Annotated in this window: 106 protein-coding genes and 2 riboswitches (2 of these 108 cut by a window edge); of the genes, 35 read left to right on the top strand and 71 right to left on the bottom strand. The window is 65.0% G+C overall.

What is annotated here, in order from left to right:
- A protein-coding gene (leuS, locus tag ACLKOZ_RS06865) for a leucine--tRNA ligase (protein WP_436473812.1) crosses the window boundary here: on the bottom strand, positions 1-2,414 show its 5' portion. 118 nt of this gene lie to the left of the window's left edge; the window shows 2,414 of its 2,532 coding nt (coding positions 1-2,414); its start codon is at positions 2,412-2,414; the stop codon falls past the left edge of the window.
- A gap of 289 nt (positions 2,415-2,703) precedes the next feature.
- Here leuS and ACLKOZ_RS06860 point away from each other — a divergent pair, with 289 nt between their 5' ends.
- Positions 2,704-5,058: a PEP/pyruvate-binding domain-containing protein gene (locus tag ACLKOZ_RS06860; protein WP_436473810.1), complete on the top strand. Its 2,355-nt coding sequence runs from the start codon at positions 2,704-2,706 to the stop codon at positions 5,056-5,058.
- A gap of 178 nt (positions 5,059-5,236) precedes the next feature.
- On the opposite strand, the gene glpK is transcribed toward ACLKOZ_RS06860, so the two are convergent.
- From glpK to ACLKOZ_RS06845, 3 genes are all read right to left on the bottom strand, one after another.
- Positions 5,237-6,751, bottom strand: a complete 1,515-nt coding sequence (gene glpK / locus ACLKOZ_RS06855) for a glycerol kinase GlpK (protein WP_436473808.1) — start codon at positions 6,749-6,751, stop codon at positions 5,237-5,239.
- Positions 6,752-6,792: 41 nt separating this feature from the next.
- Entirely contained in the window at positions 6,793-7,542 is a 750-nt protein-coding gene (locus ACLKOZ_RS06850; RefSeq protein ID WP_436473807.1) for an MIP/aquaporin family protein, read from the bottom strand.
- Positions 7,543-7,638: 96 nt separating this feature from the next.
- On the bottom strand, positions 7,639-9,450 hold the full coding sequence (locus ACLKOZ_RS06845) for a glycerol-3-phosphate dehydrogenase/oxidase (RefSeq protein ID WP_436473805.1): 1,812 nt from the start codon (positions 9,448-9,450) through the stop codon (positions 7,639-7,641).
- Positions 9,451-9,573: 123 nt separating this feature from the next.
- Between ACLKOZ_RS06845 and ACLKOZ_RS06840 the strand changes: the two genes are divergently transcribed.
- Genes ACLKOZ_RS06840 through ACLKOZ_RS06825 form a run of 4 tightly spaced genes read left to right on the top strand, consistent with a single transcriptional unit; the run spans position 9,574 to position 13,488 of the window.
- Positions 9,574-10,536, top strand: a complete 963-nt coding sequence (locus tag ACLKOZ_RS06840; RefSeq protein WP_337348575.1) for a sugar-binding transcriptional regulator — start codon at positions 9,574-9,576, stop codon at positions 10,534-10,536.
- A gap of 35 nt (positions 10,537-10,571) precedes the next feature.
- Positions 10,572-11,447: an aldo/keto reductase gene (locus ACLKOZ_RS06835; protein WP_436473802.1), complete on the top strand. Its 876-nt coding sequence runs from the start codon at positions 10,572-10,574 to the stop codon at positions 11,445-11,447.
- A gap of 11 nt (positions 11,448-11,458) precedes the next feature.
- Positions 11,459-12,388 carry an alpha/beta fold hydrolase gene (locus ACLKOZ_RS06830; RefSeq protein ID WP_436473800.1) on the top strand — a complete coding sequence of 310 codons (930 nt, stop codon included), beginning with the start codon at positions 11,459-11,461 and terminating at the stop codon, positions 12,386-12,388.
- Positions 12,385-13,488, top strand: coding sequence for a glycosyltransferase family 4 protein (locus ACLKOZ_RS06825; RefSeq protein ID WP_436473798.1), 1,104 nt, complete (start codon positions 12,385-12,387; stop codon positions 13,486-13,488). The genes ACLKOZ_RS06830 and ACLKOZ_RS06825 overlap by 4 nt, the downstream gene beginning before the upstream one ends.
- A gap of 18 nt (positions 13,489-13,506) precedes the next feature.
- On the opposite strand, the gene ACLKOZ_RS06820 is transcribed toward ACLKOZ_RS06825, so the two are convergent.
- From ACLKOZ_RS06820 to pyrR, 13 genes are all read right to left on the bottom strand, one after another.
- A complete protein-coding gene (locus tag ACLKOZ_RS06820) occupies positions 13,507-15,675 on the bottom strand; it encodes a primosomal protein N' (RefSeq protein ID WP_436473796.1) in 2,169 nt (722 codons plus the stop codon).
- A 149-nt stretch (positions 15,676-15,824) separates the two neighbouring features.
- On the bottom strand, positions 15,825-17,060 hold the full coding sequence (gene metK / locus ACLKOZ_RS06815; protein WP_337348580.1) for a methionine adenosyltransferase: 1,236 nt from the start codon (positions 17,058-17,060) through the stop codon (positions 15,825-15,827).
- Between the two features lie 77 nt (positions 17,061-17,137).
- On the bottom strand, positions 17,138-18,382 hold the full coding sequence (gene coaBC / locus ACLKOZ_RS06810; protein WP_436473794.1) for a bifunctional phosphopantothenoylcysteine decarboxylase/phosphopantothenate--cysteine ligase CoaBC: 1,245 nt from the start codon (positions 18,380-18,382) through the stop codon (positions 17,138-17,140).
- A 30-nt stretch (positions 18,383-18,412) separates the two neighbouring features.
- Positions 18,413-18,673, bottom strand: a complete 261-nt coding sequence (rpoZ, locus tag ACLKOZ_RS06805) for a DNA-directed RNA polymerase subunit omega (protein ID WP_003800778.1) — start codon at positions 18,671-18,673, stop codon at positions 18,413-18,415.
- 39 nt (positions 18,674-18,712) lie between these two features.
- Positions 18,713-19,285, bottom strand: coding sequence for a guanylate kinase (gmk, locus tag ACLKOZ_RS06800; RefSeq protein ID WP_337348582.1), 573 nt, complete (start codon positions 19,283-19,285; stop codon positions 18,713-18,715).
- Positions 19,286-19,329: 44 nt separating this feature from the next.
- Entirely contained in the window at positions 19,330-19,647 is a 318-nt protein-coding gene (gene mihF, locus ACLKOZ_RS06795; RefSeq protein ID WP_337348583.1) for an integration host factor, actinobacterial type, read from the bottom strand.
- Between the two features lie 109 nt (positions 19,648-19,756).
- Positions 19,757-20,629 (bottom strand): orotidine-5'-phosphate decarboxylase, encoded by an 873-nt coding sequence (pyrF, locus tag ACLKOZ_RS06790; RefSeq protein ID WP_436473790.1) that lies wholly within the window; start codon positions 20,627-20,629, stop codon positions 19,757-19,759.
- On the bottom strand, positions 20,622-23,951 hold the full coding sequence (carB, locus tag ACLKOZ_RS06785; protein WP_436473788.1) for a carbamoyl-phosphate synthase large subunit: 3,330 nt from the start codon (positions 23,949-23,951) through the stop codon (positions 20,622-20,624). Before carB ends, pyrF begins: the two co-directional genes overlap by 8 nt.
- On the bottom strand, positions 23,951-25,252 hold the full coding sequence (gene carA / locus ACLKOZ_RS06780; RefSeq protein WP_436474257.1) for a glutamine-hydrolyzing carbamoyl-phosphate synthase small subunit: 1,302 nt from the start codon (positions 25,250-25,252) through the stop codon (positions 23,951-23,953). Before carA ends, carB begins: the two co-directional genes overlap by 1 nt.
- Positions 25,233-25,754 (bottom strand): hypothetical protein, encoded by a 522-nt coding sequence (locus ACLKOZ_RS06775; protein WP_436473786.1) that lies wholly within the window; start codon positions 25,752-25,754, stop codon positions 25,233-25,235. Before ACLKOZ_RS06775 ends, carA begins: the two co-directional genes overlap by 20 nt.
- Positions 25,754-27,094 carry a dihydroorotase gene (locus ACLKOZ_RS06770; protein ID WP_436473784.1) on the bottom strand — a complete coding sequence of 447 codons (1,341 nt, stop codon included), beginning with the start codon at positions 27,092-27,094 and terminating at the stop codon, positions 25,754-25,756. The genes ACLKOZ_RS06775 and ACLKOZ_RS06770 overlap by 1 nt, the downstream gene beginning before the upstream one ends.
- On the bottom strand, positions 27,094-28,092 hold the full coding sequence (locus ACLKOZ_RS06765) for an aspartate carbamoyltransferase catalytic subunit (RefSeq protein WP_337348589.1): 999 nt from the start codon (positions 28,090-28,092) through the stop codon (positions 27,094-27,096). The genes ACLKOZ_RS06770 and ACLKOZ_RS06765 overlap by 1 nt, the downstream gene beginning before the upstream one ends.
- Positions 28,089-28,676: a bifunctional pyr operon transcriptional regulator/uracil phosphoribosyltransferase PyrR gene (gene pyrR, locus ACLKOZ_RS06760; protein WP_337348590.1), complete on the bottom strand. Its 588-nt coding sequence runs from the start codon at positions 28,674-28,676 to the stop codon at positions 28,089-28,091. Before pyrR ends, ACLKOZ_RS06765 begins: the two co-directional genes overlap by 4 nt.
- 202 nt (positions 28,677-28,878) lie before the next feature.
- Here pyrR and ACLKOZ_RS06755 point away from each other — a divergent pair, with 202 nt between their 5' ends.
- Entirely contained in the window at positions 28,879-30,150 is a 1,272-nt protein-coding gene (locus tag ACLKOZ_RS06755) for a PrsW family glutamic-type intramembrane protease (protein WP_436473781.1), read from the top strand.
- 107 nt (positions 30,151-30,257) lie between these two features.
- On the opposite strand, the gene nusB is transcribed toward ACLKOZ_RS06755, so the two are convergent.
- From nusB to ACLKOZ_RS06685, 14 genes are all read right to left on the bottom strand, one after another.
- On the bottom strand, positions 30,258-30,668 hold the full coding sequence (gene nusB / locus ACLKOZ_RS06750; RefSeq protein WP_436473779.1) for a transcription antitermination factor NusB: 411 nt from the start codon (positions 30,666-30,668) through the stop codon (positions 30,258-30,260).
- Entirely contained in the window at positions 30,668-31,231 is a 564-nt protein-coding gene (efp, locus tag ACLKOZ_RS06745) for an elongation factor P (RefSeq protein WP_337348593.1), read from the bottom strand. The genes nusB and efp overlap by 1 nt, the downstream gene beginning before the upstream one ends.
- A gap of 164 nt (positions 31,232-31,395) precedes the next feature.
- On the bottom strand, positions 31,396-31,914 hold the full coding sequence (locus ACLKOZ_RS06740; protein ID WP_436473777.1) for a tetratricopeptide repeat protein: 519 nt from the start codon (positions 31,912-31,914) through the stop codon (positions 31,396-31,398).
- Entirely contained in the window at positions 31,914-33,005 is a 1,092-nt protein-coding gene (gene aroB, locus ACLKOZ_RS06735; RefSeq protein WP_337348595.1) for a 3-dehydroquinate synthase, read from the bottom strand. The genes ACLKOZ_RS06740 and aroB overlap by 1 nt, the downstream gene beginning before the upstream one ends.
- The gene (locus ACLKOZ_RS06730) at positions 33,002-33,511 is read right to left on the bottom strand and encodes a shikimate kinase (RefSeq protein WP_436473775.1); all 510 of its coding nucleotides are present in this window, start codon (positions 33,509-33,511) and stop codon (positions 33,002-33,004) included. The genes aroB and ACLKOZ_RS06730 overlap by 4 nt, the downstream gene beginning before the upstream one ends.
- A 59-nt stretch (positions 33,512-33,570) precedes the next feature.
- A complete protein-coding gene (aroC, locus tag ACLKOZ_RS06725; protein WP_436473773.1) occupies positions 33,571-34,770 on the bottom strand; it encodes a chorismate synthase in 1,200 nt (399 codons plus the stop codon).
- Positions 34,771-34,796: 26 nt separating this feature from the next.
- Complete coding sequence (locus ACLKOZ_RS06720) at positions 34,797-35,657, bottom strand: shikimate dehydrogenase (protein ID WP_436473771.1); 861 nt, start codon at positions 35,655-35,657, stop codon at positions 34,797-34,799.
- Positions 35,654-37,414, bottom strand: coding sequence for an endolytic transglycosylase MltG (gene mltG / locus ACLKOZ_RS06715; RefSeq protein WP_436473769.1), 1,761 nt, complete (start codon positions 37,412-37,414; stop codon positions 35,654-35,656). The genes ACLKOZ_RS06720 and mltG overlap by 4 nt, the downstream gene beginning before the upstream one ends.
- Positions 37,411-38,010 carry a Holliday junction resolvase RuvX gene (gene ruvX, locus ACLKOZ_RS06710; RefSeq protein WP_436473767.1) on the bottom strand — a complete coding sequence of 200 codons (600 nt, stop codon included), beginning with the start codon at positions 38,008-38,010 and terminating at the stop codon, positions 37,411-37,413. The genes mltG and ruvX overlap by 4 nt, the downstream gene beginning before the upstream one ends.
- A 7-nt stretch (positions 38,011-38,017) precedes the next feature.
- On the bottom strand, positions 38,018-40,696 hold the full coding sequence (alaS, locus tag ACLKOZ_RS06705) for an alanine--tRNA ligase (protein WP_337348600.1): 2,679 nt from the start codon (positions 40,694-40,696) through the stop codon (positions 38,018-38,020).
- Between the two features lie 113 nt (positions 40,697-40,809).
- Entirely contained in the window at positions 40,810-41,040 is a 231-nt protein-coding gene (locus tag ACLKOZ_RS06700; protein WP_207307738.1) for a hypothetical protein, read from the bottom strand.
- Positions 41,041-41,056: 16 nt separating this feature from the next.
- Positions 41,057-41,431: a DUF948 domain-containing protein gene (locus ACLKOZ_RS06695; RefSeq protein ID WP_066291665.1), complete on the bottom strand. Its 375-nt coding sequence runs from the start codon at positions 41,429-41,431 to the stop codon at positions 41,057-41,059.
- A 145-nt stretch (positions 41,432-41,576) separates the two neighbouring features.
- Positions 41,577-42,203, bottom strand: coding sequence for a 30S ribosomal protein S4 (gene rpsD / locus ACLKOZ_RS06690; RefSeq protein ID WP_066291666.1), 627 nt, complete (start codon positions 42,201-42,203; stop codon positions 41,577-41,579).
- 228 nt (positions 42,204-42,431) lie between these two features.
- Positions 42,432-43,844: a replication-associated recombination protein A gene (locus tag ACLKOZ_RS06685; RefSeq protein WP_436473764.1), complete on the bottom strand. Its 1,413-nt coding sequence runs from the start codon at positions 43,842-43,844 to the stop codon at positions 42,432-42,434.
- 79 nt (positions 43,845-43,923) lie between these two features.
- On the opposite strand from ACLKOZ_RS06685, the gene ACLKOZ_RS06680 reads away from it, so the two are divergent.
- The gene (locus ACLKOZ_RS06680; RefSeq protein WP_436473762.1) at positions 43,924-44,595 is read left to right on the top strand and encodes an acVLRF1 family peptidyl-tRNA hydrolase; all 672 of its coding nucleotides are present in this window, start codon (positions 43,924-43,926) and stop codon (positions 44,593-44,595) included.
- Positions 44,596-44,615: 20 nt separating this feature from the next.
- On the opposite strand, the gene ACLKOZ_RS06675 is transcribed toward ACLKOZ_RS06680, so the two are convergent.
- Both ACLKOZ_RS06675 and aspS read right to left on the bottom strand, forming a co-directional pair.
- Complete coding sequence (locus ACLKOZ_RS06675) at positions 44,616-45,416, bottom strand: GNAT family N-acetyltransferase (RefSeq protein ID WP_436473760.1); 801 nt, start codon at positions 45,414-45,416, stop codon at positions 44,616-44,618.
- Between the two features lie 67 nt (positions 45,417-45,483).
- Positions 45,484-47,274 carry an aspartate--tRNA ligase gene (aspS, locus tag ACLKOZ_RS06670; protein WP_436473758.1) on the bottom strand — a complete coding sequence of 597 codons (1,791 nt, stop codon included), beginning with the start codon at positions 47,272-47,274 and terminating at the stop codon, positions 45,484-45,486.
- 107 nt (positions 47,275-47,381) lie between these two features.
- Here aspS and ACLKOZ_RS06665 point away from each other — a divergent pair, with 107 nt between their 5' ends.
- Positions 47,382-48,626 (top strand): APC family permease, encoded by a 1,245-nt coding sequence (locus tag ACLKOZ_RS06665; RefSeq protein WP_436473756.1) that lies wholly within the window; start codon positions 47,382-47,384, stop codon positions 48,624-48,626.
- Positions 48,627-48,747: 121 nt separating this feature from the next.
- Here the strand turns inward: ACLKOZ_RS06665 and hisS are convergent, their stop codons facing one another.
- Positions 48,748-50,118: a histidine--tRNA ligase gene (gene hisS, locus ACLKOZ_RS06660; protein ID WP_436473754.1), complete on the bottom strand. Its 1,371-nt coding sequence runs from the start codon at positions 50,116-50,118 to the stop codon at positions 48,748-48,750.
- A gap of 234 nt (positions 50,119-50,352) precedes the next feature.
- Between hisS and ACLKOZ_RS06655 the strand changes: the two genes are divergently transcribed.
- The 3 genes from ACLKOZ_RS06655 to ACLKOZ_RS06645 all read left to right on the top strand — a co-directional run bounded on the left by ACLKOZ_RS06655 (position 50,353) and on the right by ACLKOZ_RS06645 (position 53,797).
- Positions 50,353-51,153: a peptidylprolyl isomerase gene (locus tag ACLKOZ_RS06655; protein ID WP_436473752.1), complete on the top strand. Its 801-nt coding sequence runs from the start codon at positions 50,353-50,355 to the stop codon at positions 51,151-51,153.
- Positions 51,154-51,220: 67 nt separating this feature from the next.
- Complete coding sequence (locus ACLKOZ_RS06650) at positions 51,221-52,960, top strand: DUF349 domain-containing protein (RefSeq protein WP_436473751.1); 1,740 nt, start codon at positions 51,221-51,223, stop codon at positions 52,958-52,960.
- 111 nt (positions 52,961-53,071) lie between these two features.
- On the top strand, positions 53,072-53,797 hold the full coding sequence (locus tag ACLKOZ_RS06645; protein ID WP_436473749.1) for a hypothetical protein: 726 nt from the start codon (positions 53,072-53,074) through the stop codon (positions 53,795-53,797).
- Here ACLKOZ_RS06645 and ACLKOZ_RS06640 read toward each other — a convergent pair.
- The 9 genes from ACLKOZ_RS06640 to pdxT form a co-directional block, all read right to left on the bottom strand.
- Positions 53,678-56,071, bottom strand: coding sequence for a RelA/SpoT family protein (locus ACLKOZ_RS06640; protein ID WP_337348610.1), 2,394 nt, complete (start codon positions 56,069-56,071; stop codon positions 53,678-53,680). The two genes, ACLKOZ_RS06645 and ACLKOZ_RS06640, sit on opposite strands and share 120 nt — an antisense overlap.
- A 135-nt stretch (positions 56,072-56,206) precedes the next feature.
- Positions 56,207-57,226 (bottom strand): protein translocase subunit SecF, encoded by a 1,020-nt coding sequence (gene secF, locus ACLKOZ_RS06635; protein WP_436473746.1) that lies wholly within the window; start codon positions 57,224-57,226, stop codon positions 56,207-56,209.
- Positions 57,227-58,984 (bottom strand): protein translocase subunit SecD, encoded by a 1,758-nt coding sequence (secD, locus tag ACLKOZ_RS06630; RefSeq protein ID WP_436473744.1) that lies wholly within the window; start codon positions 58,982-58,984, stop codon positions 57,227-57,229.
- A 103-nt stretch (positions 58,985-59,087) separates the two neighbouring features.
- Complete coding sequence (gene yajC / locus ACLKOZ_RS06625) at positions 59,088-59,492, bottom strand: preprotein translocase subunit YajC (protein WP_337348613.1); 405 nt, start codon at positions 59,490-59,492, stop codon at positions 59,088-59,090.
- Between the two features lie 188 nt (positions 59,493-59,680).
- The gene (gene ruvB, locus ACLKOZ_RS06620) at positions 59,681-60,769 is read right to left on the bottom strand and encodes a Holliday junction branch migration DNA helicase RuvB (RefSeq protein ID WP_337348614.1); all 1,089 of its coding nucleotides are present in this window, start codon (positions 60,767-60,769) and stop codon (positions 59,681-59,683) included.
- Positions 60,762-61,406, bottom strand: coding sequence for a Holliday junction branch migration protein RuvA (gene ruvA, locus ACLKOZ_RS06615; protein WP_337351159.1), 645 nt, complete (start codon positions 61,404-61,406; stop codon positions 60,762-60,764). Before ruvA ends, ruvB begins: the two co-directional genes overlap by 8 nt.
- A 90-nt stretch (positions 61,407-61,496) precedes the next feature.
- On the bottom strand, positions 61,497-62,075 hold the full coding sequence (gene ruvC / locus ACLKOZ_RS06610) for a crossover junction endodeoxyribonuclease RuvC (protein WP_066291703.1): 579 nt from the start codon (positions 62,073-62,075) through the stop codon (positions 61,497-61,499).
- Positions 62,076-62,110: 35 nt separating this feature from the next.
- Positions 62,111-62,866, bottom strand: a complete 756-nt coding sequence (locus ACLKOZ_RS06605) for a YebC/PmpR family DNA-binding transcriptional regulator (RefSeq protein ID WP_337348616.1) — start codon at positions 62,864-62,866, stop codon at positions 62,111-62,113.
- Positions 62,867-62,869: 3 nt separating this feature from the next.
- Positions 62,870-63,580 (bottom strand): pyridoxal 5'-phosphate synthase glutaminase subunit PdxT, encoded by a 711-nt coding sequence (gene pdxT / locus ACLKOZ_RS06600; RefSeq protein WP_337348617.1) that lies wholly within the window; start codon positions 63,578-63,580, stop codon positions 62,870-62,872.
- A gap of 91 nt (positions 63,581-63,671) precedes the next feature.
- Between pdxT and ACLKOZ_RS06595 the strand changes: the two genes are divergently transcribed.
- Both ACLKOZ_RS06595 and ACLKOZ_RS06590 read left to right on the top strand, forming a co-directional pair.
- A complete protein-coding gene (locus ACLKOZ_RS06595) occupies positions 63,672-64,964 on the top strand; it encodes a Mur ligase family protein (protein WP_337348618.1) in 1,293 nt (430 codons plus the stop codon).
- Positions 64,961-65,710: a type 1 glutamine amidotransferase gene (locus ACLKOZ_RS06590; protein ID WP_436473740.1), complete on the top strand. Its 750-nt coding sequence runs from the start codon at positions 64,961-64,963 to the stop codon at positions 65,708-65,710. Before ACLKOZ_RS06595 ends, ACLKOZ_RS06590 begins: the two co-directional genes overlap by 4 nt.
- A 6-nt stretch (positions 65,711-65,716) precedes the next feature.
- Here ACLKOZ_RS06590 and ACLKOZ_RS06585 read toward each other — a convergent pair whose 3' ends face one another.
- Positions 65,717-66,970, bottom strand: coding sequence for a CapA family protein (locus ACLKOZ_RS06585; RefSeq protein ID WP_376046452.1), 1,254 nt, complete (start codon positions 66,968-66,970; stop codon positions 65,717-65,719).
- Between the two features lie 83 nt (positions 66,971-67,053).
- Between ACLKOZ_RS06585 and ACLKOZ_RS06580 the strand changes: the two genes are divergently transcribed.
- The 3 genes from ACLKOZ_RS06580 (at position 67,054) to ACLKOZ_RS06570 (ending at position 72,505) form a co-directional block, all read left to right on the top strand.
- The gene (locus tag ACLKOZ_RS06580) at positions 67,054-69,066 is read left to right on the top strand and encodes a M3 family metallopeptidase (protein WP_436473738.1); all 2,013 of its coding nucleotides are present in this window, start codon (positions 67,054-67,056) and stop codon (positions 69,064-69,066) included.
- 184 nt (positions 69,067-69,250) lie between these two features.
- Positions 69,251-70,891 carry a LuxR C-terminal-related transcriptional regulator gene (locus ACLKOZ_RS06575; RefSeq protein WP_436473736.1) on the top strand — a complete coding sequence of 547 codons (1,641 nt, stop codon included), beginning with the start codon at positions 69,251-69,253 and terminating at the stop codon, positions 70,889-70,891.
- A gap of 117 nt (positions 70,892-71,008) precedes the next feature.
- Complete coding sequence (locus tag ACLKOZ_RS06570) at positions 71,009-72,505, top strand: FAD-binding oxidoreductase (protein ID WP_436473734.1); 1,497 nt, start codon at positions 71,009-71,011, stop codon at positions 72,503-72,505.
- Positions 72,506-72,578: 73 nt separating this feature from the next.
- On the opposite strand, the gene pdxS is transcribed toward ACLKOZ_RS06570, so the two are convergent.
- From pdxS to ACLKOZ_RS06540, 6 genes are all read right to left on the bottom strand, one after another.
- Positions 72,579-73,505 carry a pyridoxal 5'-phosphate synthase lyase subunit PdxS gene (pdxS, locus tag ACLKOZ_RS06565; RefSeq protein ID WP_436473732.1) on the bottom strand — a complete coding sequence of 309 codons (927 nt, stop codon included), beginning with the start codon at positions 73,503-73,505 and terminating at the stop codon, positions 72,579-72,581.
- Between the two features lie 136 nt (positions 73,506-73,641).
- Positions 73,642-74,271, bottom strand: coding sequence for a phosphatidylinositol phosphate synthase (gene pgsA / locus ACLKOZ_RS06560; RefSeq protein ID WP_337348114.1), 630 nt, complete (start codon positions 74,269-74,271; stop codon positions 73,642-73,644).
- Entirely contained in the window at positions 74,261-74,848 is a 588-nt protein-coding gene (locus ACLKOZ_RS06555) for an HIT family protein (protein WP_337348115.1), read from the bottom strand. The genes pgsA and ACLKOZ_RS06555 overlap by 11 nt, the downstream gene beginning before the upstream one ends.
- A gap of 20 nt (positions 74,849-74,868) precedes the next feature.
- Positions 74,869-76,878, bottom strand: a complete 2,010-nt coding sequence (thrS, locus tag ACLKOZ_RS06550; RefSeq protein WP_337348116.1) for a threonine--tRNA ligase — start codon at positions 76,876-76,878, stop codon at positions 74,869-74,871.
- 146 nt (positions 76,879-77,024) lie between these two features.
- Positions 77,025-80,513, bottom strand: a complete 3,489-nt coding sequence (locus ACLKOZ_RS06545; RefSeq protein WP_436473728.1) for a DNA polymerase III subunit alpha — start codon at positions 80,511-80,513, stop codon at positions 77,025-77,027.
- Complete coding sequence (locus ACLKOZ_RS06540; RefSeq protein WP_337348118.1) at positions 80,510-80,842, bottom strand: DUF6504 family protein; 333 nt, start codon at positions 80,840-80,842, stop codon at positions 80,510-80,512. The genes ACLKOZ_RS06545 and ACLKOZ_RS06540 overlap by 4 nt, the downstream gene beginning before the upstream one ends.
- Before the next feature lie 165 nt (positions 80,843-81,007).
- On the opposite strand from ACLKOZ_RS06540, the gene ACLKOZ_RS06535 reads away from it, so the two are divergent.
- Positions 81,008-81,397 (top strand): hypothetical protein, encoded by a 390-nt coding sequence (locus ACLKOZ_RS06535; RefSeq protein ID WP_337348119.1) that lies wholly within the window; start codon positions 81,008-81,010, stop codon positions 81,395-81,397.
- 91 nt (positions 81,398-81,488) lie between these two features.
- Here ACLKOZ_RS06535 and ACLKOZ_RS06530 read toward each other — a convergent pair whose 3' ends face one another.
- Entirely contained in the window at positions 81,489-81,809 is a 321-nt protein-coding gene (locus ACLKOZ_RS06530; RefSeq protein ID WP_337348120.1) for a chorismate mutase, read from the bottom strand.
- A gap of 19 nt (positions 81,810-81,828) precedes the next feature.
- On the opposite strand from ACLKOZ_RS06530, the gene ACLKOZ_RS06525 reads away from it, so the two are divergent.
- A complete protein-coding gene (locus ACLKOZ_RS06525; RefSeq protein WP_337348121.1) occupies positions 81,829-82,251 on the top strand; it encodes a VOC family protein in 423 nt (140 codons plus the stop codon).
- Positions 82,252-82,310: 59 nt separating this feature from the next.
- On the opposite strand, the gene ACLKOZ_RS06520 is transcribed toward ACLKOZ_RS06525, so the two are convergent.
- Positions 82,311-83,060: an SOS response-associated peptidase gene (locus ACLKOZ_RS06520; protein WP_436473725.1), complete on the bottom strand. Its 750-nt coding sequence runs from the start codon at positions 83,058-83,060 to the stop codon at positions 82,311-82,313.
- A 118-nt stretch (positions 83,061-83,178) separates the two neighbouring features.
- On the opposite strand from ACLKOZ_RS06520, the gene ACLKOZ_RS06515 reads away from it, so the two are divergent.
- From ACLKOZ_RS06515 to ACLKOZ_RS06505, 3 genes are all read left to right on the top strand, one after another.
- Positions 83,179-83,436 carry a mycoredoxin gene (locus tag ACLKOZ_RS06515; protein ID WP_310163639.1) on the top strand — a complete coding sequence of 86 codons (258 nt, stop codon included), beginning with the start codon at positions 83,179-83,181 and terminating at the stop codon, positions 83,434-83,436.
- A 97-nt stretch (positions 83,437-83,533) separates the two neighbouring features.
- Entirely contained in the window at positions 83,534-84,619 is a 1,086-nt protein-coding gene (locus ACLKOZ_RS06510) for an S-(hydroxymethyl)mycothiol dehydrogenase (protein WP_436473723.1), read from the top strand.
- Positions 84,616-85,257: an MBL fold metallo-hydrolase gene (locus ACLKOZ_RS06505; RefSeq protein WP_436473721.1), complete on the top strand. Its 642-nt coding sequence runs from the start codon at positions 84,616-84,618 to the stop codon at positions 85,255-85,257. Before ACLKOZ_RS06510 ends, ACLKOZ_RS06505 begins: the two co-directional genes overlap by 4 nt.
- Positions 85,258-85,302: 45 nt before the next feature.
- Here the strand turns inward: ACLKOZ_RS06505 and ACLKOZ_RS06500 are convergent, their stop codons facing one another.
- Positions 85,303-86,070, bottom strand: a complete 768-nt coding sequence (locus ACLKOZ_RS06500; protein ID WP_436474255.1) for a lipoate--protein ligase family protein — start codon at positions 86,068-86,070, stop codon at positions 85,303-85,305.
- 16 nt (positions 86,071-86,086) lie between these two features.
- Between ACLKOZ_RS06500 and ACLKOZ_RS06495 the strand changes: the two genes are divergently transcribed.
- Positions 86,087-86,476 carry a DUF2177 family protein gene (locus ACLKOZ_RS06495; protein WP_337348125.1) on the top strand — a complete coding sequence of 130 codons (390 nt, stop codon included), beginning with the start codon at positions 86,087-86,089 and terminating at the stop codon, positions 86,474-86,476.
- An 11-nt stretch (positions 86,477-86,487) separates the two neighbouring features.
- Entirely contained in the window at positions 86,488-88,182 is a 1,695-nt protein-coding gene (locus ACLKOZ_RS06490) for a SulP family inorganic anion transporter (RefSeq protein WP_436473719.1), read from the top strand.
- A gap of 38 nt (positions 88,183-88,220) precedes the next feature.
- Here the strand turns inward: ACLKOZ_RS06490 and ACLKOZ_RS06485 are convergent, their stop codons facing one another.
- A complete protein-coding gene (locus tag ACLKOZ_RS06485) occupies positions 88,221-89,024 on the bottom strand; it encodes a thioesterase family protein (protein WP_436473718.1) in 804 nt (267 codons plus the stop codon).
- 158 nt (positions 89,025-89,182) lie between these two features.
- Between ACLKOZ_RS06485 and ACLKOZ_RS06480 the strand changes: the two genes are divergently transcribed.
- Positions 89,183-89,860, top strand: coding sequence for an endonuclease/exonuclease/phosphatase family protein (locus ACLKOZ_RS06480; RefSeq protein WP_337348127.1), 678 nt, complete (start codon positions 89,183-89,185; stop codon positions 89,858-89,860).
- A 24-nt stretch (positions 89,861-89,884) separates the two neighbouring features.
- Here ACLKOZ_RS06480 and ACLKOZ_RS06475 read toward each other — a convergent pair whose 3' ends face one another.
- The 3 genes from ACLKOZ_RS06475 to ACLKOZ_RS06465 form a co-directional block, all read right to left on the bottom strand.
- Positions 89,885-90,421 (bottom strand): NUDIX domain-containing protein, encoded by a 537-nt coding sequence (locus ACLKOZ_RS06475; RefSeq protein ID WP_436473716.1) that lies wholly within the window; start codon positions 90,419-90,421, stop codon positions 89,885-89,887.
- Between the two features lie 61 nt (positions 90,422-90,482).
- Positions 90,483-90,674, bottom strand: a complete 192-nt coding sequence (locus tag ACLKOZ_RS06470) for a DUF1918 domain-containing protein (RefSeq protein ID WP_337348129.1) — start codon at positions 90,672-90,674, stop codon at positions 90,483-90,485.
- Between the two features lie 65 nt (positions 90,675-90,739).
- On the bottom strand, positions 90,740-91,357 hold the full coding sequence (locus tag ACLKOZ_RS06465) for a class I SAM-dependent methyltransferase (protein ID WP_436473714.1): 618 nt from the start codon (positions 91,355-91,357) through the stop codon (positions 90,740-90,742).
- A gap of 39 nt (positions 91,358-91,396) precedes the next feature.
- On the opposite strand from ACLKOZ_RS06465, the gene ACLKOZ_RS06460 reads away from it, so the two are divergent.
- Positions 91,397-91,903 carry a metallophosphoesterase family protein gene (locus ACLKOZ_RS06460; RefSeq protein WP_436473712.1) on the top strand — a complete coding sequence of 169 codons (507 nt, stop codon included), beginning with the start codon at positions 91,397-91,399 and terminating at the stop codon, positions 91,901-91,903.
- A 30-nt stretch (positions 91,904-91,933) separates the two neighbouring features.
- On the opposite strand, the gene ACLKOZ_RS06455 is transcribed toward ACLKOZ_RS06460, so the two are convergent.
- Genes ACLKOZ_RS06455 through ACLKOZ_RS06445 form a run of 3 tightly spaced genes read right to left on the bottom strand, consistent with a single transcriptional unit; the run spans position 91,934 to position 93,278 of the window.
- The gene (locus tag ACLKOZ_RS06455) at positions 91,934-92,374 is read right to left on the bottom strand and encodes a DUF1810 domain-containing protein (RefSeq protein ID WP_436473710.1); all 441 of its coding nucleotides are present in this window, start codon (positions 92,372-92,374) and stop codon (positions 91,934-91,936) included.
- Positions 92,375-92,397: 23 nt separating this feature from the next.
- Complete coding sequence (locus tag ACLKOZ_RS06450; protein ID WP_436473708.1) at positions 92,398-92,913, bottom strand: DNA alkylation repair protein; 516 nt, start codon at positions 92,911-92,913, stop codon at positions 92,398-92,400.
- Between the two features lie 2 nt (positions 92,914-92,915).
- The gene (locus ACLKOZ_RS06445) at positions 92,916-93,278 is read right to left on the bottom strand and encodes a TraR/DksA family transcriptional regulator (protein WP_376046488.1); all 363 of its coding nucleotides are present in this window, start codon (positions 93,276-93,278) and stop codon (positions 92,916-92,918) included.
- Positions 93,279-93,423: 145 nt separating this feature from the next.
- Between ACLKOZ_RS06445 and ACLKOZ_RS06440 the strand changes: the two genes are divergently transcribed.
- Complete coding sequence (locus ACLKOZ_RS06440; RefSeq protein WP_436473706.1) at positions 93,424-93,621, top strand: cupin domain-containing protein; 198 nt, start codon at positions 93,424-93,426, stop codon at positions 93,619-93,621.
- A 24-nt stretch (positions 93,622-93,645) separates the two neighbouring features.
- Here the strand turns inward: ACLKOZ_RS06440 and ACLKOZ_RS06435 are convergent, their stop codons facing one another.
- A complete protein-coding gene (locus tag ACLKOZ_RS06435; RefSeq protein WP_436473704.1) occupies positions 93,646-94,938 on the bottom strand; it encodes a lytic transglycosylase domain-containing protein in 1,293 nt (430 codons plus the stop codon).
- A gap of 378 nt (positions 94,939-95,316) precedes the next feature.
- Positions 95,317-95,518: riboswitch (cyclic di-AMP (ydaO/yuaA leader) on the top strand.
- Positions 95,519-95,521: 3 nt separating this feature from the next.
- Between ACLKOZ_RS06435 and ACLKOZ_RS06430 the strand changes: the two genes are divergently transcribed.
- Entirely contained in the window at positions 95,522-96,379 is an 858-nt protein-coding gene (locus tag ACLKOZ_RS06430; RefSeq protein WP_436473702.1) for a LysM peptidoglycan-binding domain-containing protein, read from the top strand.
- A 69-nt stretch (positions 96,380-96,448) separates the two neighbouring features.
- On the opposite strand, the gene ACLKOZ_RS06425 is transcribed toward ACLKOZ_RS06430, so the two are convergent.
- From ACLKOZ_RS06425 to ACLKOZ_RS06410, 4 genes are all read right to left on the bottom strand, one after another.
- Entirely contained in the window at positions 96,449-97,912 is a 1,464-nt protein-coding gene (locus tag ACLKOZ_RS06425) for a protein adenylyltransferase SelO (RefSeq protein ID WP_436473700.1), read from the bottom strand.
- A gap of 348 nt (positions 97,913-98,260) precedes the next feature.
- Positions 98,261-99,238: a dienelactone hydrolase family protein gene (locus ACLKOZ_RS06420; protein WP_436473698.1), complete on the bottom strand. Its 978-nt coding sequence runs from the start codon at positions 99,236-99,238 to the stop codon at positions 98,261-98,263.
- 82 nt (positions 99,239-99,320) lie between these two features.
- Positions 99,321-100,214, bottom strand: coding sequence for a ribonuclease Z (locus ACLKOZ_RS06415; protein ID WP_436473696.1), 894 nt, complete (start codon positions 100,212-100,214; stop codon positions 99,321-99,323).
- Positions 100,215-100,263: 49 nt separating this feature from the next.
- The gene (locus tag ACLKOZ_RS06410; protein ID WP_337348141.1) at positions 100,264-100,476 is read right to left on the bottom strand and encodes a hypothetical protein; all 213 of its coding nucleotides are present in this window, start codon (positions 100,474-100,476) and stop codon (positions 100,264-100,266) included.
- Positions 100,477-100,920: 444 nt separating this feature from the next.
- A riboswitch (cyclic di-AMP (ydaO/yuaA leader) is annotated at positions 100,921-101,081 on the top strand.
- A gap of 485 nt (positions 101,082-101,566) precedes the next feature.
- On the opposite strand from ACLKOZ_RS06410, the gene ACLKOZ_RS06405 reads away from it, so the two are divergent.
- Positions 101,567-102,331: a hypothetical protein gene (locus tag ACLKOZ_RS06405; protein WP_436473694.1), complete on the top strand. Its 765-nt coding sequence runs from the start codon at positions 101,567-101,569 to the stop codon at positions 102,329-102,331.
- Positions 102,332-102,457: 126 nt separating this feature from the next.
- Here the strand turns inward: ACLKOZ_RS06405 and ACLKOZ_RS06400 are convergent, their stop codons facing one another.
- Entirely contained in the window at positions 102,458-103,954 is a 1,497-nt protein-coding gene (locus ACLKOZ_RS06400; RefSeq protein WP_436473693.1) for a flotillin family protein, read from the bottom strand.
- 147 nt (positions 103,955-104,101) lie between these two features.
- Positions 104,102-104,863, bottom strand: coding sequence for an NUDIX hydrolase (locus tag ACLKOZ_RS06395; protein ID WP_436473691.1), 762 nt, complete (start codon positions 104,861-104,863; stop codon positions 104,102-104,104).
- A 75-nt stretch (positions 104,864-104,938) separates the two neighbouring features.
- Between ACLKOZ_RS06395 and ACLKOZ_RS06390 the strand changes: the two genes are divergently transcribed.
- Both ACLKOZ_RS06390 and ACLKOZ_RS06385 read left to right on the top strand, forming a co-directional pair.
- The gene (locus ACLKOZ_RS06390) at positions 104,939-105,967 is read left to right on the top strand and encodes an SPFH domain-containing protein (protein WP_436473689.1); all 1,029 of its coding nucleotides are present in this window, start codon (positions 104,939-104,941) and stop codon (positions 105,965-105,967) included.
- 9 nt (positions 105,968-105,976) lie between these two features.
- Positions 105,977-106,876, top strand: a complete 900-nt coding sequence (locus ACLKOZ_RS06385) for a hypothetical protein (protein WP_436473687.1) — start codon at positions 105,977-105,979, stop codon at positions 106,874-106,876.
- 42 nt (positions 106,877-106,918) lie between these two features.
- Here ACLKOZ_RS06385 and ACLKOZ_RS06380 read toward each other — a convergent pair whose 3' ends face one another.
- Positions 106,919-107,737, bottom strand: a complete 819-nt coding sequence (locus ACLKOZ_RS06380) for a CPBP family intramembrane glutamic endopeptidase (RefSeq protein ID WP_376046518.1) — start codon at positions 107,735-107,737, stop codon at positions 106,919-106,921.
- A 195-nt stretch (positions 107,738-107,932) separates the two neighbouring features.
- Here ACLKOZ_RS06380 and ACLKOZ_RS06375 point away from each other — a divergent pair, with 195 nt between their 5' ends.
- From ACLKOZ_RS06375 to ACLKOZ_RS06365, 3 genes are all read left to right on the top strand, one after another.
- The gene (locus ACLKOZ_RS06375; RefSeq protein ID WP_337348148.1) at positions 107,933-108,400 is read left to right on the top strand and encodes a DUF4383 domain-containing protein; all 468 of its coding nucleotides are present in this window, start codon (positions 107,933-107,935) and stop codon (positions 108,398-108,400) included.
- Positions 108,401-108,545: 145 nt separating this feature from the next.
- Positions 108,546-110,075: an FAD-dependent oxidoreductase gene (locus tag ACLKOZ_RS06370; RefSeq protein WP_436473684.1), complete on the top strand. Its 1,530-nt coding sequence runs from the start codon at positions 108,546-108,548 to the stop codon at positions 110,073-110,075.
- A gap of 70 nt (positions 110,076-110,145) precedes the next feature.
- Positions 110,146-110,883 carry a hypothetical protein gene (locus tag ACLKOZ_RS06365; RefSeq protein ID WP_436473682.1) on the top strand — a complete coding sequence of 246 codons (738 nt, stop codon included), beginning with the start codon at positions 110,146-110,148 and terminating at the stop codon, positions 110,881-110,883.
- Between the two features lie 58 nt (positions 110,884-110,941).
- Here ACLKOZ_RS06365 and ACLKOZ_RS06360 read toward each other — a convergent pair whose 3' ends face one another.
- Entirely contained in the window at positions 110,942-111,433 is a 492-nt protein-coding gene (locus ACLKOZ_RS06360; RefSeq protein WP_436473681.1) for a hypothetical protein, read from the bottom strand.
- 321 nt (positions 111,434-111,754) lie between these two features.
- On the opposite strand from ACLKOZ_RS06360, the gene ACLKOZ_RS06355 reads away from it, so the two are divergent.
- Complete coding sequence (locus ACLKOZ_RS06355; protein WP_436473679.1) at positions 111,755-112,024, top strand: DUF1016 N-terminal domain-containing protein; 270 nt, start codon at positions 111,755-111,757, stop codon at positions 112,022-112,024.
- Positions 112,021-112,386, top strand: coding sequence for a PDDEXK nuclease domain-containing protein (locus ACLKOZ_RS06350; protein ID WP_436473677.1), 366 nt, complete (start codon positions 112,021-112,023; stop codon positions 112,384-112,386). The genes ACLKOZ_RS06355 and ACLKOZ_RS06350 overlap by 4 nt, the downstream gene beginning before the upstream one ends.
- A gap of 169 nt (positions 112,387-112,555) precedes the next feature.
- Here ACLKOZ_RS06350 and ACLKOZ_RS06345 read toward each other — a convergent pair whose 3' ends face one another.
- The gene (locus ACLKOZ_RS06345) at positions 112,556-113,050 is read right to left on the bottom strand and encodes a hypothetical protein (protein WP_436473675.1); all 495 of its coding nucleotides are present in this window, start codon (positions 113,048-113,050) and stop codon (positions 112,556-112,558) included.
- A gap of 42 nt (positions 113,051-113,092) precedes the next feature.
- Positions 113,093-113,284, bottom strand: the 3' portion of a protein-coding gene (locus tag ACLKOZ_RS06340; RefSeq protein ID WP_436473673.1) for a hypothetical protein. Its footprint extends 675 nt past the window's final position; the window shows 192 of its 867 coding nt (coding positions 676-867); its start codon lies off the right edge, out of view; its stop codon occupies positions 113,093-113,095.

Genomic DNA, 113,284 nt, shown 5'->3' with positions numbered 1-113,284 from the left:
TCACTGATCTCCGGGGAGACCTCGAGACGGTCGCGGACCTTGCCCTGGACCTGGACGACAGCGGTGACGGTTTCCTGCACCAGGAGCGCTTCGTCGTGGGTTGGCCAGCCGGCGTTCGCCACGGAGGCAGGGTGGCCCAGGACGTTCCACATGTCCTCCGCGGTGTACGGCGCGAAGAGACTGAGGATAACGGCAACGGCCTCCGCGGCTTCGCGCACTGCAGGATCGGAACCACCGGCGCCGCCAGCCGCATCAATGGTCTTGCGGGTCGCGTTGACCAGCTCCATCAGTTTGGCCACCACCACGTTGAACTTGTTGCTGTCCAACAGGGCCGCGGCGTCGGCAATCGTGCGGTGGGTCACCGAACGCAGCGCCCGGTCGCCGGAGGCGGCGTCGGTGCCGGGGGTGCTGGTGACGTCCTGCGCCAGCCGCCAGGCGCGGGCCAGGAACTTCGCAGAGCCCGATGGCGAAACATCCGCCCAGTCGACGTCGTCCTCCGGAGGGGAAGCGAAGATCATGGTGAGCCGGACGGCGTCCACACCGTACTTATCCAGCTGCTCACCAAGGTCAACGCCATTGCCGAGGGACTTGCTCATGGCCTTGCCGCCGTTGAGGACCTGGCCCTGGTTCAGCAGGGCGCTGAACGGTTCGTCGGCGTCGATCATGCCGAGGTCGTGGATGACCTTGGTGAAGAACCGGGCGTAGAGCAGGTGCAGGATGGCGTGCTCCACGCCGCCGACGTACTGGCCAACTGGCATCCAGTCGTTGATCTTCGCGGGGTCGAAGGGGCCGTCCGTGTATTCCGGGGAGACAAACCGCAGGAAGTACCACGACGAATCCACAAACGTATCCATGGTGTCGGTGTCCCGCTTTGCCGGTCCGTGGCAGTTGGGGCATTCAACATTGACCCAGGCCTCGGCGGCAGCCAGCGGCGACGTCCCCTTCGGCGAAAGGTCCTCGCCACGGAGATCTGCCGGGAGGGTGACGGGCAACTGCTCATCCGGTACCGCAACCTCACCGCAGGCGGGGCAGTGAATGATGGGGATGGGCGTGCCCCAGAACCGCTGCCGGCTCAACAGCCAGTCACGCAGCCGGAAGTTGACGAACTTCTCGCCGGTGCCCTGCTTTTCAAGGATGCCAATGGCGGCGGGGATGGCCTCAGCCTTTGGCAGGCCATCGAGGACGCCTGAGTTGATCAGGGTGCCCTCCCCCGCAGTTGCCTTACCGGAAGCCGCCGGGTCCTCCTCGCCGGTGTCCAGCACGGCGCGGACGGGCAGGTCGAAGGTCTTGGCGAAGTCAAGGTCACGCTGGTCGTGGGCCGGGACAGCCATGATGGCTCCGGTACCGTAGTCGGCCAGCACGTAGTCTGCGGCCCAGACGGGCAGCTTCTCGCCGTTCAGCGGGTTGACGGCGTACCGGCCGGTAAAGACACCGGTTTTTTCGCGCTCGGTGGACTGGCGTTCGATCTCCGTGAGGGCTTTGACCTGCTCGCGGTACGCGTCCAGGGCGGCGGCATGCTCTTCCGTGACCAGCTCGACGGCGAGCGGCGCGTCAGCGGCGACCACGAAGAACGTGGCGCCGTAAAGGGTGTCGGGGCGGGTGGTGAAGACCGTGACGTCCTTGGCGGGCTTGCCGCCGTCGGCCTCGATCACAAAGTTGACGTGGGCACCTTCGGAACGGCCGATCCAGTTCTTCTGCATGGCCAGCACGCGCTCGGGCCAGTGGCCCCGCAGCTCCTCCATGTCGTCGAGGAGCCGGTCGGCGTACTCGGTGATCTTGAAATACCACTGGTTCAGGGACTTCTTGGTGACCGCGGTGCCGCAGCGTTCGCAGGCCCCGTTGACCACCTGTTCGTTCGCCAGGACGGTCTGGTCCTTAGGGCACCAGTTGACCGGGGAATCCTTGCGGTAGGCCAGGCCACGCTCATAGAAGCGCTTGAACAGCCACTGGGTCCAGCGGTAATACTCCGGGTCGGAAGTGTGCAGCCGCCGTGACCAGTCCGCGGAGATCGCGTACCGCTTGAACGACGCGGCCTGCGTTTCGATATTGGCGTAGGTCCACTCGCTGGGGTGGGCGTTGCGTTTGATGGCGGCGTTCTCCGCCGGCAGGCCGAAGGAGTCCCAACCGATCGGGTGCAGGACATCGAACCCCTGCTGGCGCAGGTACCGTGCCACGACGTCGCCCATGGCAAACGCTTCGGCGTGGCCCATGTGGAGGTCGCCCGATGGGTACGGAAACATGTCCAGGACATAGCGGCGCTCGCGGGATCCGTCATCGGCCGGGGTGAAGACCTTGAGGTCTTGCCATACCTGCGGCCATTTGGCCTCCATGGCCGCGAAGCTGTAGGTGCCCTCCTCAGGCCCCTCAGCTGCCACTGCTGGTGTTCCGGTCTCTGTCTCCGGCTGAACGCTCACTGCTGCCCTCTTCTGTTCTGTTACGGCATCTGTGCGGCCGTAACTTCTCTGATCCCTTCTGCTGCCGGCCCGGCAAACCTGCCCGGACACACAAAAGCCCCTCTCCATGGAGGGGCTGCCGCGCGGCGATCCGGTTGACTCCGGATACCGGGCGGCTAGCTAAGCAGAAGGATCGCACGCATAGAACTACTTTAGCGCACCGCGAAGGGACGCTGCGGTGACCCGTGCCTACCCGTTGCCGCCGGGCATGAATAGACTGAAATCCGCTGTGCAACAAAGGACGGGACCGGTGACCCTGGTGAGTGAAAACATCCTGTTTCCCCCCCTCGGCCACCCCGCCGCGCTGGCCCGGGAGACCGTCGGCAGCAAGGCTGCTGCGCTTTCGGCCTTGGCGGCAGCAGGTTTCCCGGTACCGCCCGGCTTTGTGGTCACGGGCACTGCCCTTGAGGCCGGAGTATCCCAAGGAGTGACCGGAGGCCTTCAGGCGGCAGCCGCCGCTGCCGGCCCCGGCCCGTACGCAGTAAGATCCTCGGCCGCTGCGGAAGACCTGCCCGGCGCATCCTTCGCGGGCATGTATGAGAGCTACCTCAACGTGGACGCGGCAGGCCTGCCCGGGGCCGTGGAGCGCTGCTTTGAATCGGCCAGGGCTGACCGCGTCAGGGCCTACCAAGCCTCTATCAGGACTGGCGCCGGCGAGGGGCCGGACACGTACGACGGCGCCGCGGCAGGTGCCTGGGCCGGCATGGCGGTTCTCGTGCAACAGATGGTGGACCCTGTCGCCGCGGGCGTCGCCCTGACTGCCAACCCACTGACCGGAGACCGCAGCGAAACCGTCATCTCCGCGGTTCCGGGCCTCGCCGAAGGCCTGGTTTCCGGCGTGGAGACGGGCGAGGAATGGATTGTGCGCGAGGGGCGGCCCGCCCTGGCCCGGGGCGCGGCCGGTGTTCTTTCGGAGGAAAGCGCGACGGCGGTGGCCGCCACTGCGGCGCAGGTGGCCCGGCATTTTGGGCGCCCGCAGGACATTGAGTGGGCACTGGACAAAGCGGGCAAGGTCCAGGTTCTCCAGGCCCGTCCGATGACCGCCCTCCCCGATCCTGTTTCCTGGAACCCGCCCGGAAGGGGCACCTGGCTGCGGAACTTCCGCCTGGGCGAATGGCTGCCTGAGCCGGTCACTCCGCTGTTTATGGACTGGGTCATACCGCGGATCGATGCCGCCTACAACCAGGCCGTCTTCGCGTCCGCCGGCATTTCCGTGCCCATGGGGCATGGGCTGGTCAACGGCTGGTACTACGTCGCCCCGCCGAGCCCCAGGGCGCTCCCCCACCTGCTGTTCGGCGGCGAACCCCGGTCCCTGCCGTACTTCTTCAACTCCGTGGTGCGGCCCATGTTCGACCCCGCCGGGGCGGACAGGACAGTGCTGCGGGGGCTCGAAGACGAATGGCGCACCCAGTGCCTGCCCTCATACCGGGCACTTGTGGAGTCCTTGAGGGGTGTCGTGGAAACGGCTGCCCTGCCCGAGCTGATGGACATCGTGGAGCGTGTGGCGCAGAAAGCAGGAGAATATCTCTGGTTCTTTGCGGCCACCGGCGGTGCTGCCTGGAAGATGGAGATGGTACTGGCGCGGTTCTGGCGCCGGAACATTGCCGGTGCGCCCGCCAGCCGGGCAGCGGGGGCGTTGGAGGCCACCGGATACCAAACACTTCTGGGCGGCCTGGCTCCTGCCCTCCCTGCAAGCGTTCCGCACGCTGTCTACAGCCTCGACTGGTATCACCGGACCGCTGGCGAGCAGCCCGACCCGCACCCAGCGACGCCCCAGACGCCCCAGACGCCCCAGACGCCGAGTATCAACACTCCGCAGCACGTGCGTGCCCCGCCGGCAGCTGAACGGCGCCGGGCGGCTGAAGCGTCGTGCCGTGCGGTGCTGAAGCGGACACGCCAGCTGCACAGGTTTGACACCCTCCTCAGCGCGGCCCAGCACTTTGCCCTGCTCCGCGAGGAGCAGGCGAGGGACTTCACGCTTGGCTGGCCGCTGCTGCGCCAGTGTGCCACCGAAATAGGCACCCGCCTTCGGGACAGCGGAATCATCGCCGACCCCGCGGACATCTACTTCCTGACGTTCGACGCCCTGCGCCTGGACGCGCCGCCGCAGCACCAAGAAGTAGCCCGGCGCCGCAAGGAATGGGCACGGCAGCGGAAGCTATCAGCTCCGCTGCAACTGGGAAAGATGCCGCCGGTGGTGGGCAACATGTTCGACCGAATAGCCAACTCGGCACGCAGCACCAGGGACGTGCCGACAGGTGCCTTGGTGGGGCATCCGGCCAGTCCAGGGAGGGCGGAGGGCCGGGTGCGCGTGGTGGACGGTCCGGAGGGATTCTCCCGGTTCCTGCCGGGCGAGATCCTCGTGGCCAAAGCCACGGCGCCGGCGTGGACCCCCCTGTTTGCCGTGGCTGCCGCCGTCGTGACGGACGGCGGCAACCTGGCCGCGCACGCTTCCCTCGTGGCCCGCGAGTACGGCATCCCCGCCGTTGTTGGTACCGGCAACGCCACCGAGCTCCTTCGGACAGGGCAGCTGGTTACTGTCGATGGCAACGCGGGGACTGTCGAAGTGGGCAGTCTTTCAGATCAACGGGGTTCTCACGCATAGGCCAGGCTGAGCATCACGGCCTTTCAGCTGTGCATACTGCTCTGTAGCCATCCGCGCCCGCGCTGCTTCCCTGCCCGCGAAGGCCGGCTCGGGCGGGGTGTTCAAGATGACACTGGTGATGGAGGCACCATTTCCCATGGTCAGAATGTAACAGCCCGCCATGCTCACCACCGATCAACTACCTCACGTCGTCATCCACCCAGTCCATCGATTTCGTGACGGCCTTACGCCACAGGCGGAGCTGGCGGTCCTGTTCGGCCTGGTCAAGCTGGGGTTCCCAGCGCTTGTCCTCGGACCAGTTGGCCGAAAGCTCTCCGAGGTCCTTCCAGAATCCGACGGCGAGGCCTGCTGCGTAGGCCGCGCCCAGGGCGGTGGTTTCCACGACCTCGGGCCGGATTACCGGGACGCCCAGGATGTCCGCCTGAAACTGCATCAGGGCATCGTTGGCAACCATGCCGCCGTCGACCTTTAGCTCCGTGAGGGGAACGCCTGAGTCCGCGTTGACAGCGTCCAGTACCTCGCGGGTCTGGAACGCTGTTGCTTCCAGCGCTGCCCGCGCAATGTGGTTCTTGTTGACGAAGCGGGTCAGGCCCACAATGGCCCCGCGGGCGTCGGAGCGCCAGTACGGGGCGAAGAGGCCGGAGAACGCCGGGACGATGTAAACGCCGCCGTTGTCCTTGACTGACGCCGCCAGCGTCTCCACCTCGGGAGCGCTGCTGATCATGCCCAGGTTGTCCCGCAGCCACTGGATCAGGGACCCGGTGACGGCGATGGAGCCTTCCAGTGCGTAGTGCGGTGCGGCATCTCCCAGCTTGTACCCGACGGTGGTCAGGAGTCCGTTCTTGGAGTGGACGATCTCCTCCCCAGTGTTGAAGATGAGGAAGCAACCAGTGCCGTAGGTATTCTTGGCTTCGCCCGTCTGGAAGGCCGCCTGGCCGAACGTAGCCGCCTGCTGGTCCCCGAGGATGCCAGCTACCGGGACTTCCCGCAGCAACTGCGACGTGTGGACCGTGCCGTAGACCTCGGAGGAGGATTTGATCTCCGGCATCATGCTCAGCGGGACACCAAAGATCCCCAGGATCTCCTCGTCCCAGCTCAGGGTCTCGAGGTCCATAAACAGGGTGCGGGAGGCATTCGTGACGTCAGTGACGTGCACGCCGCCATCGACCCCGCCAGTCAGGTTCCACAGGACCCATGCGTCGGTGTTGCCGAAAACCAGGTCGCCGGCTTCCGCCTTGGCCCGGGCACCTTCAACGTTGTCCAGGATCCATTTGATCTTCGTGCCGGAGAAGTATGTGGCCAGGGGAAGGCCCACCTTGTGCTTGAACCGTTCCGGCCCGCCGTCCTGGGAGAGCTCGTCAACGATGCTTTGGGTCCGGGTGTCCTGCCAGACGATGGCGTTATAAACAGGCTCGCCGGTGGTCTTGTCCCACACTACGGCGGTTTCGCGCTGGTTGGTGATGCCGACGGCGGCAATGTCGTGCCGGGTCAGGTTCGCCTTGGAGAGCGCGGAGGCGATGACCTCCCGGGTGTTGTTCCAGATCTCGGCGGGGTTGTGCTCCACCCAGCCGGCCTGGGGGAAGATCTGTTCGTGCTCCATCTGGCCCGACGAGACAATATTGCCGCTGTGGTCGAAGACGATGGCCCGGGAGCTGGTGGTGCCCTGGTCAATGGCGATTACGTACTGGTTCATGATGACGTCCTTGTCTGTATACGGGGGTGTTGGCTGTACGGTCAGGCGGCGGCAGTAATGATGATCGGGGCTATCCTGGCGACAATACCGCCCAGGGCGCCACCCGCCAGGGGCCCCACTACGGGAATCCACGAGTAGGCCCAGTCGCTGGTGCCCTTTCCTTTGATGGGAAGCAAAGCGTGAGCAATCCGGGGCCCCAGGTCACGGGCCGGGTTGATGGCGTAGCCTGTGGGTCCGCCGAGGGAAACACCGATGCCCACCACGAGCAGGGCGACGGCAAGAGGTCCCAGGCCCGAGGGCGTTCCGCCGAGGGTGAGGATTACAAAAACCAGCACGAAACTGCCGATGATCTCGGTGACGAGGTTCCACGGCGTGGAGCGGATCGCCGGGCCGGTGGAGAACACGCCCAGTTTGCTGGCCGTCTCGAGGTCGGCGTCGAGGTGCTGCTTATAGGCGGCCCAGCAGACCACTGCGCCGAGGAAAGCCCCCAGCATTTCGCCGCCGAAGTACGTCAGGGTTGAAGCAAGATCAATCGGGACCTCTGGGGCATAAGGACGTTTGCCCTCAACCAGGATCCCGAGGGTGACGGCGGGATTGAGGTGTGCGCCGGACTTGGCAGCAACGAAAACACCCGCGAAAACGGCGATGCCCCACCCCCAGGTCACCATCAGGAACCCGCCGCTGTAGCCTTTGGTGCCCTTTAAGGCAACGTTGGCTACCACGCCGCAACCCAGGAGGGTGAGCATCGCAGTTCCGAAGACTTCGGAAAGGAAAACAATTCCAAGAGACATCTTTGACTCCTCTTTATCTGTTGTCGGTCCATCGCGGGTTGCAGGACCGACCGTAGGGCCGGGGCACGGTGGTGCCCCGGCTTTTAGCCGGGTTGCCTAGGCGACCAGACTGTGGATCTCTACGCGGTGGAGACGCTCCAGCACGTCGTGGGCAGCCCGGATCTGTGCGGCCGTTGTCGCGGGATCCCAAGCCAGCGGACCGGCCAGCACCTCCGCAACCTCGTGCAGCAGTTCACCCGTCACCAGGCCGCGGAAGGCAAGGGACGTCCGGCGGATGAGCACATCTGCGAGGTGCCCGATCTGCTCATTGGCGGCCATAAATTCCAGCTCGCGGACACTGAGCTCGCGCGTGGAGTGCAGGAGCCGGTCAGCTCCGGCGTCGAGGTAGTCCATGACTTCCTCGGCGCGGGTGCCATAGCGCGTCAGCAGGATCGCGGTCCGGTCGGCGTCGCGGCTGGCGGACATGTGGGCCTTAATCCATTTCTGGACCCCCGCCTCGTCCTCAGGAAAGCCGGTCCCGCCTCCGATGGCGAGCTTCGCCGTCGAAACCTTCCGTTCCATCCCCAATTCGGCGAGCACGTCGTTGGCCATATGCTCGGCTAGCGCGCGGAACGTTGTCCACTTGCCACCCACCAGGGAAAGAACGACGGCGCCTGCCGCCCCTTCGCCCCGCTCGATCCGATAGTCCCTTGAGACAAATCCTGGCTGGGTTGCGTCGTGCCGCGGGAGCGGGCGGACACCGGAGAACGTGTAGACGATCTGCCCGCGGTTCACCGGGATGTCGGGGAAGACGTGGCCAATCAGTTCAAGGAAGTAGTCGATCTCGCTGTCGGTGCACACCGCGTCCTGGCCCATGTCGGCCTCCACGTCGGTGGTTCCCACCAGGACCCTGTCCCCCATCGGGTAGATCAGGACGATCCGCCCATCCGTGTGCTCAAAGAAGATTTCGCGGCCACGGCATGCTTCGAGCAGTCCGGGGTGGTCCAGGACAATGTGCGAGCCCTTGGTCCCACCCATGAACTGGGAGCCGGCGCCCATCGCCCCGTTGGTCAGGTCCACCCAGGCCCCGGTGGTGTTGACGATGACATCCGCGGTGAAGTCAAAAACGTCGCCGGTGAGCTCGTCGCGCAACTGGACGGTGCTTCCCGCTGTGCGGTCGGTACTGCCCGGCGCCGCGGCGGCTGTCATGGACTGCAGCGAAAGATAGTTGCTGGCCCGGGCGGTGGCGTCGGCGGGGCCGTCGACGCCCAACCCGGCCTTCTCCCCGTCCTGGAGGACGTCAAGGGTGAGGCGCTCCGGATTGTGCACGGACGCATCAAAGTAGGTGGCCGCATATTTGATGCCGGGGTTGAGGTGCGGCAGTTCAGCCAGTGCACGCTTCCGGCCCCGGAACTGGTGGCGGGGAACGGATCCGCCGTCACGGGAGAACGAATCGTAAAGGCTGAGCCCCACCTTGATGAGGAACGCACCGCGCTCCTTCGGCTTGCCCTGCTGCTTGTGCGTCAGGAAGCGCAACGGGGCCGACAGCACCCCGGAGAAGGTACTAAAAATCGGAATCGTGGTTTGGAGTGGCTTCACGTAGTGGGGCGCGATGCGGAGCAGGCGGTTTCGTTCCACCACTGATTCCCGGACCAGCCGAAACTCGCCGTTTTCCAAGTAGCGGATGCCGCCGTGGATCATGTGCGAGGAGGCGCCGCTGGCACCTTGGCAGTAGTCTCCGCGCTCCACCAAGGCAACATCGACACCCTGCAGGGCAAGATCGCGGAAGGTGCCCACGCCGTTGATTCCGCCGCCGACGATGAGCACTTTTGCCCGCGGACGCTGCCGCAGGGCCTGCACTGAAGAACGCGCTCCGGAGGCTGCAGACGGCTTGGCTCCGCTGTGGCCGAACAAATCATGGGTTCCCAAAACAACTCCCTTGGGTTTGGTGTATGCGGCTGCCGCCTGGCGAACCGCAGGTCTCCCACTATTGTTTGAAGTAATGGAAAATAGAGTCAACCTCTATGCACAAACGTGCAGAATGGATTCCCCATGTCACCCTCACGCCACTCCGACACCCTGCGGGCCGCGCAGATGTATTACTTGCAAGACCTCACCATGGACGCCATCGCCCGGGAACTGCGCACGTCCCGTTCCACGGTTTCCCGGCTCCTGTCCTCGGCCCGGGACTCCGGCCTCGTTCAGATCCAGATCCGCAATCCAATGGATACCGGCCCGGAACTGGAGGGCATGATCCGGGACGAGTACAACGTGGACGTGCACGTTGTCCCAATCCTGGAAACCCTGAACGAAGCTGAAACCCTGGACCGCGTAGCCATGCAGGCGGCACGAACGATCGGGCCGCTGGTGGATTCCAACGCCATCATCGGGGTGGCCTGGGGCTCCACGCTGAGCGCAGTGAGCCGGCACCTCACCCGCAAGATCACCCACGACACCGTCATTGTCCAACTCAACGGTGCGGGGAATATGCACACTACGGGCATCACGTATGCCAGCGACATCATGCGCCGCTTCGGAAGTGCCTACGGAGCCCGGGTGGAGCAGTTCCCGGTGCCGGCGTTTTTTGACCACGCAGCGACCAAGACCGCCATGTGGAATGAACGCAGCGTGCAACGGATCCTGGAGCTCCAGTCACGGATGAGCATGGCGATCTTCGGCGTGGGTTCAGTGGACGCCGACTTTCCCAGCCACGTCTACGCTGGGGGCTATTTGGACGAAAGCGACCTCAAGATCCTTGCGGAATCCGATGTTGTGGGCGACGTCGCCACGGTGTTTTTCCGCGGCGACGGGTCCTCTGACGGCATCGTACTCAATGAACGGTCCACCGGCCCTGCGCTCGCGGAACTGAAGCAGGTCCGCCGCCGCATCTGCGTGGTGTCCGGGGCGTCGAAGATCAACGGCCTGCGCGGAGCCCTGACCGCGGGGCTGGCGACCGACCTGATCCTTGATGAAGCAAGCGCGCGGCGCCTGGTCAGTTTCGACGGCCCCACCTGACGGAGTCTGTGTACAGAATGGGTAGAGTCGTTGCTATGAAAACCTCTCCCCGGCTCAGCCTGAACAACGGCGTGCTGATCGACCAGTTGGGATATGGGCTGTACAAGGTTCCGGTCGCGGAGGCGTCCGCCCTGGTGGCCACGGCCCTTGGCGCCGGTTACCGGCATTTCGACACCGCAGCCATGTACGGGAATGAAACCGGAGTGGCCCGCGGGATCAGCTCCTCCTTCGGGTACGACGGCGGAACCGGAAGTGGCGGCTCAGGGGAAGCGGCGCCCGCGTTGTCCCGCGAGGACGTTTTCATTACCACGAAGGTCTGGAACGATGACCAGGGCTATGACGCAACGCTCCATGCGTTCGATACCTCCATGGTGAACCTCGGCCTGGACTACATAGACATGTACCTGATCCACTGGCCCTGCGCCCAGCGCGGGCTTTTCACGGAAACCTACCGCGCCCTGGAAACTCTGTATCGCGAAGGTAAAGTGCGTGCCATCGGCGTGTGCAATTTCCAGCCCGCCCACCTGGACCGACTGCTGCAGACGGCGGAGGTTGTGCCGGCCGTCAATCAGATCGAACTGCATCCCTGGCTCCAACAGGCTGAGCTCCGGGAGTTGCATGCTGCACTCGGTATCCTGACGGAGGCGTGGAGCCCCCTGGGGCGCGGGCAGGTCCTGGCGGACCCCGTGGTCCTGGCCTGCGCCGCCGAACACGGGGTGACGGCGGCACAGGTCATCCTGCGATGGCATGTCCAGCTGGGCCACATCGCCATCCCCAAAGCCAGCTCGGAGCCCCGGATCCGCGAAAATCTGGACGTCTTCCGCTTTGCGCTTTCGGACCGCGACATGACTGCGCTCGCTGAACTTGACCGGGGATACCGCACCGGGTCCCACCCTGACAACGTCAACTAGGACCGAGGGCCATGAAAACAGCTGACTCCCCGCCTCCCACCACGCCGTCCTACTTCAGCCATGAACTCGCGGCCCGGACCCAGGCCTCTGAGATAGAGCTCAACGGCAGCACCGTGGCCTTCTGGACCTATGAACCGGTACAGGCGACACCGGAGACACGGACCATTCTGGTGATCCACGGCTTCAGGGGTGATCACCATGGGCTGCTCAGGGTTGCGGACCAGTTGCCCGGAATGCGGATCATCATGCCGGACCTCCCCGGCTTCGGCAGCTCCGGGGCCTTTGCCTCAGGAACCCATTCCGTGGAGCACTACGGCACGTTCATCTCTGACTTTATGGCTGCCTTGGGCCTCGGCCCGGACACCGTGCTGCTGGGTCATTCGTTCGGGTCCATCGTTGCCGCGCACTTCGTGGCAGCCCACCCCGGTGCGGTGTCACCGCTGATTCTGATCAACCCGATTGCGGCACCGGCGTTGGAGGGGCCGAAGGGGATCATGACGAAACTTGCCGTCCTCTACTATCGGCTCGCGGCCCGGCTCCCCCGGAGGCTGGGCCTTGCGTTGCTCCGCAGCCCCCTGATCGTCCGCGTCATGAGCGAGGCCATGGCCAAAACCCCTGACAAAGAGCTTCGCCGGTTCATCCACGGCCAGCACCATGCCTACTTCAGCGCCTTCGCCGACCGGGACAGCCTGCTGGAATCCTTCACAGCCTCCGTCAGCGGGAACGTGGCCGAGGTGGCCGGGCAGTTGTCACTGCCGGTCCTGCTCATCGCCGGCGAGAAGGACGAGATTGCGATGCTGCCTGACCAGCACCGCCTCGCCGCGCTGCTGCCTGACGGCACCCTTAAGGTGATCCCCGGCGTCGGGCACCTGATCCACTACGAAACGCCCGCGCCGGCCGCCGGCTTCATCCTCACTTTCCTTAAGGACCACCCCGCGTGAAAATAGTCGTCGACGCCCGCTTCACCCGGACCGACCACCACGACGGAATCAGCCGCTATGGAGCCAGCCTGATAGCCGCAACGGCAAAGATCGCCGACGTGTCCATGCTCATCAGCGATCACCGGCAGCTTGCCCTGCTCCCCGACGTTCCCTACACGCTGATCAACAGCCCGCTCTCCCCGATGGAGCTCTTCGTGGCGCGGAAGATCAACCCGCTCAAAGCTGACGTGGTGGTGTGTCCCATGCAGACCATGGGCACGTGGGGCCGAAAGTACGGACTGGTCCTGACCCTGCACGACCTCATCTACTATGAGCACCCCGCCCCGCCGGGATTCCTGCCAGCACCCGTGCGCGTCTTGTGGCGCCTTTACCACAAGGCGTACTGGCCACAGCGGCTCCTGCTCAACCGGGCTGACATCGTGGCCACCATCAGCAGCACCACGGAAGCGCTGATGGCCAAGTACCGGCTCACCAGCCGCCCCGTGCGGATCATCAGCAACGCACCGCAACCAGACCAGGAGCCCCGGGACGCAGCCGCCGGGGCGGAGCACTCGCTCATCTACATGGGTTCGTTCATGCCCTACAAAAACGTGGAGACCATGGTGGCCGGAATGGCCGAACTGCCCGACTTCACCCTGCACCTGCTCAGCAGGATCACCCCCCAACGCAGGGCCGAACTGGAGATCATGGTGCCCCAGGGCGCCAAGGTGGTGTTCCATAATGGGGTGACTGACGACGAGTACGCCACCCTGCTCAAGAGCGCAACTGCCCTGGTGAGCCTCTCCCGGGCGGAGGGATACGGACTGCCACTCGTGGAGGCGATGGCACTGGGCACACCGGTCATCGCCAGTGACATCCCCATCTTCCGGGAGGTTGGCGGCCACGCTGCGTCCTACGTTGACCCCGGCTCCGCCGCGGAGTTTGCCACCGCCGTGAAAAAACTGCGCGACGGCGAGCATTGGCAGGACGTGTCGCGGCGGTCCGTGGCGCGGGCGGCAGAGTTCAGCTGGGATGAATCCGCCCGGCAGCTGGTTGACGTGGCCCATGACATTGTGGCGGCCCGGTCAGGCGGCCGGAAACGTCCGACTCATCCGGCCTGAGCGGCCGGGCCGACCGCACTACAGGACATCCACCCCGTCCAGGCGGAGCTGTACCGGTTCCTCGATCCGCTTGGCCGCAGCCGCTGCACGGGCGGCACGCAACACCCGGGTTACCTTCGCTGCCTGCCCATACGGGAAGAACAATAGCGTGCGGACGTCTTCGCCCAGCCGCTGGGGCGTGGCCGCGCCGACCAGCAGCACCGGCGCCGGTCCTGCCGTCCGCAGGGTCACCCCGTCTGCCTCCAGCTGCTTTTCCACACCCTCGGTGAAATGCACGACGGCGGCACGCGGGCCCGTGACGGAGGCGATCCGGACCGCTGGGGGCAACTGGAGCTCCACCCGGAGGGCCAGTTCACGCTGGGCATAACCGGCGGGATCCCAGCGCAGCAAGGCGCCAACGGCAGCGGTATCGGCCGCCGTAATCACCACGAGCCCACCGTCGGAGGCAGGCCGCACCAGGGCGGCGGCATTGAACCAGCGCCGGACGGTGTCCTCCCCCGCCCGGAGGTTTTCGCGGCGGAGAAGCGAGTCGCCGTCCAGGAGCAGTGCCGCGGCGTATCCCCCGTCCGCTACCGGCTCGGCACCCACCGTGGCAACCACGAGGACCTTCCCGTTGCCGACGTCTGTCTTGACGTGATCCCCTGAGGAGGTGACCACCGCCTTGCCGGGGAACGCCCGGCCCAATTCCTCGGCGGTCCGCATCACCCCGGTGGCGCCCTTGCGGAGCCGACGGCCGCCGCAGTGGCTGCACTCCCAGTCCGGGGCCGGGGTGGAGCACCAGCGGCACTGGGGCAGGGCGGCGCTGCCACTGGCACCGGCAATGGCCAAGGGGCCCTGGCAGGATCCGCAGCGCGCCGGTTCGCGGCAGGTTTCGCACACCAGCGACGGGGCGTAGCCGGCACGGGCCACCTGGACCAGGACCGGCCCCCGTTCCAGGCCCTCCTTCGCGGCGCGCCAGGCTGCCCCGGGCAGCCTGGCGATGCGGGCCAGCGGGTCACGTTCCTGTTCGAAACTGTCTGCAGTGTTCAAGACCCTGGGTACGGTGGAGCGGACTGCCGTGCGTTCGGCGACCACAGGCATGGCCCAGCCCGTTTCCACCAGCCGCTGCAGCTCTGTGCTGCGGCTGTGACCCGCCATCAGGCAAGCTGTGCCTTCCTGGCCGGCGCGCAGGAGCAGGACGTCGCGCGCGTGCGCGTAGGGAGCACGCTGCTCGATGTGGAGGTCGTTTCCGTCGTCCCAACAGGCCACAAGGCCGAGGTCGCGGACCGGCGCGAATGCCGCCGACCTGGTGCCGATGGCCACCTGCGCGGAACCGTCGAGCACGCGCAGGAAGTTCCGGTACCGCGGTGTTGGGCCGTCCTCGGCGGTCAACCGGGCGACGTCGTCGGCAGGAAGGAGTGCCGCCAGTGCCTTTTCTAGCCGGTCCAGGTCACGGTAGTCGGGAACCACCACCACAGCACCCCGTCCGGAGGCACGGACCGCAGCAACGGCTTCAGCGATCAGTTGCGGCCACGCCGAACGCCCAAAGCCCTGGAGGGGACTGAACACCGCGCGCGGAGAACCGCCCTCCCTCAGGTGACGGACAAACGCTTCACCGTTGCGGTACGCCTCCCAACCGCCGGACACAGCATGGTAAGCGGCTGTGGCTGTATCTTCGACGTCAGAACCCCGGCCCTGCGGCGAGGCAGCGTCAGGGCCTGATGCCTCTGCCTCCACGGAGCGGGCCAGAAACTCCTTCTCAAGCTTGGCCACCCTCGGCGGAACCGCAGCGCGCAGCACATCACTGAGGGTTCCGGCGTAGCGCGCGGCGACTGCCGAGGCCAGGTCCCGGACGGCCGGAGTCAGGACGGGCACCGGTGAGATGACTTTGTACAGCGGAACCAGGGTGTGGCCGGCGTCGGATTCGGCGGCGCGTTCCATGATGAAACCGCCCAGTTCCTGGCCACTGAACTTGACCTTGACCCGCACTCCGGGCTGGACAGCGGCATCGAGGTCCGCCGGCACACTGTAATCAAACGGGCGGTCAAGGTGGGGCAACGCCGACTCCACCAGCACCCTGGCAACCGGGAGGCTCGCGGCCAGGGCAGGACCGGTCTGCGGTGTGCGCGGCGGGAAACCCTGGAGCAAGGACATCTGCACACCGCCGGGAACGTCAGGCTCTGCCTGGACAGCCTTATCTCTTGCCATGTCGACTACCCCCTACAGCATCCGGCGCGGGCCAGGTTGGTTGCCGGACACTGACTCCGGCGTTCCTTACTGACTGGACACAACCAACCAACCACCTTGCCCTGACATTTTCAGCCGGGCCGGGCGGAAGGCTTGGTCGGCTAGCCAGGCTAGGCGTTGAAGAAGGCCTTGAGATCGTCCACGCGGTCCAGGCGCTCCCAGGTGAAGTCGGGATCGTCGCGGCCGAAGTGGCCGTGTGCCGCAGTCTTGGCGTAGATGGGCCGCTTGAGGTCCAGGGCGTCGATGATGGCACGCGGGCGGAGGTCGAAGATTTCGGCGATCGCGGCGCTGATCCGCGCCGGGTCCACGGTTTCCGTGCCAAACGTTTCCACGTACGTGCCAACCGGGCGGGCCTGGCCGATCGCGTAGGCAATCTGGATTTCGGCGCGCTTTGCCAGGCCTGCGGCCACCACGTTCTTCGCAACCCAGCGCATGGCGTAGGCGGCCGAACGGTCCACTTTGGACGGGTCCTTGCCCGAGAACGCGCCGCCACCGTGGCGGGCCATGCCGCCGTAGGTGTCAACGATGATCTTGCGTCCGGTCAGGCCGGCGTCGCCAACGGGTCCGCCGATGACAAATTCTCCCGCGGGGTTCAGGATGTTGGCTGCCCGCGAGATGTCCAGGTTGGCGGCGGCCAGTACCGGATTGATCACGAAGGAGGCGAGGTCGGCGCGGAGCCGGTCCAGGCTGGTTCCTTCGGCGTGCTGGCTGGAGATGACCACGGTTTCCACCGAGACCGGGATGTCCTTGTCGTAGCCCACAGTGACCTGCGTCTTGCCGTCGGGTCGGAGGTAGGAAAGCTCGCCGGACTTGCGCACTTCGGTCAGGCGTTCGGACAGGCGGTGCGCGAGCCAGATCGGCGTCGGCATGTACGACGGCGTTTCATCACTGGCGTAGCCGAACATCAGGCCCTGGTCGCCGGCGCCCTGGAGATCGTAGTCATCCTCCTGGCGGCCCTCGCGGGCCTCGAGGGAGTTGAACACGCCGCCGGCGATGTCGTTTGACTGCTGCCCAATGGAGACGGACACGCCGCAACGTGCGCCATCGAAGCCGTTGGCCGAGGAATCGTAGCCGATGCCAAGGATGGTCTCGCGGACGATCTGCGGGATCTCAACGTAGGCGTCCGTGGTGACCTCACCCGCAACGTGGACCAGGCCCGTGGTGGCCATGGTTTCGACGGCGACGCGGGACTCCGGATCCGCAGCCAGCAGGGCGTCGAGGATGGCGTCGCTGATCTGGTCACAGATCTTGTCCGGGTGGCCTTCAGTCACCGACTCGGAGGTGAAGAGCCGGAGCGCCGAGGGCGTGGCCCCGTGGGTGTGGGGAATGTGCAGCGGTAAAGTCACTCAACTACCTTACTGGTTGGGAAACGGGCGTCCGGCAGCGTGTGTCCCCATGCTAAGGAAACGTTGCCGGCCTGCCGTCAGGCGCGGTGCGAAACGTGGTTCAGCTCATAGCCGATCCGGCTAATAACGGCGGTAGAGACTTCGGTCTTTGATCCTGAAGCCTCCTGGGGTTCGGAGCCGGAGCGCGAAAGGATGACGACGGCGTTGGTGTCCTGGCCAAAGACTTTATCCGTGCCCACATGGTTGACGACCAGCAGATCGCAGCCCTTGCGCCTGAGCTTGGCCTCGGCGTACGCCAGCACATCCCCCTCGCCGTCACCGGTCTCAGCGGCGAAGCCCACAATCAGCTGGCTGCGGCGCGCCTGGTCGTGGGCGGCATCGCGTACTTCCACCAGTTCGTGCAGGATGTCGGGATTCCGGACGAGGGAGATGACGGGGTCAGCGGCGTCGTCGCGCTTCTTGATTTTTGTGCCGGATATCTCAGCGGGACGGAAGTCGGCCACCGCGGCGGCCATAATGACGACGTCGGAATCCGCTGCAGCGGCCAGCGCGGCTTCCCGCAACTGCAGCGCAGTCTCCACTTCCACTACTTCAACGCCGGCCGGCGGCGGCACTTCCATATGTGCCGCCAGGAGCCGGACCGAAGCTCCCGCGTTGCGGGCGGCAACGGCCAGGGCGACGCCCTGCTTGCCCGATGACCGGTTTCCCAGGAAGCGCACCGGGTCCAGTGGTTCGCGGGTACCGCCGGCGCTGATGGTGACCGTTTTTCCGGCGAGCGGCAGTTGATAGTCGGACCTGCCCTGGGTCAGGGCGATGGCGGCGTCGAAGATGGCCTCCGGTTCGGGCAGGCGGCCAGGGCCTGAGTCAGAGCCTGTCAGCCTTCCGGAGGCAGGCTCCAGGACAGCTGCGCCCCGCCCGCGCAATGTCTCCACATTGGCGCGCGTGGCCGGGTGCTGCCACATCTCCGTATGCATGGCCGGGGCAAAAAGCACCGGACCACTGGCCATCAGGAGGGTGTTCGTGAGGAGGTCGTTGGCTTGGCCGGTGGCGGCACGCGCCAGCAGGTCCGCCGTCGCCGGTGCCACCACGATGAGGTCCGCTTCGTGACCCAACCGCACATGGTTGACCTGGTGGACGTCGTCGAAGACGCTGTTGCTGACGGGGTGCCCGGACAGGGCCTCCCACGTAGCGACTCCCACGAAGCGGGTAGCCGCTTCCGTGGGAATCACCGTGACGTCATGGCCGGCTTCAGTAAAAAGCCGGAGGAGCGATGCCACCTTGTAGGCGGCAATCCCTCCCCCGACTCCGAGGACTATGCGCACGTGACCTCCGTCAACAGGCAGTCTGTGTAATTACTCTGCGGCTTCGATCGGCGTGGAAACGAGTTTGCCTTCGTTGATCTCACGCAGGGCGATCGAGAGTGACTTCTCGTTCAGCTTGGTGTCGACCAACGGGCCGACGTACTCGAACAGGCCCTCGTGCAGCTGGGCGTAGTAAGCGTTGATCTGACGTGCACGCTTGGCACCGAAGATCACCAGGCCGTACTTGGAATCAGCTGCCTCAAGCAGCGAGTCGATCGGCGGGTTGATGATGCCTTCAAGGTTCGTGGACACGAATTCTCCAAATTCTAACGGGCCGACTGCTACCGGCAACTAGTGCGGGTGCGGTGTCAGCCCCATGAGTGAAACAAGCTCGTCCGCTGCCCGGCGAACGTCATCATTGATGACGGTGTGGTCAAACTCCGGTTCAGCGGCAAGTTCTAGTTTAGCGGTTTCCAGCCTTTGCCGCTGTTCCTCCGCAGTTTCGGTGCCGCGGCCTACCAGCCGGCGCACCATTTCGTCCCAGCTCGGCGGCGCGAGGAAGACGAATTGGGCATCCGGGACCGCCGCCTTGACCTGTCGGGCACCCTGCAGGTCAATCTCCAACAGAACCGACTTTCCGTCGGCGATGGCTTCGTTCACGGTGCTTTTCAGCGTGCCGTAGGTGTTCTGGCCGTGGACCACTGCCCATTCCAGGAACTCCCCGGCAGCGACCAGGGACTCGAACTCTTCCTTCGATTTAAAGAAGTAGTGGATGCCGTCCTGCTCACCGGGCCGCGGAGCGCGGGTGGTGGCCGATACGGAAAGCCAGACTTCGGGGTAGTTATCCCGGATGTAGGTGGACACGGTGCCTTTGCCAACAGCCGTCGGACCTGCGAGGACTGTCAGTCCCGGTTTCTTGCTCACATATTCCTTTGCGGCGGTTCGGATGGGGCGAACCGTGGCACGCCCTACTTCTCGTCTATAAAATCTACCAGCGCCTGGCGCTGGTGAATGCCCAGCCCCCGGACCCGCCGGGAAGCGGCTATTCCCAGCTGCTCCATAATGGCCGCGGCCCGCACCTTGCCGATGCCAGGCAGCGCTTCAAGGAGCTCGGCCACACGCATCCTCGCAAGGGCGTCGTCGCCGGCTGCCGAACTGATGATGTCCGCGGCCGACGTCTCGCCGTTTTTGAGCCGCTCTTTTGCCGCCGCCCTGGCTGCCCTGGCAGCGGCTGCCTTCTGCAGCGCGTCCGCGCGTTCCGACGCGGATAACGGTCGCAGGCTCATGGAGGACACCCCCGGTTTTCTCGGATGCATCCAAGGCGGCCGCCATTGGACTTGTCCTGAAACCTACCCTCTGGTGCCCCGCGAATCAATGGACCGGCGCTACGCCAGGCTAGCCTTCGCGAAGTCCCTCAAGCGTCCGCAGGGCGGCCTCCTGGAGCCCCCGGATATCGGGGCCTGCGGCAAGGATGTCACGGCTGGATGTCCCCAGCACCTGCGGGTACGCCGGACCGAACGTCGTGCGCAGGTCAGCCGCGGTGGCGCCCTGCGCCCCCAGCCCCGGGGCAAGGATGGGCCCGCGGACGGCTTGCAGGTCCAACTGCAGGTCAGTCAGCGCAGAACCCACGGTGGCTCCGACCACGAGTCCAACGGACCCGAGGGGCCCGTCGTAGCGACGGTTCTCCGCTGCAGCCGCCTCGGTGATCCGCCGGGCCACGGAGTCGCTCCCGCCGATGTGCTGCACGGACGCCCCCTCCGGGTTGGACGTCAGTGCCAGGACAAACACACCGCGGCCGTATTCGGCCGCAAGGTCCAGGGCGGGGCGGAGGGATTCAAACCCCAGGTAGGGGCTGAGCGTCACCGAGTCGGCTGCCAGTGCCGACCCGTCCCGCAGCCAGGCGTCAGCGTACGCGGCCATGGTGGAGCCGATGTCGCCACGCTTGGCGTCGGCGATGGTGAGCACCGACTCGTCGCGCGCCGCGGCGAGGAACTCCTCAAGGACGGCCATGCCGGCCGAGCCGTGGCGTTCATAGAGTGCCACCTGTGGCTTGACCGCGGCAGCGAGCGAACCGACCGCCTCCAGGACCGTCAGCGAAAAGCGCCTCAGCCCGGCGGCGTCGTCGTCCAATCCCCAGCTCTTCAGGAGCGCCGGGTGCGGGTCAATGCCCACGCACAGCGGCCCGCGGGCGGCCATGGCCGCCCCCAGCCGGGAGCCGAACGGCTCCCGGACTGTGGAGCTGGTTACTGCGGATCCGGCGTCAGGCATGGTGCACTGCCGTGCCCTGCGACGCGGCGAGCTGCGACGCGGCCAGCGCCGCGGCGTGCTCCTGCAGGCTGGTCACGGACCACTCGTACGTGCGCATGGCCTCGATCGCCTGCACTGCCGCGTTGAATTCAGCCACAGTGGTGATGCAGGGGATGCCGATGGAGGTGGCGGCTGCGCGGAGTTCGTAGCCATCGCTGCGGGCTTCGCCGCCGGACGGAGTGTTGAACACCATGTCGATGTCGCCGGCGATGACGAGGTCCGCGATGGTGCCCTCGCCTTCGGCGCTGCTGCCTTCGGCGACCTTGCGCACCGGGGTGGCCTGGATGCCGTTGCGGCGCAGCACATCAGCCGTACCGCCGGTGGACACGATCTCGAAGCCAAGGTCCGAAAGCCGCTTGACGCCCATGATCACGGACCGCTTATCCCGATTGGCCACGGAGACAAAGATCTTGCCTTCGGTGGGCAGCGCGTTGTTGGCGGCTGCCTGGCTCTTGGCGAACGCGGTGTCGAAGTGCTTGTCGATGCCCATCACTTCACCAGTGGAACGCATTTCCGGGCCGAGCAGGGAGTCGACGACCTTGCCTTCAGGCGTCCGGAAGCGGCTGAACGGCAGCACGGCTTCCTTGACGGACACCGGCGCATCCAGCGGCAAAGTGGAGCCGTCGCCCGTTTCCGGCAGCATCTTGTAGGCGCTGCGGAGCTGGCCGATAGTGACGCCTGTACCGATCAGGGCCGCGGCCTTGGCCATCTGGACGCCGGTGGCCTTGGACACAAACGGCACGGTGCGGGAGGCACGCGGGTTCGCTTCCAGGACATAGAGGACGTCCGAGGCGAGGGCGAACTGGATGTTGATCAGGCCGCGCACGCCCACGCCTTCTGCGATGGCGCGGGTGGCTGTGCGGACGCGTTCCAGGACGTTGTTACCCAGGGTGATGGGCGGCAGGACGCAGGCGGAGTCGCCGGAGTGGATGCCGGCTTCCTCGATGTGCTCCATGATGCCGCCAAGGTACATGTCCGTGCCGTCGAAGAGCGCGTCAACGTCGATTTCGACCGCGTCTTCCAGGAACCGGTCGATCAGGACCGGGTGGTCCGGGGTGATCTCGGTGGCGTTGGCGATGTAGCGGGAGAGGTTGGCCTCGTCATAGACGATTTCCATACCGCGGCCGCCCAGCACGTAGGACGGGCGGACCAGGACCGGGTAGCCGATTTCGTCGGCGATCTTCTTGGCGTCCTCGAAGGACACGGCGGTGCCGTTCTTCGGGGAGATCAGTCCCGCCTTGTCCAGGACGCGGGAGAACGCCCCGCGGTGCTCGGCGAGGTCGATCGCCTCCGGCGACGTGCCCAGGATGGGGACACCGGCGTCGGCCAGCTGCTGCGCCAGCTTCAGCGGCGTCTGGCCGCCAAGCTGCACGAACACGCCCATGACGCCGCCGGTGCGTTCCTCCGCGGCGATGACCTCCAGGACGTCCTCAAGGGTCAGCGGCTCGAAGTACAGGCGGGTGGAGACGTCGTAGTCGGTGGAGACCGTCTCCGGGTTGCAGTTGACCATGACGGTCTCGTAGCCGGCCTTGCGCAGCGCCATGGAGGCGTGGACGCAGGAGTAGTCGAACTCGATGCCCTGGCCGATGCGGTTCGGACCGGAACCAAGGATCAGGATCGACGGCTTGGAGTGCAGCGCTACCTCGTCCTCCTCGTCGTAGGCCGAGTAGTGGTACGGGGTGTAGGCGGCGAACTCGGCCGCACAGGTGTCCACAGTCTTGTAGACGGGACGGATCCCCAGCGCCTGGCGCACACCCCGGACCACGGCCTCGGAGTTGTGCGTGAGGGCTCCGATCTGCTCGTCGGAGAAGCCGTGGCGCTTGGCGCGCTTGAGCATGTCCACGGTCAAGGCGCCGGCCTCGCGGATCTCACGGGAGATCTCGTTCAGCAGTTGGAGCTGGTCCAGGAACCACGGATCGATCTTGGTGGCTGCGTACAGCTCCTCCACGGTGGCGCCGCCGAGCATGGCCCGCTGGACCTGGTGCAGCCGCTCCGTGGTGGGGCGCTTGGACTTTTCGATGAGTTCCGGGACTTCCCATTCCGGGACGGAGCTGAAGTCCAGCTGCGAGCCCTTCTGTTCCAGGGAGCGGAGTGCCTTCTGCAGGGCTTCGGTGAAGTTGCGGCCCATGGCCATGGCCTCGCCCACGGACTTCATGGTGGTGGTGAGCGTGTTGTCGGCAGCCGGGAACTTCTCGAACGCGAAGCGCGGAACCTTGACCACCACGTAGTCCAGCGTGGGTTCGAAGGAAGCGGGGGTCTTCTGCGTGATGTCGTTCGGGATCTCGTCAAGCGTGTAGCCGAGGGAGAGCTTGGTGGCGATCTTGGCAATGGCGAAGCCGGTAGCCTTCGATGCCAACGCCGAGGAGCGTGACACACGCGGGTTCATCTCGATGACCACCACACGCCCGGTGTCCGGTTCGATGGCGAACTGAATGTTGCAGCCGCCGGTGTCGACGCCGACTTCGCGGATCACGGCGATGGAGATGTCACGGAGCCGCTGGTACTCACGGTCAGTGAGGGTCAGTGCTGGCGCCACGGTGATGGAGTCGCCGGTGTGAACGCCCACGGGGTCGAAGTTCTCGATGGAGCAGACGACAACCACGTTGTCGTTCTTGTCCCGCATCATCTCGAGCTCGTATTCTTTCCAGCCAAGGATGCTCTCTTCGAGCAGAACCTCGCTGGTGGGGCTGTACTGCAGGCCCTGGCCCACGATGCGGCGGAGGTCATCCTCGGTGTACGCCAGACCGGAACCCAGCCCGCCCATGGTGAATGACGGACGCACCACCATGGGGTAGCCCAGGTCTTCGGCGGCCTTGAGGGCCTCGTCCATGGTGTGGATGATGTGGCTGCGGGCAGATTCCGCTCCGCAGCGCTCCACAACGCCCTTGAACTTTTCGCGGTCCTCGCCGAGCTCGATGGCGGCGATGTTCGCGCCGATAAGTTCCACGTTGTACTTCTCCAGCACACCGTTCTTGTCCAGCGCGATGGCCGTGTTCAACGCCGTCTGGCCGCCCAGGGTTGGCAGGACTGCGTCCGGACGCTCCTTGGCGATGATCTTCTCCACCACCTCGGGGGTGATGGGCTCGATGTACGTGGCGTCGGCGAACTCCGGGTCCGTCATGATGGTGGCCGGGTTCGAGTTCACGAGGATGACGCGCAGGCCCTCCTCCTTGAGGACACGAAGTGCCTGGGTGCCGGAGTAGTCGAATTCGGCGGCCTGGCCGATGACGATCGGGCCGGAACCGATGACCAGGACGCTCTTAAGGTCAGTTCTCTTGGGCATTACTTCTTGTCCTCAGTCTTGTTGTCAGTCGTGGTCGGATCGGCGGGGTGCTTCGCGTCAACCGGGTCCTTGGACAGGCCCGCGGTCCTGCCATCGCGGGTACCTTCCATCAGGTCGATGAAGCGGTCGAAGAGGTAGGCGGCGTCGTGCGGTCCGGCTGCCGCCTCGGGGTGGTACTGGACCGAGAAGGCCGGGATGTCCAGGCACGCCAGTCCTTCCACGACGTCGTCGTTCAGGCTGACGTGGCTGACCTCGACGCGGCCGTACCGCTCCTCCGGGGCCTGTGTGGCGCCGTCGAGCGGTGCGTCCACGGCAAAACCGTGGTTCTGCGAGGTGATTTCCACTTTGCCGGTGCGGCGGTCCATCACGGGCTGGTTGATGCCACGGTGGCCGTAGCGCAGTTTGTAGGTGCCAAAGCCCAGGGCGCGGCCCAGGATCTGGTTGCCGAAGCAGATGCCGAAGTACGGCAGCTTCTCGTCCAGGACCGAGCGCAGGAGCTTGACCTGGGCGTCGGCGGTGGCGGGGTCTCCCGGGCCGTTGGACATAAAGAAGCCGTCCGGGTTGACGGCCTTGACGTCCTCAAGGGTGGCGGTGGCAGGCAGCACGTGGACGCGGACGCCGCGTTCGGCGAACCGGATGGGGGTCATCGCCTTGATGCCAAGGTCGATTGCGGCAATGCTGAACCGGGCGTCGCCGTCCCAGCCGTGGTCCTTGGGCTCAACGACGTAGGCCTCATCGACACTGACTTCCTCAGCCAGGCGGGCGCCTTCCATGGGAGCGCTGGCGAGGACGGTGTCCAGGAGTTCCTTGTCGGTGGCCTGGGCGGCGTCGCCGGAGAAGATGCCGGCGCGCATGGTCTTGTGCTCGCGCAGGTGGCGCGTGATGGCGCGGGTGTCCACGCCCTGGATGCCCACGATTCCCTGCTCGACGAGTTCGGAGTCAAGGGATCGCTCCGACCGCCAGTTGGAGGGGCGGCGGGCGGCGTCGCGGACGATGTAGCCGGCTACCCAGATGCGACGGGACTCAGCGTCTTCGCTGTTGACGCCGGTGTTTCCGATGTGCGGCGCGGTCTGCACCACCAGTTGGCGGGCGTAGGAGGGGTCCGTGATGGTCTCCTGGTAGCCGGTCATGCCGGTGGCGAAGACCGCCTCGCCCAGGGCGGTGCCGGTGGCGCCGTAGCTGGTGCCGCGGAAGATGCGGCCGTCCTCCAGAACGAGCGCTGCCGTGGTGGAAACTGCTGGAGTGGCATCCACTTTTTCTGCTGCTGTTTGTGTCACTGTTTTACTTTCCACTCTGGGGATCAGCCTGGGGGGCCGCGGAGATCAATTGCTGAAGGGATTCGAAAAGGGCTGTTTTGTCTGCGGCGCGGCGGGTACGGAAGCCGGTGTCCAGCTCATGGGAGCCCAGCCTCCAGCTGAGAACCAGGAGGCCGTCCTTTTCCACGAACTTGCCGGCCATGCCGCTGTCCTGCCGCACGCCCGTGAGGTCCGCGGCAGGAATGTAGACCGCCGGTGCCCCGGACCGGTCAAAAAGCACACCGTGGACGTAGACCGAGAGGGTCGCGTTGGTCCGGATGCCCAGCCCGTGCACGGCAATCCGGTCCAGCCAGTCCCCAGCGGTGGTTGATGCGACGTACTGGCCTTCCGCTACCTCGAGAGCCGTTCCGGGTGCCTCGGGCACTGCAGGTAACTGCTCGACGTCGGCCTGCCGCTTGAGGCGGTTCCGCCACCCGGTCCAGATCATCAGCAGGACCACCGCGATGATCGCCACCGTGATGATGCCGGTGAGGAGCTTGGTGTCCATCAGGAGACGCCCGCCACTTCGCGGTAGGGGGTGTTGAGCTGGCCGTCCAGGACGGTGGGGTGCCCTTTGTAGAACGTGGCCACCACCTTGCCAGGCAGTTCCAGGCCGGCAAACGGCGAGTTACGGCCCATGGTTGCCATCTTGGCGGGGTCAACGGTCCAGCGGGCGTTGGGGTCCACCAGGATGAGGTTGGCGGGCTCGCCGGCCTCGAGGGGGCGGCCTTGGTCCGCCAGCCGGCCGATTTGTGCTGCGGCCGTGGAGGTCACCCGGGCGAAGTCGGCCCAGGTCATCAGTCCGGTTTCGATCATGGTGTGCTGGACCACGGACAGCGCGGTTTCCAGCCCGGTCATGCCCATCGCGGCCTGCGCCCACTCGCATTCCTTGTGCTCGCTGGGGTGGGGGGCGTGGTCGGTGCCCACGACGTCGATGGTGCCATCGGCGAGGCCGGCGCGCAGTGCCTGTACGTCCGCGTCAGTCCGCAGCGGCGGGTTGACCTTGTAGACGGGGTTATAGCTGCGGACGAGGTCGTCAGTGAGCAGGAGGTGGTGCGGGGTGACCTCGGCAGTGACGTTGATGCCACGCTCCTTGGCCCAGCGGATGATCTCCACAGAACCGGCGGTGGACACGTGGCAGACATGGAGGCGCGAGTTCACGTGCTGGGCGAGCAGGACGTCGCGTGCAATGATGCTCTCCTCGGCGACCGCCGGCCAGCCGGTAAGTCCCAGGACGGCGGAAACTTCGCCCTCGTTCATCTGGGCACCGGCGGTGAGGCGCGGCTCCTGCGCATGCTGGGCCACGACGCCGTCGAACGCCTTGACGTATTCGAGGGCCCGGCGCATCAGGACAGGATCGTGGACGCAGATGCCGTCGTCGGAGAACATGCGGACGCGGGCGCGGGAGTCGGCCATGGCACCGAGCTCGGCCAACTGCTCCCCCGCCAGCCCGACAGTGACTGCGCCGACCGGACGGACATCCACCCAGCCGGCGGCGCGGCCCAGGCTGTAGACCTGCTCCACTACTCCGGCGGTGTCCGCCACGGGGGTGCTGTTGGCCATGGCGTGCACGGCGGTGTAGCCGCCAAGGGCGGCCGCGCGGGTACCCGTTTCGACGGTCTCGGCGTCCTCGCGGCCGGGTTCGCGCAGGTGCGTGTGGACGTCCACCATGCCGGGCAGCGCCACCAGGCCCGCTGCCTCAATGACGGTGGCACGGTCGGCGTCGGCGTGCGTGGCTGCGCCGGTTCCCCGGGCTGCGATGACGCCGTCGCGGATAAGGAGGTCCTCGGCGCCGGCGCCCAGTACCGCTGCGCCACGTATCAGGTAGGTTCCGTTATTCTCTGCCATCAGTTGCTCTCCTTAGTGGGCGTGGCGGCTGGTTCGCGGGTATCCCCGGAGAGCAGCAGGTACAGGGCGGCCATCCGGACGGAGACGCCGTTCTTCACCTGCGACAGCACGGTGGAGCGGGGCGAATCCGCGGCGGCTGCGGAAATTTCCAGGCCCCGGTTCATGGGGCCGGGGTGCATGATGATCGTGTCTTTGAGCCCCAGGCTGTCCAGGGCACGGAGCCGGTTGTCGTCGAAACCCCACCGGCGGGAGTATTCGCGGGTGGAGGGGAAGAACGAGGCGTTCATCCGCTCGCCCTGCACGCGCAGCATCATGACGGCGTCCACTCCCTGTTCAAGGGTTTCATCCATGTTGTAGCTAACCTTGCACGGCCACTGTTCGACGCCGATGGGCAGCAGGGTGGGCGGGGCAACGAGCGTGACTTCCGCGCCGAGCGTGCGGAGCAGCCAGACGTTGGAGCGGGCTACGCGGGAGTGCAGGACGTCTCCGGCAATGGCGACGCGCATGCCCGACAGGTCCGCTCCGATGGATCCGGTACCGGCGAGCTTCGCCCAGTGCCGGCGCATGGTGAAGGCATCCAGGAGTGCCTGGGTGGGGTGTTCGTGGGTGCCGTCGCCGGCGTTGATGACGGCGGCATCGATCCAGTCGGTGGCGGCCAGGCGGTGGGGCGCGCCGGAAGCCCAATGGCGGATTACTACGGCGTCCGCTCCCATGGCGGCCAGTGTCTGGGCTGTGTCCTTGAGGGACTCACCCTTGGAGACTGAAGACCCCTTAGCCGCGAAGTTGATGACGTCGGCGGACAACCGCTTGGCGGCCGCTTCGAAGGAGATCCTGGTGCGGGTGGAGTCTTCGAAGAAGAGGTTCACTACGGTGCGGCCACGCAGGGCCGGGAGCTTCTTGACCTCACGGTCCCCCACGGCGGCCATTTCTTCGGCGGTGTCGAGGATGCGGATGGCGTTAGACAGGCTCAGGTCTTCGGTTGAGAGGAGGTGTTTCACGCGCCGCCCTCGATAACCACTTCGTTGACCGTGGATCCGTCGGGGGAAGTATCGGTTTCCTCAAGGCGGACCCGGACCTTCTCGGCGGAGGACGTGGGCAGGTTCTTTCCCACGTGGTCGGCCCGGATGGGAAGCTCGCGGTGGCCACGGTCGATCAGCACGGCGAGCCGGACGATCCGTGGACGGCCGAGGTCGATGATGGCGTCCAGCGCGGCACGGATGGTGCGGCCGGAGTACAGCACGTCATCGATGAGCACCACGACCTTGTTGTCGATCCCCGTGCGCGGGAGTTGGGTGGGATAGGGAGGCCTGGTGGGCTGGTGGGAGAGGTCGTCGCGGAACATGGTGACGTCCAATTGTCCGACGATCGCGGCGGCGTCAACGGTGGGGTCAGCGGCAGCTATCTTGCGGGCCAGCCGGAGTGCCAGCGGATAGCCGCGCCGCGGAATGCCCAGCAGCACCAGGTCCTTGGAGCCTTTGTTGGCCTCGAGGATCTCATGGGCGATACGAGTGAGGGCGCGGTCAATGTCTGCCTGGTTGAGGACAACCCTGGCTGGAACCGGTGCGCTTGTGACAGAAGTCAACGCTCGTCTCCCCTTTCCCCGCCTCACAGGACGGAATTAAAAGAAGGATTATTTGCGTTCCAAAATTACCACACGGCGCGGTGCCGTCCCTTGCCGGAGGAGCGCGTTAATGGTCACATCCGGGCCCCGCCCCTGCGTTGCGCCTTGCCACACCGCAAGCTGCGCCTTTTGAGCCATGATGGACGCACCATAGGCTTTCCCTATGTCGATGCACCCCCATCCCCGTCCCGGCCAGCCAGGACCCTCCGGACCGCAGGGACCTCTTCCCAGCCAGGCGAACCCCAGTTGGATGGGCCACGTCCAGCCGGAGTACTACCGGCCGGTGCCGGGCAATGCAGGCGGCCCGGTCCATTCCGTGGTCCAGCCGGTCGCCCAGGGCCGGCAGGGCCCGGTCGCTCCCCCGAGCCGTGCGGGCCTGCTGGTACTGATGATCGGCGGCGGTGCCCTGGCATTCCTCAGCCTGTTCCTGGTGGTTCCGTTCCTCCTGGCCAACACGGGAACCGCCGGGTTCCTGGTGGGTTTCATCGCCTCGCTGCTCCCGCTGTCCGCGGTGCTCCTGACGGTCCACGTCATCGACCGGTGGGAGCCGGAACCAAAAAGACTCCTGTTCTTCGCGTTCACGTGGGGCGCCGCAGTATCGATCGCCGTCACGCTGCTCGTCCAGCCGTTCTTTGCGCTCACCTACCAGCTTTCCGACGAACCCGACATCCAGACCTACATGGCCACTGTCCAGGCACCGGTCGTTGAGGAATTCGCCAAGTCCCTCGGGCTGCTGTTGCTGCTCCTGATGGCGCGCAGGCACTTCGACGGACCGGTTGACGGGGTGGTCTTCGCGTTCACGATTGCCGGAGGATTCGCGTTCACGGAGAACATCCTGTACTTCGGCCGGGCCATCGCAGAGTCTGCCAGCCCCGCCACCGACCTGGCCCAGATCTTCCTCCTGCGCGGGGTGATGTCACCGTTCGCCCACGCCATCTTCACAGGAACAACCGGCCTCATCATGGGGTTTGCGGCACGGCGTTGGCACACGGGCGCGTCGGTTGCGGCGTTTGTGGTGGGCCTGCTTCCGGCGATGTTCCTGCACAACCGGTGGAACAGCATGGGCCAGGGCTTCCTCGCGGACTACATCCTCATCCAGGTGCCCATCTTTGTGCTGTTCATTGGCGTGGTCATCCTGCTGCGCGTCGCCGAAAACCGCCTCACCCGGCAGCGGTTGCTGGAGTATGCTGCGGCAGGTTGGTTCACGCCTGCCGAAGTCGACCTCCTCGCGACGCCGGGCGGCAGGCGCACTGCACTCAGTTGGGCTGCAGGCTACAACCGGCGGCCGCAGATGAAGGCCTTCGTGAAGGCAGCCACGCAGCTCGCCTTCACGCGGCAGCGCATCCTGAGCGGCCGCGATGTGGCGCTGCACCAGGCTGAAGAACGCGATCAGCTGCACCGGATCCTGGCCCTGCGGGCCGCCGTCGCCGGCTGACGGCACCAGCTGGCAGCAAACCGCGTGCGCTGCCAGCCGGGAAAACGCGCAAGGGGCCGGCGTCCGCCAGATGGCGGACGCCGGCCCCTTGGGGATGGACGTGCGGACTAAGCCAGCAGCGAAGGCTTCAGCTGCTGCAGGCGTCCAAGGAGTCCGTTAATGAACGACGGCGACTCGTCGGTTGACAGCGTCTTGGCCAGCGCCACGGCCTCACTGACAGCCACGCCGTCGGGGACGTCGTCGTTGTACAGCAGTTCCCAGGTGCCGATGCGCAAGATGATGCGGTCCACCGAGGGCATGCGCTCCAGGGTCCAACCCTGCGAGTAGGTCTCCAGGAACTCGTCGATGGCGGTCTGCTGTGAGACCACGCCTTCAACGATTTCCAGGGTGTACGGGTTGACGATCTGGTCCGTCTTTTCCCGCCGGGCCCGGAGGACATCAAAAGCGGAGACCGAGCGTTGCTCAGCTTCGAAAAGAACGTCCAGCGCCCTGCTACGGGCTTTACCGCGTGCGCTCACTACTCGCTGACCCGGCCGAGGTAGCTGCCGTCGCGGGTGTCGACTTTGACCTTCGTGTTGTTCTCGACGAAGAGCGGAACCTGGATCTCGTAGCCGGTTTCGAGCGTGGCGGGCTTGGTGCCCGCGGAGGAGCGGTCGCCCTGCAGGCCCGGCTCGGTGTAGGTGATTTCAAGGACAACGCTGGGGGGAAGTTCAATGTAGAGCGGAGTGCCCTCGTGAATGGCGATGTTGACCATCTGGTTTTCCAGCATGAAGTTGGTGGCGTCGCCTACCGTTGCACCCGAAACGGTGATTTGGTCGAAGTCGGAGGTGTCCATGAACACGAAGTCCGCGCCGTCCTGGTACAGGTACTGGTAATCGCGGCGGTCAACCGTGGCGGTCTCGATCTTGAGGCCGGCGTTGAAGGTCTTGTCCACAACCTTGCCGGACATCACGTTGCGCATCTTGGTCCGAACGAACGCACCACCCTTGCCAGGCTTGACGTGCTGGAATTCGATGATGTTCCAGAGCTGGCCCTCGAGCTTGAGGACCGTTCCGTTCTTGATGTCGTTAGTGGTTGCCACTGATTTCCTCTGGTTTCTATCTGCCTGGGCGGTCAGACGTATCTATGCCGGCCAGCATGCCAATCGGCCCGCCAGCGCGTGTTTGTCAAAAATCCAAGAACCATTCTACCGGTAAATCCGGCGCGGCTTCGGTCCGGGACGTCCGGGCCGCTGGAGGGCTGCCCTCAGCAGGCCAGTTCGAGGACGTCGCGGGCCCGCTGGAGTGCCACGGTGGACGAGTAGATCAGGGCGGCGTCGGCCGACTGGGCAACCCGCAGGTCCAGTGCCCGGGCGAATGACTCAACAGCGGCGGAGGTCTGGCCTGCCGTGTACTGCGTTTTGCCGAGGAACTGCAGGACCAAAGCCTCGCGTGGCGTTCCCTGGACCTCGGCGAGCAGTTGCCGGAACAGCTCCACGGCCCGGTCCAGGCGGTTGGAGACCCGCAGGACCTCGGCTTCGAAAGCCCTCAACCTGAACGATTCGGGATCCCTGAAACGGGCTTCAGCCAGCAGTTCGGCCGCTTCCGGGCCATGGCCTTCCACCAGCAGCACAAAAATGTGGTCGGCCGGGTCGGTGGACACTGCCAAGGCATCCCGGCAGGCGTCCTCGTTCACGATCTCCGGCAGCAGCGATTCCGGGTTGATGCGAATCCCGGGGAAACCCGCCTCCGGCCAGTCGCTGGTGCCTTCAAGGTCGCCCTGCATCAGGAAGCAATTTCCTGGTAGGCGGCGAACAGCAGAGAGGTGTCCGGGACATCGAGGATGCCAGGCTTGGCCACGCCGTCAAGGACAACGAAGCGCAGGAGGTCTCCGCGTGACTTCTTGTCCCTGCGCATGCCATCCAGGAGGCCCTGCCACCGGTCCCGGCGGTAGGTCACGGGCAGGCCGAGTGTCTCGAGGATGCTGCGGTGGCGGTCGGCGTCGGCGTCGCTGAGGCGACCTACGCTGCGGGCAAGCTCAGCGGCGAACATCATGCCGACCGACACTGCCGCGCCGTGGCGCCACGAGTAGCGCTCCACGAGTTCGATGGCGTGGCCCAGGGTGTGGCCGTAGTTGAGGATTTCGCGCAGCCCGGATTCCTTAAGGTCCTCCGAAACAACCTTTGCCTTGACAGCGATGGCCCGCTCAATAAGTTCCCGCAGTACGGCGGATTGCGGATCCACCACCGCTTCAGGATCTTTCTCCACGAGGTCCAGGATGGCCGGATCCGCGATGAAACCGCATTTGACCACCTCCGCCATGCCGGAAACCAGCTCGTTTCGCGGCAATGTGTTCAGGGTGTCCAGATCCACCAGCACCCCTGCGGGCGGGTGGAAGGCGCCCACCAGGTTTTTGCCCTCTGCCGTGTTGATGCCGGTTTTACCCCCTACGGAGGCGTCCACCATTCCGAGCAGGCTGGTGGGCATGTGGATGACTTTGACGCCCCTGAGCCATGTGGCGGCCACAAAGCCGGCGAGGTCAGTCACGGCGCCTCCGCCCACGGCGACGATGGCATCGGAGCGGGTGAAGTCGTTCTGGCCCAGCACCTGCCAGCAGAAAGCCGCCACCTGGATGTGCTTGCCTTCCTCGGCATCCGGGATCTCTGCGGTCAGCGAGGTGAAGCCGGCGGCGGCGAGTTCGTCCCGCACGGTGTCGCCCGTGAGCCGCAGCGCCCGGGGGTGGATGACCAACACACGCCGGACCCGCTCACCCAGGAGTTCCGGAAGGCTGCCGAGCAGGCCCCGGCCGACCACGACGTCGTAGTTCTGGGCAGCCGATTCTCCGGTGACCTTGATAACTGTTGATTCGACGCTCACTTTTCAACTTCCTGTTTGGCAGCTGCGAATTCCCGCAGCGCAACTTCGAGCCGGCGCCCGATTTCGGCGATGGAGCCCTTACGGACGTCCAGGACCACGTCTGCCAGCCGTTCGTACACCGGCTTCCTGGCGGCGAACATCGAGATCCACTTTCCCATGGCATCGCCGGCGAGCAGGGGACGGCCGGAATTGCGGGCAATGCGGCTGGCCACGGTCTCCGCGTCACATTCCAGGTAGACCACGGTGCAGCTTTCCAGCAGCTGCTGGGTTCCGGAATCCAGGACGGCGCCGCCCCCCAGCGAGATCACTGTTGCGGTGCCGGAGGCCTGTTCCACGACGCTGGCCACGGTCCGGGCCTCGATTTCCCGAAAGGCGCGCTCGCCCCGTCCGGCAAAGATGTCAGCGATGGACCCATGGTTGCCCACGATCACGACGTCGGTGTCCACAAACGGCGCCCCCAGCTGCTGGGCCAGTTGGTAGCCGATGGCGGACTTTCCGACAGCCATGGGGCCAATCAGGACAATGGGCCTGGCGTCCGCCGCATGTGGTTTGCTGCGGTGGGGCACTAGTGGCCGATCGAGTCCAGGGACGCCGGAATGTTGTCCAGGTAACCCTTGATGTTGCGCTTCGTTTCGGCCACGGAATCGCCGCCAAACTTTTCGGTGACGGCCTCGGCAAGGACCAGTGCCACCATGGCTTCGGCCACAACGCCAGCGGCGGGCACGGCACAGACGTCCGAGCGCTGGTGGTGTGCCTTGGCAGCCTCGCCGGTGCTGACGTCGATGGTCTTCAGTGCACGGGGAACCGTGGCGATGGGTTTCATCGCCGCACGGACGCGCAGCACGTCGCCGATGCTCATGCCGCCTTCGATGCCGCCAGCACGGTTGGATGTGCGGATGATCCTGCCGTCTGCGTCCTTGACGATCTCGTCATGGGCAGCGGAGCCTCGGCGTGCTGCCGTGAGGAAACCGTCGCCGACTTCCACGCCTTTGATGGCTTGGATACCCATGAGGGCAGCGGCCAGCCGGGAGTCGAGCCGACGGTCCCAGTGGACGTAGCTGCCGAGCCCCGGCGGCAGGCCGTAGGCGAGTACCTCAACCACGCCGCCGAGGGTTTCGCCTTCCTTGTGCGCCGCATCGACTTCGGCAACCATGGCGTCGGAAGTCTCGCGGTCGAAGCAGCGCAGCGGATCAGCGTCCAGGGCGATGACGTTGGCGGGTACGGGCAGCGGCCGGCCTTCGGGCACGGTCACACTGGCGATGGAAACGGTGTGGCTGACGAGCTCGATGCCGAGGTGCTTGAGGAACTGGGCAGCGACCGTGCCCATGGCAACGCGCGTGGCCGTTTCGCGGGCGCTGGCACGTTCAAGCACGGGCCGCGCCTCGTCGAATCCGTACTTCTGCATGCCGGTGAAGTCAGCATGTCCGGGACGCGGGCGGGTGAGCGGGGCGTTGCGTGCCTGATCGGCGAGTACATCCGGGTCTACGGGATCAGCGGACATGATCTGCTCCCATTTGGGCCATTCCGTGTTCCCCACCTGGATGGCGACCGGTCCGCCCTGGGTCAGTCCGTGCCGGACGCCGCCGAGGATGGTTACAACGTCCTGTTCAAACTTCATGCGTGCGCCACGGCCATAGCCGAGGCGGCGGCGAGCCAATGAATCAGCGATCTGCCCGCTGGTGAGTTCCACACCGGCGGGGACGCCTTCAATAATTCCCATCAGAGCCGGACCATGGGATTCACCGGCTGTCAACCAACGCAACATAATTTCCATCCTGCCATGTATGGCGCTCAGAACGCCCGTCGGGGGAGTCCGACTGCGTCACACATCACATCTATGACAGCTGCGTTAACTTCGTCCCCGAGCCGGGAAAAAAGCCGCACCTGTTCCACTGCCTGGTAGAGCAGCATCTCGAGCCCGGGGACTACCGAACCGCCGCCGGCCTGCCACGCCGAGGCAATCAGGCTTGGCCAGGGATCGTAGGCCACGTCCAGCAGGACGCCGGTGGTCCGTGCACCGCTGGCGGCCAGTTCGCCGGCAAGTCCATCCGCCGCGCGGGGCGGCAATGTTGAAATAACGACGTCGGCAGCAGCCGCAGGTCCCGCGGCATCGGACAGGAGCCGCACGGCGAGGTCAATGCCGACGCCGGCTGCCGCAGCACGTGCCTCCTGCACCCTGGAGGCGTCACGGACGAACAGCTGCACCGAGCCGGCGCCCAGTTGCTTCAGGGCTGCCACGGCGGCGGCCGCGGTGCCGCCTCCGCCGAGGATCACTGCGGAAGGCGCAGGCTGGGCACCCGCATTCCGGACGGCGTTAACAATTCCGGCGACGTCCGTGTTGTAGGCGACACGGCGGACACTGCCACCTGACTCTTCGAACGCAACGGTGTTGACCACCCCCAGGATTCGCCCGATGCCGCGGACTTCGTCAACTTCCTGCAGCATTGCCGTCTTCAACGGCATGGTCACGGAAAGTCCGCGCCACCCCTCCTGCGACCTGATCTCCTGCATGAAGCCAGGCAGCGTGCGCTCTGTGAGGTCCACGGCCGTGTAGCTGATGTCGATGCCCAGCTTTGCGTATGCCGCGGTGTGCAGGGCCGGTGACTTCGAGTGGCTGATCGGGTGACCCAGGACGGCAGCCCGCAGGCTCATGCGCAGCGGCCTACGTGGGCTTCACACCAGGTGTTGTACTGGTCCACGTACACGTTGTGCTCCGCCAGGGTCCTGGAGAACTTGGTCTCCTTGGTGTCCAGGTTGATGGTCACCCAGTACAGGTAGTCATTGGCCTTGGGCTTCGCAGCCGCATCAATGGCCGTTTTGCCGGGTGAGCCGATGGGTCCCGGCGGCAGGCCGGGGTTGGCGTAGGTGTTGTACGGGTTGGACTTGTCCTGGCGCTCTTCATCCGTGAAGTTGAAGCTCTTTGTGCCCAAGCCGTAGGTCACGGCCGAGTCGACCTGGAGATACCCGTTGGTCTGGTCGTTGGGCTTGAGCCGGTTGTAGATGGCACCTGCGACGTCCCCGTACTCAGCCTGGCCGCCCTCCGCCTGAACGATGCTGGCGACGATCACGGCCTCGTATTGCTTGGCGGGATCTGTAATGCCCTGCGCCACGAGTTCGTCCACCGTGGTCTTTACCAGGGACTGCAGGATGTCCTTGACCGGCGTCCCCAGCGGGAAGCGGTACTCACCGGGAGCGAGGAAGCCCTCAAGGTTCTTGGCGTTGGCCGGCAGGCCGAATTCCGCCGGTTTGTTGCTCAGGGCGGTCAACTGATCCAAGGGGACGCCGGATCCCTCAGAGATGGCCTGCAGTGACTCGCCGATCCTCAGTCCGGCGCTCAAGGCAAAGTAGATGACCTTGCTCTTGTCCTGGCCCAACAGGACATTGACGGCGTCTGCGTTTTTCATCTCCATTTTGAAGGTGTAGTCGCCCGGAGAAAGGGTTCCGCCCGAGGCCATGAAAGCCTGAAGGAAGGTGTCCGCGTTGGCCACCACCTTTTCGCTTTCCAGCTTGCTGGCCATGGACCGGGTACCTTCTCCGGGTTCCACGGACACCACAACTTCGCCAGTGCCGGGACCGGGGAAATCGCTGGGTTTGTCGGTTCCGAGCAGCGGCTTGAGGAACTGGGCCCCTACAACCACCGCGGTCACAAACACAGCCAGCGTCAGGAACAGCGCGAGGAGGCGGCGCCGGCGCCGCACTTTCTTGGAAGGACGGGGCACTACTGCAACTGCCGAAGCGCCGCCGAGCAGGCCGGCGTCGTGATGGTCATCCGGATGGTAATGCCCGTCGTGGTGAGCCTCGTCGTGGTGAGCGTTCTCATAATGCGCGTCCTCATAGTGCGCGTCCTCATAGTGCACAGCCTCATGATGGCCGTCGTCGTAGTGGTCGGTGTGGTCAGCGCCGACGTAGCTGTGGTCTGCGTGGTGCTGGCCATCCACGTGGTGGGCGGCACCAACGTAGTGCTCTTGGGCGACGTGAAGCCCATGATGGGCGTCCGCGGACGGGATCTCTTCGTGCAGTTCCCCTGCCGGCGCCGGCTCCCCCTGCTGGATAGCCGGCGGGGTGTCGGGCGCGGCCGGAACGAGGGGTGTGCCCTCGGGTTCGGCTGGAATGACTGGCGCCGCTTTTGTCTCGGGCGCTGCAGCAGGCACGGAACTGGAGGCCGGCGGGACGTCCGGCACGGCCGGGACCGCTGGAGGGGCTGCAGGTTCGGGCGGGACCGGGGCGGCGTTGTGGCCGTTGCCCCCGTCAAGGTAGTCGAACCCGGTTTCGTAGGCCTGCTCCGGAACAACATTGTTGCTTTCCGTGTGCAGGGACTTCTCCAGCGCGCGGAGTTCCTTGCGGGTCAGCTGCCTGGCCGCACCGTCGCTGGTGGTGCCGGGGGTGTCATCAATGTTGGCCGGGCTCACAGTAGCCTTCCGTTTTCTGAAGATCGAGTGTTGTCCTCCGGGACCGCAGGCGCAGGCGTACTCGCTGCCCCGTCCCCGGATAGCCCCGGACGGGCTGCCGCATTCACGCGGCTGCCGACGTCCGTCCCCCTGGCTTTTTGCATGTCGATGGCGTGCTGGAGAATTCCGGCCGCCGCAACCTGATCCACCACTTTACGGTGGTTGCGGCTGCTCATGCCAGCTTCGTGCAGGTTGCGGTGGGCCGTCACGCTGCTCAGGCGTTCGTCCACGAGGCAAACGGGGACGTCCAGACCACGGCTTTCCAGCTCACCGGCCAGCAGCTCCGCGTAGTCCGTCGCCATCCGCGCGGAGGCGTGCTCCTCCCCCTTCATGGTGCGGGGAAGCCCCACAATGACCTGGACAGCCCCGAGTTCCTCAACGAGCGCCGCAATGACGCGGACATCCGAGTTCTTCTTCGGGTTCCGGTCCAACGTCTTGTAGGGCGTTGCCAGGATGCCGTCGCGGTCACAGAGGGCCACGCCGACGCGGACGGTGCCCACGTCCACCCCCAGTTTGATGCCCTGGGGGTAGGCGCGGGATTCTGCAGGACTGGTCATGGAGTGCTTATCGCCGGGAAATCGCGTCCACAACGGCCGCAAGTGCCGGTGCAACCTGGCTTGCGTCCGTGCCGCCGCCCTGGGCGACATCGTCTTTGCCGCCGCCGCCGCCACCCAGGATCCCGGCAGCAAGACGCACCAGGGCGCCGGCCTTGACCCCTGCCTCGCGGGCAGCTTCATTGGTGGCCACCAGGATCATGGGCCGGCCGTTGGTGACACCGGCAACAGCCACCGTGGACGCGGCGGAGCCAAGGCGGTTCCGCAGGTCCAGGGCCAGGCCGCGGAGGTCGTCCGCGCCGCTGACCTCGCCGGCGTCGTGGGCGATGACGCTGACTCCGGCGGCATCCTTCGCGGTTCCGGCAATCTGGCCGGCGGCGGCGGCGAGCTGTTCCTTGCGGAGCCGTTCCAGTTCCTTTTCGGCATTCTTGAGCTTCGCCAGGGTCACCGCGATCCGGTCTGCCAGCTGGCCGGACGGGACTTTCAGCATCTCGGTCAATTCCGTCACCAGCGCGCGCTCGGCGGCCAAGTGACGGAAGGCGTCCATGCCCACAAAAGCTTCGACGCGGCGGTTTCCCGAACCGACTGACTGCTCGCCCAGCAACGACAGGCTGCCGATCAGGGACGTGTTGGAGACGTGCGTGCCGCCGCAGAGTTCACGGGACCACGCGCCGTCGATCTCCACCACGCGGACTTCGCTGCCGTAATTCTCGCCAAACAGTGCCATGGCGCCCAGCGCTTTGGCCTCTGCGAGCCCCATGACCTTGGTCTCTACCCGGAAGTTGTTGCGGATGGCCAGGTTTGAGACTTCCTCGATTTCCGAGCGCGTGGCGGTGCTGAGGCCCTCTCCCCAGGCGAAGTCAAAGCGCAGGTAGCCGGCCTTGTTGTAGGAACCGCGCTGGGTGGCTTCCGGGCCCAGGATCTGGTGCAGTGCAGCGTGGACGATGTGGGTGCCGGTGTGGGCCTGTTCCGCGGCGTGGCGCCGTTCCCGGTCGACGGCGGCGCGCACCAGGGCGTCGGAGGGGATCTCGCCTTCGCGGACGATCGCCTTATGGACGCTGAGTCCCTTCAGCGGACGCTGGACATCCAGGACCTCGACGACGAACCCGTCACCGGTGATCAGACCCGTATCGGCGGCCTGTCCGCCAGCCTCGGCGTAGAACGGGGTCTCGGCGAGGACAAGCTCGATCTCGTCCCCGGTAGAGGCCTGGGCCACTGCCCGGCCGCCGCTGAGGATGCCGCGTACGCGGGACTCGCCGTCGAGGTCGGTGTAGCCGGTGAAGACGGTCTCACCCTGGGCCAGGAGTTCCTGGAAGGCGCTGAGGTCGGCGTGACCGCCTTTCTTGCCCTTGGCGTCGGCCTGGGCGCGCTGACGCTGTTCCAGCATCAGCCTGCGGAATTCAGGCTCATCAACCCGGAGCCCAGCCTCTTCGGCCATTTCCAAGGTGAGGTCGATGGGGAAGCCATAGGTGTCGTGGAGCGCGAAGGCATCGGCACCGGACAGCGGCTTGCCGGCGGCCTTCGAGACGGTCACGGCGTCCTCGAGCCGGGCGGTGCCGGATGCGATGGTGCGGAGGAAGGCTTTCTCCTCGGCGTAGGCGATCCTGCTGATCCGGGCGAAGTCCGTTTCCACCACGGGGTAGACGCCCTTCATGGCGTCGCGTGAGGCGGGCAGGAGGTCCGGCAGGCAGGCCTTTTCGACGCCGAGCAGGCGCATGGACCGGACGGCACGGCGGATGAGGCGGCGCAGCACGTAGCCGCGGCCTTCATTGGAAGGCGTCACGCCGTCGGCGATCAGCATCAGGGCTGAGCGGATGTGGTCACCCACAACGCGCATCCGGACGTCGTCGGTGTGGTGCGGATCGTCGTCGGACTCGGCGGAAGTGTATTCCCGCCCGGAAAGCTCTGCTGCCTTGTCGATGACCGGACGGACCTGGTCGGTCTCGTACATGTTCTCGACGCCCTGCAGGATCATGGCAAGGCGTTCCATGCCCAGGCCGGTGTCGATGTTCTTCTTGGGCAGTTCACCCACGATGTCGAAGTCGTCCTTCGAACGGACGTTGTCGATCTGGTACTGCATAAATACCAGGTTCCAGATTTCGACGTAGCGGTTCTCGTCGGCGATCGGTCCGCCATCGACGCCGTAGGCGGGGCCACGGTCGTAGTAGATCTCGGAGCAGGGGCCTGCGGGGCCGGGCTGCCCGGTGTGCCAGTAGTTGTCAGCCTTGCCCATGCGCTGGATGCGGTCAGCGGGGACGCCTGTGTTCTTGAGCCACAGGTCCTTGGCTTCGTCGTCCTCTTCGTAGACGGTCACCCACAGCAGTTCGGGCGGGAGGCCGTAGCCGCCGTCGGCCACGCTGGTAGTGAGCAGCTCCCAGGCGAACTTGATGGCGTCTTCCTTGAAGTAGTCGCCGAAGGAGAAGTTGCCGCACATCTGGAAGAAGGTGCCGTGGCGTGCGGTTTTTCCCACTTCCTCGATGTCACCGGTGCGGATGCACTTCTGCACGCTCGTGGCACGGGCGTAGGGTGCTTCCTCCCGGGCCGTCAGGTACGGGATGAACGGGACCATGCCGGCCACCGTGAACAGCAGTGAGGGGTCGCTGGAGACCAGGGAGGCCGAAGGCACGGCGGTGTGGCCTTTGCTGACGAAAAAGTCGATCCAGCGCTTGGTGATCTCCTGCGACTTCATGTGCTGTCTACATACCCTTCTTGGTTCACGCGTTCTGCTGCGTGACAGTTTTGATTCAGTGGGCAGCCCGGCATACGGGGCTGCTGATTAAATTCTCCGCCGGTTCCGGAGCGTCAGCGCCGGACCAGTTCCTGGGACTCGACGCCGAGCGCGGCTCGGAGGTCGGTCTCACGCTCGCGCATTCCGGCCCTTACGGCGTCCGCGAAATCGTAGACGCCGTCGGCCAGCCGGCCCACGGCGCGGTTCAGGCCAACCGGGCCCAGGTTGGCCTGGGCTTCGGTCACTTTGCGGAAGGCGATGACTCCGATAGCCACGCCGATTCCCATCCAGACAAGTCTTTTCATCAGTTTCTCCGGTGGCTTAGCGGCTGCGACGGCCGGCAGCGGGCTTCTTGCGGTTGGCAAAGGCGGAGCGCACACCGTAGCTGAATGCGGCCACCTTGATCAGCGGCGAACCGACGGTTGCCGCCATCAGGGACGACAGTGCGGAGAGGTTGGCGGAGGCGTCAGAAACGTTGGAGGCAATGCCATCCACCTTCTTCAGCTGCTGGTTGGTGGTGGACACCGTGGCCGTCACTTCGTCCATCAGCGGAGTGGCGCCGTCGCTGATAGCGCGGATGGATGTGCGCACTTCGTCAAAAACCCGCCCCAGCTTCAGGATGGGCACCGCGAGCAGCAGCACCAGGAGTGCGAACACTCCGGCAGCGATCAGGCCGGCAATATCGCCACCAGACATAGACGTTCATCTCCTCAAAAGCTGTGTGGATCTTCTCCATCTGCCCGCGCACTTGCCGTGCGATCCGCAGATGTCCCCCAAGTACCTTACATACAAAGAAGCCCGCGGCGCTTGCCACGGGCTTCTTTGGATACGCTGCTGGGATTTAGCGTGCGTAGAATTCGACGACGAGCTGCTCTTCGCAGGTCACGGGGACCTCGGAGCGCTTCGGGCGGCGGACCAGGCGTGCCTGCAGGGCGTCAAGCTTGACGTCCAGGTAGGCCGGAACCTGGGGCAGGACGTCGCGGTGTGCGCCGGCTGCGGCAACCTGGAGCGGAACCATGGTTTCGCTGCGGCTGTGGACGTGGACCAGCTGGCCTTCGCCAACGCGGAACGACGGACGGTCAACGCGGACGCCGTCAACCATGATGTGGCGGTGCACAACGAGCTGGCGGGCCTGGGCGATGGTGCGGGCGAAGCCTGCACGCAGCACGAGGGCGTCGAGACGCATTTCGAGCAGTTCGATCAGGTTTTCACCGGTCAGGCCCTTGGTGCGGCGGGCTTCTTCGAAGGCGCGGGTCATCTGGGCTTCGCGGATGCCGTACTGGGCGCGCAGGCGCTGCTTTTCGCGCAGACGTACGGCGTAGTCGGAGTCCTGCTTCTTGCGGGCACGGCCATGCTCACCGGGGCCGTAAGGGCGGCGCTCCATGTACTTGGCGGCCTTGGGGGTCAGAGCGATGCCGAGTGCACGCGAAAGGCGTGCGGTACGGCGAGCACGAGTGTTGTTAGCCACTTGTGTCCTTCCAATATATGCGGTGTGTCAGTGTTACTGGCCTCCACGATGGAGAGCATCGGCCAACCGCTGCCTTTTGCTACTGGGCACAGGGCTACCCCAACAAATCAGCATAAACACTGAAATTAGCGGGGATGTGCGTCCGTGCCTTGCCAGACAACGATCAATCTTACCAGCATTCGCTATCTTTCCCTTACTTTCCCCACCTGTCCCGATCAAACGCTGCAGTCAGCTGCCCCGGATGATCTTGCGCAGCCGCTCGAGCCTGATCGCGATGTCACGTTCAGCGCCGTTGGCCGTGGGCAGATAGTAATCCCGCCCCACGAGGTCGTCCGGCGGGTACTGCTGGGTTGCTACCGAGTGCGGGGCGTCGTGGGCGTACTTGTACCCCAGTCCGTGGCCCAGTTGTTTCGAGCCCGGATAGTGGGCGTCGCGCAGGTGCGCCGGAATCCCGTTCCCCAGCCCGGCACGCACATCGGCCACCGCCTTGTTCAGGCCCATGTAGGCCGCGTTGGACTTCGGAGCCGTCGCCAGGTGAACCACGGCTTCGGCCAGCACGATCCTGCCTTCCGGCATGCCGATCAGCTGCACCGCCTGGGCCGCAGCCACGGCGGTTTGCAAGGCGGTGGGATCCGCCATGCCGACGTCTTCGGCAGCCGATATCACGATCCGCCGGGCCACGAACCGGGGGTCCTCCCCCGCTTCCAGCATCCGCGCCAGGTAGTGCAGGGCTGCGTCCACGTCGGAACCCCGCACGGACTTGATAAAGGCACTGGCGACGTCGTAGTGCTGGTCGCCGGCGCGGTCGTAGCGCACCGCTGCCACGTCCAGTGCCCGTTCTGTGTGCTTCAGCTCAACGGTCACGGGACCGTCGCCGGTGTCGTCGGCATCGCCAAACGCCACGCCTGCGGCGGCCTCAAGGGCGGTCAGGGCGCGCCGGGCATCGCCGCCGGAGAGCCGGACCAGGTGGGCCAGTGCCTCATCGCTGAGTTCGACCTTCGCGTTCAGTCCGCGGGCGTCGGTGACCGCGCGCTGGATCAGTCCTTCGACGTCGTCGTCGGTGAGCGGTTTCAGGGTCAGCAGCAAAGACCTGGACAGGAGCGGTGAAACAACTGAGAAGGAGGGATTTTCCGTGGTGGCCGCCACCAGGACCACCCAGCGGTTTTCCACGCCGGGAAGCAGCGCATCCTGTTGCGCCTTGTTGAACCGGTGGATCTCATCCAGGAACAGCACGGTGGTGGTTTTGTACAGGTCGCGGGCCGTCAGGGCCTCATCCATCACGCGCCTGACGTCCCTGACCCCCGCCGTGATGGCGGACAGCTCCACGAACTTCCGCCCGCGCCCCTTGGCGATCACGTGGGCAAGCGTGGTTTTTCCCGTCCCCGGAGGTCCCCAGAGAATGACCGACGCCGGCCCGGCAGGCCCGCCCGCGTCTGCGCCGGCGGCCAACTGGCGCAGTGGCGAGCCCTGTCCCAGCAGGTGCTGCTGGCCCACCACGTCGTCCAGGGTCCGCGGGCGCATCCTGACTGCCAGCGGGCTGCGGGGCCGGCCGCTGTTGTCCGTGCCGGTGCCGGCGGCGGCTGGCGCACCATTGTCGCCGTCGTCGTCGTTGCCTGGCCCTTGGGCGAAGAGATCATCCACATAGATAGGCTACTCATAGTTCAACGCACCGTTCCGCCAGTTCTTCGTCCGCCCAAATTCGCCAGCCCAAAGGGGTCCCATGAGTGCACACGCCGACAGCGCCGGCCGGGCCGGTTCGGTCCGGACGGCCTTTGTGCCCGGCGCCCGCCTCTCCGGTTGGCTGGAGCGCTTCAGCGCCGCCCACGGCGGCTTCCGGCCCAGTGATGACGACGACGGCGTGCGGCTTCTTGCGGCGGACGGCACCACGGCGCTGCTGCAGCCGCCCTGGCCCGCGGACGGCCGGCCGGGGCGGGGCGCCGATGCGTTGGAGCGGCTGGCCTCCATCGCCTCCCAGCCGCGTCGACTGGGTCTTCTCCTGGTCCGGCGGGGAGGCTACGGCATCGCTGTGGCAAGCGAAGGAGTCATTGTGGCGTCCAAAGCGGGCACAAGGTACGTGCAGTCCCGGACGGCGGCGGGCGGCCAGTCGCAGCAGAGGTTTGCACGGCGCCGTTCCAACCAGGCGGATGAACTGGTCCAGGCTGTTGCGGGGCAGGCCCGGCAGGTGTTCAGCGGGCAATCGTTCGAATACGTCGTTCCCGGGGGTGACCGCACCCTGGTTGACCTGGTGCTGGCAGAGCCGGTCCTGCAGGACTACAACAAGCTGCCCCGGCTGGCCTACCTCGACGTGCCCGACCCCCGTACCGCCGTCCTGAAAAAGGCGGCGGCGGATGCCTGTGCAGTCCGGATCCAGGTCACCGACCCGGCGTCGTAGCACCCACCTCCCCTTCGAATTCAGCAGCCTGTCAGGTGCCGTTTGGGCCGTTCCTGCCGGTAGTTGTAGCGGCCGGCCTCCCGGAACCCGGCCTTCGCGTAAAGTTCCTGCGCCCCGCGGTTCGCGGCGGTGACCAGCAGCCAGTAGCCGTTCAGCCCTTGTGACGCTCCGTATCCGGCCAAGGCTTGGAGAACCCGGGTGCCATAGCCGCGGCGCCGCACATCGGACCGGGTGGCCATGCAGTACAGGCCGCCCCAGTCGCCCGGCCCGCCTTCTGGGCCCGGAGGAACGGCAAGCCGTCCGACGGCGGCGGGGACCCCGGCGTCGTCCCTCACCAGTGCGTAGAGCGCCGGGCAGCCCTCAAGAATGGCACGGGCGGTGGCAAGGGCCTCGTCGCCGCCCCTGCCGTCAACACTCCACCAGAGCCGCAGCCATTCCGCGGAAGGCTCCGCCGTTATTTCGACGCCGGCATTGGGCCCTGGCTCGTTCCCGCCGGCATCCCGCACCATGATCACGGTTTCAGACTGCCGTGTGAAGCCTTCCGCATCGAGGAAGGCATTCAGTGCCTCGTTGCGCGTGGTATGGACGATTTGGAAGATTACCGGCAGCCGCCGGCCACGGTACCAAGCCCGGGCCTGCCGGAGCAGGGCAGGGTTGTCGTGCGGGCTTCCGTCCGGCGCGCGGCGGGGCCAAATTGAGTTGGCGCGCTGGGTCACGCCAGCTGCGGCGCGCAGAACCCACCCGCCAGCGTCTCCCCGGTCGGGCGCCAGCCAGGCTGCGTCCATGACACGTTCAAGGTCCGGCAGGGCAGTATCGGCCACGGTACTCCTTCGTCAACGGCAGGAGGCTCCCCGGTTGTCCGGAGAGCCTCCTGTTCATTCCTGAGCTTTAAGCCTTTGTGGCGTCCGGTTCAGCCTTCTTGGCTTCCGGCTTGAAGTCGACGCCGGCTTCCTTGCGCTGCTGCGGCGTGATCGGCGCGGGCGCCTGGGTCAGCGGGTCGTAGCCGTTGCCGGTCTTGGGGAAGGCAATGACGTCGCGGATGGACTCAACACCTGCCAACAGTGCCACCACGCGGTCCCAGCCGAAGGCGATGCCGCCGTGCGGAGGGGCACCGAACTTGAAGCCCTCAAGCAGGAACCCGAACTTGGTCTGGGCGTCTGCCTTGTCCAGGCCCATCAGCTCGAAGACGCGCTCCTGGACATCGCGCTCGTGGATACGGATGGAGCCGCCGCCAATTTCGTTGCCGTTGCACACGATGTCGTAGGCGTAGGAAAGTGCGGATTCCGGGTCCTGGTCGAACGTTTCCAGGAACTCGGGCTTGGGCGAGGTGAAGGCGTGGTGGACAGCCGTCCACTTGCCGGCACCAACGGCCACGTCCCCGGAAGCCACGGCTGCGGCGGCCGGTTCGAACATCGGCGCGTCAACCACCCAGCAGAAGGCCCAGGCGTTGGGGTCGATCAGGCCGGTGCGGTGGCCGATCTCAACGCGGGCAGCACCCAGGAGGGCGCGGGCCGCTGATTTCTCACCGGCGGCGAAGAAGATGCAGTCGCCGGGCTTGGCGCCCACTGCATCGGCCAAGCCTGCACGCTCGGTGTCGGTCAGGTTCTTGGCGACCGGGCCGGCCAGTTCGCCGTCTTCCTTGAAGAGCACGTAAGCCAGGCCCTTGTGTCCGCGTTGCTTGGCGAATTCCTGCCAGCCGTCCAGGGTGCGGCGCGGCTGCGAGGCACCGCCGGGCATCACCACGGCGCCGACGTACGGAGCCTTGAAGACACCGAAGTTGGTGTCCTTGAAGAATTCGGTGAGCTCGGTCAGCTCCACGCCGAAGCGGAGATCGGGCTTATCCGAGCCGTAGCGCGCCATCGCGTCCGCATAGGTGATGCGCTGGATGGGGGTGGGGATCTCGACGTCGATCAGCTTCCACAGTGCCTTGACGATGTTTTCGCCCAGGGCGATGATGTCGTCCTGGTCCACGAAGCTGGCCTCGATGTCCAGCTGCGTGAATTCGGGCTGACGGTCCGCGCGGAAGTCCTCGTCGCGGTAGCAGCGAGCGATCTGGTAGTACTTCTCGAAGCCGCCCACCTGCAGGAGCTGCTTGAAAAGCTGCGGGGACTGCGGCAGGGCGTACCAGGAACCCGGTGCCAGGCGTGCGGGAACCACAAAGTCACGGGCGCCTTCCGGCGTCGAGCGTGTCAGCGTGGGTGTTTCGATCTCGACGTAACCGTCCTGGTGGAGCAGTTCCCGGGCCACCCGGTTCGCTTCGGACCGGAGCCGCAGGTTGCGTGCGGGGCCGGGGCGGCGCAGGTCAAGGTAGCGGTGCTTCAGGCGGGCTTCCTCACCCACCTCAACGTGCTCATCAATCTGGAACGGCAACGGATCGGACGTGTTAAGGATGACTACCTTGTCCGCCATGACCTCGATCTCGCCGGTAGCCAGCGCCGGGTTCTCATTGCCCTCGGGCCGCTTGGAGACGGTGCCGGTGATCTGAAGGACGTACTCGTTGCGCAGACCGTGGAAGACCTCTTCCTCACGGACCACAACCTGCGCCACACCGGAGGCATCGCGCAGGTCCACGAATGCGACACCACCGTGGTCACGACGGCGGCCCACCCAGCCAGCCAGGGTTACGGTTTGTCCAATGTGCTCGGAGCGAAGGGATCCGAGGTCATGTGTGCGCAGCACAGCACGCCTTTCTGAAAGAGACAGCAGGAACTTTAGGGAAGTTGCATAGGATCGTTCCGGGAACAATCCCGTTCGAGTTTACCCGTTGGAAAGGCTTCGCCTCCCCCATGACCAGGCACCAGCAACTTCAGCGGAGGCTTGGCGTGTTCGACGCCACCTCGATCGGCCTCGGCTCCATGCTGGGCGCGGGCGTCTTTGTGGCCTTCGCCCCTGCCGCCGGACTCGCCGGACGCTTCCTGGTGGTCCCTGTCCTCCTTGCGGGTGCCGTGGCGTACTGCAACGCGGTCGCCTCTGCTGAACTCGCAGCCAGGTACCCGGCCAGTGGCGGAACCTACGTCTACGGCCGAAAGCGGCTGGGCGCGTGGCCGGGTTTTGTGGCCGGCTGGGGTTTCGTCACCGGAAAGACCGCGTCGTGCGCGGCCATGGCACTGACATTCGGGAACTATGTTGCGCCACAGTACGCCGTTCCGGTCGCGATTGCCGCGGTGGTGGCGCTGACAGGCGTCAATCTGCTGGGCATTACCCGCACGGCCCTCCTGACCAGGATCCTCTTGGCCGTTGTCCTGGCCACGCTGGTATTTGTCGCCGCGGCCAGCATCGTTGGCCCCCACCCGGGCGTTCAGGCGGCCGACGGCGGGGCTGCCGCCGGCGTCGGGGGCATTCTGCCCGCAGCAGGCCTGATGTTTTTCGCCTTCGCGGGGTACGCGCGCATCGCCACCCTGGGTGAAGAGGTCAAGGATCCCGCGAAGACGATTCCCCGCGCCATCCTGGCCGCCCTCGCTGCCGCCTTCGGCATCTACTTTGTCCTGGCGCTGCTGCTGCTGAACCACTTGTCCCCTGCCGGCCTTGCCGCAACGGCCACGCCGCTGCTGGAGGCGGTACGGAATTCGGCTCTGGGCGCCGGCGCGCCGCTCGTGCAGGCAGGCGCGGCCGCCGCCTGCCTCGGCGCACTCCTGGCGCTGATCACCGGCGTGGGCCGGACCGCGTTGGCGATGGCCAGGGAACGCGACCTGCCCGGCACCCTGGCGCACGTCGGCGGGAAACATACGGTGCCGTTCGTGGCCGAACTGGCAGTGGCCGCCGTCGTCATTGTCCTGCTGCTCACCACGGACGTCATGACGGTAGTGGGATTCTCCAGCTTTGGCGTCCTGATCTACTACGCGGTCACCAATGCGGCCGCCTACACGCTGCCCGAACACCCTGCACACGGCCCCCGGTGGCTTAATGTCACCGGGTTCCTCGGCTGCCTGCTCCTGGCGTTCACACTTCCGGCCGCCTCGGTGCTGGGCATGGTTGGCGTCCTGGCCGCCGGAGCGGCAGGGCGGTTCCTGGTGCTCCGGCTGCGACGTTAGCGCCGCAGCGGCATGTAAGTTCCGCCGTCGTGGGGCCCTTCTCACCCCGGAAACAGGCTCGGCGAGTCCGTGTCGAAGTGCCCCACGAAGGGTCGCGGTTTGGCCCGGGACGGGCCTGGGGTCAGGCCGGCTGGGCGGATGCCTGGAGGGCAGTAGTGACCTGGACGGACAGGTCTTCGTCGGACGGTGACCAGCTGGCGGGATCGGCGTCCACCTGCACACCGGTTCGGATGTCCTTAACCTGGTGCTTACCGTGCTCGTCGGTGAACCATACAAACGGAATGCCGCGGCGGTCTGCGAACTTGATCTGCTTGCCGAACTTTTCGGCCTTCGCCGCCACCTCGGTGGCGACGCCCCGGCCGCGGAGCTGTGCCGCGACGTCCTGGGCAGCGCCCCAGCTGTCGTCATCAGCCAACGCAACGAGCACGGCTGTAGGAACAGAGCGGGAAGCCTTCGCCAAGTCCTGGCTGAGGATGCGCGAGACCAGACGGGTTACCCCGATGGAAAGGCCGACGCCGGGGAACTTGCGGTTGCCTTTGGACGCCAGTGCATCGTAACGGCCGCCGGAGCAGATGGAACCAAGCTGCTCATGGCCCACCAGGACGGTCTCCACGACAGTGCCGGTGTAATAATCCAGGCCGCGGGCGATGCTGAGGTCCGCAATTACCTTGCCCGGGGCGCGCTGCACCGCTGCCTCAATGACCTGCTCCAGCTCGTTCAGGCCTTCCTCCAGGAGTTCGTTGCTGACGCCAAGGGCGCGGACCCGTGCCGCGAACGATGTGTCTTCCGTGCGGATCGCCGCGAGCTGGAGGGCTGCCTGCGCCTGCTCCTCCGAGGCTCCGAGTTCGGTCTTGAGCAGTTCCGCAACCTTGGCCGGGCCGATCTTTTCCAACTTGTCGATGCTGCGCAGGACCCCTGCAGTGTCATCCAGGCCAATGCCGTGGTAGAAGCCTTCGGCCAGTTTGCGGTTGTTGATACGCAGGCGGAAATCCGGGATGGGCAAGGCGCTGAGGGCCTCGGCGATCACCAGGGCGATCTCCACGTCATAGCGGAACGGCAGTTCGCCGTCGCCCACCACGTCGATGTCAGCCTGCGTGAATTCGCGGGCGCGGCCCTCCTGCGGACGCTCTCCGCGCCACACTTTTTGAATCTGGTAGCGGCGGAACGGGAAGGCAAGGTAGCCGGCGTTCTCTACGACGTAGCGGGCGAAGGGCACCGTCAGGTCGAAGTGCAGGGCAAGGGCGTGCGGATCGTGCCTGCCGGCCTTGGACTCCTCGCCCTCGTCATCCTGGAGGCGGCTAAGCCCATACACCTCTTTGTCGATTTCGCCCTTGCGCAGCAGCTGGCCAACCGTTTCGACGGCGCGGGTCTCGATGGACGCGAACCCGTGCAGCTCAAAAACCTTGCGGAGGGTGTCCAGCACATGCAGCTCCACCAGCCGCTCCTCGGGAAGCCACTCTGGGAATCCGGACAGGGAGGCGGTGCGTGCCATGGTGGAATATCTCCTCTGGATGAAGGGTGCCTGCGACTTTGCCGGCATTCCACCCGAAACGGGGCGGGAACGGCGGTTGTCCGGCAACTCATGCATAAACTATGTGCGGCAGTCAGTTTATGCGTCATCCGCCTGCATCTCTAATGTGCGGGTGAGGGCAGTAAATGCTGTCAAAGGACTGCAGGCGCACCGGAACCACCAGGCACGCCGCAGCGGCGACTATCAGGAGGACCATTGGCGGCCAGTTCACGCAGCGCCCGCGAGGCCAAACGGCGCATCCAGCAGATGGAAGCCAAGCGCGAGCTGCGGCGGGAGCAGGAGCAAAGGCGCAAACGGGACAATATTATTGCCGCCGGTGCCGGTGCAGCCGCCGTCATCCTCGCCGTCGTGCTCCAACTCACGGTCTTTGCCGGAAACCCCACGGAAGAGGAATATGCTGCGGCCGAGGCCGGGCTCACCAGTCCGTCCGCCTCCTCCACGCCGTCGGCACAGCCCACTAACGGTCCCAACATTCCGGCGGCGGACACCGCTGCCGGCAAAGTTTTTACCGGGGAAATGACGCTCAACGGGAACGTGCTCGGCATCGAAATCGACGGTACCAAGGCGCCCCAGGCTGCCGCCGTCTTCAAAACGCTCACGGACGAGGGTTTTTACAACGGCAGCGCCTGCCACCGCCTGACCACCGCTGACTCGTTCGGCCTCCTGCAGTGCGGCGGCGCCTCCGCCTCGGCCGACCCGGACTACACCTGGGGTCCCCTCGAAAACACTCCGCCGGACAACACGTACCCCGCCGGCACCATCGCTGTGGCCCGCTCCGGAGACAACGCGTACGGAAACGGCAAGCAGTTCTTCGTGGTCTACAAAGACACGGTGATTCCAGCCGACTCTGCCGGGGGCTATACGGTGGTGGGCAAGGTGACCTCAGGAATGGAAGCAGTGAACGCCATTGCCGCCGCGGGAATCACTCCCGGTCCCAGCGCCACAGACGGCGCACCTGTGCAACCAGTCACGATAGACTCGGTTTCTCTGAAGTAGGAAGCCAGGCCTTCACGGCCACGGTGCAGTACGTGAGTATTTCCCTCCAAGCGAAAGACTTTTAGCGGTGACAGACAGTCAGAAATCCGACGAAACAGCAGCAGACCTGACCGAGGAAACGGCCCCCGTGGCTGAACCGGCAGCGGCTGACGAAGCAACGGCCGAGGAGTCCGAGGTCCTGGAGCCCGGCAACGGGACGGCATCGGTTGAAGATTCCCCGACCGACGATGCCGTTTCGGAAGGTGCGCCGTCCGAACCCGCGCCCTCCGATGGTGCACAGTCCGGGGACGCCGTCGCAGAGGAGGCCCCCGCAGCTGCCGAGGAATCGTCTGAAACCGATGCCCCGGCCGGTTCCGCTGAGGAGACAGCCTCCGAGGCTGTTGCGCCCGCCGCTGCTGCCGAGGCCGCAACCCCGGCCGATTCCGCTGCCGGCGTATCGCCTCGGCCGGCCGCCGCACCGCGTCCGGCGCCGTCACCGGCCGCTTTCGCGTCCCGTCCTAAGCCGGCGGCCGCCGCTCCTGCCGCGTCACCCGCGCCGGTAGTGCCCGCGACGTCTCTGGCCGAGGCTTCGCGCTGGGGCCGCGTCGAAGGCGACGGCCATGTTTTCCTGACCATCGACGGCGAGGAGCATGCAGTCGGGCAGTACCCCGGTGTCAGCAACGACGAAGCCCTGGCGTACTTCGCCCGCAAGTTCGATGACATCCTGGCCCAGATCGTGCTGCTGGAACAGCGGGTAAGTTCCAAAGCCCCGAGTACCGACATGCAAAAGACGGTCACGCACCTGCGCGAACAGCTGGCCGAGCGGAACATGGTGGGCGACATCCGTGCCGCTGAGACCCGCCTCGACAAGCTTTCCGAACAGGTCAAGGAGCTTGAGAAGACCGAGAAGGCCGAGCACGACGCCGTCCGCACCGCCGAGCTGGCCGCCCGCGAAGCGATCGTTGCCGAAGCCGAAAGCATCTCCGGCCAGGACCCTTCCCAGATCCAGTGGAAGACCTCCAGCGCCCGGATGAACGAGCTGTTCGAAAGCTGGAAGACAGCCCAAAAGAGCGGCGTACGCTTGGGCCGCAGCAACGAGGACGCCCTCTGGAAGCGCTTCCGCGCGGCGCGGACCGTCTTCGACCGCCACCGCCGGGCCTACTTCTCCCAGCTGGACAGCAACAACTCGGCGGCAAAGTCGGCCAAGGAGAAGCTGATTGCAGAGGCCGAGGCCCTGTCCACCTCCACCGACTGGGGCTATGCGGCCGGTGAATACCGCCGGCTGATGGACGACTGGAAAGCCTCGCCGCGCGCCAGCCGAAAGGATGACGACGCCCTGTGGGCACGCTTCCGCGCGGCCCAGGACGTCTTCTTCACCAACCGGCAGGCCGCCAACGAAGAGATCGACCAGGAATACGCGGCCAACCTCACCGTGAAGGAAGCACTCCTCGTTGAGGCCAACGCAATCCTTCCGGTTAAGGACCTTGCCGCCGCTAAGAAGGCACTCCAGTCCGTCCGCGACCGGTGGGAAGAGGCCGGTAAGGTTCCGCGCGCCGACATGGGCCGCATTGAAGCCGGCCTCCGCAAGGTGGAGGACGCCGTCCGCCACGCGGAAGAGGAAAACTGGCAGCGGTCCAACCCCGAGACCAAAGCGCGTACCAACAGCGCGCTGTCCCAGCTGGAAGCCGCCATCGCGGGTCTGCAGGATGACCTCGCCAAGGCGGAGAAGGCCGGCGACCAGCGCAAGATCAAGGCCGCCAAGGAAGCCCTTGACGCACGGCAGGCATGGCTGGACCAGATCCAGCGCTCGGCCAGCGAACTCTCCTAGGCGCCGGCCCTTCAGGGGCGTGACGACTGGACACGCAGGTCCGGTTCCGGTTATCCACATAACCGGAGCCGGGCCTGTACTCGTTTGCGGGCAACCCGGCAGGATGGCTGAATGGCTACTCCGCCCCCTTCGCCCGCCGTTGCGGCAACTGTGCCTGCACCTACTCTCCCCCGGTTCCCCGAACTGTACTCACCGGGGATGCCCTTCACGTGGCCGGAACTTCAGGCGATGGCCGGTGATGGGGTGCTCAGCCAATTCCATCAGCATGGCTATGCCCTCCCAGGCGTTGCTCCATCGCCGCAGATGAGGGCACGGGCGGCGGCCAACAGCGTGCCTGCAGCCATCAGACAACGCGTGGTCGCCGGACGGATGACCGCAGCATGGATCTACGGGTGCGCCGGCGAACCTGACCGGTTGGCCCTGCTCGTGGATGCCAAACGTCGCATCTCCAGCCTGCGAAACACCCGAGGGTGCACGCTGCACGAAGTCCGGCTGGGGCCATGCGATGTGGTCAGCCTGGGTGGCCTGATGATCTCCAGTCCGCTCCGCACTGCTCTGGATATCGCCTTGCACGTGGACGCCCAGCGGGCACTTCCAGTGTTGGAGGCGCTGCTGTCCAGGCCACAGAACGACGTCCGGCTACGCCTGCTGGTCCTGGCCATCGAGTCCACGCCGCGCGTGCCCCACAAGCGCTCTGCCCTGGAGAAACTCGCCCGCCTAGCTCCGGCGCTTGTTGCCGGTAGTCCGGTAGACGTCAAAAACGCCGTCGATCCGCCGGACAGCGCTGAGGACGTGGCTAAGGTACTTGGGATCGCCCATCTCGAAGGCGAACCGTGAAATGGCTACCCGATCCGTGGAGGTATGTACGCTCGCGGCCAGAATGTTCACATGGTTCTCGGAAAGGACCCGGGTGACATCAGACAGCAGCGATTTGCGGTCCAGCGCTTCGACCTGGATCTCCACCAGGAACACACTCGACTGCGTGGGTGCCCAGTCGACATCCACAATCCTGTCTGGTTGGTCCTTCAGGTCCGAGATGTTGGTGCAGTCGGTGCGGTGTACGGACACGCCGGAGCCGCGCGTGACGAATCCGAGGATCGGGTCCGGGGGGACGGGGGTGCAGCAGCGCGCCAACTTCACCCAGACGTCGCCAACGCCGCGCACTACCACGCCGGAATCAGAGAAGCGGGTCTTGGCTACCTGGGTGGGGATGCTTACTTCGGTGATGTCGTCGTCGGTGCTTTCGCTTCCGCCGAGGCTCTCCACGAGCTTTTCCATCACCGATTGCGCTGACGTGTGACCGTCTCCAACGCCGGCATAGAGGCCGGAGATGTCCACGTACTTGAAGTCTTCCGCCACCGCGGCCAGCGCCTCGTGCGTCATCAGGCGCTGCAGCGGCAGGTTTTGCTTGCGCATAGCGCGGGTCAGGAGTTCCTTGCCGCGGTCAATCGCCTCTTCGCGGCGTTCCTTGCTGAACCACTGGCGGATCTTGTTCCGTGCACGGGCGCTCTTGACGAAATGCTGCCAGTCCTGGCTGGGACCGGCTCCTTCGGCCTTCGAGGTGAAGATCTCCACCCAGTCGCCGTGGTTCAGTTCACTGTTGAGCGGGACCAGCTTGCCGTTGACGCGGGCACCGATGGTCCGGTGTCCCACCTCGGTGTGGACGGCGTAGGCAAAGTCAACCGGAGTGGATCCGGCCGGCAGTGCCATCACCTCACCCTTGGGCGTGAAAACAAACACTTCACGGGCGTTGATCTCGAACCGGAGCGAATCCAGGAACTCCCCGGGATCGGAAGTCTCCTGCTGCCAGTCCACCAGCGACCGCAGCCAGCCCATGTCGCCGTCGCGAGGGCTGCCCGGGCCGGTGGCGGTGCGGTTGGGCTGGTCCTTGTACTTCCAGTGTGCGGCCACGCCGTATTCTGCGCGGCGGTGCATCTCGTGGGTCCGGATCTGGATTTCCACCGGCTTGCCGCCAGGCCCAATCACCGTAGTGTGCAGGGACTGGTACATATTGAACTTCGGCATCGCTATGTAGTCCTTGAACCGCCCCGGCAACGGGTTCCAGCGCGCATGCATGGTCCCCAGCGCCGCATAACAGTCCCGCACGGAGTCCACCAGCACGCGGACACCCATCAGGTCATTGATGTCATCGAAGTCTTTGTCCCGGACCACCATCTTTTGGTAGATCGAGTAATAATGCTTCGGCCGGCCGGTAATCGTGGCCTTGATCCTGGCGGCCCGGAGGTCCTCGGTGATCTGGTCGCGAATGACGCCCAGGCTCTTCTCGCGCTCCGGGGTGCGGTCGCCCACCATCCGGACGATTTCCTCATAGACCTTCGGGTAGAGGGCCGCGAAGGACAGGTCCTCCAGTTCCCATTTGATGGTGTTCATGCCCAGGCGGTGGGCAAGGGGTGCGAAGATCTCCAGGGTTTCGCGCGCTTTCCGCGCGGAGGATTCAGCGGAGACGAAGCGCCATGTGCGGGCGTTGTGAAGCCTGTCCGCGAGTTTGATCATGAGGACGCGGATGTCCTTGGCCATGGCCACAACCATTTTGCGCACGGTCTCGGACTGGGCTGCTTCGCCGAAGCTGACCTTATCCAGCTTGGTGACGCCGTCAACGAGCATGGCAACCTCGGGCCCGAAGTCCCTCTTCAGGTCCGCCAGCGTGTACGGAGTGTCTTCCACGGTGTCGTGGAGCAGCGCAGCCGCCAGCGTGGTTCCACTGAGGCCCAGCTCGGCCAGAATGGTGGCCACGGCAACGGGGTGGGTGATATACGGGTCACCGCTTTTGCGTTTCTGCCCGCGGTGGCTTCGCTCGGCGACGTCGAAGGCCCGCTGGATGAGGTCGAAGTCCTCTTTCGGGTTATTGGCCCGGACGGTCCTGAGCAACGGTTCGAGGATGGGTGAATAGGTGGCCCCGCCGCGACCGGTGAGCCGTGCCAGGCGCGAACGCGTGCGTTCGCGCCTTCCCGGAAACGTGGGCCGGGCCCCCGAGTTGTCGACGGGGACGGCCTGTCCTGGGCGTGCGGCAGGGACCAGCCCGGTTTGCGGTCCGCGGCCCGGACCGTTATCTCCGTCTGCCGTTGGCGCCGACGCCGAACGTTCTTCCAATGAAGCACCCCTCACGACCCGTTTAATTACCCCAGTCTATTCCCCGATCAGCACACATATGTAACCGGCGATTAAATGCGAAGGGGCCGGCCGGCATCAGTCTCCTGATGCCGGCCGGCCCCTGTGCCTCGGGTGTCAGGCCTGGGCGGGTTCGGCTGGAGCGGCGGCCTTGGACGCCGCCTCGTGCCGCCGGTGCTCCACGCGCTTGGCCTGCTTCACAAGGTCAGGTTCATTCTGGCGGAGCCAGGCATACATGGGAGCTGCCACGAAGATCGTTGCCGCCGTCCCAATAAGGATTCCGACGAACAAGGCCAGCGACAGGTCTCTGAGCGTACCCGCACCCAGCAGGCCCGCACCGATGAACAGGATGGCGCCCACGGGGAGGATAGCGACCATCATGGTGTTGATGGAACGCACCAGGGTCTGGTTCACCGCGAGGTTGACCTCCTCGCCGAAAGTCCGGCGGGTGGACGCATCAAGATCGGCGGTGTTCTCGCGGATCTTGTCGAAGACCACCACGGTGTCATATAGGGAGTAGCTGAGTACGGTCAGGAACCCGATGATGGCCGAAGGTGTCACCTCAAAGTCGCTCAGGGCATATACCCCGGCGGTGATGAACATCGTCACCGCCATCCCGGCGATCGCTGAGAGGGACATCTTCCAGGTCCGGAAGTAGAGCGCCATGAGCAGCGCGGCGAGCACCACGAAGATGACCAGGCCGATTAGTGCCTGCTTGGTGACGTCGGCGCCCCAGGTGGGACCCACAAAGGTGGACGTCACCTCGTTGTCAGTGACGCCGTAAGCAGCCGTCAGCCCCTCCTTGATCTTGAGGGTCTCGTCGTCAGTGAGCTTGTCCGTTTGGATGCGCATGGTGGTGCCGGCGACGTTGGCCACGCGCGGAATGCTTCCCGCGACGACGTCCTGAACGGCCTTTTCGCCCACGGCGGCATCGGTGGTCTTGACGTTCGACACGGTGAATTCAGAGCCGCCGCGGAACTCGATGCCCAGGTTGAACCCGCCCTTGGCCACCGGGATAAGGATGGACAGGGCAACGGCCACGGCCGCAATGAGGAACCAGATCTTCTTGGCGCCGACAAAGTCGTACGAGCGCTTGCCTGTGTAGAGCTCGTTACCGAAAGTGGCAAAGCTGGACATTTACTTGTTCTCCTTGGATGCGCTCTTGGAGGAGCCGGTAAGCTGCTCCTGCTTCTCCGCGAGGCGGCGTTCCGCGATGGTCATCCTGCGCTCTGCCTCAGCGGCAGCACCGGTGTTCTTTGCCCGGACCGCAGCAGGCTTCGAGTCAGGGGTGCGCAGGCGTCCGGCTCCGCGATACAGCGGCACTGCCCCGAGTTGCTTCGGATCAAGGCCGGAGAACCGGTGGCCCTCTCCGAAGAACCTGGTGCGCGCAAGCATCTGCATCGTCGGGTGCGTGAACATAAAGACGACAATGAGGTCGGCGATGGCTGTCAGGCCGAGCGTGAACGCAAAGCCGCGGACGTTGCCCACTGCCACAAAGTAGAGCACGAGGGCAGCAAGCAGGTTGACTGCCTTGGAGGCCAGGACCGTCCGCTTGGCGCGCTTCCACCCGTTCTCGACGGCGGAGACCAGGCCGCGGCCTTCGCGCAACTCGTCACGGATGCGTTCGAAGTAGACGATGAACGAATCCGCTGTCTGGCCGATTGCCACGATAAGACCGGCAACGCCGGCAAGTGAGAGCCGGTAGTTTTCGGTCCAGCCCAGGATGGCGATGGCGAGGTACGTCAGTGCACCGGCCACCACCAGCGAGGCGATCGTGACGAAGCCCAGGGCACGGTATTGGAAGAGCGAATAAACCACCACGAGCAGCAGGCCGATCACGCCGGCCAGGAGGCCCATGCGGAGCTGCTCACCACCCAGTGTCGCGGAGATCTGCTGCTCACTCTGGATCTCGAAGCTGATAGGCAGCGCACCGAACCGAAGCTGGTCTGAGAGCGCCTTAGCCGTCTGCTCTGTGAAGCCACCGGTGATCTGCGGGCGCCCGTCGGTGATGACAGCAAGGGAACGCGGCGCGGAGATGACCTGATCGTCGAGCACGATAGCGAACTGTGCCTTGGGGTCGGTGCCGGTTTCGCCGCCGGCTGCCACATAGAACTGGTTCAGGCGTTCAGTGACCTCTTTGAACTTGGCGGTACCTTCGTCGTCGAACTGGATGTTGACGGCCCACTCGTTGGTCACGGCACCCTGCGCGCCCTGCTGAAGCTGGAAGGAGGAGGTGACAATGTTGCTGCCCTTGACCTCCACCGGTCCCAGGATGTATTTGATCGCCGGAGTGGTGGCCGTTGCGGGCTCACAGGTCACGAGCGGCTTGGCAGGGTCGGAGCGCTCCTGCTTGTCCTGGGACGGGTTGTCGCAGTCGAGGGTCTCGAACTGGCGGTAGACCTCGGGCGTGATCCAGTTGGTGTCGCTGCTGTTGGCGGGTTCCGCCGTCGGCTTCGGCAGCTGGTCCTCAGGCGTGAGCGACTCCGTGGGGACCGCAGCGCCTGCTCCGTTGAGGAGAACAGGGCGGAAGTTCATGTCGGCGGAAGCCTGTATCAGGGCCCTCGTCTGAGTGGAGGGCGTGCCCGGAAGGCTGACCACAACGTTCCGGCCTGACTGGGTGCTGATCTCCGCTTCGGCAACGCCGGAGCCGTCCACGCGTTGGCGGATGATGGCCACCGCCTGGTTAAGCTGCTCCTCGTTAATGTCCGAACCGCCCTCAACCTTGGGCGCCAGGATCATCTGGGTGCCGCCTTCGAGGTCCAACGCCAGCTTGGGTGCCCAGCTGGCCTGTCCGGCGATGGTGCCGCCAGCAAGGACAGCCGTCAGCACAGCGAGGACTACGCCAAGCCAGACGAGTACCCTGAGGCCTGATTTTTTGGGGCCAGTTCGTGCCATTGTCGATCTTTCTCTTATTCATGCCAGGAACCGCCGGTGCGAGCAATTGCTCCCACCGGCGGCAACCTGCTGCCGTAGAGGTGCAGAAATACGTGAGCGGGGACTAGTTGTCCTTCTTGCCCTCGTCGTTGAGGCGCTTCAGGGTCTCGTCCGGGGTCTCGGGGGCAGCGGCGGCGGTTCCGGCAGTTCCGGCGTCCTGCGTGGTCAGCGAGGAGGCGTCGTCAGGGACAACCGTGGGCTCCTCCTCTGCAACAGCAGCCGGCTCCACAATTTTGGTGACAGCCTGGCGGTGAACTGTAGCGAGGTTGCCGGGAGAGAGCTCGAGCACTACCTTGTTCTCTTCATCGTCCATGGAGACAATCCGGCCAAAAAGACCGAAGCTCGTCATGACCTCAACCCCAGGGGCGAACTGGGACTGCAGCGTTGCTTGCTGCTCCTTGGTCTTCTTGTTGCGGCGGAACATCATAAAGATAAAAATTCCGAGCATGGCGAACAAGACGATGTTCATGGGATCCACAGGGATGCTTCCGATCTGTACTGGCGTATTGGTTTAAGGCGCCGTCCTCTTTGAACCGGGTGGCCGGGCGGCGAACCACCTGACATCCACCGGTAGCTGCTGGAGCCACCTGCGGGAACAAAGACGCGAACGTGCCGGGCGTCATACCCAGTCTAAAGGGAAAAGCTGAAAGGTCGGCGCTATGGGGTGTTGGGCGCCCAGTTGACGCCGTCTTCGTCGCCGTCGCTGTCTGGTTCGAACAGGTCCAGCGGTTCCTGGCTGAACACTCCGGACGGGATGGCGTAACCGAGGTGGGTCCAGGCCGGGGCCATGGCGATGCGGCCCCGCGGTGTCCGGCCCAACAGGCCTTCGCGGACCAGGAACGGCTCCGCGACCGTTTCCACCGTCTCGGTCTCTTCTCCCACCGCTATGGCGAGGGTGGACAGGCCCACGGGCCCGCCGCCGAACTTGGTGATGAGCGCTTCGAGGACGGCACGGTCGAGCCTGTCCAGCCCCCTTTTATCCACTTCATACATATCCAGCGCGGCGGAGGCTGCGCGGGCATCGATCTGCTCGATTCCATGGACCAGTGCCCAGTCACGCACACGGCGGAGCAGGCGGTTGGCGATACGCGGTGTCCCCCGCGACCGTCCGGCGATTTCGCTGAATCCGGCGGAGTTGACCTTCAGGTCCAGCAGGCCGGCGGACCGCCTAAGGACCAACTCAAGTTCCGGAACGGAATAGAACTCTAGATGGCCGGTGAAGCCGAACCTGTCGCGCAACGGACCAGGAAGCAGCCCCGCGCGCGTGGTGGCACCCACCAGCGTGAAGGGAGGCAGGTCGAGCGGAATCGCAGTGGCACCGGCGCCTTTTCCCACCACAATGTCCACGCGGAAGTCTTCCATGGCCATGTACAGCATTTCCTCGGCCGGGCGGGACATCCGGTGGATCTCGTCCAGGAACAGGACCTCCCCTTCGGAGAGGGATGAGAGGATGGCTGCGAGGTCGCCGGCGTGCTGGATGGCCGGACCGCTGCTGATCCGCAGGGGTGCGTTCATTTCAGCTGCCACGATCATGGCGAGCGTGGTTTTGCCGAGGCCTGGAGGCCCCGAGAACAGCACGTGGTCCGCGCTCCGGCCGCGCATCCGCGACGCCTGCAGGACCAGCGAGAGCTGTTTCCGGACACGGTGCTGACCGACAAAGTCGTCCAGGTTCTTGGGCCGGAGGGCAGCTTCGATGGCCCGGTCTTCGGGCTCTTCCACGGCCGCCACCACGGACGGGTCAGCCACGGCTGCCTACGCGGTTGCCGGCCCGTGCGCCGTCCTGGCCAAGCCAGCGGAGCGTGGTCCGAAGGATTTCCGCGACATTGCCACGGAAAGAGACCTCGGGGTCGTCGGCCAATGCCTTCTCGATGCTGGAGGTGGCGTCCTTTTCCGACCAACCGAGGCTGGTCATGGCGGCCACCACCTGGGGCTTCCAGGCGGCCTCGGCCGGGGTGGCTACACTGGCAGCTCCAACCGTTCCGTGCGGCACCAGCTTGCCAGCGAGTTCCAACACGATCCGGCCAGCCACTTTAGGGCCGATGCCGGGCACTTTCGTGAACGTTTTACTGTCGCCGGTGTGGGCTGCAACCCGGATGGCTTCCGGTTCATGCACGGCAAGGACTGCCAGCGCCAGGCGTGGACCCACACCGCTGACGCTCAGCAGGACATCGAAGACTTCGCGTTCGTCGTCAGAAGCAAATCCGAACAGGGTCAGCGAATCCTCCCGGACGATCAGGGAGGTGAAGAGCTTGCCTTCTTCGCCGACGCGGAGGCGGCTGAGAGTTTGGGGCGTGGCGTTGACGCTCATGCCCGCGCCGTTGAGGTCGATCACGGCAGTGGAAAGGCCAACGTGCGCTACGGTTCCGCGAAGGAAACTGATCAAAGCCGGGCTCCTGGTGTACCGCCGGGCTCTTTGGAGCAGAACCGGCTATCCGAACATATCTACGAATACCCTAGCAAGCGCTGCGGCCATTCACCGCGCGCGGCGCGCCTTCGCCTCGGCTTCAGCCCAGGCCCGCTGGGCGGGCGTCAGCGACAGGCTGCCGGGGCCGGTGGTGGCTACTGCCGCGCCGCTGCCAGCACGCCAGGCATGCGTGATGGCCAGCGCCAGGGCATCTGCGGCGTCGGCCGGGCGGGGCGGCGCGTCTAGCCGGAGGATCTTGGTGACCAGTTTGGTCACGGCCTCCTTGTTGGAGTTGCCGCTGCCGGTGACGGCTGCTTTGACTTCCGACGGCGTGTGCAGCGCCACCGGGATGCCGCGCCGGGCCGCGGCGGCGATCACCACGCCGGAGGCCTGCGCCACACCCATCACCGTGCTGACGTTCAGCTGGGAGAAAACGCGTTCGACGGCGAGGACGTGGGGTTCGTAGCGGTCCAGCCAATCGTCGATGGCCAGGGCGATGACCAGGAGCCGTTGGTCCAGGGTTTCGTCCGGGGAAGTACCCACCACTCCGACGCCCACCATGGTGGCCCGCCGGTTCCGCTCGACGTCGACGACGCCAATGCCGCAGCGGGTGAGGCCCGGGTCAACGCCGAGTACTCGCAGCGTCACGCTCCGCCATCCGCCCTAGGCCGCAAAGCGGAAGGTCACTCTGATTCCAGGGCGGCCTGGACTTCGTCGCTGAGGTCGGCGTTGCTGTAGACGTTCTGGACGTCGTCGAGGTCTTCCAGGGCGTCCACAAGCTTCATGAACTTCTTGGCGGCGTCCAGGTCCAGGGGAACCTCCATGGACGGAACGAACTCGGCTTCGTCGGTGTCGTATTCGATCCCCGCTTCCTTCAGGGCGTCGCGGACGGCCTGAAGGTCCTTGGGGTCCGAGTGGATCTCGAACGTGTCGCCGTTGTCCTTGACTTCCTCAGCGCCGGCGTCGAGGACGGCCATGAGGACATCGTCCTCGGTGAGTTCCTTCTTGGGCAGGGACACCACGCCCTTGCGGCTGAAGAGGTAGCTGACTGAACCGGGGTCCGCGATGGTGCCGCCGTTGCGGGAAATGGCAAGGCGGACTTCGGACGCCGCACGGTTCTTGTTGTCCGTGAGGCACTCGATGAGCAGGGCCGAGCCCTGCGGGCCGCGGCATTCGTACATGATCTCGGTGTAGTCGACCACTTCACCGGTCAGGCCCGCCCCGCGCTTGATGGCGCGGTCGATGTTGTCGGCGGGAACCGAGGTCTTCTTTGCCTTGGTGACAGCAAGTTCCAGGCTCGGGTTGCCGGCGAGGTCCGGACCGCCCATGCGGGCAGCGACTTCGATGTTCTTGATCAGCTTGGCGAACGATTTTGCGCGGCGGCTATCGAGGATGGCCTTCTTGTGCTTGGTCGTTGCCCATTTGGAGTGGCCTGACATGCTTTACGCTTCTCCTCTGATCATGCGGATAAAAAGTTCGTGTACGCGTTTCTCCCCAGTCACTTCCGGGTGGAAGGAGGTGGCCAGCAGTTGGCCTGAACGCACTGCAACAATTCTAGCCGTCCCCGGCAGGGTTGCCGCGTGGGACGCGTGCTCCGGGTCGGCCGGCTCCACCTGGGCAAGGACCTCCACACCGGCGCCGGCGCGTTCCACCCAGGGGCCCCGGATGAAGACGGCGTGCACCGGGGCAACACCGGAATCTGTAGCACTGAAATCCAGGCCTTTGAAATCTAGGTCCGTTTCGAACGATTCTCGCTGGCGCCCAAAGGCGTTGCGGCGGACTGTGATGTCCAGGCCGCCGAAGGTCTGCTGCGGATTGCCGGCGAGGTCGGTGGCGGGGTCGGCAATCTCGTTGGCCAAAAGGATCATGCCGGCGCAGGAGCCGTAGACCGGGAGGCCTTCGCTGATGCGTTCCTTCAACGGCCCGGCCAGGTCAAAGGCGCGGGCGAGTTTGTCGATGGCCGTGGATTCACCGCCCGGAATGATGAGGCCGTCCAGGCCGTCCAGTTCCTTGGGCCTGCGGATTCCTTCACCGGTTGCGCCGGCGGCCTCCACGGCCCGGAGGTGCTCGCGGAAATCGCCCTGGAGCGCCAGGACGCCGATCCGCAGGCCCGAGCCCACGCGTGCAGAAGCGGCCGAAACGGGGTTTGTCATCCATTCAGCATAATGCGCGATCGGCCGGCGCCAGCGCCGGCCGGCCTCACCGGGCAGGGTTCTATGCCGTTGCTGGGATATATTACAGAGCATGCTTTACATCAGTGTTCCGCTCGGCAAGCTCGTCCGCCGGGTGTCCCGGCTCAGGGGCGGCGGGTCCGCCCTGCCCGGGCTGGTGGTCGAGAAAATCGACCCCGGCTTTATGCAGCGGACGCTCGCTACCCTCCCCCACGGCGTGGCGGTGGTCAGCGGAACCAACGGCAAAACCACCACCACCAAGATGGTGGTCGAACTCCTGGAAAGCCAGGGGCTGAAGGTTTTTACCAACCGGACCGGCAGCAACTTCACCCGGGGTGTGGCCGCTTCCCTGCTGGGCGAGGTGGACTGGCGCGGAAGGCTAAGCGCCGACGTCGCCGTCCTGGAACTGGACGAAGCCCATGCCGTGCACTTCGTAAACCGTGTGCCGCCCCGCTACAGCCTCCTGCTGAACGTGCTGCGCGACCAGCTGGACAGGTTCGGCGAGATCGACAAAACGGCGCAGCTGCTGCAGCACATCGCCGCAAAAACCACAGGCACAGTGGTCCTCAACCGTGAAGACCCCCGCGTGGCCCGCATCGCGGACACGCTCACCGGCCAGGACGTGCAGTACTTCGGCCTGGACGACTCCCTTCTCAGCACGTTCCCCAACGATGACGACATGCGGGCTGCGCCCGGCAGCCCTGTGCCCGCCGCCCTCCCCGCAAAGCCGGCTGCCGACGTCGTGCTCCGCAAAGTGGGGCCGGACACCGCCGACTTTGAGTACGACGGCGTCACGGTCACCACCGCGATGAAGCTCCGCGGCGTCTACAACATCTTTAATGCCGCGGCTGCGCTGGCCCTCGCCCGGAGCATCCTCGGAAGCGGCGCCGCGACCGCTGACCACAGCACGCTGCTCACGGCCCTGTCCAAGGTGGAGCCGGCCTTCGGCCGGGGAGAAAGCCTGACAGTCGACGGCCAGCCCCTTGACCTGGTGCTGGTCAAGAACCCCAGCGGTTTCCGGCTGGGACTGAAGTCCTTTCCCGCGGGCGGCTACGCCACCATGATCGCCATCAACGACAACTACGCCGACGGCCGGGACATGTCCTGGCTCTGGGACGTGGAGTTCGATTCGCTCCGCAACGGCGGCGTGGACCAACTGACGGGCTCCCGGGCTTATGACATGGCGCTGCGGCTGCAGTACGACGACGTCCCCGTCGGGGCGGTCCAGACCGAGATCGCGCCGGCCCTGTCGGCGTTCATCCGTGAAGCCAAGGGCAAACCGAAACGGATTTTCTGCACTTACACAGCCATGATGGCCATCCGCCGCGAGCTGTCCAAAATCACCACGGTAGAGGTGGTCTCATGAGCCCGGATATACAGGACCCACAGGACAGCAAGGGCACCCTCCGTGTCATGCAGCTTTATCCGCGGGACATGAACATCTATGGTGACTGGGGCAACGCGCTGGTCCTCAAGCAACGGATCAAGTGGCATGGCTACACTCCTGAACTGCTCGAGTACAACGTGGGCGACGACTTCCCTGACGAAGTCGACGTGATCCTTGGCGGCGGCGGGCAGGACAGCGGCCAGCTGATTATCCAGGACGACCTTCAATCACGCGCCGGCGTCCTGACCGACCTCGCAGAAGATGGCGCACCGATGCTGCTCATCTGTGGGCTCTACCAGCTGTTCGGGCGTTTCTTCAAAACACGCTCGGGCTCGGTCATTCCGGGCATAGGCGTGCTGGACGTGGAAACACACGGTACTGACGAGCGCCTCATCGGCAACGTCAAGGTGGCCACTGCCGAGTTCGGCGACGTCCTCGGGTACGAGAACCACAGCGGCCAGACCACGCTGGGCAGCGGCGTCCGCCCACTGGGAACGGTGGCCAAGGGAACGGGAAACAACAGCCGGGACGGCCATGAGGGCGCGCGATACAAGAACGTGGTGGCCAGCTACTTGCACGGATCACTTCTGCCCAAGAACCCTGCCATTGCAGACTTCCTCATCCGAACCGCCGCCGAACGCAAGTTCGGGACTTTTGTTCCCGGTGGGCCTGACGACCACTTCGCCGCGCTGGCCAGGGAGCACGCCGCCCGGCGCCCGCGCTGAGGGCCTCTACGGTTCCTTGGTGATCAGGAGTTCGTGCGCTCCTGCCGTGGCTGCTCCCATGGACTCCACAACGGTGGCGGTCCTTAGCCTGGTGGCGGCGTCCGCCTCGGGCGTGGCACACACACCCTGGGGCGCATCGGATGCCACGGAGCACCAGCGGTACGGATCACGGACGATGACCGACGGTGCCCAGGCGAGGTCGGAGGCGGTCCATCTGCCCGACGCGTCCTGGCTGAACTGGGCCCGCACCAACAGGCCCTCATTGTTGACGACATACCAGGGCGACAGTTCGGTGACGCCGTTGCCCAGCCCGTAGACAATCCACGTGCCTTTGTAGTTCTCGATGGGCAGCACGGAGTGGGTGTGGTGGCCGTAGATCATGGTGAACTGCCCGCTGTCCACCAACGCGTGTGCCACCTCCTGCTGTTGGGCGTTGGCTTCGCTGGCGTACTCGTCCCCGGCGTGCATGGCACCGAGCACGATGTCGGCGCCAAGAGCCCGCGCCTTGATTGCCTTGGCGATCATGGTGGGTGCGTCGAGCATGTCCACCTGCCACGGGTATTCCGGGTAGAGCCCGTTGAGGCCGTAGGTTCCCTGGATGATGGCGATCTTGGCGGCCGGAGTCTGCAGGATCAGGATGCCCTGCGACTCAGCTTCCGTCCGGTAGGAACCGGTGTGCTTCAGCCCGGCGGCGTCCAGGGCATCCAGCGTACGCAACAGGCCGTCCGTGCTCCGGTCGATGGTGTGGTTGCTGGCGGTGGTGCAAGCCTGGTACCCCACTGCCTTGGAGGCGGTGATGATCTGCGGCGGGACATTGAACGAAGGGTACGCCGAGAAAGGACCTTCAGGTCCTGCCACCGGTGTTTCCTGGTGGCAGATTGCAAGGTCGCTGGCTTGGATGTACCGGCGCTGGCCTTCAAGGAGCGGTGTGAAGTCCAGCCCGGGTTTGCCCGCCGCGGCCGCATCCTGCTGGGCCTGCTGCCAGAGCTGGGTATGGACCAGCATGTCGCCGGTGACCAGTACGGACGTGCAACGCAGTGTTGGACACGCCGGTCCGGCGCCCGGGGTGGGGGTGGGTGTGGGAGTTGGGGCCGGCGTCGGAGTGGCACTGGGCTGGCCAGTGCCCGCACTGGTGCCGGCACTTGCCGATGGCTGGGTCTGTTCGGCTATCAGACCGCAGCCCGCCATGGCCCCGGCAAAGATGACCGCGGACAAGGCCGCGCCGGCACGCGCGGCAGTGGCGCCAATTCTGTTCCCCATAAGCGCAATTCTAAGTTTGGAAACAGGCAGAAGCGCGCATTTGGCTCATTGAGATGCGCGGCCACATATGAAAGCTTTACTTCATGACGAATCCGCTCTTCAGTCCCAGCCCGTTGCCGTTCCAGTTACCGCCCTTTGCCGGGATCTCCGAACAGCACTACGCCGAGGCGGTGCACGCAGGGCTGGCCGGGCACCTCGCCGAAATCCAGGCCATTGTGGACAATCCAGAGCCCGCGACATTTGCGAACACCGCCGTGGCCATGGAGCAGGCGGGCAGGTTGCTGGAACGGGCGGCCGCGTCCTTTTTCACCCTGGTGTCAGCAGACGCCTCCGACGCGATCCGCGGCCTGGAAACAGCGCTGACGCCGCTGCTCACCGCACACCAGGACGAGGTCTACCTGAACCGCGCCCTCTTCGACCGTTTTGCAGCCATTGACACCACTGGCCTGGAACCGGAAGGAGTGCGGCTTGTTGAGGAATACCTGAAGGAGTTCCGGCAGTCGGGGATCCAACTGGACGCCACGGACCAGGAACGGCTGAAGGCCGTGAACGCGGAGCTCTCCGGGCTCGGCACAGAGTTTGGGCAACGGGTGAAGGAAGCCATGAAGTCTGCGGCCCTCCTGCTGGACAGTGCTGAGGACCTGGCCGGCATGCCGGCCGACGACATTGCCGGCGCCGCCGAAGCCGCCCGCGCCGCCGGGCACGAAGGCAAGTTCCTCCTGACGCTGATCCAGCCGAGCAACCAGCCCGCCATGGCCGTCCTCGAAAACCGGGATGTCCGCCGTCGGCTGTTCGAATCCTCCATCGGCAGGGGCAGTGACGGGGGCAGCCTGGACGTCCTGGAACTCGTGCGGTCCATGGCCGGACTCCGCGCCGAGAAGGCCAGGCTGCTGGGCTTTGCCAACTACGCCGAACTCGTGGTGGACCGGCAGACTGCCCCGGATTTCGAAGCTGTGCAAGCCATGCTGAACAGGCTGGCCCCCGCCGCCGTCCGGAACGCCGACGCTGAGGCCGCGGCACTGGCTGACCTTGCCGGGCACCCCTTGGAGGCCTGGGACTGGGCCTTCTACTCGGCCAAGGTCCGGCGCGAGAAATACGCTGTTGATGAGCAGGCCCTCCGACCCTACTTCGAGCTGGACCGGGTGCTCAAGGACGGGGTCTTCCATGCGGCCACATCCCTCTTTGGCATCACCTTCCACGAACGGGCAGAGCTGGAAGGCTACCACCCGGACGTCCGCGTTTGGGAGGTCCGGAACGAAGACGGCAGCCCGCTGGGACTGTTCCTGGGCGACTACTACGCCCGGGAGTCCAAGCGTGGAGGTGCCTGGATGAACTCGCTGGTGGAACAATCCGGCCTGCTGGGGACCCAGGCGGTGGTCATCAATAACCTGAACATCTCCAAACCGCCGACCGGGGAACCCACCCTCCTGACGCTGGATGAGCTGCGCACAACCTTCCACGAATTCGGGCACGCGCTTCACGGGCTCTTCTCCAACGTGACGTACCCGCGCTTTTCCGGAACAGGTGTCCCCCGGGACTTTGTGGAGTACCCGTCGCAGGTCAACGAGATGTGGATCCTGTGGCCGGAGGTACTGGCAAACTATGCGCGGCACCACGCTACCGGCGAGCCGCTCCCCCAGGAGGTCGTTGACAGGCTGAACGAGTCACGGCTGTGGGGCGAGGGATTCGCCACCACCGAGTACCTTGGCGCCGCGTTGCTCGACCTTGCCTGGCATGTGTTGGACGAAACCGGCATCCCGGACGATGTCCTGGCATTTGAGGCCAAATCCCTCGCCGCGGCCGGAGTGGCCCATGCCCTGATTCCGCCCCGCTACCGCACCGGGTATTTCCAGCACATCTTCGCCGGGGCAGGATACGCGGCCGGCTACTACTCGTACATCTGGAGTGAAGTCCTGGACGCGGAAACCGTGGACTGGTTCACCGAAAACGGTGGCATGACCCGCGCCAACGGCGAACGCTTCCGCCAGGAACTGCTTTCACGCGGGAACAGCCGGGACCCGCTGGAATCATTTCGCACGCTCCGGGGACGCGACGCCCAACTGGAACCCCTCCTGAAGCGCCGCGGCCTCGAGTAGCCCCTCATCGATTGCTCCGTAGCCGCCGTTTTGAGGCCTCATAAGGGCGGTTGCTGAGCAATCGATGGGAAGGACGACGGCGGGTAACTCTCCGGCGTCGTTGGCTGCCTGCCGGAGTCCACGCCGAAGCGATAAGCTTCACGTATCGGCGCCGTCCGCACCGAACAACGGCAGTGGAGAAGCAATGGCGGCAGACCCTCTCCGTCTGGGCCGGGAGGCTTTCAGGCGACAGGAATGGGCGACTGCACACGCCCTCCTGACGGATGCTGACCGCCAGTCGTTGCTCGAACCTGACGATCTTGAGCTTGTGGCCAATGCGGCCTACCTCGTCGGCCACGACGACGAAGGTTCAAGGCTACTGGCCCGTGAGTATCGGGCACGCCTGGCACACACGGACAGTTCGGGGGCGGCGCGAAACGCTATCTGGCTTGCCCTGCACTTTATCCTCAGCGGCGAAGAAACGTTGGCGAATGCGTGGCTGCAACGGGCACGGCGTGCCCTTCCTGACGACCTGGACTGTGTGGAGCAGGGACTGCTACTGGTGCCTGCCGGCCTTGAAAGCGCCGCCCAGGGCGATGCCGCGACAGCTACCGCAAGTTTCGCGACCGCGCTGGAAATCGGCCACCGCTTCGGACACCAGGACCTTGCAGCCCTCGCAAGGACGGGCCTTAGCGAATCGCTGATCGCAACGGGTGATACACGGCAGGCAATGCCGCTGTTGGACGAAGTCTTTGTGAGCGTGACCGCCAGTGAACTTTCCCCGGTCACCGCCGGGATTGTGTATTGCGCGGTCATCGAAGCGTGCATGGACGCCTTCGATCTGCCTCGGGCACAGCAGTGGACGGCCGCATTCACCCGGTGGTGCGGCGCCCAGCCGGACCTGGTCCCCTATCAAGGCAATTGCCAGATCCACAGGGCACGGATCATGCAATTTCAGGGAGCGTGGCCCGATGCATTCGATGCTGCACAGGATGCCTACCGCCGGCTCGCCGGACCGCTTACCCGGCCGGGAATCGGTGCTGCGCTATACCAGCTTGCCGAGCTGCATCGTCTGAGAGGCCGGTTCACCGAAGCCAGGGACACCTATCTGCAGGCCAGCCGCTGGGTAAGGGATCCGCAGCCCGGTGTCGCGCTGTTGCTGCTTGCGCAAGGCCGGACAGAGGCGGCCGTGGCCGCGATCCGCCGGTCCCTTGCGGAAACAGCGTCTCCGCCGGAGCGTTCCCGGCTCCTCGGTGCTGCCATTGAGATCATGCTGGTGTCGGCTGACCTTTCCGGCGCTCGGGCCGCCGCCGAAGAACTGCGGGCGAGGGCCGGGGCCTTGGGCAGTCTGTGGCTAAATGCGGAGACTGCCCAGTGGGAGGGAGCCCTACTTCTCGCGGAGCAAGAATACGCGGCGGCTTTGGGAGTGGCACGTCAGGCATGGTCAGCATGGCAGCAGCTCGACGCGCCCTATGAGTCTGCACGCACCAGGGTGCTTATGGGGCGGGCTTATCGCGGGCTGGGCGACGCGCACTCGGCCGAGCTGGAGTTTGATGCCGCCAGATGGGCTTTCCACCATCTTGGCGCAGGGCCGGATGCAGCGAACATAGCCATATATTCGAACCGGCAACAGGCCGTTAGGGCGAACCCGCTGACTGTCAGGGAGACCCAGGTGCTGCTCCTGATTGCCAGTGGAAGGTCAAACCGGGAGATTGCAGTTGAACTGTTTCTCAGCGAAAAGACGGTTGCCCATCACGCCAGTAACATCTTCACGAAGTTGGATCTGACGTCACGTACCGCCGCTACCGCCTATGCCTACGAGCACGGGCTTATCAACCGAACCTGACCCAGACTGGGCAGAATTACCCATCTTCCCATCACCGGCAACTCTGCCGATGCGGCGGCAGGCTGCGGAACATAGCATCCTCATTATGGAGTCTGAAAGGCCAATGGAGGTGCCGTGATGAAAAGGGAATCGCGAAATGCTGCCGAGGCGGGCCGGCGCATCACCGATATGGAAGTAGGTGGGCTCGATGGCTTCCCGGTGATCCTGACGTCCGTGGATCTTGAGACACTCGAATCCCTGGTGGCCGAGCCACTGTTACGCCCAGGCGACTCCGGCTGGGGTTCGGCCGTCCTGCTCTGGAACGGTCTGGTGACGAAGAAACCGGCACTGGTGGTCCAGCCGACATCGGCGCGGGAGGTCTCGGCCGTTGTCATGTTCGCCGCGGAACACAGGCTGCAGATCAGCACCAAGGGCGGCGGCCACAACATCGCCGGTACCGCAATCGCCGACGGCGGCCTCATGTTGGATATGTCGAGGATGAACTCAGTCGAGGTGGATCCGGTGGCCAGGCTGGCCCAGGTTGGCCCGGGCTGTCTGCTGCAGGACGTCGACCGGGCCACGCAGGAACACGGACTGGCCACTGTCCTCGGATTCATCTCCGAAGTGGGCGTGGCGGGCCTGACTCTCGGGGGTGGGCTCGGCTATCTGAGCCGCAGGTTCGGATGGACCGTGGACAACCTTGAGGAGGTTGAGATTGTTACGGCCGACGGGTTGGTCCGCACCGCCAGCCGTCACGAGAACCCGGATCTGTTCTGGGGTGTCCGCGGGGCGGGGGCCAATCTTGGCGTGGTCACGCGCTTCACCTTTCGGCTGCACGAGGTGGGGCCGACCGTCTACGGCGGTCTCATTGCCTGGCCATTCGAGCGCACGGACGAAATCCTCCGGCGGTATCGGACGCTCACATCCCGTGCGCCCCGCGAGCTTGCCGTGTGGCTGATCCTCATGACTGCCCCGGCGGAACCTTTCATTCCTGAACAGTGGCAGGGCAAGAAGATCTGCGCCATGGCAGTTTGCTACAGCGGCGAACTCCGAATCGTCCCGGAAGTTATGGCGTCCATCCGGGAAATTGGTGACCCCGCTGTGGATCTCCTGTCGGAGCAGCCGTACGCACAGGTCCAGTCCTATCTGGACGACAGTGAGCCGAAGGGCCTCCATTACTACTGGAAGACGGAGTACGCCGACGAGCTGAGCGACGATCTGCTCTCCACCATCCGCGAGCTTTTCGATGGCTGCCCCATAGAGGGGGCGGAGCTCGGTGTCCTTCACCTCGCCGGCGCCATCAATGAGCACTCCGAAGATGACGGTGCGGTGGGCAACCGAAACGCCCGGTACGTCATTGGATCCAATGGCATGTGGGATCCCGGCGATCCGGCCGCGGACTCGTACCGGGCGTGGATCCGCGAATCGTGGGAGCGGCAACGTCCATTCACCGCAGGCCGCAGTTACATCAACTTCCAGACGGCGGACGAGGGACAACAGCAGGTCCGGGCAGCCTATGGCACCAACTATGAACGCTTGGTCCAGGTGAAGACGAAGTATGATCCCGACAATTTGTTCAGAAGCAACCGCAACATTGCCCCCTCCGTTCCATCCATGGAATCCACAGGCAGCTGAAGGAGCCAACGGACGACGGCGGGTGGCCACCTTGGAAAAGGTGACCACCCGCCGTCGTACTGCTTTGGAGCTGTTACCAGCCGCGCTCAGCGAGGCGGTGCGGCTGCGGGATTTCGTCGACGTTGATGCCCACCATGGCTTCGCCGAGGCCGCGGGAGGCCTTGGCGATGACGTCGGGGTCATCGAAGAAGGTGGTGGCCTTCACGACGGCGGCGGCGCGCTGGGCCGGGTTGCCGGACTTGAAGATGCCGGAACCGACGAATACGCCGTCGGCGCCGAGCTGCATCATCATCGCCGCGTCCGCCGGGGTGGCGATGCCGCCTGCGGTGAAGAGCACCACGGGAAGCTTGCCGGTGGTCGCGATTTCCTTGACCAGTTCGTACGGGGCCTGCAGTTCCTTGGCCGCGACGTAGAGCTCGTCCTCGGGCAGTGCCGCGAGCTTGGCGATTTCGGCGCGGATCTGGCGCATGTGCCCGGTGGCGTTGGAGACATCTCCGGTGCCGGCCTCGCCCTTGGACCGGATCATTGCCGCGCCTTCGTTGATGCGGCGCAGCGCCTCACCCAGGTTCGTGGCGCCACAGACGAAGGGAACGGTGAAGTTCCATTTGTCGATGTGGTTGATGTAGTCGGCCGGGGTCAGGACCTCGGACTCGTCAATGTAGTCCACGCCCAGGGACTGCAGGATCTGGGCTTCGACGAAGTGGCCGATCCGGGCCTTGGCCATGACCGGCACGGACACGGCGTCGATGATCTTGTCGATCATGTCGGGATCGGACATGCGGGACACGCCGCCCTGGGCACGGATATCGGCCGGAACGCGTTCCAGCGCCATCACTGCCACGGCACCGGCGTCTTCGGCGATGCGGGCCTGTTCGACGTTGACGACGTCCATGATGACGCCGCCCTTGAGCATCTCAGCCATGCCGCGCTTCACACGGCTGCTGCCCGTGACGCTGTTCGCGGACGAACCGGCTTCGCTGCTTACATCAGGTGTAGACACAAAAACCCCTATGGGTAGATAGATGACCTTCGCCGGGCGTGAGGGCGGCACAAAGCCGAAATGAACACGCACCGGATTGCCGGATCCATTGACCGGGCAGTCCTAATACTAGTCCCACTGCGGGCGGCGGGCTTAATCAGGCTTCATCCGTTGTTGCCGCTCCGGCCAGGGATTGGCGCCGGACCGAAACGATGCGTTGGATCACCGTAACGAGGCTGGCAACGGCAAGCACTGCGAGGGTTGCCTGCAGGACAATAAGAGGCAGGCCCAGACCGGTGAATCCTGTAACGACCAGCACCGAAACAAGCCGTTCGGCCCGTTCGGCGATCCCCACGTTTGCGGTAAAGCCCAATGATTCGGCCTTGGCACGCGCGTAGGAGACCACCATCCCCAGGACAAGGCAGACCATCGCTCCAATGCCAATCACCAGGTCCGCGCCACCGGTGAAGAACCAGATGGCGAGGCCTGCAAACAGTGCACCGTCGGCGATCCGGTCAAGCGTGGAGTCCAGGAAATTCCCCCACCGCCCGCCGGTGTCCCGCATCCTGGCCATGATGCCGTCCAGCACATCGGAGAAGATAAAGGCCGTAATGAACAGCGTTCCCCACCACAGCTGGCCGAGCGGGTAGAAAACCAGGGCGCCGGACACCACGCCAACCGTACCTACCACCGTGACGGCGTCGGGGGAAACACCAATTTTCAGGAGCCAGCGGGCAAGCGGTGTAAACAGCGCGGTGAAGAAACCGCGCGCGTGCCTATTCAGCATCCGTCTCCCCGGGCCAGGCCTCGGCCACCTGCCGGCGCACCTCGTCGAGGGTTTGGGTGATGGCTTTGGTCTGGGCGATGATCGGGAAGAAATTACCGTCCCCGCCCCACCGGGGAACGATGTGCTGGTGCAGGTGCGCCGCGATCCCCGCGCCGCCCACGACACCTTGGTTCATGCCCAGGTTGAAGCCGCCAGGGTTCGACACCTTGCGCAGCACTTTCATCGCGGTCTGCGTCAGCTCGGCGAACTCGGCGGTCTCCTCCAACGTGAGGTCTGTGTAGTCCGGCACATGCCGGTAGGGGCAAACCAGGAGGTGGCCGGGGTTGTATGGGAACAGGTTCAGCACCACATAGCAGGTCTTCCCCCGGTAGACGATGAGGGCTTCCTCATCGCTCCGGCCGGGGCCCACGCAGAACGGGCAGTCGTTTTCATTCTTGAACTGGTGCTGGCCGCCCTTGATGTACGCCATCCGGTGCGGAGTCCACAGGCGCTGAAAGGCATCCGGGACACCGGCGAGGTCAAAGTCGTCGGTCACGCCGGAATCGCCTGGATGCCCTGCGCCTGTGTTCTCCTGCACCGTATTCTTATCCGTTTCCGCTAGCTGGTCCGGTTACGGACGGCTTCTGTGATCCGCTTGACGGCCTCGGCCACCGGCACACCGTTGTCCTGGCTTCCGTCGCGGAAGCGGAAGGACACTGCGCCTGCCTCGGCGTCGTCGCCCCCGGCGATCAGGACGAACGGGATCTTGTCCTTGCTGGCAGTGCGGATCTTCTTCGGGAACCGGTCCGACGACGTATCCACCTCGGCGCGGATGCCCACCGCCTTGAGCTGGTCAACGACGTCGAACATGTATTCGTTGAACGTTTCGGCTACCGGGATGCCCACTACCTGGACAGGGGAAAGCCACGCGGGGAACGCGCCGGCGTAGTGCTCGGTGAGGACACCCATAAACCGCTCGATGGACCCGAACAGCGCACGGTGGATCATCACCGGACGCTGGCGGGTGCCGTCGGCTGCCTGGAATTCCAGCTCGAAGCGTTCGGGCAGGTTGAAGTCCAGCTGGATAGTGGACATCTGCCACGTACGGCCCAGCGCGTCCTTGGCCTGGACGGAAATCTTCGGTCCGTAGAAGGCTGCTCCGCCGGGATCCGCTACCAGTTCCAGGCCGGACTCCTCTGCCACTTCGGCGAGGGTCCGGGTGGCTTCCTCCCAGGCGGCGTCCTCACCGACGTACTTCTCCGGGTCCTTGGTGGAGAGCTCCAGGTAGAAGTCGTTCAGGCCGTAATCCTTGAGCAGGTCCAGCACGAACGTCAGGGTCTTGGTGAGTTCGTCCTTCATTTGCTCGCGGGTGCAGTAGATGTGGGCGTCGTCCTGGGTCATGCCGCGGACGCGGGTCAGGCCGTGCACCACGCCGGACTTTTCGTAGCGGTACACGGAACCGAATTCGAAGAGCCGCAGCGGCAGTTCGCGGTAGGAACGTCCACGGGAGCGGAAGATCAGGTTGTGCATAGGGCAGTTCATCGGCTTCAGGTAGTAGTCCTGGGCCGGCTTGCGGATAGTACCGTCAGCGTTCAGTTCCTCATCTACGCGCATGGCCGGGAACATGCCCTCCTTGTACCAGTCCAGGTGGCCCGAGACTTCGTACAGATGGCCCTTGGTGATGTGCGGGGTGTAGACGAACTCGTAACCGGCGTCGACGTGGCGCTGCCGCGAGTAGTCCTCCATTTCCTTGCGGATGATGCCGCCCTTGGGGTGGAACACCGGCAGGCCGGAGCCCAGCTCGTCCGGGAAGGAGAAGAGGTCAAGTTCGACGCCGAGCTTGCGGTGGTCACGCCGCTCTGCCTCCGCGATGCGCTCCTGGTAGGCCTTCAGCGCGTCCTTGGTGGGCCAGGCGGTGCCGTAGATGCGCTGCAGCTGCTGGTTCTTCTGGTTGCCCAGCCAGTACGCGGAGGAGGACCGGGTGAGCGCGAAGGCGTTGGAGATGAGCTTGGTGTTGGGCAGGTGCGGGCCGCGGCAGAGGTCGCACCATACAGTGGTGCCCTCTTTGCGTTCGACGTTGTCGTAGATGGTGATATCGCCGGCGCCGACCTCGACGTTGACGCCCTCGCCCGCCTCGGCAGCCTGGTTCTTCTTGCCCAGAAGTTCGAGCTTGTAGGGCTCATTCTTCATTGATTCGCGGGCCTCGTCCTCGGAAACCACGCGGCGGACGAACTTCTGGTTCTGGTTGATGATCTTGAGCATCATCTTTTCGAGGGTCTTGAGGTCCTCGGGGGTGAACGGTTCCGCGACGTCGAAGTCGAAGTAGAAGCCGTCGGTGATGTAGGGACCGATACCCAGTTTGGCTTCGGGGCGCAACTGCTGCACGGCCTGGGCCATGACATGGGCGGTGGAGTGGCGCAGGACGTTCAGGCCGTCCGGGGAATCGATGGTGACGCCCTCGATGTCGGCGCCTTCGGGCAGCTCCTGGTCCAGGTCCTTCAGCTCGCCGTTGACGCGGGCTACAACAACGTCGCGGCGCTCAAAGAAGAGTTCCGCACCGGTTGTCCCGGTAGTCACCTTGGTCTCTTCGCCATCGACGATGAGGGTGATCTGCTGGGCATCTGACACGGGTGTCTCCTATTCAAAGTTAAGGCTTCATAGCTTGTGGCGTACGGGGACCACAGCCAGCCATCGTCAATGCTATCGGTTTCCCAAGGGGCCGACCAACGGGACCCGCAGTCCCCGGGGGCCTCGTTTGGCTGGGGTGGAGCGACTCAGCCACCCATCCCGGTGATGGCCAGGTTGCGGTTGATTCCGTCCAGGGGATGGGGTACATCGGTTGTCTCGGGGCTGGAGGCCGGGAACGGGAGGGTCTCCACCCGGCTCAGGTCCCAGGCCATGTTGGCGCTGAGGCTGATTCCCCGGGGACCTGTCCGCCTGGTGGTGCCGCGGATAAGCAGCAGCCTGGTGCCGAACAGCAGCAGTCCTGCCTGTTCCTGCGCTTCGTGGAAGAAGACCGAGTCGATGCAGCCGGTGCCGTCGTCGATACTGATGAAAACCACGCGGCGCCCACCACGCATGGGCGGGGTCTGAGTGGCGATGCGCACCCCCGCAACCAGCACTTCAGTGCCATTGCGCAGGCCCAGGAGCTTGTCCGAGGTAGTGACGCCGAGCCTGTCCAGCATGGGACGATGGCTGTCCATCAGGTGCCCGCTGGCATCAATGGCCATCAGGTCCAGCTCAGCCCGGACGTTATCCACGAGTGTTGGCGCAGGAAGGCCGGGCTTGACGTTTCGAAGTTCCACGTCACCCAGTGGCAAGGACAGTTGTCCCTCAATCACCTCGATGCCCTTCCGTGCACTTCCCGCTGACTGCATCCTTTGCAGGTGCTGGACGAGGTCTGCACGGTTGGCCGCGCCGCCGGATTCACGGTGCAGGGAATCAAAGGCACCAAGCTGCGCAAGCCTCTTGATGCTGGGTTTGCTCAGCCGGGACCGCGCCCGCAGGTCAGCCAGCGAGTCATACGGCTGCCCTGCCACGATACGTTTAAGCTCGGCCCCGGAGAGTCCGTAAATGCCCTTTAGGCTCAGCCTGATGCCCAGTTTGCAGCGGTCCTGCCCCTGCCCCACGCGTTCCACCCGGTATTCGGCCTGGCTCCGGTTGATGTCAAGGGGCAGGATGGGGATGCCCAGCCTGCGGGCTTCGGCAACCAGGAGCCGTTTGGGATACATCCCGGGATCGTGCTCCCACAGCCCGGCGAGGAAAGCCTCCGGATGGTGCGCCTTCAGCCAGGCGGACTGGTAAGTGGGTACGGCAAAGGCGGCACCGTGCGCTTTGCAGAAGCCGAAGCTTCCAAAAGCCTTCAAAGTGCCCCAAACCTTGTCCACGACATCCGGTGAATAGCCTTTTGCCCGGGCTTCCTTCCGGAAGAATTCCTCCACCTTCGGTTCGAGTGCCTCGTTGCCCAGGGCCCGCCGGAATTCGTCCGCCCGGGCAAGTCCGCACCCCGTCATGACGTCGAAGGTCTTTAGGATCTGTTCGTGGAAGACGGTGACGCCATGGGTTTCCTGCAGAACCGGTTTCAGGTCCGGGTGGGGGTACACCTCCGGTGCAAAACCGTGGCGGTGTTCAAGGAACGGGCGCACCATGTCCGATTTCATGGGTCCCGGGCGGAACAACGAAATGTCGATGATGAGGTCGTTAAATTCGCGCGGCGCCATCTTGCCAATGAGCTCCCGCTGGCCCGGCGACTCGATCTGGAAGCATCCCAGGGTGTGGGTGCTGCGGATCAGTTCATAGGTTGGTTCGTCGTCCAGCGGCACGGCGTTGAGGTTGATAAGGCCATTGTGGGCGATGTAGTCCGGGCCAGTTCCCTCCGGACCCGTTGGGTGTTCCCCCGCAGCAACCACTTCGGCTTTGGAGGGATGAAGCCGGATGACCTCACGGACAGCGAAGGCCATGGCACTTTGCATCCTGACCCCCAAAACGTCAAGCTTGAGCATCCCCATGGGGTCCATGTCATGTTTGTCGAACTGGCTCATGGGCAATCCCAGTCCGCTGGGCTGCACGGGGGTACGGTCCAGGAGCGTGGCGTCACCAAGGATCACCCCGCACGGGTGCATGGAAATATGCCTGGGAAGCCGGTCCAGCCGTTCCGTGAGGTCCACCAGCAGGTCAAGCTGCTGGTTTTCGGCGAACTCCCGTTGCTCCACCCTGCCGGCGAACTCGCGCAGTTCAGGTTTCTCCACCAGCGCTTCGCGGAATTTGCGCGCGGAAAAACGCCACAGCTGCTTGGCGATCTCCCCGACATCACCCTCGTCCATGCCCAGGGCCATGCCGGCATCCCGGACAGCGCCGCGCGCACGGTAGCCGTTCTGCATGCTCATCAGCGTGACGCGCTCGGCACCGAAGCGGTCAAAGATCCTCCGGTATACGTTGTGCCGCTCAGCGCTTTCAACATCGATGTCGATGTCCGGCAGGGTGGCCCGGTCCTGGGACAGGAACCGTTCGAAGATCAGGTCATGCTGCAGGGGGTTCACCTGGCTGACGTCGGTGAGGTAGTTGACCAGGCTGGAAGCTCCTGAACCCCGGGCGGCGGCGCGGACTCCCATGTCAATGATCATCCGCGAAACCTCGGCAACAGTCAGGAAGTAGGAGGAGAACCCAAGGTTCCGGATGATCCCCAGTTCGTGCTCCAGCCGCGTGCGCATTTCCTTTTCGGCGGTACCGGATACGCCGGGAAACCTCTTGCCGATACCGGCCTCGCAACGCTGGACCAGCTCAAGGTGCGGGTCCTGGCTGATACCTATGACCGAGGCTTCAGGGACTACGGGCTGCTTCCAGCCCATGTCAGTTACGGGGTCAATCCGGCAGAGGTCGGCGAGCGCTTCTGTCTGCGCCATGAGCTGTTTGAGGTCCGCCGCACCGTATCCTGCGGCGCCGATGATTTCCTTGCCCAGCTGGAGCATTTGGGCGGACGACTTCAGCCAGGCTTGCCCGTTGGGCTGAAGGAGGGGTTCTGCGGCCAGTTCAGGCAGTGACTTCAGTGTGCGGGCCGAGTCCAGGACGTCTGCCGTGGCGGCGCCGTCCTCGGCGCAGTACCGGACGGCATTGGTGAGCACTGCCGGGACCTGGTGCTCCTCCGCGAGTTTGAGCATCCGCACCGCGTGGGCTGTGCTCAGTGGTGAGCCTGGCGAGCTCAGCTGGGAAACCACTTCGGCGACCATGGTTCCTCGCGGCATGGCATCAAGCCAGCGTTTGAAGAGGGTGCGGGGACGCAGGTACCGCCGCCCGCCCATGGCACGTCCGACGTCGGAATCCGGGCCGATCAGGACAGTCAGGACCGGCTTCAGGGTTTTCGGGTCAAGCGTCCGGGAGGCGAGTTCGGCGCGGGTGACGGCTACCGGCACTGCTCCCCCGGCTTTGCCGGAGGTCCGGGCATGGGCGTCGGACACGAGCCGGCACAGCGCACGATAGCCCGCACCGCTGTTGTGGCCGCGGGCGAGGACCACCACCCGTCCGGCGAGCTGGGTTCGGTGGTCGCCTTCGTCGTCGAACACCGCAAGGTCAACACCCACGATGGGGTCAATCCCTGCTGCCATGCAGGCCTTGAGGTGTTTGACGGTGCCGTACAGGCCGTCCCGGTCAGTGCAGGCGAGGGCGGTGGCGGCGTCAGAGGCAGCAACCTGGGCGAGTTCGTCCGGCCAGGACACCCCGTAGTGGGCGCTGAAGGCTGTGGAAACGTGGAGGTGTGTGAAGGTCATGCTGTTCTGGGTTGGATTGCGTCATGGATCCGGAGCAGCCGCCAGCGGCCGCTTCCGAGGTGGCGGCTCAGGTCCAGGGTGAGGGTTTCTTGCTTCAGGTGGCCGGTTTCAGCTGGTTCTGCCCGCACCTGGACCCGCCAGATTTCGTGGTCCACCAGCCCCGGCCCGCTTCCCAGGGGTGCGCGGCTTTCCTCGGCCCACCACTGCCTGCGTTCGAACCACCGGACAGGTTCGGCGCAGACGGTGTAGTGCTGCCCTGCCCACTGGAGGGACACCGGCTGTCCGGATGCGCTGCAAAGGACGTCAACTGTTTCGCTGAACATGCCCATGGGCGCCTCCCGGAACTGAATGAACCGTTGCCCGGGGACGAGTCATCCCGGGGTTTCGAACACGGCTGTTCGAATACATATTCGAATAAATCCAGTCTACGCCGGTGCCCCGGCAAAACCTAGACAGGGGTGGACGGACGGGACGGCAGGTAGCAGGATGGTGGCATGAGCACCAATGACGCACTCCTGAAGCAGGTAAGCATCAAAGCCCAGGACTCCACGCTCCTGGCCACTTTTGATATTGAAGGCAACATCCCGGGCTCGGGTGCGTACGTGGTGGGGCTTATGGCCGCCAGCCCTGACTACTCATCGCAAAGACGGCTGGGCATTGAATTCATGAACGGGGAGGCGATCGCCTTCTACTCGTTCAGCCATGAACAGGGAACCGAGGAGAACTACGACCTCAGCGGAGTCACGCATTCGGGCAGCACCATTACCGGAGTCTTCCCCATGGATGCTATCCACGGGCTGGGCAAGGGACACATCATGTCTGCGTTCAGTGAGGCCGACGGCCGGGAATTCCAGTCCGGCATCGCCGTCGAGGAATCACTCTAACCAGGGAAAAGAGCAGGCGCCCTGCCGGAACACATCCGGTGGCAGGGCGCCTTGGAATTACTGGGAACAGCTCGGTACTGCCGGGACAGTGTCAGCTGTTTTCTTTGTGGACCTTCAGCTCGAGTTCGATGAATCCCGAGATCATGGCCCGGTACGTTGACTCCACGATGTCCGGATCGATGTCCTTCTTTTCCGCGGCGGACCTGACGTGTTCAATGATCCGCTCCACCCGGCCGGGGGCCCGGACTTCGGCGTCGTCCCCCTTGAGGGTTCCGGCAATCCTGATCAGCCGTTCGCGCCGGGCAATGAGGGTGACGATCTGGTCATCCACCTCGTCGACTGCAATCCGCACGGCGGCGAGCTGTTCCTTGTCGGCCAGCGCGTCCCTATCGTTTCCTTGAATTGTCGCCATCTTCTGACAGTATCGAAGCATGCAGCCCAGAGTCGACTTCATCTCACTAGGTGTGCGCAGCGTAGCCGCCTCCCGCCGCTTCTATGCCGAAGGCCTTGGCTGGCCCGTGCACAAGGAATTCCCTGATGACGTGTTATTCATCCAGGTCAACCACGGACTCATCCTCTCCCTGTGGAACGCCGGCCAAATGCAGGCCGAGGCCGGAGTTGATGCGCCAGGGCCGGTCCCCTGCATCACGCTCAGCCACAACCTGGCCAGCACGGAAGAAGTGGACCGGGTCATGGCCGAAGCCGCTGCTGCCGGGGCGAGTATCGTTGCCGAGCCGGTCACCCAGCCGTGGGGAGGGTACAGCGGCTACTTCGCGGACCCGGACGGCTTCCGCTGGGAAATTGCCTACAACCCCACATGGGCAGTGGACGACGCCGGCAAGGTCACCGTCTAGGAGTCAGGAACCCCAGCCGCACCCGGGTCAGGGATGGGTCAACGAACGAACGGCTTGGCCTAGAACAGCGCCTCGACGGGACGGATGAGTTCCGGGGAATTGTTGCGGACATTTCCCACTTCCCGGCCAACGGAATCCACGCGCCAGTCCCCTGCCACATCCTTCACATGGGCGCGGACCAGGTCCACCAGGAAGGCTGCATCGTCAATCTGCGGGTCGATCCACGACTCCATGGTGGCCCGGTCCATGGGCAGCGGCACCCGGTCGTGCAGGGCGGTGAGCTTGCCGAAGACAGTTGACTCCGATCCAGGCGGCGGTGTGTCAGCGGTCAGGATGGAGGTGGAGAGCAGCCACCGCCCCGGCTCGCCCTCGGCCTTTGAGGCATCCTTCCACCATTCGTACAGGCCGGCGAACACCAGCCCGCTGCCTTCGCCCGGGTGCACGTAGTAGGGCTGCTTCGCCTTGCCTGTGCCTTGCTTCCACTCGTAGTAGCCATCCGCCGGGACCGCGCAGCGGCGTGACTGGACGGCTTTGCGGAACGCAGGCTTCTCCAGGACCGTTTCGGAGCGGGCATTGATCATTTTGGACCCGATGCCGGGGTCTTTGGCCCAGGACGGCACCAGGCCCCAGCGGGCCACGTGCAACTGGCGGACGGTGGAGTCGTCAATCAGGCGCTCCAGGACTATGGGAACGTCATCGGTTGGCGCAACGTTCCACGACGGCGGCAACTCGACGTCCTCCTCGAGCTGGGCATCGAATTCAGCCAGCAGGTCCCCCACGGCACGTGCCATCACATAGCGTCCACACATGGCACCAGCATGCCATTGCTGCTATTCACTGTCATCCGGGGCCATCGGCTCCGGGGAATAGTGGGCCGCGGGTTACCGTTGATGGGAACGAACCCCCTTACTGATTTAGGAGAGCTCCGTGGACTTTACCCCCGAGAACGGCACCATCACCATGTTTTCCACCACCTGGTGCGGCTACTGCAACCGGCTCAAGAAGCAGCTGGACGCGCAGGGCATCGGCTACACGGAAATCAACATCGAGGAAGTTGATGGCACGGCCGAACTCGTGGAGCAGCTCAACGGCGGCAACCGGACCGTCCCCACCGTGCTTTTCCCGGACGGCACTGCTGCCACCAACCCCTCAGCCGCTGAGGTCAAGAGCCGCCTGGCTGCCTAGTGCCGGACCGGACACCCCCGGGCCTGGCGTGATAGACAGAACGGGACCAACATTCACTGTTGGTCCCGTTCTGTCTATCTGCATTAGGGAGCCTTCCATGGTCCATAAAGTCAAAGGTGTCGTAGCCCGTTCCAAGGGGGCCCCGGTCACGCTGGAAACCATCCTGGTCCCGGATCCGGGACCCGGTGAGGCCCTGGTGGACATCATCACTTCCGGTGTCTGCCACACTGACCTGCATTACAAGCTCGGCGGCATCAGCGACGACTTCCCCTTCCTGCTGGGCCACGAGGCCACCGGAATTGTCTCAGCAGTGGGCCCGGACGTCACGGACGTGGCCGCCGGCGACCGCGTGGTGCTGAACTGGCGCGCCGTCTGCGGCAACTGCCGTGCGTGCAACCGCGGCGAGGCGCAGTACTGCTTCAACACGCACAACGCGACCCAGAAAATGACCCTGGAGGACGGCACTGAACTGTCCGCTGCCCTGGGCATTGGCGCCTTCACTGAAAAGACCCTGGTGGCCGCCGGGCAGTGCACCAAGGTGGACCCCGACGCCGATGCTGCCGCCGTCGGACTGCTCGGCTGCGGCGTCATGGCCGGGATTGGCGCCGCCATCAACACCGGCGGCGTCAAACGCGGCGACTCAGTGGCCGTCATCGGCTGCGGTGGCGTGGGTGTGGCCGCCATCGCCGGCGCCGCGCTTGCCGGCGCCAGCACGATCATTGCCGTCGACATTGACGCGAAGAAGCTGGAGCGCGCCCGGGAACTCGGCGCCACCCACACCGTTGATTCTTCGGACACCGATCCGGTGGAAAAGATCCGCGAGCTTACCGGCGGCTTCGGCGCAGACGTGGTGATTGACGCCGTTGGACGTCCCGAAACCTACAAACAGGCGTTCTACGCCCGCGACCTCGCCGGAACCGTGGTCCTGGTTGGCGTCCCTACGCCAGAGATGACGCTGGAACTCCCGCTGCTGGACCTTTTCGGCCGGGGCGGGTCGCTGAAGTCGTCCTGGTACGGCGATTGTCTCCCGTCGCGGGACTTCCCGATGCTCATCAGCCTCTACAGGCAGGGGAAGCTGGACCTCGACGCCTTCGTCACCGAACGGATCACCATCGACCAGGTGGAGGAAGCTTTCGACAAGATGCATTCCGGTTCCGTGCTGCGTTCGGTGGTGGAGCTGTGAGCCTTCGGATCGACCGCCTCGTGACGTCCGGGACGTTTTCGCTCGACGGCGGCACTTGGGACGTGGAGAACAACGTCTGGATTGTGGGCGATGACCAGGAGTGCATCGTCATCGACCCTGCGCACGACGCCAAGGCCGTCGCCGCCGCAGTGGGCGGACGGACGCTGAAGGCCATCCTGCTCACCCACGGCCATGATGACCACATCGGGTCTGTTGGCGACTTCTGGGACCTCGTGCAGGCGCCCATCCATCTCCACCAGGGTGACTGGATGCTCTGGCGGAACGTCTACCCGGAGGTGGATCCCGACCGCGACATCAGCCACGGCGACATCTTCGAGGTAGGTGGGACGAAGCTCAAGGCCCTCCACACGCCTGGGCACTCGCCCGGATCCGTATCCTTCCATCTGCCGGATGGGCCCGACGCCGGAGGCACCGTGTTCACCGGCGACACGCTGTTCCAGGGTGGGCCCGGCGCCACGGGCAGGTCCTACAGCGACTTCCCCACGATCATCGACTCCATCCGGTCGTGGTTGCTGCCGCTCCCCCCGGAGACGGTGGTACGGACGGGCCACGGCGACAGCACCACCATCGGTGCCGAGGCTCCCCACCTGGACGAGTGGATCGCCAGGGGCCACTGACAGCCCCCGGGCCGCTGACAGCCGGGAGGCAGGCGGCCGTGCGGGCTACGCTGTCCCGCTGTCCAATCCGGCGTAGCTGCTGAAATCGGCAAACCGGAGGGAGGAGTAGCCCGCATAGGTGGACAGCAGGGCATCCTCGACGGCCTGGACGTCGAGCCCGGGCACCAGATCGTTGGCCGCGCCGGCGGTTGCCGGGTCCCAGTCCAGGCCCAGCGCCGCGTAACTGTCGGTCAGCACCCCGCGGATAGGAGCGGAGTCCTCCACAACGATCACGGAACTGAAGAGCCACCCGCCCGCCACCACACGCTGGGCGGTGCCGACAAGCTTGACCCGGTGCGCCGGGTCGGCCGGGTCCGTGCCGTGGACACTGAACTCCCCCGGGCAGTATTCCCCCGGGATTTCGCCCACGGCTGCCTGCACGCCCGCGCTCCGCAGGGCCTGCGCCAGCAGTTCACCGAAGAAGCCGAACCGGGTCTTGGAGCCGGCGATCGCATCAGCATGGGGTTCGATATGGTCCACGACAAGGGTGCCTTGGTGGTAGGCCGCTGCCCGCCCGCCCGCCTTGCGCACGAGGGGCTCGAAGCCGCGGTTGCGGCAGGCCTGGGCGGCGGCCTCAAAACCCGGAAGCCTGGTGTCCCGCTGGCCGAACGCAACCGTGGGGGCGGGACGGTACAGGCGGAGGGTGGAGCCGATCCTGCCGGTCTTTGCCTGGCCCAGCAGGTCCAGTGCAAGGTCAAGGTCCTCCGCCGCGCCCAGCGACCGTTCCTGCCGCACCACGGTGAGGTGTGGCCCTCCGGTTCCGGCTTCCTGCATGTTGCTAAGCTCCCTTATGGTCATATTGCAATTCCTCGTTGTCGCCGCCGCGTTCGCAGCCATTGACGCCGTGTGGCTGAAGCTGATGAACCCCTTCTACCGGAGCCACATCGGCGAGTTGCTGGCGGACAAACCACACCTAGGTTACGCCGTGGCCTTCTATGTCATTTACATCGCGGGAATTGTCTTCTTTGCGCTGCGGCCAGCGCTCGACGGCGGCAGCTGGCTGACCGCCGTCGGCTACGGCGCCGCGCTGGGCGCCTTCGCTTATGCCACCTATGACCTGACCAACGCTGCGACCCTCAAAACCTGGCCGTTGCAGCTCATCGTGGTGGACATGCTTTGGGGAGCCGTGCTGACCGGGCTCTCCACGCTGGTGGGCTGGCTCGTGTTCCGGACCAACTGACTACCGCTCCCATGCACAGCAACTGGATCAGCACGGCGGTCCCGGCCATCGACGTGGTACGGAACTACCAACGCTCCTGGTTGAAACCGGACCTGGTCGCCGGGGCGGCATTGAGTGCGGCGCTCATTCCGGCCGGGATGGCCTATGCCGAGGCAAGCGGGCTGCCGGCCGTGACAGGCCTGTACGCCTCTGTGGTGCCGATGATCTTCTACGCCATCTTTGGGCCCTCACGAGTGGTCATCGTCGGCCCGGACTCAGCACTGGCACCCATGATCGCGGCGGCAATTCTTCCGCTGGCCGGCCGCAATCCTGAAGAGGCCGTTGCCATGGCCGGTGTGCTCGCCATCCTGATCGGAGTGTTCCTGATCGCCGGGCGGATTTTCAAGCTGGGGTTCGTGACAGGACTGCTATCCAGGCCAATCCGCATCGGCTACCTCAACGGCATCGCGCTCGCCGTCATCGTCAGCCAGCTTCCGCGGTTGCTGGGTATCTCCATAGAGGGCGACAACCTGCTGGCGCGCCTCATGTCCCTGGCCGACGTCGTCGGCCGTGAGGGAATCAACCCCGTTGCCCTTGCCGTAGGCGCAGGGAGCCTCGCCGTCATCGTGGCGGGCCGGTTTCTTCCGTGGCGCATTCCCAGCGTCCTGCTTGCCGTGGCCGGCTCCATCGCCGCCGTCGGCGCGCTGCAGCTCAGCGGGCAGTTGCCGGTGGTCGGCGCCCTGCCTCCGGGCCTCCCCGCGCCCGCCCTCGGTGGGATCGGCATCAACGACATCCTGGCGCTCGCAGGCCCGGCCGCCGGTATCGCCCTGATTGCCTTCGCGGACACCTCTACGTTGTCAAAAAGCCTTGCTGGACGCCGCGGGGCGAGGGTCAACGGCAATGAGGAAATGGGCGCCCTCGGCATCGCCAACGTGGCTACCGGGTTCCTGGGCGGCTTTCCCGTGTGCGGAAGTTCGTCACGCACTCCGATCGTGATCGACGCCGGCGCGAAAACGCAGCTTAGCGGTGTGGTGGCGGCCTTGCTGGTGCTGCTTTTTATGATCGCCGCCCCGGGGGTCACGGCCCTGCTGCCCACGGCCACGCTCGCCGCAGTGGTGATTGTGGCTGCCGCTTCGCTGGTTGACGTGAAGGCACTGATCCGGCTCTTCAGCATGAGCCGGATGGAGTCCGTCCTCCTGATCGTCACGTTCCTCGGCGTCGCCTTCGTGGGCGTCCTGGAGGGCATAGTCCTTGCCATTGGATTGTCCCTGGTCGCCTTCGTCCAGCGCGCCTGGGATCCTTACCGCACTGAATTGGCGAACCTGGAGGATGTGCCCGGCTTTCACGACCTCGAGCGGCATCCCGAAGGCAGGCGAATCAAGGGCCTGATCATCGCACGCTTCGACGCGCCGCTGTTTTTTGCAAATGGCGAAGTCTTTGCCGACCACATCCGCGGCCTGGTGGACGATGCACCCTGGCCCGTGAAGTGTGTCATTGTGGCGGCCGAACCCATTACGGGCCTGGACACCACGGCGCTGGACGAACTGGCCAAACTCGATGACGAACTGGCGCAGGACGGAATCGATTTGGTCTTTGCCGAGCTGAAGGGGCCTATCAAGGACCGGCTGGTCCGGTTCGGCGCGTCGGCAAGATTTACCGTGGACCACTTCTTTCCGACCATCGACACTGCTGTCCGGTCTTATAGCCAGGCCGAGGGAACCGGCTAACTGGCCCGCGGGCGGCAGTGAAGGACCCGGGGCCCGCTTCAGGTCTTGCGCAGCGTCAGAATCTGTTCGGCACGGCCGAACGGCCCGGAGATGTCGTGCAGAACCGTGGAGGTAAGGCCAATTCCGTCCGTCCCGAACGACACCGCGTTCTCCAGTCCCAGCCACTCACCTTGTGGACGCCGGTACATGTGGATCTGCAGGTCAAGGTTGGGAAACGCGTAGCTGTCCTTTCCCGGCGGGACGCGTGCTGCGATCCCGTTGGCCGTGTCCACCATGCCCATCAGCCGGGCGAGGTCTCCGGTGTCGGCGGCGTCGGTCAGCGGGTGGGCGGTCCGAAGCCAGACCGTGCCGGCCCCGGGCCGGTGCCCCTCTGCGACGCGCATTTCCAGGGACCGGATATACCCACCCGGCCAGACACTGGCGCCGTCGTACGGCTTGCATTCATCCGGCGTGGCAATGGTGGAGTCCTCGACGGCGGCCACAGCGCTTGTGTCGCTGGTGACCAGGCGCCAGGCGGTGGCACGGATGGCCACCCGGCCGTTGGCGATGAGCTCGGCCTGAAGCAGCTCGATGGTCCTGCCCGGCCGGAGCGTGGAGGTCTCGATGTGGAATTCGCCGCCGGGGATCAGCCCCAGGATCTCGTAGCTGAGACGGGCCATCCTCATGTCCCGGCGGGGATGGTGCCGCTCAAGGCTGTCTGCCATCAGGCCGGAGGCCGGGGCCATATGCTGCTCGTGCTCGTTCCAGGCCCCTTGGGCGTGGATAGTGGAGCGGAACCGGCCGCCGCCCAACGCCTGGTAGTAGAAGTTGCCGTCGGCAAGTTCGGGCAGATCTCTGGTCAACGTTGGCCCTTCCCGTGGTTCTGGGTGAATCGCCACTAACTCTATCGGTTCGCTCAGGACGCTTTGCCCGGACGCGGCGAAATGTTGGCACCTGCAGAGTGCGTTCAAAGTAGACTCAGGAACTGGTCCTGTCAGCAACCCTCGAGAAGAGGTGTCCGATGCGCGTCATTAGCTACAACCTCCGGAAGCACAAGGCGAGCGGAGAACTCCTGGCCCTCGCCCGGAACTTTGAGATCGATGCGCTGTGCCTGCAGGAAGTCGATTCCGCCGACCTGCCCGAAACCCTCGGCCCCCTGCACCTGGCCGACACCACCAAGGGCAACCGGCTGGGGCTGGCCATCTACTACCGGGCGAGCCGCTTTACGGCCGTCAACACGCAGTCTTTCGCGCTGAAGAAGTCCATGCACGACCGTGTGCTGGCGCCCGCCCACGAACGGCTCATCGGAACCCGTGTGGTGGACAATGAAACCCAGCACGAACTGGTCATCGGTTCCTTCCACGCCGCTCCGCTCACCGCCTCCAACTCCCTGCGGCGGCACCAGATCCATGCTGCCCACGCTGAACTGCTGAGCATGGGCAGCGGACTCATGACGCTGATGGTGGGTGACTTCAACTACCCGTTCTTCACTAAGAACCTTCATGCCCACATGAAGGACTCCGGCTACGCGCTGTCCCTCAGCGATCGGCGGACCTACACCCGTTACAAGGTCTTCAAGGGCCACTTCGACTTCGCCACGTCCTTGGGCCTGGACATCGAAAGCGTGGAGACGCTGCCCCGCGGCAAGTCCGATCACCTGCCTATCCTGGTCACCGCGGAGTACGGCCAGGACACCTGACGGCCAAGTAGCCTGGGGGTGCCCCTAAAGGCGGGCGTCCGTCAATGAGAGCATGCGCGTCCGCAACCCAGGCCAGGCGGCGGCGAAGCCTGGGTGCAGTTCCCTGGCGTCGACCTCGGCCAGCGGAACCCAGAGCAGTTCAATGCTTTCGGGGTCGCTGATGACGGGCTCAAAGGGATCCGTGACGAACAGGACCACCGTGGTGTAGGACCAGTAGCCGACGTCCAGCACGGACGTGAACAGGACGCTGACGTTCTCCCCGGGCACGGCGGCTTCTTCGTGGGCCTCCCGCAGCGCGCCTGCAACTGCATCCTCGCCCTGGTGCAGCGCTCCGCCGGGAAGCCCCCACGTTCCGCCGTTGTGGCTCCACTGGGCGCGGTGCTGCAGGAGCACGCCCCGGTCCGGATCGTAGGCGAGCACCCCGGCTGCACCGAACCTGCCCCAGAAACGCCCGCGGGCCCCTTCCACCCAGGCATCGCCGGGATCACGGGGACCCGTCCTGGCAGGAGGTTGCTGACGGTGCGGATTATGGGCGTCGGTGCCGGACGGGCGTGCGGTCACGGGATGATCCATGGCTCCAGTCTGACATGTACCTGCCGGCGGCACGCAGAATCAGATGGCCCTATTCCCCGTGCGGCTTGTCGACGGCGAAGTCCCCGCCGGGATACATAACGGTCTCGTGGCCGTCGTCAAAGCGGACCAGGTAAGGCGGATGGCCTTCCTGTCCTTTGACTTCAAGGATGACACCGTGCCGGTCGGTCGACCCGACGGTCCTTCCCCTGACGATGATCCTGTCACCCTGAGCTGCCTCCATGGCAATCACCTCCCAGCCCCAGAGTACGACTCAACAGCAGGCCGTAACAGGGTGCATTTCGGGCCTCAGGTTTCGGTGAGCCGGTACACCGAGACGTGGCTGCGGGAATCCGCGGTGAATTCGCTGCCGTCCCAGTCCGCCCACCTGGATTCCAGCTTAAATCCTGCCAATTGCGCCATCAGGTCGAGTTCGCTGGGCCAGATGTAGCGGTGGGGTGTCCGCCCGATGCGTGCCTGACGCCCATCGACAAGTTCCGGGCCGAACCGCACGTGGTGTGAGACGACGAACTGGTTGAGCACGTCATACGTGTCGACCAGAAGGTACCCGGGCTTGCTTACCTCAACGGTCCCGCCGTGTCCGGGCGGCAAGGAACGCAGTTGCGGTACCCAGAGTTCGACGACGAATCGCCCGCCAGGTGCAAGATGACGGGCGGCATTCTGGAAACACCGGACCTGGTCGTCCTGGGTCAGGAGGTTCGCGATGGTGTTGAACACCAGGAACGCCAGCGCAAAGTTCTCGCCCGCGGCAGCCTCGGTCATGTCACCCTGGACGACGGGAATGTGTTCCTCGTCGACCTTCTCCCTGAGACGGGAGATCATCGCGTGGGAAAGTTCTATGCGGATGCCGCATTGAATCCGGGGGCCCAGCAGAGGCCGGCGGTCAGGGCCGCCAAACGGATCCACGAAGCCCACCGGTGCCGGGCAACGTGGCAGGATTCAGTCATGACGCTGCGCCTCGTACTCGTCTCCGACACCCATGTTCCCCACCGCGCCCGGGACCTGCCCGCGCAGGTCTGGGCCGCCGTCGAAAGCGCCGACGTGGTGCTCCATGCCGGAGACTGGGTGACAGCGGAACTGCTGGACCAATTTGAGCGGCGAAGCCAGCGCCTCATAGGGGTGTACGGCAACAACGACGGGCCGGAACTCCGCCGGCGGCTTCCGGAAAAGGTGGCCGTCACACTGGAAGGCGTGCAGTTTGCCATGGTGCATGAGACCGGCCCGGCCAGGGGGCGTAGCGAACGCGCGGAGTCGCATTATCCGGACGCCGACGTGTTGGTCTTCGGGCACAGCCACATACCGTGGGATACCACTACCCCGCGCGGATTGCGCCTGCTCAATCCCGGTTCGCCGACGGACCGCCGGCGCCAGCCGGTCTGCACGTACATGACTGCGGTGGTTGACGGCGGCCTCGTGCAGCAGGTGGAACTCGTGGAGGTGCGGAAGGACTGACCCGGAGGTCGGGAGCGTCCGTCCGCCCGGTCAGTCCCTGTCAGCCGCCAGAAGGGAGTCCGTGGCGGGGTCCGGCTGGCCGTCGAAGAAGTCGGCCAGCACGGTCTTGAAGATGGTCTCCCCGGGCGCGGCACGCAGGAACAGTGTCATCGAAGAGTGCAGCTTCCTGGCGTCGATGCCGCCGAGGATGTCCGTGGCCGGGCGGCCGGCGTGCGTGTCGATGGCGGCTGCGGACTCCAGCAGGCGCGGGCCCAGGACATCATGCTTCAAGTACGCCTGCGCTTCTTCCAGCGAATTGATGGCGTACCTGACCGACGTGGGGCTGCTGCCGAGCCCGGCAATCTGCGGGAAGATGAACCACATCCAGTGGCCCGTCTTCCTGCCCAGCTGCAATTCGGCCAAGGCCCGGCTGTAGGTGCCGCCGTGGTCCTGGGCCTCGACAAAACGCTCCAGGTCGTAGGGATCGCTCATTTCCGTCTCCTTCTCTCAGGTGTTCAGGCTACTTCTGCGGTCAGGGATGCTGCGTGGCGGATCCAGCCATCGGGGTCCTGGCTCCAGCGGGTGATCACGACGTCGGCGCGATGCCGGCCAGGTCCGTCCAGCGCCTTCAGGAGCGGGACTACAACGTCGTTGATCAGCGGGATTACCAGCTCACCGCTGTGCGCGGATCTGATAAAGCCCTCGAGCCTGGTCAGGTCCATGTGCCGCAGCATGGCCACCCGGGACTGCAGCAGCACCACAGCGGCGAGGCGACGCTCATAGACGGGCTTCCTGCCGGGACCTGGTAGGCCCCAGAGCAGTGAGGCCAAGGCCACCACGTCATCGTGGTCCAGGTCCTTGAACTTCCGTCTGGCGTCGCGGACGGTTCCCCGGACCGCCCCCACCGACGCACCATAGGAGCCCAGGGCACCGCCCATCTTGGACTCCACCTCGTCCGCCCGGTACCAGGCTCCTTCGTTCTGCAGGGTGGCATCAATGAAGTCCGCGGCATCCAGGACTGTCTGGTTCACGGCTACCGTCCGCGGCGGCCGGTGGAGGCATGCTCCAGGCAATAGGGGGTCCAGGGCCTGGCCTCCAGGCGGCCCTCGGCGATAGGCACGCCACATACCTCGCACACGCCGTAGGTGCCATCGGCCACCCGTTGCAGGGCAGCTTCCACCTGGGCCAGGCCGGAGCTGCTCTGTTGCAGCAAGGCCGAGGCCTGGGACAGCTCGAAGGCGATGGTGGCACCCTCGGGGTCGTGCTCGTCGTCGACATTGGAGTCCTGGCGTGCAGCATTGGTTGAGGAAATATCGGCCCGCAGCGCCGGAAGCAGGGCAAGCTTTCGCGCACGCTCTTCCTCCAGCAGGATCCGGAACCGCTCAAAGTCAGCCATGGGAAAAGCCTAGCGCCGCGGCATCTTCGCAGGACTCGACAAGTGGCACTCAACGGAGCATGCTGTCACTCGTAAGCGCCTCAGATGCCACCTGGTAATCCGTTTGAACCACGGGCTTGATGCAGTCTGACCAGCGTCATGCCAGGTGAACCACGTCGGATACTGCGTGTCCGGGGCACTCACGGTCGAAACAATGGATGGGCGGCGGACCAGTATCGCCGCTGGTGATTCCTACACCATTCCACCGGGGCATGACTCCTGGGTGGACGGCGACCAGGCCTTCGTCGGCATTGAATTCGTCAGCGCCGCCGAATTTGCCAAACCAGCACCGGACTCCGCCTAGCCTTCGCGTCAGCGCCCGGCCGGGTCAGTACCAGTTGTATTGGACGGAGTGGTTCCAGGCCCCGCACGGAGACGTGTAGCGGTCCCGGATGTACCCGAGGCCCCACTCGACCTGCGTCCGGTAATTGGTGAGCCAGTCGCTGCCGGCGCTGGCGTACTTCCCAGCGGGCAGCGCCTGGGCGATCCCGTAAGCGCCGGAGTAGGGGTTGGTGGCCGTGGTCAGCCAGTTGGATTCCTTGGTCCACAGCTGCGCCAGGCACAGGAACTGGTCCTGGCCCCAGCCATAGGCGGACAGCCGGCCCGAAGCGTAACTCTTGGCTCCGGCGGGGTCGTTGACGGCACCGCCAGGAACGGAAGGGACGACGACGGGCGGCGGGCTGGGCGTCGGACCTGGGACAGGAGCCGGAACCGGCGCCGGCGCCGCCGGTGCAGCTGGGGCGGCCGGTGCGGCGGGCCCTGGGTTTACCGGCTTCTGGGCGGCGGCCAGGGCCGCGGCCTTGGCCGCCGCCTCGGCCTGTTGGCGGGCCTGTTCCTGCGCTGCGGCGCGCTTAGCTGCCTGCGCGGTCTCATAGGCAGCCAAAGCCGCCTGGCCCTGCCGGAACTCCCCTTCGACGGCGGCAGTGGTGCCCTTGAGGGATGCCAGCTGCGCGGTCAGTTCCTGGCTGTGCTCCTGCTGCTCCGCAACCTGCCGTGACATGGCCTGCTGGGCCGCTTGGGCGGCGTCGAGCTTGCTCTTGGCTTCCCCTGACAGCCGTTCGCGTTCAATCCTCGCTGCCCTTTCCTGATCGGCGAGGGCATTGGCGACCCGTTCGGCAGCCGTGGATTTGTTCACCAGTGCCGCGGTCTTGTCGCTGACGATCTGGACGATATTCAGACCCTGGATGCTGTTGGTCTGGACGGCGTCGAGGGCTACGAAGAATCCCATATTGGTGCCGCCGGTCTTGTACGACTGGGCTGCCAGGGCCCCGATTTCCTTTTTGTACTGCCCGAGTTCCGCCGTGGCGCGTTCAGTCTGTGCGGTGAGGACGTCGACCCTTGAGCTGGCAGCCTGGAGCGCTGCGTCCGCCGCGGCGTACTCGGCAGCGGACGTCACGGCAGCGCCGCCCAGCGCCTCAGCCTGCGTCTGCAGCCCACTCAACAGTTCGTTGATCCTGGTGACCTCCGCAGCTTTACCGGCCTCGCTTTGCTTGGCGTTTTGCACGTCCTGCCAGGAGGGGTAACCGCCTGGCGGAGTATCGTCGTCGGCATGCGAAGGCGCCATGGCGAGCGGGGCCGCCAAAACAACCGCCAGCAGGCCCGCAACGGCAGGCAGCCTCATTCTTTGAGCAAACCGGGACATAGTTGGTGAGCTTACCGGGCAAAACTCTTGCCTTGTGGATCCTGGTCCAACATTGTTATCCAGCAGAGATCCCTCCCTCAGCAGCCCCAAGGTAGGCCCGAACTACCACGCATCAGGCCTCAATCTGAGGATCAAAACGCAAGACGGCCTCTTTTGTTACGTGATTTCAATCACGCGGCACCAGCTTTCGCAGCATATACCGCTATCGGGACCTGACCTGCAACGTCATTCCACACAGGGAAGAACCCCACCCGAAGATGAGGTGGCTTTTTGGCCTACATTCCGTTACCGGAATGTGACATTCCAAAAGAGCAGAGGTTATGGTCGAGCGGTGTCCTGGCTCAAGCCGGGGCATTCCCGTCAGTATGCCGAACCCTGCCGCTGAACCGGGACCCCAGTTACTTTCACTGGCAGGGACGGGGGAACCACGTTTCCACGGCTTCGTTCCGAAGCCTTGGGGTTAAGTCGATATTGCTCCGTCCCGTACGGAGCCGTAACCGGCCGGGTGTCTCCGACCCGAACCCGACAGCTCACCCCGCAGGCATGGGAGAGGCGATTACCCGTGTCAAAAAACTCCACTGCCGCACGCCATCGTGCGACTTCTGTCCGCCCCACCGTTCTGGTTGGCCTGTCTTCCTCGGCCAAAGCCCGCGCACTGACGTTCGGCCGGCCCGCACTTGCCGCAGTTGCCGCGTCCGGGCTGCTCTTTAGCGTTGGCACCCCGGCGCAGGCCGGTGTCCACGGCCCGGACTCGTCCGGGACCGTCAATGTGCAGGGCCAGACCAGCGCACCGGCAGCTGCACCGGCCGCCGTTGCACCGGCCGCGGCTGCCGCTCCGGCCGCCGCAGCCACCGTCCACACGGTCGTCTCAGGCGACACCCTGGGCGCAATTTCCGCCGCCTACGGCGTGGCCCTGAACGACGTCCTGGCTGTGAACGGCCTGTCGCTGACCACCATCATCTACCCCGGTGACCAGATCCAGATCCCGGGTGCCGGCTACACTGCTCCGGCTCCGGCTCCGGTGGCGAAGGCGGCCGCAGCGCCCACCGCCCCGGCCAACACCGGCGTCCAGCTGGCTTCCACCGCCGCCCCGGCGGCACAGGCACCGTCCGGCTCGCTCGGCGCTGCCATCCTGGCTTCCGCCTATTCGCAGCTCGGCGTTCAGCAGGACTGCACCGCCATGGTGGAGAAGGCACTGCGCTCGGTGGGCAAGAGCGTGGGAGACCTGGCACCCACGCAATTCTTCGCGTACGGCACCGTGGTGGGCACCCCTGCGGCCGGTGACTTGGTCATCACCGCCGGCCACGTGGGCGTCTACGCCGGCAATGGCCAGGTTGTTAGCGGCGGCGTGGACGGTTACAAGACCGAAGTCCACTCCATCAGCTGGCTGTCGGGAGCGTCCTTCGTCCGCGTAGCGTGAGTCCGGCCGGTTCGACGGCGGCGGGCGGCAACCAGCCGCCTGTCGCCGTCGTCCCCCGTTTTTGTTCGCTCAGGTTCCGCAGAACGTCCGGTAGCTGCCGAAGTCAACAGGCGCGGGACCGGCGTAGCGTTCCAGGCCGGGGCGCTCGGTGTACGGCTGCGTCAGGACGTCCACCAGGCGGTGGAACGGGTCCAGGTCGCCTGCGGTAGCGGCGCCCAGGGCTTCTTCCACCAAGTGGTTCCTGGGGATGTAGACAGGGTTCACCCGGTCCATCATGTCTGCGTCCGGTGCCAGGGCGAGCCACTTCTTGGCCCAGGCGTCAAATGCTCCCGGATCCGTGAACATGGTTCGGGCTGCATCGGGTGTACCGCGGGCTGCGGACCCGAGGCCCCGGAGGAACGAGGTGTAATCAACCTCCCCCTCTTCAAGCAATGCGAGCAGGTCATTCACCAGAGGCCCCGCTTCGTCGTCCCTTGCCTCCGCGCCGAGCCCCAGCTTGGATTTCATCCCGGCGGACCAGGCCGTGCTGTACAGCTTGCGGAACGCGCCGAGTGACTCCACAGCGAGCGCAACGGCCTGCTCCTGGTCCTCGTGGAGCAGGGGCAGAAGCGCCTCGGCCAGCCGGGTGAGGTTCCATTCAGCGATGAGTGGCTGATTGGCGTAGGCGTAGCGTCCGCCGGCGTCGATGGAGCTGTAGACCGCACCGGGGTTAAAGGCATCCATAAAAGCGCACGGTCCATAGTCGATGGTCTCGCCCGAGATGGTCATGTTGTCCGTGTTCATTACCCCGTGGACGAATCCAACGAGCATCCACTTGGCCACCAGTGACGCCTGGGCGGCGATGACTGCATCGAACAGCGCGAGATAGGGCTGGTCCGCCTTCGCGGCGTCCGGATGATGGCGGCTGATCGCGTGGTCGGCCAGCCGACGGAGGAGCTCCGGGTCGCCGTTGACCCGGGCGAACTGGAAGCTGCCCACACGCAGGTGGCTGCTCGCGACGCGGGTCAGCACAGCCCCGGGAAGCATGGTTTCGCGGCGGACTGGCCGTCCAGTGGCCACGACGGCAAGCGACCGTGTGGTGGGAATGCCCATGGCATACATGGCTTCACTGACGAGGTATTCGCGCAGCATCGGACCGACGACGGCGAGGCCGTCACCGGCACGGGCGAACGGGGTACGGCCCGAGCCCTTGAGGTGCACATCGCGGAGGCGCCCGTGAATATCCGTGACCTCCCCCAGCAGGAGGGCGCGCCCGTCTCCCAAGAGTGGCGAATAGCCTCCGAACTGATGCCCGGCGTATGCCTGGGCCACAGGCGTGGCACCTTCCGGGACCCGGTTGCCGATGAGCATCAGCGTCCCCTCCGGGGTCCGCAGCGACGCCGGATCCAGGCCAAGTTCGCTGGCCAGCGGCTCGTTCAGCACGAGGAGTTGCGGGGACGGAGCTTCCTCGGCCTGCCAGGGTACAGCAAGCTCCTCGAACTCCCGGGCGAAGCGGCCATCGAAGGTGAGCGTTGTTGGCGTTGTGGTGCTCATCTTTCAAGACTACCCGCGCCTGCGGCGGGACCGGCGCGTAAAATCTTTCGTACCGGTTCATCGCTGCCCAAGGGCAGTCAGGGTAATGGGAAGGTCGCGGTACCCATGGTCAAGAATCCGTTCGGGCATCATCAGCACGAGGAACAGAAACCGCCCGATTCAGCCAAACACAGCCACCGGCCCTGGCTGAAGAGGGAGGATGCGGGTTTTGAACACGGGCGGAGCAGTCTCTTCTTCCTCGCCCATGACCTTCCCCAGCCGCCCACCGTGACCTGCATCCAGGGACATGAGATACCGGACGGGCAAACCACGTGCCACCACGGCCATCCCATCGGGTGACGCCGCGCGTCAGACGTGCTGCTTAAACCACGCCAAGGTGTCGTTCCAGGCCGCCGTTGCCTGGGCCTCGTTGTACCGTTCGCCGGTGTCGTTGTGGAAGGCGTGGTCCACGCCCGGGTAAACGGTCAGCTGGTGCGTGATGTTGTTGGCCGCCAACGCGTCCTTCAGTGCCGGCATGGCCCCCGTGATCCGCTGGTCCCGCTCGGCATAGACGCCGAAGACCGCTGCCTTGATGGCTGGGACTTTGTTGAGGTCCGGTGCCGGGCCGTAGAAAGCGGCCGTGGCTGCGAGCCCGCTGAGCTCCGTCGACGCCTGCCACGTGATTCCGCCGCCGAAACAGTAACCGTTCATGGCGATCCTCGCCGGGTCCACGAAGTCCTGTGACGCCAGGTAGTCAAAGGCAGCGGCGAAATCGGCCACGTGGCGATTGGCGCCGGCGCCCGTCAGCGCACCAGGTACGGCGTCGGCATCCATCCCCGCCGTCCCGCCCTCCCTGCTGAGCAGGTCCAGGGCCAGCGCACTGTAGCCTGCTTTGGCGAATCGCCGGGCAACGTCCTGGATGTGCGGGGTGAGTCCGCGGTTCTCGTGGCAGACCAGCACTGCAGGACCGGCCGCTCCCCCGTCGGGCCGGGCAAGGTAGCCCCTGATGTCGGTGCCGCTGGAGGGGAAGGTGATTGTCGACGTCGTCAGCCCTGCTGTTCCCTCGGGAACGGAGAGCGGGCTCTTGGCTCCGGGGACGGCACCGGCGGCCGCGGTGCCGTTGCCTGCCGCCGAGGACGTTGGAGAGGGGTTGGGCATGGGGTCGGTGCTGCGCGGGACTTCTTCGGGGGTGCAGCCCACGAGCAACATTGCGGCCGAGGCCGCCGCCATGCTTCCGGTGATGAAAGCGACCCTGCGGGTAAACGTGCGGTGGGTCATGTCCCCGGCACGGTAATCGTCGAAGAATTCCTCGATCAGATACTTCTCAAACTTGCCAAGCTGGATCATGGGAGCCTCCTGGGATGCCCAAACATCCTCCTCCGATGTCAGGCGCCGGGCAAGGGGCGCCGGACGTTGCGGGGGTTGGTGTTTAGTGCGGTTGCCGGCGTTTGGGAAAAGCGATCCGGTCCAGGTCATGGGCGGCAGTGACGGCAGCCCCGCCGGCACGGTCCCGCGCCTGCTGGGCGAGGAGCGTGACGTCATCGCCATACCGCGAGGAGAAGTGCGTCAGGATCAGCGTGCCGACGGCGGCGCTGGCCGCCAACTCCCCTGCCTGCCCGGCGGTGAGGTGCCGATACTCCCTGGCGAGCCCGGCGTCGTCGTTGCTGAATGTTGACTCCGCCACGAGCAGATCCGCACCCTCAGCCAGTTTCTCCGCGCCCGCACAAGGGGCGGTGTCCATCACAAAGGCGAATTTCTGGCCGGGGCGGGCCACCGTCACGTCCTCAAGACGGACGTTTCCCAGGCTTCTCTCACGCTCCAGGCGGCCGACGTCGGCTCCCCTGATTCCTGCCGCGGCCAGCCTATCCGGAAGGAAAGTGTGGCCATCTGGTTCGGTGAGCCGGTAGCCGTACGTTTCGATGCGGTGCTTCAGCGGCTGGACCTCCAGCCCGGGCGCCACGGTTCCCGCGGCGCCGTGCGGATACAACCGTAAATCAATCCCGGGAGAACTGACCGCAACCAGGGCACGGACGAGGTCCTCCCCCGAAGCCGGAAAGTGCAGGTGGACCGGATGGGCCACGCCGTCCAAGGCCATCCGCGACAGCACCCCAGGCAGTCCGAAACAATGGTCGCCGTGCACATGGGTCAGGCAGATGCGTGTGATCTGGCTGGCCGCCACCCCGGCGTGGAGCATCTGGCGCTGGGTTCCCTCACCAGGGTCAAAGAGCAGGGCTTCGCCGTCCCACCGCAACAGATAGCCGTTATGGTTCCGCGTCCGGGTGGGGACCTGGGAGGCTGTGCCAAGAATGACGAGGTCACGCATGGGGATAGCGTAACCAAGCCTGGTTTGGCGGTGAGCGCTGGGACGGTACTTAGTGCAGCAGCCAGGACCCGTCCGAGGGGGGTTCAGGTTTCCGGCGCAACTTCCGGAAGAGGGCGACAAAAGGCCATGCCAACAGTTGCAGCATGCCCGCTGTCATCAACAGGCAGACAACAAGGATAAGGACGGGCGCGTACAGGAGGAACACCCCAGCCATAGTGGCCAGATAGCCACCGATCAACCCGAGAACGGCCTCGGCGTCCATCTCAACTCCTCTTCACTTTTTACGGATTTAATCGTCAGGGCAGGCGCTGGGGCGCTTGTCACAACCCACGGGAGACTGTCCGGGGCCAGTGATGACGCGCCTGCGTGGAGCTCGATCCAATAAGGAATCGTCCAACACGACATCGGGCACAGCCGTGCGATGCCTGCAATGGGGAGACTGACGCTGGCTGCGGCCACGGGGAATCCCTCCAGGATGCTGGGGTGGACTCACACCCAGTCTGCAATGGCGGCCGCATACTGCCTAACGGTCTATCCAGCCTACTCTTCGATCCTCCCGCGCGGAAGAAATGGGCTCGGCAAGCAAGGAGACTCACCACTCCGGACATTCCTGTTACCTAAACGTGACTTAAGGGGGTGGTTCCTGTACGGTTTTCGGGTGGCCCATCTGGATCGGGCCGCGTCCGGGGTGACGCCGAGCTCTGCCACATCCCGGGCTCCCAACACAGTAAGGCAGAGACGGGGGACCCACAGTCTTCGGGCCGTTTCGCAGCGGTCCTTGGGGTGAAGCCGTCACGCCTGAACGTGCCGGCCGGTTGACCTCTTCCGAACCCGACAGCTAACTTCGCAGGCGTTGAGAGGCAAATACCATGTCCCGTTCGCTGGATCAGTCGCGCCCTTTTCGGGCCGGGCGACACCGCGCAGAAACTGCGCCGGTCATCTCCACTCCACCCACCCCAACCGGTTCCGGGGCAGAAATGCCGCATCCCGCGCCGACTCCGGCAGGAGCGGCATCTGCCCCACTGCGCCGAAGAAGAGTCAGGGGCCCGGCCTTTGAGGTCCCGCCTGCCCCGGAATCGTCACCCAAGGCCCAAGCCGCGTCACCTGCAACCGAAGTAATTGCAGCTGTAGCACCCACGACGTCAGCTCTGAGAAGCGCGGCCGCGCCGGAGACGACGCGACGGTCCCGGGAGCGACGCGAAGCGGCTGGGAAGTCCGCAGAGGCCACACCCGTTGCGGCCCCAAGGAGCAGGCCGGCTACAGCACATAGCCCACAGATTGCATCCGCTTTCACGTCCGACGCCCAAGGCGTCCTCAGGAGGGCCGCTTCGCTTCGTGTCATGGGTCATCGGATGGCCGTCGTTACCGGCGCCCTTGCCGTAGTGCTTGCGGTCGGAACGGCCAGCCAGGCCACTGAGCTGCCCTTTTTCGGCAATGAGTCCTCCGCCCAAGATGCCCCCGACGCAACTGATGCGCCCCACACGACGAAGGGGACGCTGCCCACGTACAGCAGCGGACGGGCGGCACCACAGCCAGCCGCCTCCACTCCCCCGGGCGCGCCGGGCGCCGCACCGGCACAGGCCACCCCGGACACCGATGATTCCCAGCCAGGTGAGGATCCCGGCGCCTCTGCCTTGCCAGCCGTGGCCGACCTCCCGATGCCAGTGGACGCTCCCACGCTGGACGGAATGCCCGCGGCATCGCCCGCCACGGTTCCGCCATCCCCGGCGCCCACGGTGGTCCTCGAGCCACCGGTCATGTCATCGGCCACACCGGCCGCGCCGACGTCGTCGGCTGGGCCCGCACCGGCGGCGCCCCCAACGGCGCCGGCTCCGGCAACCTCACCCACACCAACAGCCTCGTCGCTCCCGCCCTCGCCCACTGCTATGGCTACAGGGGGCGCCTCAGAAGAAGCAGTCGACACACGCTCGTATGCCATCGCCCGCCTGGCATCGTATGGATGGGGCGCGGAACAAATGAATGCCCTGAACCAGTTGTGGGACACGTCAGTAAAATGGCGTCCCAGCCAGGTGGATAGAGGATTGAGCTACATCAAGGAGCGCCACGGCTCCCCGGCAAAAGCCCTCGACTTCCGCGCCACAAACAACTGGTACTGAGCCAGGGCCCCTTAGAAGACGTAGCCACGAAGACACCAGAACGCCGCGGACCCGCAAGGGGTTCCGCGGCGTTCTGTTGGTTCCGGCCGGGTTATCCGGCGAACCCGTCCCCCGGTCCGGGAGTGATCACTGTGGTCCGGCCTGTTCCTTGACTGCGCCGTTGCCGGTGCCTCGGGTGGACGCGGCGGGGGCCGAATTGCCAAAGTTCTTAAGCATTTCGATGACGTCGAACCCGGTGGTGTCCTTGAGCATCTGTGCCGTCTGCTGGACACCCGAGGAAACATTTTTGCTCACCTGGCCGGCGCCGTCGTTGGAGATGACCGTCATATTGCTGATGGCGCTCATCGGCGCAGCGATTTCCCGGGCGATGGAAGGCAGAACCTCCAGAAGTTTATTCAGGATGGCTGCCTCGTTGAACTCGCTGTACGCCTTGGCCTGGGCTTCGATGGCCCCTGCCTCAGCCGTACCACGCAGGCCAATGACATCGGCTTCGGCTATACCCTTGGACTTCGTTACTTCAGCCTCAGCAAGGCCCCGGATCTTGTTGATCTCGGTTTCGGCGTTGCCTTTGGCAGTGTTGGCTGCTGCCAGGGCCTTTGCTTCGACCTCGTTGCCGGCAGCCTTGAGCTTGCGGGTTTCGAGTTCAGCGGCGGCTTCAACCTTCGTGGCTTCCGAGATACGGGTACGCCGGGCAAGGTCAGCCGCTGCTTCAGTTTCAACCTTGTACTTGGCGGCGTCGGCAGGCTTGCGGACCTCGATATCGAGTTCCTTCTCGCGAAGTTCGGCCTGGCGCGCCACAACCTGTTGGTTCTTCAGGATAATCGCCTGCTGCTGGTCGGCCTGGGCCAGGGGGCCGGCGGCGTCAGCCTCCGCCTGGCGGGCATCCGTTTCCTGCTTCAATTCGGCGCGCCGGAGAGCCAGCTTCTGCTCAGCTTCAGCCGTCTTCTGGTCTGCCAGGGCCTTCGCTTCCGCCGCCTCGCGCTGGGAGTTCGCTTCGGCAATACTGGCGTTCCGTGCCACCAGGGCGGCCTCCGGACGGCCAAGGTTCTTCAGGTATCCGCCCGCATCGTCAACCGATTTGATCTGGAACGTATCGATGACCAGACCCTGGTTGGTCATGGAGTGCTCGGCTTCCTCTTTAACAGATGCAGCAAACTGGGCACGGTCTTTGATGATCGCGTCAACGCTCAGGGTACCCACGATCGAACGAAGCGAGCCGGAGAGGGTTTCCTGGGTGTAGTGGTCAATCGCATCCTGCTGGTCAAGGAACCGCTGGGCTGCCTTGCGGACAGAAATCTTGTCGCCCCCGACCTTTACCTGCGCAACGCCGGTCAGCTTGAGCTGTATGCCATTGTTGGAGATGGCTTCGATGGTGACTTCAACCTGGCGCGAGGACAGCGAGATGTGGCTGACGCGTTCAGTGATGGGGTTGACGAACGCCCGATTGTTGATGATGACACGGGACTGGTCATCCGAGGTCTCATCCGTCGTATTCGGATCACTCTTGCCGGTGATGAGCATGGCCTCATTCGGCTTGGCAAACCGGATGCTCGAGGTGTAGAAGATAAATCCCGCGATGAGCAGAAGGGCCAGTGCGCCCCCGCCAATCAAAAGTACTGTCATTGTTTCCCCCTATGATGTGTCAGATCGCCCTGGTCATCGCAGATCATGGAGCCCCGGAGTCCAGGTGCGGACTCAACCGCTGCCACAACTTTGTGTGGGCCCCAATTGGCGACAGGCGTCATGCATCAAACCCTACCCGGCAGGGCTTCAGTCCCGCGGCCGCATGATCGGGGGGTTGAGTACAGCCCGCGCCGGCTGCCCTACTGCCGGCCGGGCTGCCGGAGCCAGGCGGAACAGGGCCGCTGGCCGGCCGGCGTCCCCCGCCGTCGTCCGCCCGGTATCTTCCAAGAAATCGGGGGTGCCTGTGGCCTTGCGGTGGAAATTCCGGGGGTCGAGCCGGGTGCCCCAGACGGCCTCATACACTGCCCGGAGCTGGGCAATGGTGAACTCTTCGCCGCAAAAAGCCGCCCCCAAGGGCGAGTATTCGAGCTTTGACTTGGCCCGCTCCAAGGCGTCAGCGAGGATCCGCTCGTGATCGAAGGCGAGCTGCAATCCGCCATCCAGGAGCTGGCCCACGGGGTACCAGGCCGCGTGTTCAGCATCGCTCCCTGCCGCGAGAACCGGAAAGTCAGGCGCGAGCAGCAGGTGGGCCACAGTGAGTACATCCCCGCGCGGATCGCGCCCCTTGGGGCCGTAACTGCCCAGTTGCTCCAAATGGCCCGGGAGCTGACCGACGCCGGTCTCCTCCGCAAGTTCCCGGCCGGCCGCCTCCAGCAGTTCCTCGCCGGCCAGCACGAAACCGCCCGGGAGGGCGAGTTTGCCGCGGAAGGGATCAATGAGGCGGGTGATCAGGAGGACGTTCAGCTGACCGTCGCGCACGGTGAGGGCGACGACGTCGACAGTCACCGGAAAGCGCGCCGGCGCAGCAGGGGTTTCGGTCATGAAGCTATCGTAGGTAATTATCGTCATATTGACAATAAGTTCCAGTGAGCCTTAGGGTTAGTTATCGTCGAAGTGACGACAATAAATGATAAGGAGAACCCCATGGCCAGCATCAAGCGTTACCCTTGGATCAGCCACTTCCTTGGCAGCCCCACCGGCTACGTCGTCCACCTGCAAAAAGGCCAGGTCAGGCACCAGGGGGTGGGCCAGGCATTCTGGTTCCGGCCGGCGAATTCCGTGCTCAGCGAGGTCCCCGTGGATGACCAGGAGCTGCCCACCCTGTTCCATGCCATTACCCGGGACCACCAGGACGTGAGCGTCCAGGCCAACGTGACCTACCGTTTTATCGATCCCGTCTCGGTATCCAACCGGCTCGACTTCGGACTCCAGCATGCCGGTGCAGCCCCGGCCACCGGTCGCGAGCAGGTGGCCACAATCATTGGCCAGTTGTGCCAGAGCCACGCAATCGACCAGATCGCCACCACCACGCTGGCCGAAGCCCTCGAGCGCGGTGTCAGCCAACTCCGCACTGTCCTCACCGAATCGCTGAGGACCGACGCGCGGCTCCTGTCCACCGGTATTGAGATCCTCGGGGTCCAGGTCCTGGCGGTCCGGCCGGAATCCGATGTCGAAAGGGCACTGCAGACGCCCGTCCGCGAAAAACTGCAGTCTGAAGCCGACCGGGCCGTGTACGAACGCAGGGCCGTCGCCGTCGAGCGTGAACGGACCATCTCCGAGAACGAAATGGCGAGCCAGATCGAACTGGCCACCCGGCGCGAACAGCTGGTTGCCCAGGAAGGCGCCAACGCACGGCGCCAGGCCGAGGAAAAGGCCGCCGCGGGACTGATCGAGGCCCGGGGATCCGCCGAACGGAAGGACATCGGTGCCGCTGCCGAAGCAAATCAGATCCGCCTGGTCGGTGAGGCCGCCGCAGCCAGGGAAGCCGCCACCATGGAGGTCTACCGGGGCATGGAGCAGGCGACGTTGCTGGCCTTGGCGCTCCGCGATGCAGCCGGGTCCTTGCCGAATATCGGCAACCTGACCATCACCCCGGACCTGCTCAGCGGAGCACTCGCAGGTCTGTTCAGGGAGCCCGCCACCCCCACGACGCCAACCGCACTCACGAAGTAGGGACACGCCATGGCAAACCCCCGCCTCGTCATCGTCCACCGGCGGACTGAGCTGCAGGAGTTACTGGACCGGCACGCCACGCGGGGCCAGGCCGAATTCTTCCTCCGCACCAGGGGCCGCAGTATCCAGGACGTGCAGGAGCGCCATGACCGGCTCACCGCAGCCCTGGCGTCGCTGCGGACCGCTGTTCCCACCGAGTGGCGTCATGCCGAAGTGGAACGCGCGGACCTTAGCCGTTTCCTGCTCACACCTGAGGATGTCATCGCCGTGGTGGGGCAGGACGGGCTCGTGGCCAACGCGGCAAAATACCTCAACGGCCAGCCCGTGATCGGGATAGACCCGGAGCCCGGAGCCAACCCGGGCATCCTGGTCCGTCACACGCCCGGGGATGCGGCACGGCTGCTCAAGGAAGCTGCAGCGGCCTGGCCTGCGGAACGGCTGGGCTGCCATGAGCTCACTACCGTGACCGCGCGGCTCGACGACGGCCAGGAACTCTCGGGACTCAACGAGGTCTTTATTGGGCACGCCTCACACCAGTCGGCACGGTACCGGCTGACCGCGCCGGATGGGCGGGCCGAGCGCCATTCCTCGTCCGGCCTGATCGTCTCTACCGGCACGGGAGCCACAGGATGGTGCGCATCAATCGCCCTCGAACGCGGAGGACGCCCCCTGCCCGCACCAACAGATACCCGCCTGGCATGGTTCGTCCGCGAAGCGTGGCCCTCCCCCATCACCGGAATCTCGTTGACCGAGGGTGTTTTGGAGCCTGGTGAAACACTGCACATAACCGTTGCATCCGACCAGCTCGTCGTGTTCGGCGATGGCATGGAAGAGGACCGCCTCACGGCATCCTGGGGCCAGGAAATCACGGTACAGCTGGGCGAACGGCCGCTGCGGCTCGTGATGTAGGCATCCAGGCCCCTCAATATGGGCCGTGTCTGCGGAACAGGCTCAGTAGAGGAAGATCGGCAGCCAGTCGCGGTTGTGGGCATGCACGAGCGCGAGGAAGAGAACGAAGTCGAAGAGCAAATGCACCGACACCACATAGGTGAACGATTTCGTCAGCTTGAACGTGTATCCCTGCAGAAGCGCGAACGGGAACGTCAACAGTGGCCCCCAGGCCATGTAGCCGATCTCCCAAAGGAAAGACGAAAAAACCACGGCCTGAAGGATGTTGGCGAGCCAGTCCGGGAAATGCCGCCGCAACAGGGTGAACGTGGTGCAGATGAAGAACAGCTCGTCCCAAATGCCAACAGCGTTCACACCGAGGAAGAGCCGCCAGAAGATGGTGGGGTCGGACGCGTCCGGCCAGTTTTGGTAGACCCCCGTGCTGATCAGGTACACCGGAAGAATAAAGTACCCAAGGGCCACAACAGCAAGGAGGTATAGTTTCGCGCTCAACGGCCAGCGGCGGCCCGTGTTCACGGGAAAGGTGATGATGTTCTCGCGGTAGGCGAAACGCGACACGAGCCACGGTAGGAGCACGGCCAGCGCAAGGGCACCACCCATGAGGGTCATGTGTGTGATGCTCAGGTCAGCGTTCAGGGGAACCAGGCTGATGATAACCATTCCCCCGGCAACCAGCACCAGGTGGCGCACGAACTCGCGGTCGATCAGTGCCGCGGTCACCAGGCTCGTGGCCAGCAGCCCATAACCAAAAAGGTCATTCTCGACGCCAAAAAGCAGCACTCCGGATGCCGAGAGCAGGACCGCCGGCAATAGCTTCCAGGTGAGCGCGGTCCGGGGCGGTTGCGTCGAAAGCGTTGTCACCTCTCAAGCATGTCACTTCTGGAAAAGATGGAGCGGCAGGCAGTATGTTCCCGTCGGCGCCCAAGGCACTGTTTCCCCTGCCCAGGCGCGGTTTTCAGGAGTACGATGTGGGCGTCGGCAGGATTCCTGCGACTCCTTGCCGCGGTCCGGTTCTCCACCTGAAGAGCCGGCAGTTTGCGTGAATGGGAGACCAAAATGACTACCGCTTCACACCCCGCCCACCACCACATGATGGGGTTGACGCTTCACAACACCGCCATGATTGTTGGTGCCGTTTTCCTGCTGGTAGGCGTCCTCGGGTTCATCCCGGGAGTCACCACCAATTACAGCGCCATGACCTTTGCCGGACATGAGTCCGGGGCCATGCTGCTTGGCGTCTTCCAAGTGTCCATCCTGCACAACATCGTGCATCTGCTGTTTGGCGTGGCCGGCATTGCCATGGCCAGGACAAACCGGATGGCCCGCTGGTTCCTGCTGGGCGGCGGCGTTGTGTACCTGCTGCTGTGGATCTACGGCCTTGTCATTGACATGAACGCGGCCGCAAACTTCGTGCCATTCAACACAGCGGACAACTGGCTGCATCTGGTCCTGGGTGTTGGCATGGTGGGCCTGGGCCTCTGGCTGGGCCGGGATGCCATGGAGAAGAAGGAAAGCGTTATGTAACTCCTCCACGGTTCGTGGAAAACCGACGACGGCGGCCGTCCCCCGGGTGAAATCCCCGGGCCGGCCGCCGGCTGTCCCTCTGCGGCGGCGGCTGACGCAGCACAAACCACAGCCGGGTAGTAGAGCAGGACCCTGGGGTGAGGCAGTGAAGGATGCAGCGAACAGTGATCGGCCCGAAGGTGAACCTGCCTCTCTCTGGGTCGCGACCGCCGGAACCACCGATTTTCCCGTCCTGAGCGGAGATCTCGACGTCGACGTCGCAGTTGTCGGGGCGGGCATCGCAGGGCTCACCGCAGCGCTGGCACTCAAGCGGGCTGGCCGGAGGGTCGCGGTCATCGATACCGCCCGCATTGGAACGGGCGTCACCGGCCATACAACCGGCAAGGTCACCTCCCTCCACCGCCTCGCCTACACCGAACTTGCACGCAGCCATGGCACGGGCACCGCCCGCGTCTATGGGCAGGCCAACCAGGCAGCGATTGAACACATCGCGCAGGTTGTGGCCTCCGAAGCCATCGACTGTGACTTCCGCAGGGTCGCCAATTACACCTACGCCGAAACTGATGACGCGCTCGACCTCGTGCGCGCCGAAGCCAACCTTGCCGCCCTGCTCGACCTTCCGGCCACCTTCACCGCCGAGGTGCCCCTGCCGTTCCTTGTCAAGGGCGCCGTCCGATTCGACGGCCAGGCACAAATCCATGCCGTGAAGTACCTCCAGGGTCTGGCCCGCGCGGTAAATGGCGAGGGCAGTTTCGTCTACGAGGAAACCCGCGTGCAGGACGTCCATGACGGCTCCCCTGCCGTAGTCAACACCGACAACGGCACCATCCGGGCCCGCGACATCATCGTCGCCACGAATGTGCCATGGGGCGGCCAGGGCATGTTCTACCTGCGGTCCCATCCGCACCGCTCCTACATCGTGGCCGGGCGCGTGGACACGCCACCGCTGGACGCCACCTTCATCAGCGTCGACGAACCGATGCGCTCCATTCTGACCGCCAGCGTCAACGGGGCAAGCTACGTGCTGACGGGCGGCGAGGGCCACAGTGTCTCCGAGCCCGGCGACACAGCCGCACGGTACCGCAGACTCTCAGCATTCGCCCACGACCGCCTTGGCGTGGACAAGATCGCCTACCGCTGGTCAACACAGGACGGCATGCCGCTCGACGGGCTGCCGTATGTGGGACTGATGTCCCCCACCGCCAAACACGTGTATGTGATCACCGGGCTGCGCAAATGGGGCTTGTCCAACGGGACCGCTGCCGCGCTCATTCTCGCTGACACCCTCACTGGCCGGGAGAACCCGTGGGCCCCGGTGTTCAACAGCAACCGGATAACGCCGGTTTCCAGCGCCAGACGGTTCGTGAAGGAGAACATCAGGACCGTGGCAGCGGTCCTGGCCGGCAAACTGGGAGGCAGGTCCAGCCAAGCGGACCTGCTGCCGGGCGACGGGGCTGTCATTAAAGTCAACGGTCAGAGCACCGCCGTGTACAAGGACGCCGATGGGGAGATCCACGCGGTCTCCGCCACCTGCACCCACCTGGGCTGCACCGTCGGCTTCAACGCCGCCGAGGCCACCTGGGACTGCCCCTGCCACGGCTCCCGTTTCACTACCGACGGCACTGTCATCCATGGGCCCGCTGCCAAGAACCTCCCTCCCGCGCCGATGCCCTGATCGCCGTCGAGGTCTTTCCCCCGGTACGTTGGACTCAACAACGAGAGACGACCATGCGAACAGGTGCTCGATGAAACTCGAAAAAGCGCAGCGTCCAGCTGACTGGCTGAACCAAATTGACCGCTCGGCCAAAGTCGAGGGCATCGTACCCGCCGTCTTTGAGTCATATCTGCGCATTCTCCACAAAGCTCACCCCGCCGGGACAGCTGCTCCTGGCTACAATTTCTCCCCCGAGGCTAGCTGGGAGGCTGTCGCGACTGCACTGGGGCGCAGGCTCTCACCTGGAATCAGATGGGCCGAGCTCTCCGGAGCATATGGGGAGCCGGCATCAGTGCCGGGGCTTGGCACCGTGTACCCGCCTGAGGAAGGCCGCCTCGATGGCGCAGGATTCCGAGCCTTGGCCCGCGTCCTCAGCAAGACGACTGACGGACCCGTCCTGGCAGCGTTCTGGACAGGGTGGGAGCCAGCCGTAGAGGACAGTGAATCAGCAAGGGCCATCCGCCAAGGGGACACCGTCTCCATCCAGGGCGAGCAGTACGTGCTCTACAGCCTTGAAAGCCACGACCTGGCCGACGCCAGGTGGATGCTGACGCCGGCATTCGGATGGGCTCAGGGAAACGGTCTCACGCCCAACTACCTGTGGCCGGCAGACGGAAGCTGGTGCCTTGGCACGAGTATCGACCTTGACTCCAGCGTTCTCGGAGTGCCCTCCGCTGTCCTGTCTGAAGTGGAAGCGCTCCCGGAGCTCGAAACTCTTCATGTCACGCCCTTCACCGACTTGTCCTCGTCAATACCGAAACCCCGCTGAAACGGTGAGGGCACCGCGCTCTTCGGCGCGGCACCGTCAATCGTGTGCTTGTGGGAGGCTATTTGCCGCAGCTCAATGGGGTCTTCACCGTCGAAACTGATGAGTAATACGTCCGTCCCGCCTGCACGCTGGTTCCGTTCGTTGTTTGCACGAACGTCGACGTGTTCCAGTTCTTACAGAACCACTCGAGAGAAGTCAGCGTCAGGGTACGAGTGTTATAGCCCGTTTGACCTCTGCTCGCCATGGGGACCCAGGAAAGACCACCCCATTCCACGATGTACAGCACGCTGCTGTGGCTGATCTGACTGGGCGTTCCGACCAGGCATTTGGTATAGGGCTTGGCTCCGACCGAGCCGTAGCCGGACGATTGCCTAGGGTGCACGACTGAGGGATAAAGCGTGCAGACGTACGGGTCAAAGGCTTGGGTGGTAATCATCTCGCCGGTGGTCTCACCGGCTAACTGCTTATAGATGGCTGGCTGGCCCGCGATCTGTCCGTGCGTCGAGGGTCGTGCGTAAATCCCCGTCAGTGCGCGCGGCCACTTCTTCAAAGCCTTGAAGAAGCAAATCTGCGCTCTCGCGGCTCACGGGTTGATTGGCCACCGGCCACGACAGGCTGGCCCGGTCCATGGTGTTCTCCAAGGACAGGCAAGCCTCGGAGGTCGACAATTTGGGAGCTGACGGGTCAGTTCGGGATGAGGATATCGCACAGCCTGCCGAGAGATGATGCATGCAAGGGCAGCGGCGGCCGCTAGTCCATCGAATCGAGTATTCACTATTCAGAACCTCCAGTGGTCTTCTGAGATAAGTCCACACATTTATGGGAATGATTCTCAATTGGCCGTGGTCCTAGATGTCAGGGACGCTTCCCAATGTTGCAACAGCCTGTTGCAACATTGGGAAGGGGCCACAACGTCATCCTCCTCGACAAACTTGGGGACCCGGACGCCCGGCTCTGGTACGCAACCGCCGCCGTCGAAAATGGCTGGTCCCGTAACGTACTCGCCCACCACATCGAGACGAAACTCCACGAACGTTCCGGGAAGGCGATCACCAACTTCCAAGCGACCTTGCCGTCGTCGGGCTCGGACCTTGCCCAGCAGTCTTTCAAGACCCCTACGTCTTCGACTTCGTGGCCATGACGGGCACACGGAATGAGCGTGAGCTCGAGGGGCAACTGGTGGTGCACGTCGAAAGGTTCCTGTTGGAACTCGGCCAGGGATTCGCTTTCGTTGGCAGGCAAGTCCGGCTGACTATCGGGGCGGACGAATCTTTCGTCGACCTGCTGTTCTACAACCTCAAGCTCCGCTGCTTCGTTGTGGTCGAGCTGAAGGCCACTGCCTTCAAACCCGAGTACCTGGGCCAGATCAACATGTACATGTCCGCCGTGGACGATCTTCTCGCCCATGCGGATGACCAGCCGACCATCGGTCTACTGCTGTGCAAAACCAAGAAAACAACGTGGTGGCCGAATACTCGTTGCGGGGCTTCTCCAAGCCGATAGGCATTGCCGAATGGGAATCCGAGATAGTGAAGTCCCTGCCGGAGGAATTCACCTCAACACTGCCGAGCATCAGCGAACTCGAAGCCGAGCTGTCGCAGGGCCTTTAGCCAGGGGATCCAGGCAACCAGGCGGAATCACCGTGGCTCAGACTCGTTCGAACGAGGACACCTCAGTCGTGTTTCACCGCAGGGCTTCGCATTCCGCTGTAGGCCACGCCGACCCCTGCCAGGAAAATCAGGACTGCGAGGTAGACCGGGCCGAGGTGCCCTATCGTTGCCAACCCCCACGGGTAATGCGCCGGGAGGGCCACGGCGAGTCCTACGGCCGGGACCACAACTGCTGTGGCGAAGGCCCACCGTTCCCCTCGGCGCACCCCGAACCAGGACAGGCCCGCAATGGCGAACCCGGTTGCAGCGATGAAGCCGCTGAGCGCAATGTGCAGATGGCTGATGTAGTGATGCAGCTGCGGGCTGAATGCCTCGACTTCCGCCATCCCCTTGTCCACTTGATCGGGGCCGATACCCAGCTCAAGGAAGGCGCCCGTAAAGTTGAGCCCCAGGAAGACTGCGGCATACGCAACGAAAGCCAGCCCCGCAAGCGTCATGAGAGCCGCTCCCGCCCTAAGGCGGGCCTGGTTCCCCGGGGTAGTTTGGATGGCAGTCACAGCCGCCGCCCCCTCTCCTCTTCATGTAGGTACTCGATAAGCTCACGTAATGCCGGCCCGGGCTACCGGCGAACGGGACAGTGCGAGTGCCCATCCGCCGGCCAGTCCAATAGCAAGCAATACGGTCACGAAGCCGATAGCCTGCGCGCTCGCCCATGTCAGGGCCCCGCCGTACCGCAGCAGGGCAATCGCCTGCAGGATGACGAAGGCAACGGAGGTCAGGGCCACGGGCCG

It is taken from the genome of Arthrobacter sp. R4 (genome assembly GCF_051365025.1).
Taxonomy (GTDB): Bacteria; Actinomycetota; Actinomycetes; order Actinomycetales; family Micrococcaceae; genus Arthrobacter.
Note: the sequence above shows the minus strand (reverse complement) of the source record. Positions and strands in the feature narration are given on the sequence as shown.

What these genes read in the sequence shown, in the direction of transcription:
- aroC (WP_436473773.1), bottom strand. Translation starts at nt 34,770, where the DNA reads ATGTTGCGTTGGTTGACAGCCGGTGAATCCCATGGTCCGGCTCTGATG.
- ACLKOZ_RS06755 (WP_436473781.1), top strand. Translation starts at nt 28,879, where the DNA reads ATGTCGATGCACCCCCATCCCCGTCCCGGCCAGCCAGGACCCTCCGGA.
- ACLKOZ_RS06355 (WP_436473679.1), top strand. Translation starts at nt 111,755, where the DNA reads ATGTTGCAACAGCCTGTTGCAACATTGGGAAGGGGCCACAACGTCATC.
- ACLKOZ_RS06775 (WP_436473786.1), bottom strand. Translation starts at nt 25,754, where the DNA reads ATGGACACCAAGCTCCTCACCGGCATCATCACGGTGGCGATCATCGCG.
- secD (WP_436473744.1), bottom strand. Translation starts at nt 58,984, where the DNA reads ATGGCACGAACTGGCCCCAAAAAATCAGGCCTCAGGGTACTCGTCTGG.
- ACLKOZ_RS06770 (WP_436473784.1), bottom strand. Translation starts at nt 27,094, where the DNA reads ATGGCAGAGAATAACGGAACCTACCTGATACGTGGCGCAGCGGTACTG.
- ACLKOZ_RS06830 (WP_436473800.1), top strand. Translation starts at nt 11,459, where the DNA reads ATGAAAACAGCTGACTCCCCGCCTCCCACCACGCCGTCCTACTTCAGC.
- ACLKOZ_RS06460 (WP_436473712.1), top strand. Translation starts at nt 91,397, where the DNA reads ATGACGCTGCGCCTCGTACTCGTCTCCGACACCCATGTTCCCCACCGC.
- ACLKOZ_RS06495 (WP_337348125.1), top strand. Translation starts at nt 86,087, where the DNA reads ATGGTCATATTGCAATTCCTCGTTGTCGCCGCCGCGTTCGCAGCCATT.
- ACLKOZ_RS06365 (WP_436473682.1), top strand. Translation starts at nt 110,146, where the DNA reads ATGAAACTCGAAAAAGCGCAGCGTCCAGCTGACTGGCTGAACCAAATT.
- hisS (WP_436473754.1), bottom strand. Translation starts at nt 50,118, where the DNA reads ATGGCACGCACCGCCTCCCTGTCCGGATTCCCAGAGTGGCTTCCCGAG.
- ACLKOZ_RS06470 (WP_337348129.1), bottom strand. Translation starts at nt 90,674, where the DNA reads ATGGAGGCAGCTCAGGGTGACAGGATCATCGTCAGGGGAAGGACCGTC.
- ACLKOZ_RS06490 (WP_436473719.1), top strand. Translation starts at nt 86,488, where the DNA reads ATGCACAGCAACTGGATCAGCACGGCGGTCCCGGCCATCGACGTGGTA.
- glpK (WP_436473808.1), bottom strand. Translation starts at nt 6,751, where the DNA reads ATGAACCAGTACGTAATCGCCATTGACCAGGGCACCACCAGCTCCCGG.
- ACLKOZ_RS06395 (WP_436473691.1), bottom strand. Translation starts at nt 104,863, where the DNA reads ATGACGATAATTACCTACGATAGCTTCATGACCGAAACCCCTGCTGCG.
- ACLKOZ_RS06530 (WP_337348120.1), bottom strand. Translation starts at nt 81,809, where the DNA reads ATGGCGACAATTCAAGGAAACGATAGGGACGCGCTGGCCGACAAGGAA.
- ACLKOZ_RS06415 (WP_436473696.1), bottom strand. Translation starts at nt 100,214, where the DNA reads ATGCGTGACCTCGTCATTCTTGGCACAGCCTCCCAGGTCCCCACCCGG.
- ACLKOZ_RS06350 (WP_436473677.1), top strand. Translation starts at nt 112,021, where the DNA reads ATGACGGGCACACGGAATGAGCGTGAGCTCGAGGGGCAACTGGTGGTG.
- ACLKOZ_RS06425 (WP_436473700.1), bottom strand. Translation starts at nt 97,912, where the DNA reads ATGAGCACCACAACGCCAACAACGCTCACCTTCGATGGCCGCTTCGCC.
- ACLKOZ_RS06665 (WP_436473756.1), top strand. Translation starts at nt 47,382, where the DNA reads ATGACCAGGCACCAGCAACTTCAGCGGAGGCTTGGCGTGTTCGACGCC.
- ACLKOZ_RS06525 (WP_337348121.1), top strand. Translation starts at nt 81,829, where the DNA reads ATGCAGCCCAGAGTCGACTTCATCTCACTAGGTGTGCGCAGCGTAGCC.
- ACLKOZ_RS06510 (WP_436473723.1), top strand. Translation starts at nt 83,534, where the DNA reads ATGGTCCATAAAGTCAAAGGTGTCGTAGCCCGTTCCAAGGGGGCCCCG.
- ACLKOZ_RS06740 (WP_436473777.1), bottom strand. Translation starts at nt 31,914, where the DNA reads ATGCAGGGCGACCTTGAAGGCACCAGCGACTGGCCGGAGGCGGGTTTC.
- ACLKOZ_RS06420 (WP_436473698.1), bottom strand. Translation starts at nt 99,238, where the DNA reads ATGATCCAGCTTGGCAAGTTTGAGAAGTATCTGATCGAGGAATTCTTC.
- ACLKOZ_RS06405 (WP_436473694.1), top strand. Translation starts at nt 101,567, where the DNA reads ATGGCCGTCGTTACCGGCGCCCTTGCCGTAGTGCTTGCGGTCGGAACG.
- ACLKOZ_RS06445 (WP_376046488.1), bottom strand. Translation starts at nt 93,278, where the DNA reads ATGGCTGACTTTGAGCGGTTCCGGATCCTGCTGGAGGAAGAGCGTGCG.
- ACLKOZ_RS06730 (WP_436473775.1), bottom strand. Translation starts at nt 33,511, where the DNA reads ATGGCTGTCGGAAAGTCCGCCATCGGCTACCAACTGGCCCAGCAGCTG.
- ACLKOZ_RS06455 (WP_436473710.1), bottom strand. Translation starts at nt 92,374, where the DNA reads ATGAGCGATCCCTACGACCTGGAGCGTTTTGTCGAGGCCCAGGACCAC.
- ACLKOZ_RS06595 (WP_337348618.1), top strand. Translation starts at nt 63,672, where the DNA reads ATGCTTTACATCAGTGTTCCGCTCGGCAAGCTCGTCCGCCGGGTGTCC.
- ACLKOZ_RS06400 (WP_436473693.1), bottom strand. Translation starts at nt 103,954, where the DNA reads ATGACAGTACTTTTGATTGGCGGGGGCGCACTGGCCCTTCTGCTCATC.
- ACLKOZ_RS06545 (WP_436473728.1), bottom strand. Translation starts at nt 80,513, where the DNA reads ATGACCTTCACACACCTCCACGTTTCCACAGCCTTCAGCGCCCACTAC.
- ACLKOZ_RS06605 (WP_337348616.1), bottom strand. Translation starts at nt 62,866, where the DNA reads ATGTCAGGCCACTCCAAATGGGCAACGACCAAGCACAAGAAGGCCATC.
- ACLKOZ_RS06695 (WP_066291665.1), bottom strand. Translation starts at nt 41,431, where the DNA reads ATGTCTGGTGGCGATATTGCCGGCCTGATCGCTGCCGGAGTGTTCGCA.
- ACLKOZ_RS06645 (WP_436473749.1), top strand. Translation starts at nt 53,072, where the DNA reads ATGGCTACTCCGCCCCCTTCGCCCGCCGTTGCGGCAACTGTGCCTGCA.
- ACLKOZ_RS06820 (WP_436473796.1), bottom strand. Translation starts at nt 15,675, where the DNA reads ATGGCAAGAGATAAGGCTGTCCAGGCAGAGCCTGACGTTCCCGGCGGT.
- alaS (WP_337348600.1), bottom strand. Translation starts at nt 40,696, where the DNA reads ATGAAGTCGCAGGAGATCACCAAGCGCTGGATCGACTTTTTCGTCAGC.
- ACLKOZ_RS06535 (WP_337348119.1), top strand. Translation starts at nt 81,008, where the DNA reads ATGAGCACCAATGACGCACTCCTGAAGCAGGTAAGCATCAAAGCCCAG.
- ACLKOZ_RS06680 (WP_436473762.1), top strand. Translation starts at nt 43,924, where the DNA reads ATGAGTGCACACGCCGACAGCGCCGGCCGGGCCGGTTCGGTCCGGACG.
- yajC (WP_337348613.1), bottom strand. Translation starts at nt 59,492, where the DNA reads ATGAACATCGTCTTGTTCGCCATGCTCGGAATTTTTATCTTTATGATG.
- pdxT (WP_337348617.1), bottom strand. Translation starts at nt 63,580, where the DNA reads ATGACAAACCCCGTTTCGGCCGCTTCTGCACGCGTGGGCTCGGGCCTG.
- ACLKOZ_RS06385 (WP_436473687.1), top strand. Translation starts at nt 105,977, where the DNA reads ATGGCAAACCCCCGCCTCGTCATCGTCCACCGGCGGACTGAGCTGCAG.
- ACLKOZ_RS06700 (WP_207307738.1), bottom strand. Translation starts at nt 41,040, where the DNA reads ATGAAAAGACTTGTCTGGATGGGAATCGGCGTGGCTATCGGAGTCATC.
- secF (WP_436473746.1), bottom strand. Translation starts at nt 57,226, where the DNA reads ATGTCCAGCTTTGCCACTTTCGGTAACGAGCTCTACACAGGCAAGCGC.
- ACLKOZ_RS06540 (WP_337348118.1), bottom strand. Translation starts at nt 80,842, where the DNA reads ATGGGCATGTTCAGCGAAACAGTTGACGTCCTTTGCAGCGCATCCGGA.
- ACLKOZ_RS06590 (WP_436473740.1), top strand. Translation starts at nt 64,961, where the DNA reads ATGAGCCCGGATATACAGGACCCACAGGACAGCAAGGGCACCCTCCGT.
- ACLKOZ_RS06520 (WP_436473725.1), bottom strand. Translation starts at nt 83,060, where the DNA reads ATGTGTGGACGCTATGTGATGGCACGTGCCGTGGGGGACCTGCTGGCT.
- ACLKOZ_RS06410 (WP_337348141.1), bottom strand. Translation starts at nt 100,476, where the DNA reads ATGGACGCCGAGGCCGTTCTCGGGTTGATCGGTGGCTATCTGGCCACT.
- mihF (WP_337348583.1), bottom strand. Translation starts at nt 19,647, where the DNA reads ATGAGCCTGCGACCGTTATCCGCGTCGGAACGCGCGGACGCGCTGCAG.
- carB (WP_436473788.1), bottom strand. Translation starts at nt 23,951, where the DNA reads ATGCCCAAGAGAACTGACCTTAAGAGCGTCCTGGTCATCGGTTCCGGC.
- ACLKOZ_RS06390 (WP_436473689.1), top strand. Translation starts at nt 104,939, where the DNA reads ATGGCCAGCATCAAGCGTTACCCTTGGATCAGCCACTTCCTTGGCAGC.
- ACLKOZ_RS06500 (WP_436474255.1), bottom strand. Translation starts at nt 86,070, where the DNA reads ATGCAGGAAGCCGGAACCGGAGGGCCACACCTCACCGTGGTGCGGCAG.
- ruvX (WP_436473767.1), bottom strand. Translation starts at nt 38,010, where the DNA reads ATGACCAGTCCTGCAGAATCCCGCGCCTACCCCCAGGGCATCAAACTG.
- pyrF (WP_436473790.1), bottom strand. Translation starts at nt 20,629, where the DNA reads ATGCCTGACGCCGGATCCGCAGTAACCAGCTCCACAGTCCGGGAGCCG.
- ACLKOZ_RS06375 (WP_337348148.1), top strand. Translation starts at nt 107,933, where the DNA reads ATGACTACCGCTTCACACCCCGCCCACCACCACATGATGGGGTTGACG.
- ACLKOZ_RS06480 (WP_337348127.1), top strand. Translation starts at nt 89,183, where the DNA reads ATGCGCGTCATTAGCTACAACCTCCGGAAGCACAAGGCGAGCGGAGAA.
- ACLKOZ_RS06850 (WP_436473807.1), bottom strand. Translation starts at nt 7,542, where the DNA reads ATGTCTCTTGGAATTGTTTTCCTTTCCGAAGTCTTCGGAACTGCGATG.
- ACLKOZ_RS06835 (WP_436473802.1), top strand. Translation starts at nt 10,572, where the DNA reads ATGAAAACCTCTCCCCGGCTCAGCCTGAACAACGGCGTGCTGATCGAC.
- ACLKOZ_RS06840 (WP_337348575.1), top strand. Translation starts at nt 9,574, where the DNA reads ATGTCACCCTCACGCCACTCCGACACCCTGCGGGCCGCGCAGATGTAT.
- ACLKOZ_RS06570 (WP_436473734.1), top strand. Translation starts at nt 71,009, where the DNA reads ATGAAAAGGGAATCGCGAAATGCTGCCGAGGCGGGCCGGCGCATCACC.
- ACLKOZ_RS06435 (WP_436473704.1), bottom strand. Translation starts at nt 94,938, where the DNA reads ATGAGGCTGCCTGCCGTTGCGGGCCTGCTGGCGGTTGTTTTGGCGGCC.
- ACLKOZ_RS06720 (WP_436473771.1), bottom strand. Translation starts at nt 35,657, where the DNA reads ATGAGCCTGCGGGCTGCCGTCCTGGGTCACCCGATCAGCCACTCGAAG.
- ACLKOZ_RS06585 (WP_376046452.1), bottom strand. Translation starts at nt 66,970, where the DNA reads ATGGGGAACAGAATTGGCGCCACTGCCGCGCGTGCCGGCGCGGCCTTG.
- pgsA (WP_337348114.1), bottom strand. Translation starts at nt 74,271, where the DNA reads ATGCTGAATAGGCACGCGCGCGGTTTCTTCACCGCGCTGTTTACACCG.
- ACLKOZ_RS06580 (WP_436473738.1), top strand. Translation starts at nt 67,054, where the DNA reads ATGACGAATCCGCTCTTCAGTCCCAGCCCGTTGCCGTTCCAGTTACCG.
- ACLKOZ_RS06575 (WP_436473736.1), top strand. Translation starts at nt 69,251, where the DNA reads ATGGCGGCAGACCCTCTCCGTCTGGGCCGGGAGGCTTTCAGGCGACAG.